Origin of the sequence: Bradyrhizobium sp. Pha-3, assembly GCF_042258615.1 — a bacterium.
Lineage (GTDB): Bacteria > Pseudomonadota > Alphaproteobacteria > Rhizobiales > Xanthobacteraceae > Bradyrhizobium.
The window spans coordinates 3,024,263-3,139,605 of sequence record NZ_CP170152.1; the positions used below are offsets into that span (position 1 = coordinate 3,024,263).

Consider the following 115,343-nt stretch of genomic DNA (forward strand, 5'->3'; position numbering starts at 1 on the left):
TGGAAGGCGAGCATTCGGGCGTTCGACGCCTGGCAGGCGAGCCCATCAGCATCACGTCGAGCCTCGGCTGCCCGCTCGGTCAGGTGCCGGACGGTGGCGCCGAACATGTACTCCCGAGATTTTGAGCCCATGCCGGCCAGAAAGCAGGAGTCGAGGAGCGCGGCAAATCATCAAGCTATTGAGGCACGGAACACAAAGCGGCTACTGCGGGTCGTGGACTAGCTAGCCAACGCTCCAATTATCGTTGGAGAATGGGTTTCCCTCCCGTAGGGCCTATTGGCTTGGGACCGGCCAAAGGTGCGGGACTTATGGATGGAAAAGGGATCTGTTCTGACTTGTCCATCCGCTTTTTGGAGCGACTTTCATTGTCCAACGGTGGGCAGATCTTCTCCCACCCTGGACTGTAAGCCCTGCCTAGAAAATCGATCTGATCAGTCTCGAACGTTTGAATAATTCGCTGCTTACTGCAGGCCGGGACGACCGCGAGTCTCGCAACGCCCTCGGGGGAGCCCTTCACCAAATAGCGCATCGTTACCAGTGCGCCGCAACGATTATCGACAGTCCACGTTTGCAACGAGCCGTCCTTCGTTTTAGCGGGCCCCGTGAGGCAGCTTTGTGCATTCGCATTTGCGGCAAGGACGAAAGGCACGAGCCAAACCGCGACTGCTCCGGCAAGAGGATGGCATCCTGGCTTAGTCATCGCATCAGTTCAGATAGCTTGAGGACATCAGCAAGCCGAAGCTTCGTGCCTTTCGGCATATGCTCCAGGAGCAGGTGCCGGGTATTGGCCGCAATCTCATCACGCTTGATCTGATCGTCCTCGGCGTGGAATGCCCGCATGTCCGCGGCAAACCGCCGGGCGATCCTCGGCGGAATATCGAGCGGCTTTTGCGTGATTGGCATAGCTTGGGAAATAAGTCGTTGAGCCCGGCTTTGCGAGATCTCATCTTATCGCGACGGCCGCGTTTGCTGAACATGAGGCCGCGAGGAACTAAATCCTTGCATCGCATGCTGGCGTGGCTTGAGCGCACCAATCATGGACAAGAAGCAACCTTAATGACGGAAATCTTTTGACTGATCGCGGGCCAGACGTTTCCGTGCAGGTCATGTTTAACGTCATAATCGCCCTCTTGATTATTGTGAGCGTTGGCGTGCTCATTGCCCATGCCATCGACGCGCTGCGGTCCTGAGGGATCTTCTTCCCGCTGGGCTAACGCAAACTCAAATGAACGCAGCATGGTGCAAAGGTGGTAGCGCGCCGCAGCAATTGCGAATTCCGCTAGATCAAACTAGGGAAAGGAATAACTTCATAGGCGGTGGTGGCCACCCCAACCCACCTACGCTGGCTAAGCCCCAGTTCATGCCCTTCTCGAGCTGGGGGCCGGTCGGGCCATGGACGTTGGAATGAAGAGAATTCGCCCTGACTGGATCACCATCGCAGGATGCCTGGTAATCGCATTGGCTTCATTGGCGATCGTCGCCATGTTCGTTTTTTGAACCGCCCGCGTTGAACTGGCCAATCACCGCATCAGCCTGAACGGCTTTCGCATGCGCCCGAGATAGGTATCGAGGGCGGCTTTTGCGAATAATCTACGGCGCGTCTCACGGCCGTCGCCTCATCAGGTCCATGTCCTCGAGGCGCTCGTCTATGCGCTGGTTTACGTTCTCGTCGTGCAGCCTGTCCTCGCGCCGACCCGCCCGCGCAGCAGCCACGGCGAAGTCGGCGGCGATAGATACGATCGCGATGCTCACATAGGTCCACCAGTGCATTCCAGCGGTCCGGTACTATCTCAGATCGGGCGCCACACGCTCTGGCTCCTGTTCGGGCGGGCGATCCAGCAACGGATGCAGCGGAGGTTGTTCGATTATCCTTAGCGGTGTCTCGTTGCTGGCCATACGCGCGTTCACGTTTTCCGCGATCGTAAGCGCTGCCGCGAGGATAGCGACTGCGACGGCAATCGCGAAGAGGACCAGCGCAGTTTGGTGGTTGGTCATCGGAAATGCTCCAACGGAAAGTGATTTAACGCCTTTCCGCCACACAGCGTTCATGCCTAACGCCAACCGGCGCGCGACCATGGCTGATCTTGCGACAGGGCGTCTAGACGAACATCCACCATCCGATCGCAGCCTCCGTGGCACCGAATGTTGCAGGTGACTGGCCGCCAGCGAGCCATTCCGCGGGGCTACCAGGCGGAATGGAGCGGCCGGACCGTTTCGTGTAGCGGCGTTGAGGCATCGGCGAATGATCGCGCCGATTGCGCGTGGAGAGAAGCGCCAGGAATCGATCGCCTATGGGTGGCGATCACCAATGGTGGGTCAATCGTCTAGCGCGGTTGGTTCGGATTTTCTTGCCACGTCGTCGAGTGCTCGGAAATCCACTTGGTCGCGTCGTGCTCCGTAACAAAACCCTTGATGACTTCCGTTTCGCCATCGGGCCACAGAATATCGATCCTCCAGCCGGTGCCGGGATTCTTGCAAGCCATGAAAGCTGGTCGCTGCTCGATCATCGGGGGACTATGCGCCGACGGTGGCCAGCTACAAGCCAGTGATCCTGCCACACTTCGCTTTCTGGCCCCGCGATCCTATTGGCGCTGAAATCCCGATTGACGCCGATCCTCTCCGTGATCGGGAGGCTCCGGTAGTTATCCCTCGATAATGAGGCGACCAAGGAACGCATTGCAGGCCCGCTCGGCTTCAGCGAACGTGCTGAAGGGCGATCCGGACACCTGAGCCGCGGGCATATTCAGAAAGTCTGGACGATATGACGCAACAAAACCGGGCTCTCCATGCAAGCCAGGTACACTTCGGCTCTCGCTGCTGATAACGAATGAATAGTCGTCGCTGCTTGCGATCCAAATTTCCAGATCCTCAGCAGTTTCCACGCGGCGAAAGTGCAGGGCCATTTTCACCCTCCACCATGCAGGGGCCCAAGCTCGGTCCTCCGCGGTCGTCCAGATGAATGACGCTTAACCTGCTTTTGTGCGGTTGGCCGCTTCAGCATCCCGCGCCAGCCGTTCCGCCTTTAGGCGCTCTCGATTGTCGTGGAGTGCTTTTTGCGCTTTTGCGTATTCGGTCATAGGTTCCTTCGCCCTGACCGTTTTGAAGATCTTATGGGCTTCGCGGTCTGCAGCTGTTGGTGCCCGTCGACTTCGGTCGTTAGTCATTGTTGACCTCCCATTTGGGCTTAACGAGTCAACGCATAGATATGGCTTTCGATCCTGTCGACTAGCGGGTGCAAGCAAACTCTGTCCGCCGCCGGCTGTTAGCGGCATCGGCGGCTGCTCCCTGGGGCTGGGCAGCGGACGCGGTTGAGGGCAGGCTGCGGGGGCAGGGAGAGCGGCCATGCCAGATTTCAGGATAATCGAGGGCAGCGGCCCCAACAAAGAAGAGCGCGAGAAGCAAGAGCGGGAGCTTGAGAAACAGCGCGCTCGAGAGTGGGCGAAAAGCGACGTTGAGCGGACGCTTTCCGGATTCACTGCGGCACTGCTTCGCACGATGGCCGAGACCGAGTCGATCTATCTCATGCGGCGCCTTGCCGACTTCATCGAAGCGCTGAACAAGTTTCGGGAGGTGATGGGCCGCGGCGTATCCGTCGCGGTGCTTCAGGAGATACTTCGTATTCCCACCACAGATCTGGACTACTCTGATGAGGATTGGCGGCACCGTCGCTGGTTACGCGAACACGGAATGGACATCGTCAAAGGAGCGCTGCGTCTTGCAGCACTTAAGGTCCTTGGCCGAGAGCCGCATTTTGGCGGGAAGTACTCGGAGCAGGTAATTCAAGACGGTATCAAGACCCTGGAGGAATTGAAGCTGCCACCAAAGCCGCAGCCGCCACTGAAAAGAGGGACCGCGAGCTGGGATGACGTTGTGGATCTAGGACCTTCTCCTGGTGGTGACGCCAAGCGAGTAGCCGACAAGCGCGCTCAAAGTAGCGGACCAGCGGCACGATCGCGGAAGCGCCAAGCAGTGCAGGGGTTGCAGGGGGCGCACTCGCTCGCCAGGATTTCACGCGCATTTCTTGATGGTCCAGTCCGCATTATCCGCGCCATCCTTGAAAATGGGCGTTTTCAAATTTCGGCTTGCTCCCCTGAGACCTTGCCATCCCTGTTATCGTCATCGACGATAGAAAGGCCGGGCATCCCTGCCTGGCCTTTCTTTTTCTTTTAAGCACTGAACGGATTGGAGTTAGAAATCCATACCGCCCATACCGCCGCCTGGAGGCATACCGCCGGCGCCTGCGTTCTTCTTCGGTACTTCGGCCACCATGGCTTCGGTGGTAATCAGGAGCGCGGCAACGGAGGCCGCGTTCTGGATGGCTACGCGAACAACCTTGGTCGGGTCGATGATGCCCTTGGAGATCAAATTGACATATTCGCCGGTCTGGGAGTCGTAGCCGTAGCCGTACTGGTCCTTCTCAAGGATCTTGCCGACGATTACGGAGCCGTCCTCGCCCGCGTTGATCGCGATCTGGCGAGCCGGATAGGACAGCGCCTTGCGGACGATCTCGACGCCGGTCTTCTGGTCGTCGTTCTTGGTGCGAAGTCCCTTGAGGTGCTGGGAAGCACGGAGCAGGGCGACGCCGCCGCCCGGCACGATGCCTTCTTCAACCGCCGCACGGGTCGCATGCATCGCGTCATCAACGCGATCCTTGCGCTCCTTTACCTCGATCTCAGTCGCACCGCCGACGCGGATCACCGCGACGCCGCCCGCGAGCTTGGCCAGACGTTCCTGCAGCTTCTCGCGGTCGTAGTCCGAGGTGGTCTCCTCGATCTGCGCCTTGATTTGCTGCACGCGGGCCTCGATGTCGGCCTTCTTACCGGCGCCGCTAATGATGGTGGTGTTCTCCTTGTCGATCATCACCCTCTTGGCGCGACCGAGCATGGCGAGCGTGACGTTCTCCATCTTGATGCCGAGATCTTCCGAAATCGCCTGACCGCCGGTCAGGATCGCGATGTCCTGCAGCATGGCCTTGCGGCGATCGCCGAAGCCCGGAGCCTTGACGGCCGCGACCTTCAGACCGCCACGCAGACGGTTAACGACGAGAGTGGCGAGCGCTTCGCCTTCGACGTCTTCCGCGACAATTACAAGCGGCTTGCCGCTTTGCGCCACGGCTTCCAGCAGCGGAAGCAATTCATTCAACTGAGATAGCTTCTTCTCGTTGATCAGGACGTAGGCATCTTCCATTTCAACGCGCATCTTGTCGGCGTTGGTGACGAAGTAGGGCGAGATGTAGCCGCGGTCGAACTGCATGCCCTCGACGACATCGAGCTCGGTCTCGAGCGACTTGGCTTCCTCGACCGTAATCACGCCCTCGTGGCCAACCTTCTTCATGGCGTCGGCGAGGAACTTGCCGATCTCGGCATCGCCGTTGGCCGAAATGGTGCCGACCTGGGCGATCTCCTCGTTCGAGGTGACCTTCTTCGAGTTCTTGACGAGGTCGGCGACCACGGCTTCAACAGCCAGGTCGATACCACGCTTCAGGTCCATCGGGTTCATGCCGGCGGCAACCGACTTGGCGCCTTCACGGACGATCGCAGCCGCCAGCACGGTGGCGGTGGTGGTGCCGTCGCCGGCCGCGTCCGCGGACTTGGAGGCGACTTCGCGCACCATCTGGGCGCCCATGTTCTCGAACTTGTCCTCGAGCTCGATCTCCTTGGCGACGGTGACGCCGTCCTTGGTGATGCGGGGAGCGCCGAATGACTTGTCGAGCACGACGTTGCGGCCCTTCGGACCGAGCGTAACCTTTACGGCGTTGTTGAGGATGTCGACACCGCGCAGCATGCGGTCGCGGGCGTCGACCCCGAATTTAACTTCCTTGGCTGACATAATGATCTCCGTTTTCAGCTGTCCCAATCCCAAGGGCCGCGCAACCGCGCCAGCTCTTGAGGGATGAGATTCTAGCTTGCGGCCGCATCCTTCGAGGCGCCGGCTGCGCCGGTTCCTCAGGGTGAGGGCGACTTTCGCGCTTAGGCGGCCTTCTTCTTGGAGGCGGGAGCGTCGGTGAGCACGCCCATGATGTCGCTCTCTTTCATGATCAAGAGCTCCTGGTCGTCGATCTTGACCTCGGTGCCCGACCACTTGCCGAATAGCACGCGGTCGCCGACCTGGATGTCGATCGGGATCAGCATGCCGGCCTCGTCGCGGCCACCGGGGCCGACGGCGATGACTTCGCCCTGGGAGGGCTTTTCCTTGACTGTGTCGGGAATGATGATGCCGCCTGCGGTCTTCTCTTCGGCGTCGATGCGCTTGACCACGACGCGGTCGTGGAGCGGACGGAATTGCATGCGATCCTCCTTGGCCTTTTGATTATTTTCTGGATTGGCAGTCGCAATGGACGAGTGCTAGCCATCCCCCACATAAGACCGCGCCATTGGGACACAAGGGCTTCCGCCCGCGATATTGACGATAGCTTGAGTTTCTCAAGTAGAGTGAGCGTTGGCCGGAAGTATGTGGCCGACTGCAAAAACGACGCGTTTGACCCTAAGTGGACATGAGACGCCTCGCTCCTGGCACTAACCAGCCTCGGGATAGGCTGACTTAGAAGGGGCGGGACTATTCGGATCTATCGACCGATAGCGAGGCAGGCTTCTCGAAGGCAACGCGTTCTCCGGCTCACGTCGGACCAGCTAAGCTCAAGAAAGACGAACGTTGTCCCAGTGCACTTCTGTCCATAGCTGAAATTAAAGAAGCAATATCGATCGTCGCGAAATTGCAGAAGGTGTCCGAGACGGCATAAGGAAAGATGATTTTGTCATGATGGCGCATCGCACCGCAAGTGTAGACGACGTTCGGAACATAACCTTCGCGTTCGGAAGGGTGCGGACGCAATAGCGGTTCACGCAGCCGCGCGAGCACCTTCGACGGATCCTTTTTGTCAAGCAACGCGGCTCCTATCGAATATTTGCGCACCGGACCGACACCGTGCGTGAGCAGCAGCCACCCTTCATCGAGCTCGATCGGCGATCCACAATTACCTATCTGCACGAACTCCCAAGGGTAGAGCGGCTTCAGGATTGGTTGGCCGCCATCCCAAGTATAAAGATCGTCGGAGTAGATCAGATATAGGTTTTCGTTGTCCTGGCGCGCGATCATCGCGTATTTTCCGTCGATTTTCTGCGGGAATAGGGCCATGCCCTTGTTGCGCGCGGCGCTACCCTTCAAGTTTGTCAGCCGGAACGATACAAAATCGGACGTCTCGAGAAGTTCTGATCGGATCGCCCGCCCGCTATATGCGGTGTAGGTCGCGTAGTAGATCTTCGGCTCACCGCCGAATTGCACAAAGCGGGCGTCCTCGATTCCGTTTGATTGAGCCTCGGTGACCGGAAAGATCACCCGCTCACTGATGTCGTTTCCGACCGTGAAGCTGACATCGACATTGTCGCTGCCTGCGCCCGACGTTAGCTTCACGACGTCAGGGCTCGACGCAAGACGCGCCGTCGGATCGATGTTAACGGTCCCGTCTGCCGTAACAAACCCCGATCGGAATGTCAGGGAGGACACATGACCTTCGCCAACGGCGCGAAGGCTGAGGATGAAGCGAAGACTGCCATCAGGCGATACCGACTGATCGGGATGTGGCACGATGCTCGGATTGAACAAGGCCGATGCTTCGAACGAATATTCGTTGAGGAAATAAGCGCCGACGAGTTGGCGCTGGGTCTGCGTGAACGCTACGTGGTCGGCCAACGCTTCTTCCATCTCTGCGGCGCGTGCCTCAAAGGTCTGCAAGAGGTTGCGGTGACGACCGAGGAAGTTCTCCATAACCTCCGACAATTGGCGGTCTGCTACGTCGGGGTCCAGCGCGAGAACCCGTTCAACGATATGGTTGGCACGGGTTTTGTCCGTCGGATTGAGGTCGCGGGGCTCCGTTGCGGGCTTGAAGGACCGAACGATAACACGCGCGGGATCAGGCCGCAGATGAATGGCTTGGCGGTTTAGGAAGGGAATTTTCGACAAGAGGTCCTCGAATGATTGAATGCGCAATGGTTAGCAGCGCGCCCTCAAGCGACCAGCGGATCAGGCCTGCTGCGACTTTCGCTCAAACGGGCAATTTGTCGGATCTCGGAAAGTCCAAGCAGATACGACACCACGGATTCTCCACCCCGGTTTTCGTTGGGACGATCGGGGTGCAGGCCATCGCGGCAACTTCCCGTCTCCAGATCAACCAGGGAGACCGACAAATCATTACTGCCGAGAAACCAGGCGAATACCCGCGCCGCCTCGTTTTTCCATTGTACATCATGATCCACGCGCCAGGCGGCAAGGCAAGCCGCAATGGTCGCTGCAGCCTCCAGCGGCTGCTGGTCGAAGGCTTGCGGCGGCTGCCGTCGATCACCAAATCCCGCCGTGCCGATCGGGCGGAATTGACCCTTCGCTGAGGTTTGTTGGCGCACAAGCCAGCGCAGCGACTCCAGTCCGATATTGATATATCGCGATGCTTTGCTCGCCATACCGGTCAGTATGAGTGCCTGGGACAATCGAGCGTTATCATAGGCCAACCCATCCTCGAACCAGACCCAGTCATCAGTTGCCACGGTATCGAAAATGAGGATCAGCTGATTGGCCAGGACAGTACGCATACGAGCCGCGCGCAAATCATCCGGAGCGGCAGAGCAGTAGGCATCGAGGCCGAGCAACACAAACGCCCATGCCCGCGGCGAGCGAAACCCTTCCGCCGCGGCCAGCGTCTCGGAAAACAGCGATGCGGCCCAAGAGCGCCGCGACAGGTTGGCGTCGGTAAGCGCGCAAACGCCCAGGGCCCAGAGCGTTCGTCCGTGACTATCCTCAGATCCTTTGTCCTCCAGCCAGCAGCGATTGAAGCCCATGAAATTGCGAAAGCGTTGCGTGCCGGGATTCCAAGCGTGCTGAACGAAGGCGGCAAATCGGGCCGTCAGGGCTTCTGGCAATCGCTCTTCACCCGGGTTGTTGAGGGCGCAGGCGACCAGCAGGGCGCGGGCATTGTCGTCGACGCAGTAGCCGTGGGTGCGGTCCGGTACGCTGTGAATGGCGTGCTGAAACAGCCCGGTGTCGTCGCACATCGACAGGAAGTGGTCGATCCGCATTTCCGGCGGAGCACGGCTGTCGCGCAACAGCGAACTGGTATCCGAACGCGCAATTGTCTTCAGCCGATGCTTCCAGCCGGCATTGTCAAAAACCGACATATAGCGCTCGGCGGTCCTTTCCCAAGTCATGGAGCGGCTCGTCGAATAGGCGCGCCTACACATTGCTTGCCGCAGCACGTCGTTGGTCAAGAGCTTCGCGATTTCAATGCCGATCGCGGCCGCGTCGCCAAAGGGAACCAGAATGCCGCGGCCATTAGCGAGCAGTTCGCGGGCATGCCAATACGGGGTGGAAACGACGGCTTTGCCGAGCCCGAAACTATAGGCGAGCGTGCCCGACGTCATCTGGGCTTCGTTCAGATACGGCGTCACATAAACATCGGCCATCGAGATAAAGTCGAGCAACTTCTTCTGGTCGACAAATTGATCGAGAAAAATCACGTGATCCTCGACGCCAGCCTGGCGTGCATGCGCCAATAGGCTCTCGCGATAGGCCTCACCCTGATCGCGTACGAGATTCGGATGCGTTGCACCAAGCACGACGTAAACGGCATCTGGGCGGGTTTTCAGGATCGCGGGCATCGCATCGATCATGACTTCGATACCCTTGTTCGGCGACAACAGGCCGAACGTCAGGATGACGGACTTGTTGCTGAAGCCGAGCCTCGCCTTGGCCGCGTCGGGTTCGGCGAATGCAAATTCCGGAATACCGTGTGGTACGATTTCGATCTTCTCGTCGGGGACCTGATAGACCGAGCGTAACAGCTCCCGGCCTTTCTCAGCCATCACCACGACCTTGGATGACGCCTCGACGATCCGTGCGATGACCTCGCGCTGGGCCCTTGTCGGTTCGGGCAGCACCGTATGTAGCGTTGTCACGATCGGAATGGTCAGGCGCGACAGCAGGCTCATGATCTGACTGCCGGCTTCGCCGCCGAAAATGCCGAACTCATGCTGTAGAGACACCGCCCCGAACCCACCGCTGTTCAGGTATTCGGCGGCGCGGACGTAGTCATCCGGCCGATCATCATTGATCTGAAGGCCGACCGTACTCGGGTAATCGTAGAGCTGACCGTGATCGGTCATCGCAACGATGACGGTTTCCAGATCACTTCGCGAGGCCGCAACGGCGCACTGCAGATCGGTGGTAAAGGTCGCGATGCCACAGCGCCGGGGTAACGAGTTTCCGATGAACGCGATGCGCTTTACGACTGCCAACTTGGTATCTCCGTTCGTCGGAATGGGGTATGCGCGGTGAATGGCAGGAAAAATCGCCTGGCTTTAGGCCTTTACAGTTCGTGGAGGAGGTGGACCGGTCCAGGCTGGAAGTGCGTCCCATTCGGCCCAGCGCATGCGTCGCTCTTCATCTCCGACTTTGATAAAAACAAATGGGGCATCATCTGTCCCAGTCTTTGATCCGGCGAATGTCGCGGGAAGTCCGTTTGCGTTCCTGATCGTTGCCGTGTTCGACATGCAGTCTCCTGTCCGCGATGTACTTCGCGAGTTGCCAATCAGTTAAAGATGGCTTCCCGGTGCATAATGACCGATGTAGCGACCAGTAGGGCCATCAAGATCGGCAGCAGAACCGGCGGTACAAGCCATCTACGAAAACTGGATTTTAGAGTATCGGACATCGAACCGCCTGCTCGGTTGAGGCGGGAGCGCGAAGCTCGCAGTCACCGGTAAATGCCGTGGGCTGGGCGGTGATGTTCAGAACATAAGAACACGCTCGCCGAATTGCGAGGTGTGGGGCCGGCCGAATCAGCTTTATTAGCTGTATCTTCGACCTGACAACTTTTCACGGCTGATTCCTTCCGCCTCACCGACAGTCCACTTTTCGAGCGAAGATACTTTCGAAATGGGCTGCAACGTTTGGTCTCCACCAGCTGTTGCCTTCGTGGCGACGGGGTCTTCGCGAGGAGCGGGACGGTCGCCATAGCGACCGAGGCAGCGTGGTGCCCGCCCGGTGGCGGTACCCCACCCATAAGCGAGTAGCCCCAGGAGCGAGTAGCCCCAGGAACAAGCGCAAGCTCACTTATTGTCGCAATTCGCTTGATCTGAAAGACAAAGTGCAAGTCAAGGTCCTGCGCGGGCGCGCGCCTGAAGCTGTCGGACGTGCGGTTCGCCAGCATCGTTGAAAGAACCGGCGCGCATCTGTCTTGGCGTCGCGATCGTCGGGGCGGCGTTGTTCGCCCGCAGTAACGCTCACAGGCGCCTTTATCGTGCAGCGAGGGCGAAAGCCCGGCGCCTTTGCCAAAGCGCCGGGCGAACGCGAATATATCCCTATCAGGCAATGGAAGATAAGACGCTCTTTCTCTGGCGCTGCATATCCGTACATGTACGGTTCGTCGGCGTTTGATGAAATCCAAGCCCGCAAGGCTCATGTCAGCCGAGCGATCTAGGCTAGGCGCGGCATGGACCGCGACCTACTCCATTTCCGTCTCTCGCTCGCTTGGCTGGTGATAGTCGCCGCCGGGTTCGTCTACGTGCTGCTCGCTTAAGGCCGCCTCAGTTGGCGGCCTTACCGTAGAGCCCCCGCAAATGTTCCGGCCCCACCAGTTCCTTTGGGCGCCATTCGCTCTGCGAGTTGCGACAATAGGCCTGAAATAAACAGCTCGCTATTCGCTCCAAACGGGCAGACAGTAAGTCCATCACCGCCCGAACCCGTGGCTTATATCGGTGACGAGAACGCCCGATCGCGCTCCCGCCTTCCTCTAACGGAATGGAGTGCGCCATGTCCATGAATCGACATCTCATACACACCCAATCACTTGAACAGCGTCTTGGCATCCAGGCAGAGCGGCTCCGCAAGGAGGCTCGGGGAACTCCCCCAGGCATCGAGCGCCAACGCCTAATCCGCAAGGCTCGTCTGGCCGAAACCGGCTCACAGTTGAGCGACTGGCTGCGGTCGCCGGGTTTGCGAACGCCGACATGAGGGGCCGATACGATTCCCATGCGCAAAGCGGCGCGAGCAGGATAGTCAATTTTCGCAGGCGATGGGCGAACAAGAGTGATACGGCAATCAAGGCGGTCCTGAATTACTTCTGGAGCAGGCAGACCGACAGAAGTTCTGCCGCGATACAGAAGGACAGGCTCCGCAAGTAAAGAGGTCATCGCACTCGAAAGATGCACTATCCGGGATTTTGTTCGTACCCTCTCGGGGCTAGGGAAACGCCGTCTGTATTTATTTCAAGCGGGCGGCGTAATTTTGTCTGGGCCGCCTCAGTGTTGTCCCGGAATCACCCGCGTAGGAACGGTCAGCTCACTGGGCCATTGAATATTCATCATCGACCGGACCTCGGCAATTACCGGTGACTGAGAGACGCTGCGCGCTCCCGTCTTAGTGGACGGGAGGGTCTGATGTGCGAGATGTGTGTCCAGATTGACGAACGGATCGCGCACTACCGTTTACTCCGTGCGTGGATCACGGATCAGAAGACCTTAGACGGCATTGCTCTTTTGATCGAGCAGCACCAAACCGAAAAACGGACTCTTCATCCGGAAGCGAAAGAGTAAGGCCCACCCTGCGCACCGGACGTCAAGCGCGCCATGTGCCGCCGCCGGAAGTTGAAGTGTTGGGTCAGCACTTGGATGAGCCACGACGGATTCCATGAACGGACTGGAGCGAACGGCAATGTTCGGCCGTAGCTCAAACGGTGGGTTTTGGTCCAGGAAGGAGGAAAATGCTTTATCGTTCAATGGGGATTGACTGACACTCTCTCCGCCGCATCGCTTCTCCACTGTATCCGGCTGTTCGAAGCGACAGCAAAAACAATGAACAGTGCGAGAATGGTTGTTGCAGCATTGTGGCCAGCGGTCATGTGAACCGGGCAAACAGGCCGAACACATGGCCGCTCCGACCAACGCCGCAAAGTGAAGGTTCTTCTTACCAACCCGGAGCCGTCCACACATGATCCTAAACCGATATGGCAACGATTGCCGCTAGGTCAGCCGTTGGGGGTAAACCGGACGAAGGCTTTCGACGGCTTCACTGCCGCTTTTGACCGGAATCGGAAAGTACGAATGCGGCTTCGACCGCTGCTCGGTTGCTCCGCTCGACGGCGTGGCGCAAGGTTGCCATCACAACCCATCAGTGCGGCAGATTGGTCCGGCGCCTACGCAGGCTGATGGAGGCCTTCCGGCACGAGCGGACTGCGCGGCCAGAAACGGAGTGAGGAAATGATCATAATTGAGAGGCTTGGTGTCAATCGGTGGTTATTCGCATGATCTAAACTTCGTTCTGGCGCCGATACTCCGTCGGTGTCGTTCCGACCATGCGGCGGAAAGCGGTAGCCATGTGCTGCGACGAGGCAAAGCCACAGGCGTGCGCGACCTGGGTAACGCTAAGGGGGGCTGCTACCAGAAATTCCTTTGCGCGTTCTATCCGAAGCATCATTACATACCGATGGGGCGGAACTCCGGTGCTGATCTTGAAGGCGCGCGCGAAATGATATGGAGAGCGAGAGACAAGTGCGGCAAGCTCGGCGAGCGACAAGTCACTCGCGAGTTGACCCTTCATGTACTCAGTGAGGAGCTTCAATTCCTTCGGTGTTAGTCCGCCTTTCGCCAGTTTAACCCCAAGCGCCGGCTGCGAGGCTCGCGCGAGCAAAGTCGCGAGCGCCATGCCAAAGCTGTCGGCCTCCAATTGCGTCAGTCCATGCGCGCTTAGTTCCCAGAGTTGCTCGGCGAGCTGCAGCGGCAACGTGTCATAGCGTGCTCCATGATGGAGCGGTCCGCAGTCTTGGAGGCACCAGGGATCGTCCCAAAAAACCTTGGACGAAAATTCAATGACGAGAAGATCGATGTTGGAGGTGAGGTCGTACGTGCAAGGATGATCGGGAGGCGCGACGAAATAGTTTGGTGCGGACAGATCCGCGTTGAAACGGCCTGCGCCCAGATCGACGACAGACCGACCCGCCCGAGGCGCGCGGCTAATCTGAAGCGATACTCCATGGGCGGATTCGACGTACTCACCGGCTTGGTGCCGCGGCGAACGAAACAAGTTCAGTCCGCCAACGGATCTGTGCTGTTGTTCGAACGGATATATAGAACGGTAATAGTCGGCATAGCTCAGGGGTTGACTCATGGGCGGGCATTCACGATGCGGCCTCGTACTAAGACAGTGGGAGAGGTGTCGATTACACCATAGTGCATGGCTATTTGTTGCGATGGCGGCGAAGCCGTTGGCGTACACGTAGTCGACGCAGATCAGGCCTGCGTAAGGAGCCACTCGCAAAGAACAGTCTGGGTTGGTATTTGCCGCGACGGAAGGCGCTTACGTCAGCTGTTCAGCGTTGCGGCCGATCAACCAAACTCACGGCCTGCGGCCTCGTCTCAGGATGCCGCGGATCTCGTGCGGCGTAGCGTAGAAGGTGTTATGAAAGGCCAATCTGGCTTCCGTCCCAGTCCTGTCCAGCTCGCGGGCGAGTTGGTCGAGGCCGGGGTCCTGAGCGTCGCCAAGAAGTGAAAAGAGGCGCTGGCACTCTTGTCCGGAAAGCGATCGGGACCGCGGGCGACGAGGAGGCTTTGTCGTTGCGTGGGTACGAATGAGATGGCATCCGACGCTCAAGGAAAGATCGTCCAGCTCAAGGCGGCTAGGCACATCGCCGCGCCGCAATCGCTGCTCGAGCCTGCGTCCGATCCGAGCAAGCACGGGCTCTCGGGCAAAATGGGGTAGGGTGAAGGTTAGCCCAAGCGCGTCTATTGCCGAGAGTCCGAGGTCTTCGCCGAGTTGCCAGAGATCGGCGGCCGGAAAGTAGATGTGGATGACGCGCCAGTCGCCCGTCAGCATCGCCGCAGGTGCTTGGCCTGCCTGAACCAATTGAACCGCGCCAGCCTCAAACATTCCCTCATGTACTTCGCGGCCATCCACGGCGTAGGTGGCATGGTGGCCGCAAGTCGATACCGCGAGAATGTGTGTTGTCGGATCTGAAGGCGATGCGACTTCGAGTCTCTGAGCGTTTTGGCCCGCGAACACGCCGGCCGACAGGCCAGCTGTCCGCCCCGGCCAGGCAATTGCAATCGGATCGATGCCCCAATCAGCTGATACACTCTCAGGGGTTGTCGATCCTCGTTCGCCCACAGCGTTACCACCGGTCAATTATCGCTTCGCACGATGGCGTACGCGCGCCCGGGACACGTCTTCTGTCCGCCAACGAAGAGCAGCAAGCACCGGGTTCCATCCCTACCATAGGCGTAGTTGATCAAGTGCCGCCAGTTCTAACTTGTGTTCGATACCAAAGTCGGCGTGCCTTTGCGCAAGAATTTGAACATTCATCAAAGCCGTGAACGACGACTGTCGCTTTGTGCTCCACATCCATCCTCCAGATCGTTGCTGAGATCTGAGCAACGTTCTTTGGCACGACAGGCTCAAAGCGTGCGCCATCTGGAGTCGCGCTGGTATTCAGCGAGACGGCTCTCAACCGAACTAGCACCCTGATGCAGATACGGCAGAACTGAAAGAGAAGTTGTCATGAGTCTTCCGGACCTCATCCTGCACCGCGGTCTGTTCACGACGCTCGATCGTTCCAAGGGCATTTCTGCGACCTAGTTCCTTCCGGAACCCGGTACCACAAGATGGGTACCACCAGACTATGTGAGCGCATGATGTGGCGCAGGACGACGCCGACCGGGCCGGGAACTGCGCGACGCTTCGTCCGGACGGCTTCAGCTCTGCCGGCGCGCACAAGGATTGTTCACACCAAGGTGCAATTGAGCCCTCAATTTCATGGGCTCTACTCTCGGCTGTTCGCGATAGCTGACTGAGAGAGCGTATAGATGATCCCGATCGAAAGCATCTAGATCTATAACAATGATGTCTCTACGAAGCTTCGCTGTTTGGCCATGACCATGTTCCTCAACAGATTTGATCTGAATCTTTTGCGCGTGTTCGATGCGGTCATGGAGGAACGAAGTGTGCTGCGAGCCAGCCAGAGGATATGTGTCAGCCCTACGGCCGTTAGTCACGCTCTTGCCCGATTGAGAGAATTGCTCGACGACGAATTGTTTGTTCGCACGGCCGCGGGGATGCAACCGACCGCGCGCTCGGTTGCGATGGCCCCTTTGATGCGCCAGGCGTGGAAATCACTAGAGGCGGCGATCGACCCACCCAAATTCGAGCCAGGTAGTTCGACGAGGCGGTTCACTATTGCGGTGAGCGATTTTGCCACCATGGTGATGCTGCCATATCTCCTCACCGTGTTAAGGCGGGAGGCGCCGCTCGTTAATCTCGTAATCCGGCCGAATAGTTGGATCGATCTGGCCGAGGAGATAGATCTCGGACAGATTGATGCAGCAATCGGTACTTTCTCAGATGTGCCTGAGCGTTTCGGATCAAGCGCGCTCTTTGCATACGATGATGTCCTCATCACGAGTTCTTCACGGGGACTCGGCGAGCTGTCGCTTGAGGCATTCTCCGCCCTCTCCATAGCCGTGGTCTCGTTGAATGGCGAGCATGAGGGAGTTGTCGACGGCTACGTATCTGAACGTGGGCTGGCCCGGCGATCGGAGATGTTCGATAGGGCCGCCTTCGAACGGGCCTTCTCGGGGGCAAAGCGAAGTCCGCGTATAGTTGTCTCATTGCCTCACTTTCTTGCGCTTCCCTCACTACTTGAGGACGCGGATTTGACGGCTATCGTGCCGCGGCCGCTCGCCAAGTTGCTGGTCCACAGACACCCACTGTCAATGCACGAGTTGCCATACAGAACGACTTTGGAGAACGTTAGCGCTCTGTGGCATGAACGGAACGAGGGTGATGCGCCGCAACAGTGGCTGCGGGCCACATTGAGCCGAGCTACCGAGCCTCTGCGGGCTCGTTTGTTTGAGTTTGCGCGCCCCGCGCGACCCGTATTAAGCCCATCGGTGCAGCTTGCCGCGGAAGCGTGAGGGAGGACGAAGACTCTCTGTATTCCGGAAAACCAACACTAAGGTACGATGGACCGTCGCCGAAGAGGCGCTCTATTCTAGGGGACGAACCTTCCTTGTTCGCAACCTTGATTTGTGGCTCTGTATGAATTTTTCAGGGAATGACGTGGAGTACGGCTAGCCTCGTAAAGACCTTCATCAAGCGCCGTATCGGGAGTTCCCGTGAGGGGCTGGTCAACTCGTTCGTTGGAGCCGTCAGTCAGCAACTCCAAGGGTGGGCGGGCTAGGGATTGACCCGTGGCCGACCAGCGGCCAGCGGAGCGAAGATGGACGACATGGCAGTTCGGCGCCGTGACCGGAGGTTCTATGAGTCGATGACCGTAGTCCGAAGTGCCAGTGAGTGTCGGCGCTGTGGTCGCCGTAACGACAAGGGGCCTCTGCGTGCGCAAACTTGCGACGGTTGGGAGGGGCATGGTAGCTTATGTTATGCGATCGTGCTCTATCGTTGTCGACGGCCTCCGAAGGGACATCTCGGTTTTGCTGCCGCCGGAATCGGACAGGTGGAAACATCTCCGAGCGTAGGTTGAGCACGCCGGGTTGTCCTGGGCAGCGATCAAAATGGTGGTCAACAGCAAACATTCTGCCGAGCAGAACCAGTACTCTCGGTGCTGTATCAACGATCTGAATAGGATCCTTGCTCATCCTCCTATCTGGAGCGATGGCTCGTTCTCCGGGATACTTCCGGATTTGCTGGACATGGTGGTGGACATGCTCCACCTGGAATTTGCTTACGTTCGTCTCAAAGATCCAGTCAAGATGGAATATCTTGAAGTAGCGCGAACAGCGAGATCACCTGGTGGAGCCATCGGGCCGCGGGAGGTAAGCAGCGGTCTAAGCAATTCGCTGGGTCAAGTCCCGAAAACATCGCCATTGATCCAGCGAATTGCGATTGGCGACAGAGAGTTGTCGACAATATCGCTGCACTTGGGGTTGATCCCGGATGACACCGGAGTGTTGGTGGCTGCGTCTCATCGTGCCGAGTTTCCCGAAGAGGCAGAGACGCTTCGTCTCAGAATCGCAGCCAATCAAATTGCGAGCGGCCTACAGGAGGCGCGGCTCTTCAGCCAACGAGGACGAATTGACGAAACTATAGATCAAGAGGTTTGGCGGCGAACCAAAGAGATTGTTGCCCTTAGCGAAGATCGAAGAAAAGAGATTGTCGAACTCAGGCGAGTGGTGGAATCGCTTCGCGTACGAGAAATTGATATTCAGTTGGTAGTGGACGCAATTCCGGCTCCTCTAGCCATTATGACCGCGGATGGAGAGGTTGAGGCCGTCAATCGTCCTGTCCTTGAATATTTCGGGATGGGCGCCGACGAATTGAAGCGTTGGAGCACGACTGGAGCCGTTCATCCCGATGACGTAGCCGCGACGATCAGCACATGGAGGCGGGCGGTCGAAACCGGTGAGCCATATGAAGTGGAAAGCCGGCATCGCCGCAGCGACGGTGTATACCGATGGTTCAACGTCCGCGGCTTTCCGTTACGAGACAAGGACGGAGACATCGTACGCTGGTGTGTACTGCAAATCGACGTCGAGGAGCGCAAATGCGCTGAGGAAGCGTTGCGAGCCAACGAGCGCAATCTCAATCTCATCATCAACACAATTCCCGCGCTCGTGTGGTCTGCTCGTACGGACGGCTCTGCGGACTTCTTCAATCAGCACTACGCGAATTATGTGGGCCTTAGCTTGGAGCAGATCCAAGGGTCTGGGTGGATTGCGGCGATTCATCCCGACGACCGAAGCGGTATCGCTCATGCGTGGCAATCGTTCATGGCGTCGCGCAAGGCGGGAGAGAAGGAAGCGCGATTACGGCGCGTCGATGGCACGTACCGATGGTTTCTGTTCCGCGCCAATCCATTACTTGACGGGTCTGGAAATGTCATCAAATGGTTCGGAATCAATACCGACATAGAAGACCGAAAGCGTGCCGAGGAGCAACTGCGCGATACGCAAACGAAACTAGCGCACATGGCGCGTATGACGACGATGAGTGAGCTCACGGCATCCATAGCCCACGAGGTCAACCAGCCGCTATCCGGCATCGTCACTAATGCAAGTACCTGCTTGCGCATGTTAACCGCGGATCCTCCAAACGTCACGGGTGCTCTCGAAACCGTGCGCCGTACGCTTCGTGACGGCAACCGGGCGTCCGATATCATCGGCCGCCTCCGATCGCTCTTCAATAGGAAGGCGCCTGTAGCTCGACCTCTGGACCTGAACGAGGCAACACGCGAGGTCATTCCGCTACTTCTAAACCGGATTCATCGTGATGGCATCAGTTTGCGGATGGAGCTTGCCGAAGATCTTCCGCTTGTCTCGGGTGATCGGGTGCAACTTCAGCAAGTGATCTTGAATTTGCTCCAAAACGCCATGGACGCGATGAGCATGATCAATGATCGACCGAGAACGCTGACGATCAGGACGGAGCGGGATCAAAGTAATTGGATTCGGCTGAGTGTGCAGGATTCGGGGCGAGGTTTTGACGTCGAGGCCGTAGAAAAACTTTTTGACGCGTTCTATACGACCAAGGACGACGGTATGGGAATTGGATTGTCGGTCAGTCGCTCTATTATTAAAAATCATCATGGGCGCCTATGGGCGTCGTCGAATGACAGTGCGGGGGCCACCTTCTCTTTTTCAATCCCCCGAAGCGCAGAGGGTATAACCAGCGCGCACAGTCTTGACGCCAAAGCAACACCCGCCAGGGGCGGCGTCACGAGGAATGTATGATGGTCACACGTTCGTTTGTGTCGGTGGTCGATGACGATGAGTCCGTGCGGGAGTCCCTACCGGACCTGCTGAGGGAATTTGGCTACGCTGCTCTAGCGTTTTCCTCGGCCGAAGAATTTCTGGGGTCCGAGTATGTGGGGCAGACGGGTTGCCTCGTTCTCGATATCGCGATGCCCGGCATGACTGGTCCCGAACTCCAAAGAGAGCTGACGCGTCTCGACCAAAGAATTCCAATTGTCTTCATCACCGCGCATGGAGATGATTCAACGCGTCCGCGAATGCTTGAGCAAGGCGCTATTGAGTGCCTTTCCAAGCCGTTCAGCGACGAGGCTCTGCTGAAAGCGCTCAATGCTGCCTTCGGAGTCAGTTGAGGTGGAAAGTACTCACGCGTCTGAATGAGAGGTATTAGAAAGGAATCGATGGCGGAAGGGCTGCTTGCTATGTCACACGAAAACGCAATCGTGTTCGTCATCGATGATGACGTCTCCGTACGCGAATCTCTAGAATTGCTGATCCTTAACGGGGGCTGGCTGCCAGAGACATTCGAGTCCGCTCGGGCGTTCCTCTCGCGCCCACGCGTGTCTGTTCCCCATTGCCTGATTTTAGACGTTCGTCTTCCGGGGCTGAATGGCCTCGAATTGCAAAAGCGGGTAGCAGTCGAGCGCCCCGATATGCCGATCATCTTTATCACGGGTTACGGGGACGTGCCGATGACGGTCCAAGCCATGAAGGCTGGAGCCGTAGAATTTTTGACTAAGCCATTCAGTGATACCTTGTTGCTGGATGCAATTCGAGATGCCATCGATCGAAGCGACGCCTCACTTCGCCGTGAGGCTGAGATGCAGGCGCTACGAGATCGCTATGCCTTGCTCAGTCGACGTGAGCGGCAGGTGATGGGTCTGATCGTTCGTGGTGTATTAAACAAGCAGGTGGCCCACGAACTAGGCATTAGTGAGATAACAGTCAAAGCGCATCGAGGCCAGGTAATGCGGAAGATGAACGTGACCTCGTTCGCCGAATTGGTGAGCATCGCGCCAAAGCTGGACCCTTAGCGTTGACTGGAGAGCTGGTGGCGGTGTCACAGCGCTTGGCTCTTTGCTGCCTCGGTTACGCGTCAATATGGCCAAGGCGGTGATGAAGCGCGCATCGCGGACCGTCCGTGGCATTGGTGTACCACTATTCGAGCACTGACCGACCGAAATGCAGCCTGCTCATCCGAGCGCTGAAATCGTTTCACTTCCGCGCGCTCGCTAAATTGCACAACTTCCGCACCGACTTCGCGACGGTTAGGGGCGGCGGCCGGACATAAGCATCGATGGATGCTGTTGGCTTTCGCACAGCAACGGGAGGTGCTCGGCAATGGTGGAAGCTCAGATGAATAGCAAGCGCGCTTTGGTGAATAGCGTGACGCTGCACTACGTAGCGGTCGGTTCCGGGCCTGCAGTGCTATGTCTCCACGGCTGGCCTCAAAATCACCGCGAGTTCCTGCCGATCTTTGAGAAGTGTGCTGAGCGCTACCGATTCATAGCCCCGGACCTGCGTGGGTACGCGGACAGCGACAAGCCCTATGCTGACTATATGCCTGCCACCATTGCCCAGGATTTGCTCGAGCTCGCCGACGTTGAAAAGGTCGACCGATTCCATATTCTCAGCCACGACCTTGGAGGGCCGCCGTCCGTCGCCCTTGCTTACATGGCAGGATCGCGCGCGCTGTCTCTAGCGACGATCGAGACGCCGTTCTTCGGACTCGACTATAAGGACTACGTGGATCCGCGAGTGCCATATTGGCATCTGTCGATGCACGCAAATATGGATATTGCACGATTCTTGATTGAAGGCCGAGAAGAACAGTATCTTCGCCACTTCTTCCGGGACTTTGCCTACAATCCCAACGCGATCAGCGAAGACGAACTGCAACGGTACGTTATTCAGATGAAGCAGCCCGGAAACCTGCGGGCCAGCCTCAACCACTACGCCTTCATCGACGAGAAAGCGGCGCAACTCGCCGAGTTCGCTAAGAAGAAGCTTTCGATTCCGACCATGGGCTGGGGAGGGCGCCGGTCATTTGGGTCACACTGCTTCGACAGCGCCAAGGCACTCTCGGACCGGGCAGAGGGCGGTGTCATCGAAGAGTGCGGACACTGGGTGTTCGAGGAAAAAACAGACTTCATTTGCGAGCAACTCGGTCAATTCTGGGACAAGAGCATCAGGTTGTAACCGGCATGATCGAAGCAAGCCTTCCATTTCGCATCAAGAGTACGGAGCATACTGGCATCACGGTTTCGTCGCTCGACCAGGCGCTTTCGTTCTGGGTCGACGTGATGGGCTTCGATCACCTGTATACCTGGGACTTCGATGAAAGCTCTTTCCTCAAGGAATTGGTCGGCGTGAATGTGGCAGCGGCGCGTATAGCAATGGTGAAGGCGCCCGGTCATTTGATCGAGCTTCTGGAATACCGCTCTCCGACCGACCGGAAGGTAATGAAGCCCCGGTCCTGCGATGTGGGATCCGTGCACGTGGCCTTCCAGGTCGAGAACATCGACGCATTGTTGGAGCGGATCAGTGCTGTGGGGTGGAACGCCTTAAACGAAGTCCAAAAGGTGGAGTCCGGGGAGCGCACTGGACTTCGCCTCGTTTACGTGCGTGGGCCGGACGGCGTGACTCTCGAGTTTCTTGAGTATCCAAAAGGTGGCCCCGAGGCGACACCCTGAGTTTCGATCGGCCAATTCCGGGAAAGGAAAAGAAGCCATGCTCCGAAGCAAAGCGATGTTCGCCGTCGCCACGATCATGTCTGCCGCAGCCGTGGCAGCGCAACCGCCGGCGCCACAACTTCCAAAGTATTCCAAGACGCCTGACGAATTGACCGCTATCGCGCCCACTGGTGGCGTGGGAGGGTCGGGCAACGCCAAGGTCCAGGTCGTTACGATCCTGGGCGATCCGTCCAAGCCAGGGCCGTACAGCCAACTGCTTAAGGTCGCGCCCCATGCGGCCATTGCCGCGCATCATCACGCAGGAGATCGGGTCGGCACTGTGCTTCAGGGGACCTGGATGTTCGGTTACGGTCCAAGTTTTAGCAAGGCGGAGCTCCGAACGCTTCCCGTCGGGTCAGTTTACACCGAACCGTCAGGCGCTGCGCACTTCGCGATGACCGGCGAAGAGGCGGTAACTGTGCTGATCACCGGCTCAGGGCCGACGGATACTGTCTACGAGAACCCAGCCGACGACCCGACGAAGAAGCCGTGAGACACCGATGCCGGGCTTTCACCATCTCAACCTTTCACGGTGAGCGCGACTCGAAGCGCAGCTTATCGCGATTGCCGATGTGCATGAGATCAGGCACAGCAGCGGCGTCGATGCGCGCCCGGCGTGTCAACCAGCGGTACTCAGAGACGAATATTAATTCTCCGGCCAGCTGAGCAAAAATGTTTGCACAATTCGCCGGAGCTCATTCCTTGTCGCGCCGCCCTTTGCCTCAACCGCCATGCCTTGAATGGTCAATACCACAAGCCGTGCCGCATCGGCCGCAGTCATGCCGGGAGGCAGCGCCCCGGCGCTTGCCACAGCTTCGAGCCTCTCGCGTAGGATCTGACCGAATTCATTTCGGCTGCGAACGAGATGTTGGCGGATCGACTCAGTTTCCGGTGAACATGCGAGCGCAGCGCCTGTGATTAGGCAGCCCGGGGGCGTACGCGATCCAGCGTGTAGATCGGCCATGCCGTACAGTAGACGTTCTACAATCCGCCGAGGTGTCGGTTCGGCGAGCGCGCATGCTTGACGAAATTCCACGTGTTTGGACAAGTAGCGTTCTACGATCCGATGAAATAAGTCCTCTTTGCTGCCGAACGTCGCGTACAGGCTCGATTTCGTAAGCCCCGTCGCGTCAAGAAGATCATTCAACGAAGTGCCTTCATATCCCTGCTGCCAGAACACCTGCAGCGCTTTATCCAAAACCTCAGTTTCATCAAACTCTCGAGCTCGAGACATTGTCGCTCCTGAACCAAACGCATTATATTGGACCGATCGGTCCGTTATACAAGCCGATGTTATTGATTCAATAGCTCGAAGTGGCGCCGGCCGGGGGCTCTACCAGTTCAAGCGGCAGGCGAAACTGAAACGATTTCACCAGCAAGATGAATCCGGTGCAGTTTGGCGTCGGTGCGCCATTCGAGCTCGGCTTTGTCCAGATTCTAAACATTGTCCGGCGTGGAAGCTAGGGCGTTTGGCCGAGGCACGCGAAGTGCTGCGCTTGCGAACGAATGGATGGACTATTGGTGGGTCCAGATATCGCTAGGCGAGCAAGCAACTTTCGATGCACCTAGGAGTGCATCCGCCTTCGCACGGAGGTTGCGTTCCGCGCAAGCGACGATTTCGTTATTTGCGGGCGTTTCCCCGTTGCGTGTCGAACTGCTGTCGGGCTCCCTCGACCTGGTCTTGGTCGCGAACACTGGAAGCATCGGCGCCTAGAGCTCGAATATCTTCAGCCGTTTTGGAGGTTGCAGCCGCAAGCGCCGCCCCGCCAGTCGCGGCTGTGTCGAGACAACGCTTGGAGGAAATGCAGCGGGTTCATCGACTAGCTGAAATCGTTTCACTTCCGGCACCGGCTTGATCTGTACAGATTGCTAACGCGTTAGGCCGGTGCACTGTGAAAGTAGAGCGAACGAGTAGAGACCTGGTGGATCCGGCGCTGCAGGATGGCGCTTGGATGAAGTGCATTTGGCTCTCCGCCCAGGCGACTAACCCATACCCCCACCGCCTGCCCCACCTTTGACAACCGTAGGAGACTCTAAATGTCAAAACAAGATATGGTTAAGCCGAGCGAGTGTGCTGTCGCTCTGATCGACTATCAACCGGCGATGTGGCAGGGCGTCCAGTCACACGATCGGCTAGTGCCCTTCAATAACGTACAGGTAGTAGCAAAGGCCGCCAAGCTGTTCGGCATGCCCACCATTATCTCCACGGTGGCGGAAAAGACGTTCTCCGGTCCGTTCATGCCGGAGGTCACCGAACTGTTTCCAAAGAACCCGATAGTCGACCGCACCTCGATGAACGCCTGGCTCGATCCGAACTTCCGCAAGGCTGTCCATGAGACCGGCCGAAAGAGAATCATTTACGCCGGGCTTTGGACGGAGGCCTGCGTGGTGTTTGCGTGCCTCGATATGCTGAAAGAAGGCTTCGAGATATTGATCCCTGCGGATGCCTGCGGCGACCTGTCGCTCGAAGCGCACAACCGCGCTATGGATCGTCTCGTACAGGCAGGTGCCATTCCGTTGACATCGATGCAATTGCTGTTCGAGCTGCAACAGGATTGGGCGCGGCAGGAGACGTACGAAGGCGTGATGGACATCCTGCGGGCTCATTCGCCTTACGGCATTCAGGTTCGCTTCTCGAAATGGGCTCTCGGCGAGCACGCATCCGAGGCCGGCTCTCGGTAACCGCGGAAACGCCGAAGATAGGAGGACTGTCATGAAGGTCTACGTGTTGTCTCTGGCTGCAGGCCTCCTCGTGGGAGTGATCTACAATTTCCTCAGCGTCCGCTCGCCAGCGCCGCCTCTGGTGGCGCTGGTCGGGCTTCTAGGAATCCTGGTTGGCGAGCAGGTCGTCCCGGTCACCAAACTGCTCATCGGGGGCTCGAGCTTTTCCGAGGCATTCCATCTCTCGAGCTGCGATTCCCACATTTTCGGAATGCTGCCGGGCCGACGCACGGTCGGTCCCATTGATGGCCTCAAGAATCCGGAGAAGCAAGCATGAGCAAGCAGGGCCCCGACCTGATCCTGCATCACGGTCTGTTCGCGACACTTGATCGTTCGAATCCGGCGGCGACCGCCGTGGCGATCAAAGACGGGCTGTTTACGGCCGTGGGACACGTTGGCGATGTGATGAAGCTAGCCGGTTCCTCGACAAAGATCGTCGACCTGAAAGGGCGGCGCGTGCTGCCGGGTCTGATCGACAATCACCTCCATATCATCCGGGGAGGGCTTAACTACAATATGGAGCTGCGCTGGGATGGCGTCTGGTCACTCTCCGATGCCATGGCCATGTTGAAGAAGCAGGTCGCGATCACGCCGCCGCCGCAGTGGGTGCGAGTTGTTGGCGGATTCACAGAGCATCAGTTCGCGGAGAAGCGCCTGCCGACCATCGACGAGCTCAACGCTGTCGCGCCCGACACCCCTGTCTTTATCCTTCATCTTTATGACCGCGCGATGCTGAACGCTGCGGCGCTGCGCGTGATCGGATACACGAAGGACACGCCCGAGCCGCCCGGCGGCGAGATCGTGCGCGATGCGAAGGGCAATCCGACGGGGCTTCTCCTGGCAAAGCCGAATGCCAACATCCTTTACGCGACGCTGGCCAAAGGACCGAAGCTTCCGTTCGAATATCAGGTCAACTCGACCCGGCATTTCATGCGGGAGTTGAACCGTCTCGGCGTCACCGGAGCGATTGACGCCGGCGGCGGCTTCCAGAACTATCCTGAGGACTACGCGGTCATTCAGAAGCTGTCGGACGACGGGCAGCTCACCGTCCGCCTGGCGTACAACCTGTTCACCCAGAAGCCGAAAGGGGAAAAACAGGACTTCCTGAATTGGACCAAGACGTCGAAGTACAAGCAAGGAACCGACTACTTTCGCCACAACGGCGCCGGCGAGATGTTGGTGTTCTCGGCAGCTGACTTCGAGGATTTTCGCGTTGCTCGTCCGGATATGCCTCCGGAAATGGAGGGGGAGCTTGAAGACGTCGTCCGTATCCTGGCTCAGAACAAATGGCCATGGCGCCTGCATGCGACCTACGACGAGACGATCTCGCGAGCGCTCGACGTATTCGAGAAGGTCAACCAGGACACACCGCTGGATGGTCTGCATTGGTTCTTTGACCACGCCGAGACGATCTCCGACCAGTCCATCGACCGGATCGCAGCACTAGGCGGCGGTATAGCCGTGCAGCACCGCATGGCCTATCAGGGCGAATATTTCGTCGAGCGCTACGGCTTCGGCGCGGCCGAGGCGACACCGCCGGTCAGGAAAATCATGGACAAGGGCGTGAAGATCTCGGCCGGCACGGACGCAACGCGGGTCGCCTCTTACAATCCCTGGGTCTCGTTGGCCTGGCTCGTAACGGGCATGACGGTCGGCGGCCTGCGACTGTACCCCCAGCGCAACTGCCTCGATCGTGAAACCGCACTGCGCATGTGGACCGAAAATGTCACTTGGTTCTCGAACGAGGAGGGGAAAAAGGGACGTATCCAGGTCGGACAATTTGCAGATCTGATGGTTCCGGATCGCGATTTCTTCTCCTGCCCCGAGAGCGAAGTTGACGACATCACAAGCGATCTGACGGTAGTCGGCGGACGGATCGTCTATGGCGCGGGAGAGTTCAAGGCTCTCGACGAGAACGCGCCGCCAGCCGCCATGCCCGACTGGTCGCCAGTGCGCAGTTTCGGTGGGTACGGCAACTGGGCCGAGCAGGGCGGCAAAGCACAGGCCGTTCGCGCGAATGCGATGCAGATGTGTGGCTGCGCAAATGCGTGCGGCGTACACGGTCATGATCATGCGCGCGCATGGTCCGGCAGACTGCCGATTTCGGATCTCAAGAGTTTCTGGGGTGCACTCGGTTGTGCCTGCTGGGCGGTGTGAGATGTTCGCCAAATCAGATATGCCGAGCTGGGTCGCGACAATCCTATCTTGGTCATGGGTTGCGGCGGCCGCCAGAATAGCGCTCGTCTCGGCGTTCCTGATCGGCGGAATTCAGAAAGCCCTCGATTTTCCCGGGGCCGTTGCGGAGCAGGCGCATTTCGGACTGCAGCCGGCGTGGCTTTGGGCCACGGCGGCCATCATCGTCGAACTCGGCGGCTCCGCGCTCGTCATTCTTGGACGCTGGGTGTGGCTGGGAGCCGGCGGGCTCGGCGTGCTGACGGCAGTCGCCATGCTTACCGCAAACGATTTCTGGGCCAAGGCCGGTCACGATCGCTTCCTGGCCGTGAACGCCTTTTTCGAGCATTTGGGGCTGATCGCGGGCCTGGTGCTTGTGACAATCCTGTCGTTACGCTCGCAAAGCGCTTGATCACTATCGCTCAACTCTGCTGTTCGAGGTTTCCATGTTCCGCAAACATCATCTGATCGAGATCCTGCTGATTTCATCGTTGCTGACGACCGCGTCCGCCGCCATCGCGCGTGATCAATCGGAGTCTGCCTCGCCGAAAGTCGGCGTCGGCGCGCAATACGATACCACCCACGTCTATGTAGCGCCCGAAGACGTGGACAAGTTCGTGGTGAGCTTCATTGCCACTTTCGGCGGCCAGAGCACGAAACAGGTCGTTGCAACGGTGACACCCACTCCGAGCAGCACGACCTCCCAGCTTCTTCAGACGCCGGTCGGCACCGTCTCGCTGTTCGGGTTCAAGACGCCGATCCCCTATCCCTTCGGAGCGGAGCGAACGGGCTATCTGGTCACCGATATGGACGAAGCCATCAAGGTCGCAAAGGAGTCTGGCGCTGACGTTCTGGTGGCGTCGTTCCCCGATCCCATCGGGCGCGACGCCGTGATTCAGTGGCCGGGCGGTGTCAATATGCAGCTCTATTGGCACACGACGAAACCGTCCTATGCAGCGTTCGAGGCCATCCCCGAGAACCGCGTCTACGTTTCTCCCGAGCGGGCGGACGACTTTACCCGCAGCTTCCTCCGGTTTTCACACGGGAAGGTTGTTTCCGACGATGCACATGCCGCCGGGGTCGAGATCGGCCGAGCGAAGGATACCTTCAGGCGCATCCGGATCGAATCGGCGTTCGGAAAGATAACGGTGTTCGTCACCGATGGCCACCTGCCTTACCCCTACGGGCGGGAGCTGACCGGTTACGAGGTGAAAGATCTGCAGGGAACTTTGACGAAGGCTAAGGCCTCGGGCGCCACCGTGCTTGTCGAGCCCTATACCTCTGACGGGCGGTCCGAAGCCATGGTACAATTCCCCGGCGGATATATTGCGGAGGTTCACGCGACCCTACCGAAATGAGGAGGCGGGATGGCGTTGTTGCTGGGACGATTGCTTTTGCGGAGGTGCTGGGCGGCAGGCGTAGTATGTGCGGCGGCGCCGCAGATGGCGTGGGCGGACGATCAGTCTCAAGCTTCAACGCCGCAGCGGCCGGCCATCATGTTCAACCGCTGGCAGGAAGACTGGTCGGTGCTCGCGGACCCACGCTTGCCGCGTGAGCCGTTTGATGAACTCAAATATGTACCGCTGTGGACCGTCGATCCGTACACCTATCTCTCATTCGGCGCCAACACGCGTGATCGCTTCGAGTCCAACAACGCGCCGAACTTCGGCACCGGGCCGAACCGCAGCCAGAATTACGTTATTAGCCGAAACGAATTCCACGCCGATCTCCGCGTAGACAATCAAATCCAAGCGTTCGTGCAATTTCAAGCTGACTATGCGCCGTGGAAGACCATGTTGACGCCCGTCGATCGGGACCGGCTTGATCTTGAGCAGGCTTGGGTGGCTCTGACCGAGCCGGTGGGAGGCGGAACGCTGAAATTGAGAGCCGGCCGTCAGCAATTTGGCTTCGACCTGCAACGCTTTGTGGCCGTTCGCGACGGCCCCAACGTCCGACAATCTTACGACGCCGCTTGGGCTGACTACGAGAATGGACCTTGGCGGTTTATCACGTTTTACAGCCTACCGGTCCAGGTCCGCGACGTTACGATATTCGATGATTACAGCAGCGTCTCCACGCAGACCTTCGGGATGGCGCGCGCAGAGTATAAGTTTTCCGAGTCCCTGTTTATCGCCGGCTACTATGCCAATTTCACACAGGCGAACGCGCAGTTTGCGAACACGTCCGGCGACGAGCGGAGAGACATTTTCGATGTCCATCTGAACGGTACCGCTAATCATTTTGATTTTGACCTCGAAGTGATGAACCAGACCGGACGCATCGGAATAGAGCCGATCGAGGCCTGGGCTGTTGGCTCACTCGCTGGCTACACCTTTGCCGACGTGAATTGGAGCCCAAGGGTGGGTATTCAACTCGACGCGGCGTCTGGTGACGGCAACACCAAACGAACCTTTGGGACATTCAATCCACTGTTTCCCAACGGCTATTATTTTACGCTTGCGAGTTACACCGGGTACACCAACCTCATTCACGTCAAGCCATCCCTGACGCTGAGCCCTACCTCGTCGCTGAAGATTATGTTCGCAGCTGCGGTTCAGTGGCGCCAGAACACCGCAGATGCGATCTATACCCAACCTGACATACCCGTCCCGAACACCGCTGGGCGGCCGGGCGCCTATACCGGAAGCTACGGACAAATTCGGCTCGATTGGACCATAGACCGCGCGACTTCATTCGCAATCGAGGCGGTGCACTATGCGGTCGGTAACGCATTGCGCAACGCCGGCGGCCATGACTCGAACTATGTCGGCGTAGAGATCAAACGGGGATGGTAGTGCCCCCGGTGTTGAGCGGAAATTCCATGATCGTGCCTTTTCTCTTGAGCCTCACCGCAGGCTATGTCGACACGGCAGGCTTTCTCGCATTGCAAGGTCTCTTCACGGCCCATGTTACCGGGAATTTCGTGACCCTTGGCGCGTCGCTTACTCTCGGCACGTCGGGAGCCGTTGCGAAACTCCTGGCCCTTCCGGTCTTCTGTGCGGTCGTAATGGCTGTCCGCCTGCTCAGCTCGGCCCTGACGCAGCGTTGGCGCTTCGTCTTCGAAGCAATGCTCGGCCTTAAGGTCCTCCTGCTGATCGTCGGCGCCGCGCTCGCGATCGAGTTCGGACCTTTCCGGAACGGCGACAGCTGGCAAGCGGTGATTACCGGAATGGTGCTCGTTTCGGCCATGGCCATCCAGAACGCCGTACACCGGGTTTATCTAGGAAGTTCACCTCCCTCGACGCTGATGACCGGCACGACGACGCAGATCATGATCGATCTAGCAGATATGATCCACGCGAGGGACAACGTGCCAGCTGGCCAAATCAGGTCGCGGGTCGCAATGATGTCGAAGAACGTCATCATCTTTGCCATCGGGTGCGCCGCCGCGGCCCTCCTGTATGCGCGCTACGACATTTGGTGTTTCGTGGTGCCACCGCTATTGGGCGGACTTTCGCTGCTTGCTCGACTAACGGAGCCGAAGCTGAAAGAAGCACTGAAAATCTGACCGTTCCGGTCTGTTTCCAGATTCGAAGACGAGTTCGAAGCGAACAGAGATGCAGATCGACGCTGTCGGAGATGCTACCTCTTCCGGATTTTTCGGAACCAAAAAGGTAGTCGATAGGGCCGCGGTCCTCGCAGCGATCACTATCTTCGTTGCGGTTGCCGTCTCGCTACCCGCCAACGCCCTGTCAGCGGAAGTCAGTGGAACGGAAAACGCGAATGTCGCGCCGCTGAAGACGACGCTCCTGCGCTATGACGAGGACTATTCCTATTTGCGCGATCCGGCGAAACGGACCGGAGCCTGGTGGGAGCCATACAAGTACATTCCGCTCGATTTCGGTGATGATGCCTTCCTCACTCTCGGCTTGGAGCTTCGGTTCAGGGAGGAGGCATATCGCAACTTCAATTGGGGTGAGCTTCCGGTCAACGAGTATCAATGGTACCGGATGTTGCCATATGCGGACCTGCATTTCGGCCCGAACCTGCGCCTGTTCGGCCAAATGATTGGCGCTTGGGTTACCGACAAGGAAGCAGTTGGCGGCATCGACGCAACGGGGGCCGAGCTGCTCCAGGGCTTCGCGGATATCAAGCTGCCATTGGCCAGCGGCACCGATCTAACCTTGCGGGGAGGGCGACAACTTCTGTCTTATGGCACGGAGCGGTTGATCAGCTTGCGGTACGGCCCGAACGTGCTTCGTTCCTTTGAAACGGCGTTGGCTTCGATTCAATCAGCTCCATGGCGGATCGACACCCTTTACGCGCGACCGGTCCGAAACCTGATCGGCAGCTTCAATGACCGCTTCGATCCAGACCGATCACTCTGGTCGATCTATGCCACTGGCCAATTGACCGGGATCAGTTCCAGGCCGGGTCTTGATCTCTACTACATCGGCTACGGAAATGCCGCCGCAGAATTCAATCAGGGACGCGGAGAGGAGGTGCGGCACACTATCGGCAGTCGCTTTTTCGGCGCCGCAAATGGTTGGGACTGGAACTACGAAGGCATGGCCCAGTTTGGCCATTTCGGTCACGGGGATATCCGCGCCTGGTCGATTGCCTCCGATACGGGCTACACGTTCGCGGCGCGACCTTCAGCCCGCGGCTTGGCTTGCGGGCCAACATTATCAGTGGCGACCGTAATCCTAATGATCCCTATCTTCAGACCTTCAATCCACTATTCCCGAAGGGAAAATATTTCGGCGAGATAGGCCTGATCGGGCCATACAATCTCATCAATGCTCACCCGACGCTCACCCTTCAATTGAACAAGGATTGGACCCTCGATCTGGCAACATTCTTTTACTGGCGCGAAAGTCCTGGCGACGGAATTTACGGCCCCGGCGGTGACCTCGTGCGACCTTCGGATGACAGCTGCTCCCGCTATATCGGAACTCAGGCCGACGTGATCCTCGGGTGGCAACCGGTCCCTTGGTTCAGCGCTGCACTGTCCTACTCTGTATTCGTGCCCCGGCAGTTTATACAGGAAACAGGCCCATCCAAGACGGCTCACTTCGTGGGCGTTGAGGCGGTGCTGAAGTTTTAATTGCTATGTCGACGCCGCTCTGATCCGTCTCGGATAGCTCTACGATAGCGACTGAAGCGAAACCAATCTTGCGAGGGGAGCCAAACAAATGCGCATGAGACTAAAGATCGTGTTCGCAGCATCGCTGCTCGCCGCCCCGATGCTGCCTCTCGCGGCTTCGGAGACGAAAGACACGGGTGATGGCGAAATCCGTATAGGCAACATAATGCCCTATAGCGGTCCGTTGACGGAATTTGCCTCTATTGGAAAGACGGAATCTGCCTATTTCGACATGATCAACGATCGCGGAGGCATCAATGGCCGGAAGGTGAGGTTCATTTCGCGTGATGACGGGTCGAATCCAAAGAAGGCCGTGGAGCAGACCCGCCAATTGATCGAAGATGATAATGTGTTGCTGATTTCTGGCTCGTTCGGAACACCGGGCAATTTGGCCATACGCGCTTATATGAACGAGAATAAGATACCACAGTTGTTCGTTGCTTCCGGTGACCAGGAATGGAGTAAACCTGCTGAGTTTCCCTGGACAATGGGTTGGCAGCCTCCGTTTCGCGCCGAGGGGCGCATCTATGGGAATTTTGTGCAGGCGTTTTATCCGGACCACAAGCTTGCAGTCCTCTGGCAGAACGATCAGTTCGGGCGCGATCTGTTGATAGGCCTGCAGGAAGGCCTGGGAGACTGGACGCGTATGATCGTAGCTGACAGTACTTTCGAGATGTCGGATAAATCGATCGATAGACAGATCGATGTCCTGAAAGCGTCGGGAGCAGGAGTCCTGCTTTTCGCGGGTTCACCGAATATGGCTGCACTCGCCATACGGCGGTTGGCAGAAATCGATTGGCACCCGGTCGTCATCCTCAACAACGTGGCCGCACCTGCCGTGCGCGCGCTGGGGTCGGCCGACGTACAGAACGCGGTGGGGGTGATCTCAACGTCTTTCCTGAAAAATGCGACCGACCCGGTCTGGAAAGACGACGAAGGGATCAAACAGTTCTCAACGTTCATGGACAGGTATTATCCCGGCGGCGACAAGGCGGATAGCAACGTTCTCTTTGGTTATGCTGCTGCCCAGACCCTGTCCCGAGTGCTCGAACAATGCGGTGACGACTTGTCGCGCGAGAACATCATGCGACAGGCCGCATCGTTGAAAGATTTTCAGAGTTCGGTCACGCTCCCCGGAATTTCGATAAGCACTGGTCCAAACGACTTTCGGCCGATCAAGCAGTTGCGGCTTGTCCAATTTGACGGAAATGTATGGCTGTCAATCGGGGATGTGATCGATAGCGCGTTCCTCGGTCCGACGAACCATTAGATCGAGATATGAGGGCGGCGCCGTTTACTCGTTACCCGATCTACCTTCCGACCCGGCATTTCTCCGTGAAGGCCAAGATTACTCAGCGATCTTCTGGTCGAGTCCTTCTTGGAGGAAGAGTGGTAGCTTGCGGTAGCTGGCAGACTGCGGCGGGGCAGGGAGCGATGCTGCCGCTCACGTCAGGCACCAGTTACTGCCACACCTGAGTGGAGCGAATGAAGATGGCGACGGATCAGCAACCAAAGCGGACGACGAACCCGCCGAGCACGTTGCCCTGGAACGCATTTCGCCACACGGCCTTTACGGTGGTTTGGATTGCGACCGTGGTCTCCAATGTCGGAACCTGGATGTATAATGCGGCGTCCGGCTGGCTGATGACGAGCCTGGACGCCGACCCGCTGAGCGTATCTTTGGTTCAAGTCGCAGCCAGCCTGCCCATGTTTCTCTTTGCGCTTCCGGCGGGCGCGCTGGCGGACATCGTCGACAAACGCCGCTTTCTGATCGTTACGGAAATCGTCGTCACGTTAGTTGCGGCGGCGAGTGCCGTGCTCGTCTGGCTGGGCCTCATCAATCCATCCATCCTGCTGCTGTTTACGTTCCTCCTCGGCGTGGGCGCAGCGTTTACCGCGCCAGCGTGGCAATCGGTGGTACCCAGCCTTGTGCCGAGGCAGGATCTGGCTGCGGCGGTGGCAAGCAACGGGGTTGGCGTCAACATCAGCAGGGCGATCGGACCTGCACTGGGCGGCGTGATCATCGGCGGGTTGGGAATTGCCGCGCCGTTCTGGTTGAACGCGCTTAGCAATTTCGGCGTTATCGGGGCCCTGTGGTGGTGGCGTCCGTCAACGTCCGGCGGACATGCGCTCCCTGCCGAACGTCTGACAAGCGCCTTGGTGATCGGACTTCGTCATGCCCGGTACAATCCGCATCTGCGAGCAACACTGATAAGAGCCGCGAGCTTCTTCTTTTTTGCGAGTGCCTATTGGGCGTTACTTCCGCTTGTTGCGCGCAACCAGATCGCCGGGGGGCCGGCGCTTTACGGCATATTGCTGGGCGCGATCGGAACAGGCGCGGTCAGTGGAGCGTTCGGCCTGCCCTGGATGAAAGCCACCTTCGGGCCCGATCGGCTCGTTGCACTCGGCGCCGTTGGCACAGTGGTCAGCCTGATCCTGCTCGGCCTCGCACGTGACTCCGTGACTGCGCTGGTTGCCTGCATCGTTGCTGGTATTTCCTGGATCGCGGTCCTCGCGACCCTCAATGTCTCAGCACAGGTTTCCCTGCCGGATTGGGTACGGGGCCGCGGGCTTGCCATGTTCGTAACGGTCTTTTTTGGTGCCATGACCGCGGGCAGCGCGATTTGGGGGCAAGTTGCCTCGATGCTCAGCCTGCCGGCCGCGCACTTCATCGCGGCTGCCGGTGCCGTGATTGGAATTGTGTTGAGCTGGCCATGGAAACTGCAAAGCGGTGCAGAAATTGATCTCACGCCCTCCATGCATTGGCCCGTTCCGGTTTTGACGATCGACGCGGAGCCGGATCGGGGACCAGTGCTGATAACCGTTGAATACCACATCAATCCTGAACGACGCGGCGCCTTTTTGGTAGCGCTCCAGGAACTTGGTCAGCAGCGTCGACGGGACGGCGCGTATGCCTGGGATATCTTTGAAGACGCCGCCGAGGAGGGACGATTCCTGGAAACATTCCTCGTCGCATCGTGGCTTGAGCACTTACGGCAGCATCAGCGTGTTACCAACGCCGACCGCGTCGTCCAAGACGCCGTTCGTCAATACGACGCCAAGGCCGAGCCGAAGGTAAGCCATTTCGTTGCTGCATCCATCGGGTCCAAATCAATCCGGGGATCCGATGAGCTATAGCTTCTTCCAGGAGCGTGAGCTTAGAGGAGTTGATATTCTAGGCGTGCGAGCGTTCTCGAAACTAAAAACAGCAAGAAGTTTCACAGAAGTCGGCAACAGCCTTCAAGAGATTGGCCTGTCTGAACGTCACATTGCGGCTTGCGAAAATTGGTTTTGCAAACTCGTGGTTGGCAAATGGGCCGATTGTCATCGTGTGTGTGTCTTGAGGCGCGGTAAGATGGAGCACTGATGCAGAGCGAACAGGTGTACTGGATATTCACTGTTACCGTTGATCAGATGGACAAGTTCACGTCGCTGATAGCAAAGATTGTTGCAGCGACAGCGAAGGAGCCGGGCGCGCTGCAGTTCGAGTGCAGTATCGGTGAGGACCAGAAGACGGTTGACTTATTCGAACGATACGCGGATTCGAAGGCGGCCCTCTTCCATCAAGTGGAAAGCTTCGCACCGTTCTCGAAAGAGTTCTTCGCCGTGGCCAAGCTCACTCGCTGGGTGATCTATGGCACGCCTTCAGATGAGTTCAAGAAGGCGAACGTGGACTTTTACCCGATTTATATGACGCGATTCGATGGTTTTGTTAGGTGAGGAAAGTGGCTGCTGAGCTTAAAGTCTAGCGGACATTATTGAACGGCTGCCTATCCGCCGATCCTCTCCGAAGTCATTGATACTCCCGTGGGCTCGCCCCAATTTCTACCTATAGATTGCTCGTTACTGGCAGAGCGCACACATGCTGGAGGCGCAGGTCTGACGCAGGGTCGCGGCTGATGTGGCAGGCCGTCAGAGCAACAAACGCAAGCGATAATCGAATAGCCGGTGCATGAGGAGATCTCGGAAAATACCTGGACATCAAGGTCCTTGCGGTTTGGTCTTCCAAAGATCAGCCTGGCCAGGCTTCAGGCTGCGGAGTTGGAAGCTTTCGCATCTGCCTGGCGTCAAAAAGTCCATGGTGGTGAGTAGGGAGGGAGTGACCTCGGTGGCATCGGAGGGTTGCTCGCCTGCGCGACGATTTCGTTCGCAAGCCTTCAGCTCTGCTGGTATGCACAAGAATTGTTCACACCATGGTACAATTGAGCCATCAATTTTAGGGGCTCTATACTCCGTTCCTAGCGATTGATCACTCAAAGAGTGCGGTGATGGTCCCGACCTAGAGCATCGAGGTCGATCAATCGCCGCTCCAGGAAACCATCAGGAAGTAGCGAGCAATTCAGAACGCGCGCGGACTATCGACGCAGGTGTGCTTGTTTGTGCAACCGCATTGCGGCGCTTCTCCGTTGGACCGGCACAGCTCTTTAACGGAGGACGACCTGACAAATGAACAGGTTGAATAATAAGCGCACTCTTGTCACGGGCGGCAGCAGCGGCATCGGGCTCGAGACGGCTCGCCGCTTCCTCGAGGAAGGGGCCCGCGTAGCCATTACTGGCAGAAATTTGGCCTCGCTGGAAGCTGCTCGCAAGGAACTCGGAAACGTGCAAGTTATCCATGCGGATGCCGGCGACGTAGCCGCTCAGAAGAAGATAGCCGCTGAGATACAGGACAATTTCGGCGGTCTCGACGCAATCTTCATCAATGCCGGCATCGGCGACTTCCGTCCATTGGCCGAGTGGGACGATGCTGGCTTCGACCGCTCGGTGGCGGTCAATTTGAAGGGGCCTTTTTTTCTGATCCAGGCTCTGTTGCCGATTCTCGCCAACCCGGCTTCGATTGTGCTGAATACCTCAATCAACGCCCACATTGGCATGCCGAATTCCAGCGTCTACGCGTTGACGAAAGCGGGATTAATTTCGCTCGCTCGCACCCTTTCCGGCGAGCTCCTGCCGCGGGGCGTTCGCGTCAATGCAGTGAGCTCCGGCCCAATCGCTACGCCTTTGCACGGCAAGATCGGCCTGGGCGATGCGGAGATCAAAGGCCTGGTCGGTCAAATCCCAGCGGGGCGCCGCGGCGTGCCCAAGGAAGTAGCTGACGCCGTCGTCTTCTTCGCCTCAGATGAATCATCGTTTACCATCGGTAGCGAACTCATTGTCGATGGTGGCATGAGCACACTCTGACCGGTGGGACGATGCTTGTTCGCGGATGATCTGTTCCATCGGCTGTTCGGGAGCGTCGTGTGCTGCTATAGTAAGAGCGACTAGTCAGCAGGGATGGACTTGCAGTCGATGCGAGCCTATTCAAGGCCGATGCCGACCGACAGAATCGGATTGAAGGCCTAAAGACTTCTTTCGGAAGTCGGCCGAGCGATCGATGAGTATCGGGCTGTCCTCGCGAGACCGCTACATGCTCGGTTCTGGAGCAGAGGGCACATATGCCGGAGACGCGGGTCGGACGCAGGTTGGCGGCCATAGTCGCGGCTGACGTCGCAGGCTATTCACGACTCATGGGCCTCGACGAGGTCGGTACCGTCCGGACCCTCCGAGAGCACCGAGCGGTGATTGACGCGCTTGTGGCCAAACATGGCGGTCGGATCGTCAAGACGACCGGAGACGGCGTGCTGCTTGAGTTTCACTCGGTAGTAGATGCGGTCGAATGCGCGGCGACCATGCAAGTGGTGATGGCCCAGCGGAACAACAGAGTCCCCGAGGGCCGGCGCATGCTGTTTCGGATCGGGATCAACCTTGGCGATATCCTGATCGAGGAGGATGACATCCTTGGCGATGGCGTCAACGTCGCGGCCCGACTCGAGAGCGTAGCGGAGCCGGGCGGCATCTGTATCTCAGCTTCCGTGTACGATCAGGTTCGTGGCAGGGTCGCGGTCGAGTTCGCCGATTTTGGCGAGCAAAGGCTGAAGAACATCAATCGCCCGGTGCACGTCTACGGAACGAGGTCGAGTGGTAATCTCGGGACGGTTTTACCTGACGTACAATCTCCGCGCCCTCAGGTCCTCCCGCTACCTGACAAGCCGTCGATCGCTGTGCTGCCGTTTCAAAATATGAGCGGCGATCCGGAACAGGAATATTTTGCCGACGGTATGGTCGAGGATATCATTACCGCGCTCTCGCGTATCCGCTGGCTCTTTGTGATCGCCCGCAATTCGAGCTTTACTTACAAGGGGCGTGCCGTCGACGTGAAGCAGGCTGGGCGCGAGCTAGGAGTTCGCTATGTGCTCGAGGGCTCAGTGCGCAAAGCCGGCGACCGGATACGAATCACGGGACAGTTGATCGATGCGCTTACAGGCGCGCATCTGTGGGCCGAGCGCTATGACCGCGACATCAGCGACATCTTCGCGGTGCAGGATGAAATCGCCGGGAGCGTCGCCGCGGTGATAGAGCCGGCACTGGCTGCCGCCGAGCAAGAGCGCGTGCTCCGCAGGCCGCCGGAACGGCTTGATGCGTGGGAAGCCTATCAGCGCGGCCTTTGGCACCTCCACAAATATCGGCCGGAAGAGAACAAGGTCGCGCTGGCTTTCTTCCGCCAAGCTATCGCGCTCGATCCGCATTTCGCGCCCGGCCACTATGGATATGCGCTGGCTCTCCAGTGGGATATCTGGCACTTTTCGAGCCGCCCTTTCGTGGAGGTTCAAGAAACCGCGCGTGACGAAGCGCAAATCGCGGTATCGCTCGATGACAAGGATGCGACGGCGCATGCCGTACTGGCACACATGATGATGTGGGGTAGCGAATGGGAAGCGGCGATCGCGGAAACGCGCACCGCAATTGCCCTCAATCCAAACAGCGCGTTTGTCATCAGCATGCTTGGCTGTGTGCTCGGGTTCGGCGGATATCGAGAGGAAGCACTCGAAAGACTGCAGCAGGCATTGCGTGCCAGCCCACACGATCCCTTGATTTGGCTTTGGTTGATCTGGCGTGGGCTTTTGCAGTTCTTTTCACGCGATTTCACGGCCGCGCTGCAGACGTTGCGCCACGTTGCTCGCCTGCGTCCGGGTTACGTTGTCACCTTCCAATACATTGCAGCGTCGCTTGCTCATCTCGGGCGTTCGGACGAGGCGCGCGAAGCGCTCGAACGTGTTCCCCCGCAATCGGTGGAGCAGCTTGAGAGGTGGCAGGAAAGGCCACCCTGGATGCGCCCCGAAGATTATGCGCTTCTCGTCGAAGGTGTCCGCCTCGCAGCCCATCCAGGGACAGCGCAATCCCAATCATAAGGGGTAAACGATCAACTCTACCCTTGCAGCATCGCTTTTCGCTCACTAGGAGCCAGGGATGTCATCGCAGATTATCAGCTGCTTAAGTCCGCCACGGCCGCGCCGAGCTGAACGCCGCCGAGACGGTTGATTGAGCACTCTTGGTCCAACTCTAGGAGCTTATCCATGTCTCAGACTATTTCATTCATCGTTCATTTGCCCGTCAAGGCCGAAGCACGCGAAGCACTCTATTCGAGCCTCGTAAAGGTGCTCGACGAAATGTCGAATGAACCTGACTTCGTAAACACTTATCTTCACCGTTCGGTGGAAGATGCCGATACCCTAGTACTCTACGAAACCTGGGCATGCAGCGCGCAGTATTTCCAAGATTGCCACCTGAAGAAAGCGTATCGAGTCGAATACGAGGGCAAGCTCAAGAACATGTTGAAGTCGGAGCGGCGTTTTGAATGGCTCGAACTCGTCAAAAGCTACGAGAGCAAAGGCAGATAGTCCATGATCGACGCCGGCCCGTCCCTCGGGCGCCATTGAGCGACCGCGAGGGGCAGGTGGACAAAGGTCTAGGCCTGGTTGTGAGCAGGGAGCGGGTTATCATCGATCAGCGCCGCCGGAGCTCGCATCGTTTCGGCGGCCGCCATCCTGGCGTCGAGCACATCAGTCAAACGGACTGGATCGAGCTCGCCTTCGGTCCGCGCAATCACGATCGTCGCCACGCCGTTGCCGATCACGTTCACAAGTGCCCGCGCCTCTGACGGTATTTGAAGCGTCGCCGCACCAGCGCGGGCACGGCAGTCTTGGTTAGGCACGCAGCGCTGATCAGTCGATTGACTCCGATAGGTAGCGGAATCGCCAGCATTGCGAGCGGCTGGAATTTTTCTGTGAACTCAAGACCAAAAGATTGCGGCGGGTATACCGTCGGCATTTGTCCGTCAGAGTTGAAAATTTGTGCTTACAAATCAACGTACGAAACGTCGTTCGAAATGATTGAGTGGGTAGTGCGGCGGCCGGCTGCTATCGCGCAGTTTTGCGTAGTCTGGTGCAGTTGTTCTCGCTTCCTTTCGCATTGAGGACGCTGACCGAAGTAGTGAGCTTGGCTTATCCCGGTCGAGGTCGGTAATCCAACGCGTTTTCGCTAACGGAGTATAGCAGCGCACCTGATCGTACAGATGGGCGGGGCGTCTAAAGCCCCAGCTTCGAGCACCGGCAGGTTTTGGTGGCAAAGCGGACATTCGGCCGAACCAGGTGCATCACAGATCGTCGGGAACAAACAGTTTGATGGCCGCGCAATTTTCCGCAGCACCCCTTCGGCATTTTGGAACGCGCAATCGCCGGCGAGGTGTGACTCTCGCCGGCGACGCCTCGCCATCAGCAGGGTGCCACCCTATTGCCGCGTCAGGCGAACCACGTCCTGCCTCAGCAGGTAGAGCGAGACGGCGAGCAGGACGACGTCCTTCATCAGGAAGGGCACGTTACCGGTCATCGCAGGGAAGCCTCCCGCAGCGACGTCCCAGCCCTCCGGCATGAAAGGAATGATGGTGACGGTCGCGATGAAGGTGCCTGTCGAGCCCAGTGCGCCAAGAACGCCGAGCCGCTTGTCCCAGAAGCCTGCGAGCAGCAGGGTCCCGAACGTCCACTCCGAGGCGCCCAGGAAGTAACTGGCGCCGGCGTGGCCGAAGACCGGATAGAGCCACCAGATCAGCGGCCCGTTGCTGATGAACGGGACCAGTCGTTCGAATTCATACGGAAACCACTTCTGGTAACCGAAGAAGGCGAACATGATCACCATCGAGGCCCGGACAACGTGGTAGTCGAGGTCCTCGGCCAGCAGGCCGGAGCTGTGCAGCGCCCGGACGAGCGGATTCTGAACGGTGGTGGAAAGCGTAGCCATGGTCGTGATCCTTTCATGCTGAAGATCTGACTGATCGCACGGTCGCTTCATGCGACGGCGGGGAAGTCGATCTCGGTGTCGTTGATGCGGTTGAAGACGTTGGTGAAGACGGTGGTCGCGAAGGCCAGGCTAATCTCGACGAGCTGGGCGTCGCTGTAGCCGGCGGCCTTAATCGCGGCGAACTCCTCGTCGCTGACGGTGCCGCTGGCTTCCGCGAGCTTGCGGACGAAGCGGGCGAGTGCGTCGCGCCTGGCATCGCCTGTGGGCTTGCCATCGCGGATGCTCTTCAACTCGTCAGGCTTCAATCCTGCGAGCTTGCCGAGCAGGCTGTGCGCAGCCTCGCAGTAGTCGCAGCCGGCCACACCGCTGATGATCAGCTTGATGGTTTCCTGGTCGCGCTTGCTGAGCGAGCCGGACGCGAGCACGGCATCAGCGGCGAGGACCGACTTGAGCGCAGCAGGGCCGTGGGCGGCGAGAGCCGCGAAGGTGTTCGGCACGCTGCCGATTGCCTTCTTGATCTGCGCGTAGACTTGGCCGGACGGACCGGTGTCGGATTCGAGATTGGGGACGGAAAGACGGGACATGATGGCACTCCTTTGTTGAGGTGGTGAACGATTGCGGAGTGACAGTATGAGCGTCAGGCGAGACTTTGAATGTCGAGGAAGCTCGAATGTATGCTCTATCGTCTCAAGATCGGTTCGTTAAGGAGGTCGCCATGGATTGGCTCAGCAGGCTGTTCGAGACGATGCCGGTGCGCGGGCGGCTCGATCTGCGCTGCTCCTACGGCGCGCCATGACGGATCGATCAAGGGCCGGGCGAGGCGAATGAGATCTGCTCGGGCGATCGGCCTCCGATCTTCTGGCTGGCATCCGGATGACGGTCGCGGCGAACGAGCTAAGGAAGTCGTCTCTTTCGACGGGGGCCGTGGCGGAGGCGGTGGGGTATCAATCCGAAGCCGCCTTCCAGCGCGCCTTCAACAGCCACATGGGCGTCACTCCGGCGCAGTGGCGCAAGATGCAAGAACCGTCGGGTCGGGATATCTTCGCAAGGCCGGCGGCTCTCGCCGATGCGGACCAGGCGAAGGTTACTGAAGCGGATACGGTTGGCGAGCGTAGGCCAGCGAAGGGCGGCGATGCACCCTCGCTGGCTGAGAGATGACAGACGCGAGCAGGTTCAGGCTGCTGCCGCCGCTTCTGCGGTCGGGTAGTCCGTGTAACCGCGCGCGTCGCCGCCATAGAAGGTCGAGCGGTCGTAGCGAGTGAGCGGCAGTCCCTGCCGGATGCGCTCCGGCAGATCCGGGTTGGCGATGAAGTGGCGGCCGAAGGCGACGAGATCGCCATCGCCAAAGGTGACGGTGGCTTCTGCCGATGCCGGGGTGAAGCCTCCGGCGGCGATCAGAGTCCGTGAGAACGTCTTCCGCAGCTGCCGGGCACCGATGGCGGCCTCGCCGTGCGCGACGTCCTCGGTCCCCTTGATGCGCGGTTCGACGACGTGGAGATAGGCGATCGCGAGGCGATCGAGCTCGGCGGTCAGGTATCCGAAGGTCGTCTGCGGATCGCTGTCCGACATCGATCCGTAGGTGCTGCTCGGCGAAATCCGCACGCCGACGCGATCGGCTCCCCAGACGGAGATCGCGGCTCGAGTGATCTCCAGCAGGAAGCGCGCGCGGTTTTCGACGGGACCGCCATATTCATCGCAGCGCTTGTTGGTGCCGTCCTGAAGAAACTGGTCGGGGAGGTAACCGTTTGCGCCGTGAATCTCGACACCATCGAAACCCGCCCGCAGCGCCCGTTCGGCGCCCGACCGGAACTCTTCGATGATGCCGGGGATCTCATCCAGCTCCAGGGCGCGCGGCATCGAGAAGGGCGCTTCGCCATGTTTGGTGTACGCGTAGCCCTCGGCCGCAATCGCGGACGGCGCGACCGGCGCATCTCCGTTCGGCTGCAAGTCGACATGCGACTGCCGGCCGACGTGCCACAATTGCTGGAAGATACGGCCGCCTTTGGCGTGGACCGCGTTGGTGACGCGTTGCCATCCTGCGATCTGGGTGTCCGAGTAGATACCAGGCGCACCGGCATATCCATAGCCGCGGATCGAGACCGGTGTCGCTTCGGAGATGATCAGGCCGCCCTTGGACGCGCGCTGGGTGTAGTATTCGACCATCAGATCGCTCGGAATGTCGCCTGGATCTGAGCGCATCCGCGTCAGCGGTGCCATCACGACGCGATGGGACAATTTGTAGGGACCGACCTGGGTCGACGTGAACAGCCTGGACATGGGAATATTCCTTTCGGTTGCTTGAGTTGAAGGACAGCGGCCGATGGTCATTGCGCCCCACCGGCCGCCTCATGCGCCGTCACGCCTTGACGGCGACCGCCCGCTGCAGGACCGGTATCATGTCTTCAGGCTCGGGCCGGCGGGTGTAGTCGGGGTTCACTTCGGAATAGAGGATCACGCCGTCCTGGCCGATGACGTAGCGGGCCGGCATCGGCAGCGTCCAACTCGGATCGTCGTTGAACGTCGGCAGATCGTTCTTGAGCTGCTTGTAGAGCTCGATCAGATAGTCGGGCAGGTCGAAGCGCAGGCCGAACGCGGCGCCGACCTTGCCCTTGACGTCCGACAGGATAGGGAACGAGAGCTTGTTCTGGCGCACCGACTTGCGGCTGTTGGGGGCGGTCTGCGGCGAGATCGCCACCAGCGAAGCGCCGTATTTGTCGAACTCCGGCTTGGCGGCTTCGAGCGCCTGCAGCTCCATGTTGCAGTACGGGCACCAGACGCCACGGTAGAAGCTGAGCACCAGCGGACCGCGCTTCAGGAGGTCGGTCGAGTTGACGAGGTTGCCCTCCGGATCTTTCAGCGAGAAGGACGGGGCGACATCGCCTGCCTTCCTGGCGCGCCGGGCGGCTCCCGACTGGATCAGCTCGGCCGTGGCGCGGTGCATCGTCTCGATGACGGCGGGGGGAACATTGTAGGGCGGCTTTCCGGCTTCAAAATCGGCTTTGAAGGTGTCGAGACTGGCTTGAAGCGACATGACGGGTCTCCTTTGGCGTCTGCGTGGGGACGGCGGCGCCGCCCGTTTCGTTGAACTCACGCGTAAAACCTAAAGGAGACCGCCACAGGAGGTAGCGGGCACGTCGGACTAGAGCTTATTCCGTTCGGGAATGATGGCGCGCAGCGGGGTCAGCATCCGCGGCAGATGATCAGCTTACGGTCCAATTCCCGGTCTACCTGCTGTTGCTGGTGTTCCCACGCCGAGACGGCTTCGTGGTGAGGGACATCTGCCTGATGCGGTTGCCGATGGCCGACCGGAGCAAGCCAGGGCAAGCGCGAGGTCAACATGATCGGCGCACGGTCTGTGGCGGCGCTGATCGTCACATCAGGGAAAACGGCGACGGTATCGTGCCGGCTGGTTGCATTTGCCGGCGAAAGCAGGCCGGCGAGGGCAACAGCAGCGGCGGCAGCGTAAGCTGAGCGCTGCAGGATCGAGATGAGGGACATGGTGACGCTCCTTCGCAGGAGGCTCGGGATGAGCAGCTCCCTTGCTTGTCACCGTACTCGTTCACCCGAAGCGTTGAATGCTGGTCGGGATCGAAGGCATGCTCGTTCGTCTCACGACCCGCGCCAACTACGCCCCGAGACTGCATCGCTTACGCATTGAACGCACGCTCGAAGAAGGCGACGAACGCTCTCGCTTTGGCCGTCGCCGCACGGCCAGTCGGAAGTACCGCCCATAGGTCAAGTGGCGGGAGCGTCCATTCCGACAGGACCGCACGGACGGCACCCGATCGCAGTTCGGGTGTGAACATCCACTCCGACGCGATGGTCAGTCCTGCATGTGCGAGCACCGCCGCCCTTACACCTTCCGCAGCGGTCACTCGCAATCTGCTTTGAACGCTAACGGCCAGTTCCGTACTTTCGCGTCTGAACGACCAGACGCTGCCTTCTCCCTGCAGATAGACGACGGCCTGGTGCTTGCTCAGTTCACTCGGCGTCGACGGCGTGCCCGCCCGATCGAAGTAGCCTGGCGTGCCCAGCACGAGCCGCTTGCACCTTGCGATTCGGCGAGCAGTCAGTGTCGAGTCCATCATCTTCCCCATCCGGAGTGCCACGTCGATGCCCTCCTGGACGAGGTCGATCTGACGGTCGTCCAGAACAACCTCGAGGTCCAGGTCCGGATTCTGCGCCATGAATTGCGGCAACAGCGGAATGAGGTGGATCCGGGCGAAAGTAACGGCACCGCAGATCCGCAATCGCCCCTTGAGTCCGGCTCCGGCTCCCCGCGCGGCGAGCTCGGCCTCGGCTGCTTCCTCGAGGGCGCGCCTGGCACGCTCGAGATAGCCAAGTCCTGCTTCCGTCGGGGTGAGGCCACGGGTCGAGCGCGTCAGAAGCTTCACTCCAAGATACTCCTCCAGCTGTGCGACCGATTTGGAGACGGCCGGTTGCCCCACCCGAAGCTGCCGCGCCGCGCCAGAGAAGGACCCCGTTTCGACCACCCGCACGAACGTCTCCATTGATGCCAGACGATCCATCCTATTCTCCGCAGGAATGAGCGATATCGCTCCGTCCTATCTGCCATGCCGCGCGAGAATTGGCCATCTCTCCACGCGTCCGAGCCGACCAAGGAGAGAATCGATGAACACCTATCAAAATCTGACCGCGATGCCGGTCTGCAGCGGCGGAACAGCTTCCCGCGGCTCGGTCCGCGCGAAAGCCATCGCCCTCGAAACGGTGCAGACCCTGTCCAGAATGGTGAGGGACGCGCTGTTCGCCTATGCGATGACGGGCAGCGCGGTGGCAAGCCTCGTCATCATCGCCGCGCCGCATTTTGAGGTGCTGCTGCGCTGCGTTTTCCATGGACGTGGATAGATAGACCGGCGCAGCGCGACGGCGAGGTTTGCCGCGATTGACAGCGCCTCGCCAGGCATTGAAACAAGGGCGACAAGCGCATCCGGCAAGCGGAAGGAGGCTTCGAATGCAGCGACCGACCTATTCTTCTCACTCCTCGGATCACCCGCGCAGCGCCCGAGGCGAGCTGCCGGGCCAGATCGTGCTGGTGCTGCAGGGCGGTGGTGCGCTGGGATCGTATCAGGCCGGTGTCTATCAGGCATTGCAGGAAGCTGAGATCGAGCCCGACTGGATCATCGGCACCTCGATCGGCGCCATCAACGCAAGCCTCATTGCCGGCAACGAGCCGCAGCGCCGGCTCGAGCAGCTGGATGAGTTCTGGAGCCGCGTGCAGCGCGCCCGGCACTGGAGTTTTCAGGGCGCATTTCCCGGATTGGGCGCGCGATGGGCGTACTGGACCACGCTGACCCAGGGCATTCCCGGTTTCTTCACGCCAAATCCGCTCGCCCATGCCGGGGATGCATTTCCACTGGGCGCCGACCGCGCCGGCTACTACTCGACGGCGCCGCTCGAACACACTCTTGCCGAGCTGGTGAACTTCGACCTTATCAATCAGGGAAGGCCGCGCCTGACGGTTGGCGCCGCACACGTCCGAACCAGCCGGATGCGCTATTTCGACACCCGTGAGGGAAGAATCGATGTCAGGCACATCATGGCTTCGGGCGCTCTTCCGCCCGCCTTTCCGCCTGTGCGCATCGACGGCGAACTCTACTGGGACGGCGGCATCCTTTCCAATACGCCCACTGAGGCGGTGTTCGACGACAGTCCGAGAAGGGACTCGGTGATCTTCTCTGTCCATCTGTGGAATCCGGTAGGGGCCGAGCCGGCGACCATGGCCGATGTCCTCAACCGCCACAAGGACGTCCAGTATTCCAGCCGCATCGCGAGCCAGATCATCCGACACCAGCAGGCGCACCGGTTGCGTCACGTCATCAACCAACTCGCGTCGCGACTGCCCGAAAGCGAGCGCAACAAGCCCGAGGTCAGGGAGTTGCTGGGCTATGGCTGCCAGACCCGCATGCATGTGGTCCAACTGCTAGGGCCGCAGCTGGATCATGAGGACCACACCAAGGACGTCGATTTCAGTCAGGCCGCAATCGAGCAGCGTTGGGAAGCAGGCTACGCGCACACCAAGGCCGTGCTCGCGCGCAAGCCTTGGGCGGGCGATTTCGACCCGCTGTCGGGAGTCATCCTTCACGAAGCCAAAGACCTGACGGCGATCGCGGCCGAATGAACGGATCAGCCCGTGAGGCATTAGGAGCCCGCGGCCACGCTCAATTGGTACAGCCGGCCGGTCGCATCCAGGTCCTCCGTGCGCCAGTCGCCGCCGACGCCAGCTATCATCCACGTCAGCAATGCCCAAAGATCGGCGTCGACCTCCGGCTCGTTCAGCGGCTCTAGCGCGTCGGGCAGGGCGTAGATCTCGATCCCGTCAGGAAACGGTTCACCGCTGCGGCCGATGAAGACGAGCGCGTAGACCATTCCCGAGGGCGCCCGGACATAGCCGGGGTTCGATAGGGCGTTCGTTTCCAGAGAGAACTGCCTGACGAAGAATTCGCGGAATTCCGGGTAGTGCCCGACGCGGTCTTCCGCGAGCACGAACGCTCTCCTCTTGCTGTCGAGCGTCGGATTTTCGATGACTTCAATAGGTGTCATGACTGCCTTTCCTCGATGCGGTCCAGGAAACGGTTGATCTTCCCGGCGATCTCCTCTCCAGAATCCTCCTGCAAAAAGTGCCGGCCCGTCACCAACTCGGGCCCTTCGGCATGCGGTAAGAGCTCCTTGAAGCGCGTCGCGAACGTCTTGTAGTCGAAGACCTCGTCTTCGCGCCCCCAGACCAGCAGCGTCGGAAGCTTCGACTTCCTCAGCTCGCGTTCCAGCCATTCGAAGCGCGTCAAGCCGCGAGCGCTTTCGTCCATCGGAATCCAGCGCGGCCAGGTCCATGTGAGCAGACGCGATCCCGGATCGGGCAGGATGTTCTCATAGACGCTCTGGGCTTCCGCGCGGAACTTCTTGCGGTCGACGACGGAAAGATACATCCCGCGACCTGCAAGCGCGTTGTGGCGACCAAGAAGATAGGGCCCGACGAGGGGCGCATGCATCATGCGCCACGGAAATATCCGCCTGTGAAATTCGGCCGGAGGTAACGGCCATGCCCACGTGCTCATGATGATCAGTGCGCGGACGCGGTCCGAATTCGATAGGGCAAAACCGAGGCCGGTCGGTCCGCCCCAATCGTGACAGACCACGGTGGCGTTTCGCACATCGAGCTGTCGCAGAAGGCTGGTCAAATTGGCGATGTGTCCGTCGAGCGTGTGGGCCTGCTCGCGGACAGGCTTCTCGGACAGTCCGAAGCCGATCATGTCCGGAATGATCACGCGCCTGCCGGCCGCTGTCAGCGGCTTGATGAATTTCCGGTACAGAAATCCCCAGGCCGGGTTGCCGTGCAGGAGAACCACCGGGGCGCCGACGCCCTCGTCGACGTAGTGCATGCGCCAGCCATTGACGCGCTTGAACTTCGGCCCGTACGGCCATTGCTCATGCGCGAACCGCTGCGCTGTTTCCGACGCCTCCATCCTTTTCCTCCCTATCCAAAGAAGATGACGGCCTGGCCGTTGAGGCCCGGCAGCCTGACCACGGGCCCCAGAGATTTACCCGTCGCGAAATCGAACGCGACGACCTCGTCCTGGGCCACGCAATACAGGTTTCCGTCTGACTCGAAGCGCAGGCCGCGCGGCTTCCTGAATCCAAGTCCGCGATCCGGAGCAAGGACGCGAACAAGACGGCCGTTGGATCGATCATATTCGCGGAGGGTCGTCACTGCATCAGGATCTCCGAAGGGATGTTCACTACTGACAACCACGTTTCCGTTTGGCGCGATCGTGAGATCGAGCGGACTGAGCTCCGGATCCTGGACCTTCCAGGAGGGATTGACCGCCCACTCCGGACCGAGCGCCAGAATGCTGTTGTCGCCTTCGCCGCCCGGGCCGATGCCCGATGCGAGAAAGAGAGTGCCGTCCTGTCCGAAGGCGAAACCGCGAGGGAACGGAACCACTGCGGTCGGGAGCACAGCTTCGCCAGAACCATCGAGCGTCGCCGCAAACGCCATGATCGTCCGTGCAGCGCGCAATCCGACATAGTACCGGCCATCCGGTCCGAAATTACCGCCGCCTGGGTTCAGCCCGGGTATCACGCCGGTGTCGCGCACCACACGCGTCCCGCTATCGAGCACCAGAATGCGGTCCGAGCCACTGTTGAGGAAGAGCAATGAACCGTCGACGGCGAGTCCGCGCGGGTCGATGATCCGGGCGTCTTCACCGAACGGACCGAGCACTTTGCCGTCCGCATCGAACGCCAGGAGCTTGCCGTAACCTGAGCCATTCGCGCCTGAGGCGCTCGTCACGAGAAGAACCATGGAAGGCTCCTGCGGTTGTCGTCAAGCGATCATCTCGAGGGCGAGAGCAATCCCCTGGCCACCGCCGATGCACATCGTAACGACACCTTTCCTGAGACCGTCCCGGCGCATCGAATGGAGGAGGCGGGTGGTCAGCACGGCGCCGGTCGCGCCGATCGGATGGCCGTGCGCGATGGCGCCGCCCTCGACATTCACGATCTCGGGCGGGAGCTTGAGCTCCTGCACGACCGCAAGCGCTATGGCGGCAAACGCTTCGTTGATCTCGATGCGATCGACGTCATCATTGCTCCAGCCGGCGCGCGCCAGCGCCTGCCTGACGGCGGGGATCGGGCCGAGGCCAAACATGCCCGGCTCGACCGCCGCGATGCCGTAGGACACGAGCCGGGCAATCGGCGCCAGACCGCGTTTGGCGGCCCAATCCTCTCCCGCCAGGACCATCGCCGCTGCGGCTGTGTTCAAGCCGGGGGCATTGCCGGCGGTGATCGTGCCGTCATCGCGGAAAGCCGGCTTCAGCTTGGCCAGCGCCTCGATCGTCGCGTCCGGCCGGTTATGTTCGTCGACGCGGAACGGGCTCGGTCCCTTTCGGGCGCGAACTTCGACGGGGACGATCTCGCCCTCGAACTTGCCGGCGCTCTGCGCTGCGGAGAAGCGCGCATGCGAACGCAGGGCCCATTCGTCTTGCGTTGCTCGGCTGATCTGAAACTTCGTGACCAGGTCTTCCGTGTGCCAGCCCGAGTGCGCGTCCGAGAAGGCATCGTTGAGGCCGTCGCGCAACACGCTGTCGTGGAGGGTGGCGTCCCCCAAGCGGTGGCCCCATCGGCCGCGCGCGACCAGGTACGGAGCTGCGTCCATGTTCTCCATGCCGCCGGCGATGGCTGCATCCACCGAACCCATCAGGATTTCGTGTGCCGCGGAAACGATTGCCTGTGCGCCGGAGCCGCAGACGCGATTCACCGTCATGGCAGGTACCTGGACCGGAAGTCCCCCGTGGATCGCGGCCTGGCGCGCGGGATTCATCTTGTTGCCGGCCTGCACCGTGTTTCCCATCACCACCGTGCCGATCTCGTCAGACCGCAGGTTGGAACGCTGAAGAGCGCCGTTGATGGCCGCCGCGCCCAGTTCGACGGCCGGAATATCCTTCAAGGTGCCGCCGAATGTTCCGATGGCCGTTCGAACCGGCTCAACGATCACTACCGAATGCATCGATGTCATGAGAAAAGGCCTCCGCCGAGATGACGCGCACAGAACGCGTGCCAACCAAATTGCGACGCGGGCGACGATCTCGGCAGAGCGCCTATCGCAATAACATTTATTCCCGCTTGGAATACATGATGTATGCGCCTCCCAGAGAGCGCCTTTTCTCACAATTGAAACCGCGCGTCGCCTGGCTCCAAACTTGTCGACCTCGCACCGCAGGCGTATGCTTTACCGCCTTGTTCGCACTGCAATTTCGGCCGTGTCCGACAGACGCTCCGATGCGTGGAGTCGGAGGCGGCCGACTCGCCCTTCGTAGGGATCGCGCGCTAGAATACGGCGGGCTCGCCACGCGCACCTGCCTTGCGCAAAGAGAGCCGCGATCCCGAGCCAACAGCGCGGAATGCTTGTATGAACGGTCGTCGCGATATCCAGCCCGGAGACGTCCTTTCCTTTGGCCCGTTCAGTCTGTTGGTGGCAGGCAGGCTGCTCAAGAGGGACGACGAGACGATATCGCTTGGCGGACGCGCTCTCGACGTCCTCATCGCGCTGTTGGAACGGGCTGGTCAGGTCGTTAGCTACGGCGAACTGATCTCGCTCGCGTGGCCAAATGTGACAGTGGATGAGGCCAATCTCCGCGTTCAGATTGCAACCTTGCGGAAAGCGCTCGGCGGAGAGCAAGGGGCTCGCTACATATCGAACGTTGCCGGTCGCGGCTATTGTTTTGTCGCGCCCGTGTCGCGTTCGACGGAGCGGCTGACCGTTGCGGGAGGATCTCAGGACGGCGAGCAGCACAGAAAACTGCCGCCGCCATTGGCGCGGATGGTCGGTCGAGATGAAACTGTTCGAGCCGTGTCGGAGCAGCTCGTCACGGACCGTTTCGTGAGCATCGTCGGTCCAGGCGGCATAGGCAAGACCACTGTGGCCATTTCGGTGGCGCACGCATTGTTGAGCGGTTTCAGTGGTGCCATTTCCTTTGTCGATCTGAGCGCGTTGACGAATGCCCAGCTCGTTCCGGCCGCAGTCGCCTCGGCGCTCGGCTTCATGATCCAGGCTCACGATCCCTACGGCAGCCTTGTGGCGTTCCTGGGCGACAGGAAGATCCTCCTCGTTCTCGACAACTGCGAGCACGTGATCGATGCGGCGGCGAAACTAGCTGAACGGGTCATCGGCGAAGCAGCGCAAGCGCATATCCTGGTGACCAGCCGCGAAGCGCTGCGCGTTGAGGGTGAACGCGTCCATTTGTTGTATTCACTCGATTGTCCGCCCGCGGAGAATGCCGATCTCACTGCCGCGGAAGTGCTGAGATTTCCGGCAGCTCAGCTTTTCATGGAACGGGCTGTAGCGAGTGGCTATCGCGCAGCGTTGAGCGACGTAGATGCACCGACCGTCGCAATGATCTGTCGTCGACTCGATGGGATCGCCCTCGCCATCGAACTCGCCGGTGGTCGCGCAGGCTCTCTTGGGATTCGTGGAATCGCGGAATTGCTCGACAATCGCTTCAGTATGCTTTGGCATGGACGCCGAACCGCGCTCCCTCGACATCAGACGCTGAACGCGATGCTCGATTGGAGTTACAACCTCCTTCCCGATCACGAAAAGACGGTCTTTCGGAGGCTCTCGGTCTTCGTGGGAGATTTCACGATTGAAGCAGCCTGCGCTGTTGCGTCGGGAACGGACCTGGATGAGGCGCGCGTTGCGGAGACCATCCAAAGCCTACTTGGGAAGTCGCTGATGTCGACCACTCAGGTGGTCGGGTCCGTGCTCCACCGGCTGCTCGACACGACACGCGCATATGCCAGAGCAAAACTCGACGAACGAGGGGAAGTCGCTCACGTTGCCCGACTTCACGCGGAATTCTATTTCAAGTTTCTCCAAAGCGACGATATCCTCCGCTCAAGGATCGGTAAGCACGACCTATCCGTATACGCACCACACATCAGCAACGTGCGTGCGGCGCTGGAGTGGGCCCTGTCCGATCGCCGCGAGTCGGCCTTTGGAGTGGCTCTTGTTGCGCAGGCGGCGCCGCTTCTGCTCGGCCTATCTCTGTTGGAAGAGTGCAGGCGCTTCTGCGAAAGGGCCCTCGCCATTATCAACGATACCGGCGATTGCGCGAGAACGGAGATGATTCTCCAGGAGTCGCTGGCGCTCGCGTCGATGTACACCCGTGGGAACCACGGCACGGTTCGCGCCGCAATCGATCGCGGGCTCGCGCTGGCCGAAGCGCTCGAGGACAGGCCCCGCCAATTGCAGCTCCTGGCAAGCTTGAATCTCCTCCTCGTCCGAAAAGGTGACCTTCAGGGCGCCAGGGCGGCTGTCGAGCGGGGAAGGAGCGTAGCACAGGCAATTTCAGACCCTACGGGCCTCATCTGGGCCGAGTGGATGATAGGTGTCTCGCACCACGTGAGTGGAGATCAAGCCGCGGCGCAGTCCCATCTCGAAAGAGGAATGTCGCTTGCAGCCGAACTCGGCTCGCATCACGCCAACTACTTCGGAACTGTCAATCGAATAGGAGCTATCGTGGCTCTTGCTCGAGTTCTGTGGCTGCGCGGGTTTCCCGGCCGGGCAACAGGAACTGCGCTGCAGGCGATTGAAGAAATGAGCCGCGGCCGAAATCATCCGGTCTCTGTTTGCACCTCGCTTCTCTATGGCGGTTCGGTGATTTTCTGGACAGGTGATTTCACTCGAACTTGGAAATTGGTCGAGCAGTTGATCGAGTTTGCCGGACGACACTCGTTGGGACCCTATCGTGCTGCGGGGATTGGGCTGAAGGGCGAACTGCAGGTCGCGAGCGATGAGGTGCGGGCGGGAATACAGTCATTGAGGGAGGCTTTGGAAATCATGCAGGTTGAGCAGTACAACGTGGTTCGCGGCACCCTCATGGGGGCGCTCGCAGGCGGCCTTCTAAAGATGGGTGAGTTGGAAGACGCGCTCTTCACGGTGAATAGTGCAATTTCTCGATCGATCGAAACGGGCGCCGAATTTGACTTGCCCGAATTGTTGCGCATCAAAGGGCAAATCTTCGCAGCGCGAAAGGACCACCTTGCGGCGACGACATGTGTGCGGGAGTCGATTGCTAAAGCTCAGACACAACATGCGCTCAGTCTTGAGCTCAGATCCGCCATGACACTCGCACGTCTTTTTCAGCACGGAGGCGAGAGTGCGGAAGCGCGTCAATGCGTAGCTGGTGTGTACGACCGATTTACGGAAGGTTTCGATACTGCGGATCTAAAAGTGGCGCATGCGATCATAACGGCATAGCACCTAAGTCGATGCAGCTTGCGTAGGCTAAGCAGAGGTCTACAGGTGTAAGGGCCCCGATTTTACAAGTTTTTACATCATACAATGAGCAAAGGTTCGGCGATTGGGGCATTTTGTTGGGAATGATGTCAATCCCGACGGTCGCTGATTCATATGCCAAGCCCCCGTTCTTCGACGAATGGACCGACTACGCTTCCACCTCTAATTTCGGAGTTTGTGGGGGCTGCGAATAGCTTCGATCTGGATCGGTTGATGGCCACATTTGCCCATGACGCGCTCGTCAACGATCAGCTGCGCGACTACTGGGGTAAGACGGCCGTTAGGAACTGGGCGGAGCGGGACATCGTCGGCGAGAAATTGACGATCGCGGTTACAAAAGTCGTGTGTCACTACGGCAATTTCATTGTCACTGCCAATGTCGATGGAAACTTCGACAAGCGCGGTTTGCCGGACCCTCTTACCCTGGCTTTCTACTTCACGCTCTACAACGAACTCATTGTCCAATTGATCATTCTGCGCAATCGTCACGATATCTGACGTTCGCCAAGCCGTCGGGTTCCTCCAATTTCCAGCAGTGTTTTGCTCGCCCGTCACGATTTACAAAATCTTAGAACGTTTAACTCGCCTCCGGGAAGAAGTCGCGCGACGTTAGCGCCTGCGCTTTTCCATTTTCGCGACGCGATCCGAAGAGGGATCGGACGAAGCTGGACTCCGCGCAGGGAGAGAAACGGAGGCAATAGGGAAGATGTCTCGTGAGCGCTCCCCGGCCCATCGTCGCCGCTCAACGGAATTGATGGCTCGTTTGCGGAAGGATGCCCATTCCCCATAGGAATAAACAATATCGCCAGATCGCGCCTGCCGCAGAGCCGGGGAATGGGTGAGGGTGCGGTCCTGCGTTTCGACAAGAAGGAAGAGAGAAATGATCAACGGATTTACGCTTCTCGACACGAAAACCGCGCCAGCGGCTTCCGCCGAAATCCTCAACGCCGTTCAGAAGTCTTGGGGTTTCGTGCCCAACCTGCACCGCGTCCTCGCACAGAGTCCGGCAGCACTTGAGGCCTACAGCACACTTTGGGGGATCGCCGAAAAGACGAGTTTCACTCCGCAAGAGCGCAACATCGTCTATCTCGCCATCATCTACGAGAACGAGTGCACTTATTGCATGGCCGGTCACACCAATCTGTCGCGCATGGCCAAGGTGGAGCCGGAGGCGATCTCCGCCGTCCGCGAGGGCCGCCCCATCGCCGACGCGAAGCTCGAGGCCTTGCGCCAGTTCGCGGCCAAGGTCACCCGGCAGCGCGGCGTCGTGAGCCAGGCCGACGTCGCCGCCTTCAAGGCCGCGGGCTATGACAATCAGTCGGTGCTGGACGTGCTCGTCCTCGCCGCGACCAAGCTCATCTCCAACTACACCAACCATCTTGCCGAGACCCCGAATGATTCGTTCATGAAGGGCGCCGAGTGGAACGCGCCGGGCAAGTTGAAGCCTGCCGCCTGATGCGCGACCGAGGCTGCCCCCGCTATTGCGCGGGGGCAGCCTTGGCAGCTGGCGTACAAGGAGACCGAAGATGATCGAGCTCTACTATTGGCCCACGCCGAACGGCCACAAGATCACGATGTTCCTGGAGGAAGCCGGGCTGGAATACGTGATCCATCCTGTCGATATCAGCGCTGGTGATCAGTTCAAGCCCGACTTTCTCGCGATCTCGCCGAATAATCGCATGCCGGCGATTGTCGACACCGCGCCGGCCGACGGAGGCAGGGCGATCAGCGTGTTCGAGTCGGGCGCCATCCTGCTGTATCTGGCCGAGAAGACCGGCCGCTTCCTTCCGAGGGATATCCGCGGCCGCAAGACCGCGACGGAGTGGCTGTTCTGGCAGATCGGTGGCTTAGGGCCGATGGCCGGACAGAACCACCATTTCGGGGTCTACGCGCCGACCAAGATCCCGTACGCGACCGATCGCTATGTCAAGGAGACGAACCGTCTCTATGGGGTCCTCGATCGGCACCTCGACAACCGCGAATTCATCGTCGGCGACGCCTACAGCATCGCCGACATGGCGTCCTATCCATGGGTCGTTCCGTGGAAGCGCCAGCAACAGAATCTCGACGACTTCCCGAACCTGCGGCGCTGGTTCGATGCGGTGCGCCAGCGCCCCGGGACTCAACAGGCCTACGCGAAAAGCGAACCATACTCGAGCCGCCCTGCGGTTACGGAGGAGGGAAAGAAGATCCTTTTCGGGCAAACAGCGAGCAGGGCGTCGGTGGCCTGACGGAGGGATAGAACGTCGTTTCACGCGATGGAAGGAGAACAACCATGAAGTCCTCGTCGGAGAAGATGCAGGCGTCTGAACGCCGGTCCATGGATCAAAGCAAGATCGCATACCAGAAGCCTCAGCCTGTCGGCATGGTGCCGGATGTATTCATCGGCTCTGCGCTGGAGCTTGACGGGGACGAGCGGGAATGGGTCCCGCAATCGCCGACCGTCGCCTTCAGGCCGCTCGTGCTCAATGTCACCCAGGGTTATTACATCAACATCCTTCGGGTCCGCTCCTCGGGTCTGTTGTCGCGCCACCGGCATTCCGGTCCGGTACATGCCTTCACGTTGCGCGGAAGCTGGCGATACCTCGAGCATGACTGGGTTGCATCCCCCGGGGACTATGCGTTCGAGCCGCCCGGCGAGACGCACACGCTGGTCGTTCCGGATGACGTCAAGGAGATGGCCACGCTCTTCCACGTGACGGGCGGGTACACGTACGTCGATCCTTACGGCGAGGCGCTCGGATATGAAGATGTCTTCACCAAGCTCGAACACGCCATGCAGCACTACGAAGCCGTCGGGCTCGGCAAGGACCATGTGAAGAGGATCGTGCGATGACGAGACGAGAGACTGTCGATGTGGGTGGCGTGCCGATCAGCTACCTGACCGCCGGCAAGGGTGGTCCCTTGGTTCTTCTCCTTCACGGCACCTATTGGAGCCGCGTCTGGCAGCCTGTGCTCGAGGGCATCGCTGCGGTTGGTCTCCGCCCCGTGGCGGTCGATTTCCCCGGCTTCGGCCGTTCCGGAGGCGAACTCGCCGTGAGCGAGGCTTCCGTCCCGCGCCTCTCCGGTTGGCTGGTGCGATTCCTCGATGCCCTCGGGCATAGGGGACCGGTCATGGTCGCGGGCCACGACATTGGCGGAGGCGTGGCGCAGCATTTCGCGATCGCAGGAAGTGTGGAGGTGCCGCGCGTGGCTGTGGTGAACGGGATCATGTACGACTCGTGGCCGGTACCCGGCGTTGCCCGCTTCCGCGATCCGGCGGTGGCCGCCGCAACGACGAGGGACGACGTTCTGGCTGCGCGCCGCATATCCGTCGTAAAGGCGCTCGGGCGCCCGGCAAGCGAGGCCGAGATCGCCGAATATCTCGACCCATGGACGGATCCCAGGGTCGCCCGATCCTGGCTGGCGCTCGCGGGCGCTGCCGACCACCGCTACACCATGGAGATGCTGCCGGCGCTGCTGCGGTCGAAAACGCCGAAGCTTCTGGTGTGGGGCGAGGACGACCCATTCCAGACGATCGATTATGCCGAGCGCTATGCGCGGGAGATCCCAGAAACGCGGCTCGTCCGCATCAAGTCGGCCGGCCATATTCCGATGGAGAACGATCCCAAGGCGGTAGCTGGAGCTCTGGCCGAGTTCTTCGCCCCCGAACGCTGAGGGAGGGTTGCAATGAAGATTGCTATTCTGGACGATTACCAGGACGTGGCGCTTCAGCTCGCTGACTGGTCTGGCGTCCGTCGCCACGCCGAGATCAACGTGTTCAATGACCACGTGGGCGAGCCCTCGGCAGTCATCGAACGGTTGCGACCGTTCGATGTGGTGTGCGTGATGCGCGAACGCACGCCGCTTCCAAGGGAGATCCTGCAGCAGCTACCGAACCTCAAGCTGATAGCGTCGACAGGACCGCGAAACGCGTCCATCGACAGCCAGGCCGCGACCGATCTCGGCATCGCGGTTACCGCGACTGGCTACGATTCGACCCCGACCATCGAGTTCGCCTGGTCGCTGATCCTGGCGAACATGCGGGGCATCGACCGGGAGGCGGCGTCGCTCAAAGCGGGCGGGTGGCAGATCGGGCTAGGCTCGAACCTGCGGGGCAAGACGCTGGCGGTCGTCGGGTTGGGAAACATCGGAAAAGAAGTCGCGCGGATCGGTCTTGCCTTCGGCATGAAGGTGATCGCCTGGAGCCAGAACCTGACCGAGGAGACGGCCAGTGCCGCCGGTGCCACCCTCGTCGACAAGCCGACGCTATTTCGCGAGGCGGACGTCGTCACGGTGCATCTCGTCCTGAGCGGGCGCACCAGAGGCCTGATCGGGCGGTCCGAGTTCGCCCTGATGAAGCCGACGGCGAGGCTCGTCAACACATCGCGCGGTCCGATTGTCGACGAAGCGGCTCTGATCGATGCGCTGCAGGCGCGCCGGATCGCCGGCGCCGGCGTCGATGTGTTCGACGTGGAGCCACTGTCCCCCGACCATCCCTTTCGGAAACTGAAGAACGTTCTGGCGACTCCTCACATCGGCTACGTGACCGACGATCTCTATCGGACCGTCTACGGCGATGCCGCGGCCAATATCGTCAAGTGGCTCGAAGCCAGAGCGACGGCCGCATAATCACTTCATGCGTAATGCTAACGAGGTGTGGAATCATGAGCGCGACCAATCAGAGAAAAGACGTTCCGAAGAAGGTCTTGATCACAGGCGCAAGCGGCCTGCTGGGCGTCGCGGCCATCGAGAGGTTTGTTGACGCGGGCTGGGAGGTGGTTGGCGTCTCACGCCGCAAGCCCGAGCTGCCCAGCGGCCGCAACGTCGACTTTCTGTCGGTCGATTTGCGGGACCAGGAAAAGACCAGAGTCGCATTCGAACCGCTGACTGACGTCACGCACATCGCCTATACGGCTCTGCACGAAAAGCCCGAGCTGGTCGCCGGCTGGTCGAGCAAGGACCAAATCGAGACCAACAATGCCATGCTGCACAACGTGGTGGAGCCGATCGTGCGCACCGCCCCCAACTTCCAGCACATCAGCATTCTGCAGGGGACGAAGGTCTATGGCGTGCACCTGCATCCCATTCCTATCCCGGCTCGCGAACGCGATGCACGCAAGGATCATCCGAACTTCTTCTTCGACCAGGAAGCCTATGTCGGCGAGATGGGTGCCACGCACGGTTTCAAGTACACGGCTCTACGGCCGCAGCTCGTCACCGGTCCGACCCCAGGGGCTCTGAACGTTCTCCCTGCCATCGGAGTCTACGCGGCGATCCGCCGCGAGAAGGGAGAGCCGTTCGGCTTCCCGGGAGGTCCGTCGTTCGTTTGGGAAGCCGCCGATGCTGATCTCGTTGCGGACGTGGCGGTCTGGGCCGCGCAATCGCCTCAGGCAGCGAACGAGGCTTTCAACATCACCAATGGCGACGTGTTCGAGTGGCGTAATGTGTGGCCGGGCATCGCCGAGACCCTCGGCGCGGAGGCGAGACCGGACACGCCGATGAGCGTGACGGCCTACCTCGCCGAAAACGCCGCGATCTGGGACAAGATCGTCGCGAAGTATGGTCTTCGCTCGCGGAACCTGCGGGAGCTGATCGGTCAAGGGGACCAGCATGCGGACTTCGCGTTCGCCTATGGCGCACCGGCGGGACCGCGAGCCTTCGTGAGTACCATCAAGCTGCGCCAGGCCGGGTTCACAAAGGCGGTTGACACCGAGATCTCGTTCTGCACCGCGCTGCAGTCTCTGATCGACCGCAAACTCCTGCCTCCGGCGTCCAAGTGATGCGGGATTTGTGCGCGGCGCGTCGATCGCGGGGATTAGAAGGATGAGAAGGATGCTCAGGCTACAGGGCAAAGTGGCAGTGGTTATAGGCGGCAGCAGTGGCCTCGGGCTCGCGACGGCCCGGCGGTTTGCGAGGGAGGGGGCGTTCGTCTACATCACCGGCCGCCGGCAGGACGAACTCAATATGGCGGTTGCTCATATTGGAGACCGTGCGGCCGCCGTTCGAGGGGACGTGCAGAACTTGGAGGATCTCGATCGGCTTTACGACCGGATCAAGAGCGAGAAAGGGAAGATCGATATCCTGGTCGCAAACGCCGGTTTCATCGATCCGGAGCCGCTCGTCGAGGTCACGGAGAAGAATTTCGATCAGACCTTCGGCATCAACGTACGCGGGCTTCTCTTTACGGTTCAGAAGGCGCTGCCTCTCTTTACTGATGGGGGCGCCATCGTCCTGATCTCCTCCATCGCGGCGTTCAAGGGCATTCCGCGCTACACCGCCTACAGCGCAACCAAGGCCAGCGTTCGCTCGTTCGTGCGAACGTGGACTGCCGAACTCAAGAACCGCGGCATCCGGGTCAACGTGATCAGTCCGGGCGCGATCGACACGCCCATCATCGACGCTCAGGCGGCAACGAAAGAAGGCGCCGACGCGATCAGGGAGAGCTTCAAGGCTGCCACCCCGCTCAACCGGCTTGGTCGCCCGGAGGAGATTGCTGCCGCAGCGCTGTTCCTGGCTTCTGACGAAAGCAGCTACGTGGCCGGAGCTGATCTCGTTGTCGATGGCGGCCTGAGCGCACTTTGAGTCTGAGGAGGTTATGTTCGCAATCCAGCGTCGCTACAGTCACTTCATCTTTGGCGTCATCCAATCGGGATTGACTTCCTTTATCGCCGCAGGCATCGCGAGCCTTTCCGCGATTGCGACCGGCCATTTCCTGTGGCACCGGCTCGGCTCATGGCTGGTTTCGTGGGCGGTACTGTCGCCTGTTGTCCTGCTCGCCGCGCCGATAATAAGATCATGATCAATGGCTCTTACACGAGAAGAGTCGAGGGACTAGGAGCGCCTGCGCTGCGAACGCGTGATCGCGTTCAGTTTGGAGCCACCGGATTGAAAAGACGTCTAACTGCAGTCCTTCAGTAGTCGACAATTACGCCGAAACAGGTGCTGGCGAAGCCATGCGACGCAGACCTTGCGGGGAGGCAGCTCTTGGCGCAAACCGGACCATCCATGCCCAGTTCGACTGACTATTGACGGTATCGGTCGGAAATTGGCGAGAGGCCAAGAGGAGGCCGTTCCGGCTTGGTATACGTCTACTGCGTCGATTGATTCCGATACTTGCCGAAGTTGCCATGCCTCCGAGCCGCGCAAATTTTCCTGTGAACTCAAGACCGAAAAATTAGGGCGGGTATACCGTCGGGATTTGACCGTCAGCTTTGAGATTTTGTGCTTGCAAATCAACGTGGAAATTGCGTCCTAAATGATTGAGTGGGAATAGTGGGAACGGCTCCTACCGGGTGGTCTGGCGTAGGTTTGGGTGAGGCAGTTCTCCGCTTCCTTTCATCGCCGGGCACTCTTCAAAGTTGTGACTTCAACTTAGCCTGATCGGGGTCAGACTTTCATCCCGCTTTCGCTAGGCGAGTATTGTGGCGCATTGCGGCGTGCAGAAAGGTCGGAGCTTGGTGGGCCTAAGCCTCAATTGAAGGAAGGCGACTCCTGGCGCAGGCCGGACGTTCGGCCGGTCCTGCATGTCTTAAGAAGGGCCAAGAGCAGGCCTAGGCGTCCCTTCGATCACCGGAAGATTCGCCCGCGAAAGGCGATCGCCTTCATTTGCTTCGCTGCCGTTCGCGTGGGCGAAAATGCGCGATTTGCTCAAGCGCTGTGCACTGCAAGCCTGCAAATCGATCACCCAAACGATTGATTTCAATATGCATTCCTGCACGATTGATTGCACATCTCGCCATTTTCTTTCTCGTCCCTGAAGCCAACACTTCTCGTGCTCACGGCGGAAAGCTGCGGAGGCCACGAGGATGTTGATGCAACGGATCACTGAGGCAATCTCGAGTCCAAAGACGAAGCGCGCGATCGAACTCGCGATCGGGCCGCTGCTGCTGTTCGCGTTATGGTGGATCGCCTTCAAGGGGCAGCTGGTCAACAAAGACCTGCTGCCGTCGCCGGTCGACACGCTCCGCGATACCGCGGCAAGCATCGCAGCCGGAAAGATGACCGGCGATTTCGCCCACACCATCGCGCGCGTTGGCTATTCGACCCTGATCGCCGTTGCGGCCGGTATCCCCATCGGGATCGTGCTTGGAGCCAAGGCCGCGATCTATCGCTCGGTCGAATTCCTTGTCGACTTCTTTCGCTCCACGCCGGCGACCGCGATGTTTCCGCTGTTCCTGCTGCTCTTCGGCCTCGGCGATTTCGCCAAGATCGCAGTTGCCGCTTTCGCCGCCTGGCTGGTCATCGTCTTCAACGTCGCCTACGGCGTGATGAATGCTCGCCAGACCCGCATCCTGGCAGCGCGCTCGATGGGCGCCTCGTCGCTCCGCATCTTCAAGGACGTCATCTTCTACGAGACCTTGCCCCAGACGTTCATCGGCCTGCGAACCGCCGTGTCGCTTGCGCTGGTGGTGATCATCGTCGCCGAGATGTTCATCGGCGCGACTGACGGCATCGGCCACCGCATCATCGACGCGCAGATCTCCTACTCGCTCACCGACATGTACGGCTCCATCCTAATCGCAGGCGCGATGGGATACGGGCTCAACCTCATGCTTCTGATGATCGAACGTTCGCTCATTCACTGGTCCGGCAGATAGCCAGCACAATCCAAACGAAGAGGCCACCATGCAGATGAAGAGATTTCTCGCGGCATTCGCAACTTCCACGGTCCTATTTGGCGCGACCGGCGTACATGCGGCTTGCGAGAAAACCGAGAAGGTGACGGCAGTCTGGCTGCCGATCATGCAGACTACGGCCTATTATGTCGCTCTCGAAGAGAAGCTTTTCGAAAAGGCCTGCATCGAGATCGTTTCCACCAAGATGGAAGCGCCGAACCAGATCATCGACGCGTTGATCGCGGAACGAGCCGATTTTGGCCCTCCGGGCGCCGCGGCCGGCATCGCCATGATCGCGGAGGCCAAGTTTCCCGGCAAGCTGAAGGTATTCGGCCTGCAAGGCGGAGGGATCGAGGTTGATCGCATCAATGACGGCCTGATCGTCAAGCCGGACAGCCCAATCAAGAGCTTTGCCGACCTGAAGGGCAAGTCGCTCGGCCACGTCCCGGGCATTCAGTGGCGCACCATCTCCCGTTACATGGTTCGTTCGGCGGGCCTCGATCCTGATACCGACGTCAAGCTGGTCGACCTGGCAGTCGCCATGCAGGTGCCTGCCGTCGTCGGCGGGACGGTCGATGCGACGCTGTCGCTCGAGCCGGTCGGATCGATCGCGGTCGCCTCGGGCAAGGCCGCCCGCGCCATGACCAATCCGGTCGCGCGCGTGATCGCCGATCCCTTTTATTCCGGGGCGTCGCTGATCACCACGAAGTTCCTGAAAGAGCGGCCCGAGGTGGCGCGCAAGGTAGTCGTAGTCATCGACGAGGCGACCGATCTCGTGAACGCCAATTTCGCGAAGTACAAGCCGATCCTCACCAAGTACACGCCCACCAAGGAGGATCAACTCGAATTTCTGGCCCAGCCCTATCTGCGCGGCTTCAAGGACCTGAACGAGACCGACATGAAGTCGTACCAGGCGCTGGTCGACGTCTTCATCAAGGAAGGCGTGGTGGCGGGTCCGATCAACGTCAAGGACAAGATCCTCGCCAAGTCCGATCTCGGAAACTAAGTGGGCATTCCGATGGGGAACATGACCGCGATCCGCACCACAGACTGGCCCGTCACCGACAACATGTCCCACGACCCGTCGCCCAAGCCGCGGCAGGCCTACGTCACCATTCGCGGGCTCAGCAAGCGATTCCAGGGCACGACGATCTACGACGACTTCTCGATCGACCTGCCGATGGGAAAGTTGATCTCGGTGTTCGGCCCGAACGGTTGCGGCAAGAGCACTTTCATCAACATGATCTCCGGCCTGATGCCGATGGATGCGGGTGAAGTGCTCTACGACGGCCAGACCATTCGCGACACCAGGATATCTTACGTTTTCCAGAACTACAGGGAGGCGCTGTTTCCGTGGATGCGCGCCATCGACAACATCCGCTATCCCCTGAAGGTCATGGGGGTGGATCGCAAGGAGCGCCTCCGGCGGGTCGAGAAGCTGCTTGCCGATTTCGACGTGCCGTTTGACCTCAACGCCTATCCCTACACGTTGTCCGGAGGCCAGCAGCAGACGGTTTCGATCTTGCGCGCGCTGGTGACCGAACCCGAGGTGCTGTTCCTCGACGAGCCCTTCTCTGCGCTGGATTACGAGATGACGCTGTTTATGCGTGAACGGCTCCAGCACGTCTTCATGAAGCTGAAGACGACGATGCTGCTCGTGTCGCACGATCTCGAGGAAGCCATACAGCTCGCCGATCAGGTCGTCCTACTGACGCGCCGGCCGACCCGGGTGGCGGAAATCGTTCCGGTGGATCTGCCTTGGCCGCGTGACCTCGACGTCACGACGGGCGAGGAGTTCATCAATCTGAAGCGCCATTGCCTCGACCGCTTCTGGCGGGAAGTCAAGCGTGACTGATCCGATCAACCTTCAAAAGATGGAGTCCAACATGACGAAGCGCCGTTTCCGCGCTGCCGCCGTCCAGACGCTCGCCCGTTTGGGGGATTTTGACCACAACATCGCGCTGGCGACTCAATATGTCGAGGACGCGGTGAGACAGGGAGCCGAGCTGGTCGTGTTCCCCGAGTGCATGGACACCGGCTACCTCTTCGACTCCGCCGAGCACTGCCGCGAACTTGCCGAAACGATTAAGGATGGGCCGTTCGTGACGGCGCTCGGCGCGCTCGCTCGGAAGTACCGCATCTACATCGCCAGCGGTGTGACCGAGTGGGACCCGGACAAGGAGAAGATCTTCAACACCGGCATCATGTTCGGCCGCGACGGGGAAACAGTCTGCCATTACCACAAGCAGTTTCTCGCGACGCATGATCAGAACTGGTTTGCGTTCGGCGAGCGCGGCTGTCCCGTGGTGGAGACGGACCTCGGGAAGATCGGCCTCTTGATCTGCTTTGACGGCCGTATTCCCGAAATCTTCCGCGCGATGGCGATGCAGGGCGCGGAGGTGATCGTCGACATGGCGAATTTCTTCGCCATGGACCAGGCTGATATGTGGGGACCGGCCCGCAGCTATGAGAACGGCGTGTGGCTCGTGGCCGCCACCAAGGCGGGCTATGAGCGGTCGATCTACTATCCCGGCGGCAGCATGATCGTCGACCCCAAGGGACGCGTGCTGTCGAAGGTGCCCTACGATACCCACGGCATGGCCATCGCCGATGTCGATCTGGATGCCGCCCACGAGAAGTCGATCTACGCGGCGAACGACAAGATCGCCGATCGCCGTCCCGAGACTTACGGGCTGATGGCGCTGCCGTATGAGAGGACGCCCGTCTACCGTCTCGCCGAGAAGCCGTTGATCCCTGCCAAGTCTGTGGCGAAGGTTGCCGCCGTGCAGATGCATGTGACGAAGGACTGTCCGGCCGATGACGTGTTCGACATGGTGGATCACGCCGCCAAGCTCGGCATCAGGGTTCTTGCGCTGCCGGAATATGCATTCTGTCGCTCCGCTATTCCCGACGCGGTGGAGGCCGCCGCACTGGCCGATCAGACGACGGCTCTGCTGGCGAAAACGGCTGCGATCTCGTCTCGCTATCGATGCCTGATCGCGCTTCCGACGGTCGAGCGTACCGCAGCCGGACTGTACGTCACGACGTTCCTCATCGGCCCTGATGGGAAGGAAGCCGGCAAATATCGCAAGACACATCTGACCGCCGAAGAGCGGAAATGGGCCAAGGCGGGCGACGACTATCCGGTGTTCGAGACGCCCTTCGGTCGGATCGGCGTTATGTCCGGCTACGACGCCGTATTCCCCGAAGTCTCGCGCTGCCTCGGCATCGCGGCCGCGGACATTATCCTGTGGCCGGCCTCGCTGCGCGAGCCGTTCGAACGCGAGTTGCTGGCCATTCCAAGGGCCGAGGACAATCGCGTGGCGGTGGTATTGGCAAACCGGGTGGATTCGCCCTATCCCGGCGGTAGCCTCGTGATCCCGGCGACAGGTTTTCCGCTCTGGGACATCAATGTCGTCGCGCCGCGTAGCCTCAAGCTCGGTGCTGTCATGCCCAAGCACATCGATCTCGCAGTCTGCCGGCAGAAACTTATGATTCCCAAGGTCGATATGTTCGCCAATCGGCTCGTCGAGACCTACGCTCCGATCATCGCCGCGTGACGATTTCCGTGCCAGCCGATTTGCCCGAAAGTAACGAGCGTTAGATGCCGAAGCTCGCGAACGGGCATATCAGGTCGGCCGAGGTGGCAAAGGCTGCGCGAACGCTGCGTTACAATTGGGACGACGTCATCTTCTTCCTGGAGGTGGCGCGGACCCGAAATCTCATTCGCGCGGGCCAGAAGCTGAAGGTCGACCACACCACGGTGAGTCGGCGCGTGAAGGAGCTCGAACGTAGCCTCAACACCACATTGTTCAAGCGCAGCAAGGCAGGCTTCGCCCTCACCGAAGCCGGTCTGCGGCTGCTCCGGTTTGCCGAAGGCATGGAGAACAACGCCAACGCGATCATCGAGACCGTGGTCGGGTCCGAAACGGCGGACGCCGCTGGAGCGGTGCGGATTGCCGCCATGGAGGGCATCGGCAGCATGTACCTGACGACCTGCATGGCCGCCTTCAGCAAGGCCTGGCCCTCGATTCAGGTCGAATTGATCACCGATACACGGCTCCTCGACATGACGCGCCGCGAGGCCGACATCTTCATCAGCTTTTTCAAACCAAAGGGAAGACGGCTCTCGGTCAAGAAGATCGGCGAATTCAGGATCTTTCTCTACGCCTCCAGTGCCTATTTGCAGCACGCGGGCACGCCGTCTGCCCTGAAGGATCTCGACAACCACGACTTCATCGATTTCATTGACGAGCACATACAGCTCAAGGAGAACCGGTGGCTCTCCGACATCCTGCGGCCGGCTCATGTCGTGTTCCGCAGTACCAGCCTGGTCTCCCAGTACGTGGCCGCATCGAACGGGCTCGGCATCGCCATGTTGCCGTGCTATGTGGCAGCCCACAACAAGGACCTGCACCCAATCCTGCCCAGCTACTTCTCCGTCCGCGACATCTGGCTATCCGTCCATGAGGATCTGCTGCACATCGCCCGCATCAAGGCGGTCATGAGCTTCCTCGAGAAGCGCGTCGCCGCAGATGCCGACCATTTGAGGTCAGCAACGCATCCCGCTAAGGGCTGACCTCGGAAGCAAATGGGCTCCGAGGCGCATGACCGCTTTGGGTCACGAAGCGAACTGACGGAGAGGGCGGCCTTTGATCGCGAAGCGGACCTGCATGGCTGGCGCACAGCAGTGGGGGAGCGGCGCCGGGACCAAAGGCGTGTTCCTGACCTCTGACGGTATCTGAAGCTCTGTGCCAGTGCGAGCAGCGTCAGTCTTGATTGCGCACGCGGCGCGCCATCCAGTCGGTTGACTCCGATAGGTAGTGGGATTGCCAGTGCTTCGCGAGGAGCAATTTTTTCTGTGAATTCAAGATCAAAAAATTGCGGCCGGTATCCGTCGGCATTGGTCCGTCAGACTTGAAAATTTACGCTTGCAGATCAATGACGAAACGTCGTCCGACATGATTGAGTGGGAGTAGTGCGGCCGGCTGCTATCGCGCAGTTTGGCGTAGCTGGGTGAAGTGTTCTCGCTTCCTCCGGCACCGAGGACGTCGATCGGCGCCGCGAGCTTTGCTTATCCCGATCGAGGTCGGCATTCCACCGCGTTTTCGCTATTGGAGCATTGTAGCGCGGTTAATCGTAGAGAAGGCGATGGTCCATGGCTCAGTGTGGAGCGTCAGCCCTTAAGGAGAAGATGCCGACGTATCGCCGACAAGACCAAAAAAACATCATTATGGTCGATCTTCGGGAAATTGAATGGACATCCAAATAAATTCGGTGATTTAGTGCGGCGGCGGCAACATGACAGGGAGAACGCTGCTTGCAGAAAGCGGAGAAGCGGGCGCGCGGACGGCCGGTGGGGTCGTCGGACCAGGGGGTGAAACGGCAGGAATTCGTCGTCGCGGTGATGAAGGCGATTGCCGAACACGGCTACAAGGATGTGACTGTCGCGACGATCTGTGAGGCGGCCGGTTTCTCGCGCGGCCTGATTGCGCACTATTTCCCCGGCAAGGACGCGTTGCTTCTGCATGCCGTGGGTGAGGTGGCCAAGGAATTCGAGCAAGCCACCCGAGCTGCAGCCGACGCGGCCGGTCCGGATCCACTCGACCGCCTGCGCGCTATCGTCACTGCAAGCTTTCGCGCGCCGGTATTCACGCCGGAACGGGTCCTCGTCTGGGTCGCTCTTGCGAGTACCTCGCGCTGGTCCCCCGAGCTCGCCGAGATCTACCGAAAGCTTTATCGGCCCTACCGTCGTGGACTGTCCCATCTCATGCAGCGCGCGGCGGATGCCCGCGGCGCAAAGATCAATCCTGACCGCCTCGCGATAACCCTCACTCAGCTCACAGAAGGATTGTGGTCCGGTTGGGCGGCCGATCCGAAGACGGTCTCGGCCGCAGAGGGGGAGGCCGCATGCCACGATCTGCTCGACGCATTCTTTCCATCACGACGGGCGGCGCCTTAGCGCCAGTCCCGCGCGTTGGATGAAGCAGAGGATCGCCGCGCTATTTGCGCTTCTTCATCGCGCGCAAATCGATCGCGCCGACAATGGTTCGAGGGTCCAGCCCGGGTGCAAAAATCTGCGCCTTGTTGATCTTTTCAGTCGCCGTCACGGGCATCCGATCCAGAAAGAGCATCCACCCGGGTGCCTTGTAGTAGGCCAGTTGGTGATTGCAATAGTCAACGATGCCTCGCGCGAGCTGAAGATCGGCGGTGTGACCCGGAGCCGGCACCACGCAGGCAAAGATCTCCTCTCCCGCCTTTTCGTCAGGAACGGCAAGGATCGCGATCTGGCGAACGGCAGGATGTCGGCACAGCACGGTTTCCACTTCGGTGGCGGCAATGTTCTCCCCGGATCGGCGGATCATGTTCTTGCGTCGGTCGACAAAATAGATGGTCCCGGTTACGTCCTGGCGGACAATGTCGCCCGAGTGCCACCAGCCGCCGCGCCAACCCGCTTCGGTCGCAGTCGCGTCGTCGAGATAACCGGCAAAGAAGCCTCGTCGCGGATCCTCGCCCGCCAATCGCACGACAAGCTCACCCTCGGTGCCGGAGGCCACGTCGCGGTCGTGATCGTCGACCACTTTCGTCTCCAGGGGGGCGACCGGACGTCCGATCGCACGGACGCCAATCGGACGCGGCTCTTGATCGTTTGCCGTCCAGCGCCCAACTTCGGTCATGCCCCATACCTCAAGGTGCGGGATTCCAAAGCGTTCCTCGAATTCGCGGTGAATGGCCGGCTCCATTCCTGCTCCGAAGCCAAATCTCACACTGTGCGCGCGCTCATCCGAGGATGTCTCCAGCGCGACCAGGGCCTGCGGCACGGCTCCGATGTAATGGACGATCGTTGCGCGGGTGGTCGAGACCTCGCGCCACCATCGCTTTGCCGAAAAATGCTCGGGGCGGATCACGCACCCCTGCGACAACAGCATCGGCATCAGCGCGACCACGCCGGCGTGGACATGGAATACCGGCATCGGGTTGAACAGCCGATCCCTGCCAGGCTCGATCGAGAAACGGCCACCACTCTTCGACAGTGTGAAGAACCATTCTCCGGCCGAGAGCCAGTAATCGTTTGTTACCAGGCAGCCCTTTGGGCGTCCGGTCGTACCAGAGGTGTAGAAAACACCAGCCTCGGTGTTGCGATCGAGAGGTCCTGGTGCAGCACGTCGGGCAGGTGGTGGCAACTGTTCCATATCGTCGGTTGCAATCACAACGAACTGGTTTGCCAGCTCGGCTGCGACCGCAGTCAGCCGGTCGACGTGATGCCGAAGGGCGACCGCGAGCACGGCGCCACTGTGCCTCATCTGATAGAGCAGCTCGGCGTGGCGATGGTCGGGATTGACGGGCACCACGCTTGAGCCGACCGCGTTGAGCGCGAGGAGGTGAAGGAAATAGTCCGGCCTGTTCTCAACGAGGAGGGCGACGCGATGCCCAGGTCCATATCTCGCCTGTCTGTAGCGCTCGACGAGGGCTGAGACGCGCTGCATCGCCTCGAGATAGGTCCATTCAAGACCATCGGGCGCATAGGATGTTCCCTCCGGTACGCAGACGAACGGGTTGTGCGGCGCCGCGGCAGCGCTAGCCCGAAATGCTTCGAAAATCGTATCGGCCACCTGTCGTCGTTCTCCTGCATTCGTCGCGTGGCGATCAGACAGGGCGCCTGAGGCCCGTACGAACGACGCACGCGACCGCCGTCTTGTCATTGGTCAGGCACACGGCTTGTGCGCGCACACCAATTCATGGGTGGGCCCCTGTTGATGGCCAACCTCGTTTTTCCGGCGTCGGGTTCGATCCTAGAGCGGGGGCGCAAGAAGGCAACAATAATTTTGTTGAACGTCCGACAAATTATGCCATAGTGGCGGCAGCAAAAAAAGACAGAACGAGCCTGGGAGTTGTGAGCATGCTGTGGAGGTTGATGGGAGCTGCGGTGACATCGCTGGTTGTTGTGGGCTCTGGCTTGGCTCCGGCGGCTCGAGCGGCGTCAGACACCCCGGTCAAGATCGGCGTTCTGGGCGATCAGTCTTCGGTCTACTCGGCCGCGGGCGGGCGCGGCAGCGTCGAGGCAGCAAAGCTCGCTGCGGAAGATGCCGGATTGGTGCTTGGAAAGCCCGTCGAGATCGTCTCGGCGGATTTCCAGTTGAAGGTCGATGTTGGCGTGGCAATCGCCAGAAAGTGGTACGACGAAGACAACGTCGATGCGATCATCGACGTACCGTTTTCGGGCCTTGCGCTGGCCATCGCCGATATGACCAGAACAAAGAAGAAGCTCGCGCTCTTCAACGCCGCGGCGAGCTCCGAGCTGACCGGAGCGAAATGCTCGCCATATGTGGCGCAATGGACCTACGACACCTATTCGCTCGGCCACGGCCCAACCAGCGGGCTCGTCAGCCGCGGTGCAAACAGCTGGTTCTTCCTGACCAACGACACCGTGTTCGGCGCCAGCCTCGAAGGCGATGCCTCCGCTGCGGTCAAGGCCGAGGGCGGGACGGTGGTCGGATCGGTTCGCACGCCGACCGCATCGACGGATTTCTCGTCGTTTCTGCTGCAGGCGCAGGCTTCCAGGGCCAAAGTGATCGGCCTCGTCGAGGCCGGAGCTGATCTCGCGACCGTTCTCAAGCAAGGCGAAGAATTCGGTGTGAAGGCGCGTGGGCAACGCTTCGCGGCACTGATGGCCACGATCGACGCGATCCATGGCGTCGGCCTCAAGGATGCGCAGGGCATCATCGTGGCCGAGGCGTTCTACTGGGACCAGAACGACGAGACGCGGGCCTTCGCCAGGCGGTTCTACCAGCGGATGGGGGCCATGCCGACGCAGGTCCAAGCCGGCGCCTACAGCGTCGTTAATCATTATCTGAAGGCGATCAAGGCGGTGGGCTCGAAGGACCCCGACAAGGTTATGGCCAAGATGCGGGAAATGCCGATCAACGACTTCATGTCGCATAATGCCAGGCTGCGAGCCGATGGCCGCGTGATGAGGGATCTGTATCTGTTCGAGGTCAAGTCGCCCAGGGAATCGAAGGGCGAGTGGGACTATTACAAGCAGATTGCCGTCATCCCGGCAGACAAGGCGGTCCGGCCACTCGATCAGGGCGGCTGCCCTCTGATCAGTCAATGATCGCGGACAAGACCTGTGCCCGCATCATTCGACACCGGTGAACTCGACCTGTTCCGCGCGACCGTTCGCCGTTTCCTGGCGGACGAGGTCGTCCCGAATGCCGACCTTTGGCGGACAAGGGGATACATCGACCGCGAGCTGTGGCGGAAGGCAGGTGCGCTCGGGCTGCTCTGCGCCAGCAGTCCGGAAGAATACGGCGGCGGGGGAGGCAACTTCCGGCACGAGGCTGTCATCATCGAGGAATTGGCGCGGATCGCGTTTCCGGATTTCAGCGTCCCCCTGCAGAACGTGATTCTGGCGCCGTACTTCGCGCAGTACGGCACCGAAGAGCAAAAGCGGCGCTGGCTGCCGCGCATGGCGCGCGGTGATCTGGTCGCAGCACTTGCGATGAGTGAGCCGGGTGCAGGTTCCGATGTGAGGGCCATTCGAACCCGCGCGCGCCGCGAGGGCAACGAGTACGTCGTCAATGGGCAGAAGACCTTTATCACTCATGGCCACACGGCCGATCTGATCTGCCTGGCTGTCAAGACCGATACGAGCGAGGACAACGGTGTCCGCGGGTTCAGCCTGCTGCTGATTGAAGCCGACGAGACCCCGGGGTTCAAGCGTGGTCGCAGACTGGACAAGGTCGGGCTCAAGGCACAGGACACTGCGGAGCTGTTTTTCGAAGATGCGCGCGTTCCCGTCTCCAATCTGCTGGGAGGCATCGAGGGCCGTGGCTTCTATCAGTTGATGGAGCAGCTTGCCAAGGAGCGCATCAACATCGCGATGCAGGCGCTGGCCCTGGGCGAAGCAGCGCTAACCGAAACCGTGGCGTATGTGAAGCAGCGCGAGGTATTCGGCAAACGCCTGTTAGATTTCCAGAACACGCGGATGGTGCTGGCCGAGGCCAGGACCGCGATGGTGGTGACGCGCACTTTCGTCGAAAGCTGCATCGACCGGATGATCGCCGGAACGCTGGATCCCGAGACCGCCGCAATGGCGAAGTGGTGGGCAACCGAAAAGCAGTGCGAGGTCATCGACAATTGTGTCCAGCTGCACGGCGGCTACGGCTACATGCTCGACTATCCGATCGCCAGGATGTGGAGCGACGGTCGCATTCAAAAGATCTGGGGCGGCTCCAATGAGGTCATGAAGGAGCTGATTGCGCGTGCCTTGTGACGGGCGGATCCAGCTGCGGCCGTTTGACGATCGGCCGGCGCAGGCCGTTGGCGACACCAGAATGCGGCGAACAGGTTGATTGGTACCACGCGGGCACAAAACGAGAAGAAGTACACAGTCCGGAGAACAAGATGAGCCAGTATGCCCAATATGAATGCCTGAAGGTCGAGGTTGCCGACAAGATCGCGACCGTGACCCTCAACCGCCCGCAGGCACGCAATGCGATCAATCAAAAACTGATCCGCGAACTACGCACGATCTGGGACGACCTGGCTGACGATCACGCCGTCAATGTCGTGGTGCTGACCGGTTCCGGCGACTTCTTCAGCGTTGGCGGCGACGTGAAGGCGATGTCGGAGCGGCCAGGCGGGGACGTACTCGAAGAAGGTGAGGTGCACGATCCGATGGTCAGCAGGCGCGGCGTCACCCGGCAGCTCGAGCTCGACAAGCCGATCATTGCGGCGATCAACGGCGACGCCATCGGCCTTGCTGCGACCCATGCGCTGCTCTGCGACATCACTGTCATGGCCGAAGATGCGCGGATCGGCGACACCCATGTCTCGCGCGTCGGCCTGGTTGCGGGCGACGGCGGCACGGTGATCTGGCCGCTATTGATCGGCATCAACAAGGCCAAGGAATTCCTGATCCGCGGCACGCTCCTGAAGGGCAAGGAGGCGGAGCGGATCGGGCTGGTCAACCACGTCGCGCCGCGCGCGGAGGTGTTGGCCAAGGCCCGCGAGATTGCGGTCGAGCTCGCGAACGGTCCGACCTGGGCCATTCGCTGGACCAAGCTGTCGATCAACCAGATCGTCAAGGAGCGCGTGAACATGCTGCTGGAGGCCTCAATGGCGCTTGAGCAGGTGACGTTCGAGACCGCCGACCACAAGGAAGCGACGATGTCGTTCAAGGAGAAGCGCAAGCCGAGATTCGGTCAGCCCTGATTTTGCCTGCAACTTGAAGACTGGAGTGCCCATGCGCAATCGCATCACTGACATGTTCGGGATCGAGGTCCCGATATTCGGCTTCACCCACAAGCCGGAAGTCGCAATCGAGGTGACAAATGCCGGCGGCATGGGGGCCTTGGCGGCGAGCTACTATCAACCGGACGAGCTTGAGCGGATTCTCACTGACATGGATGAGAAGACCGGCGGGCGTCCATATTGCATTGATGTCCTCTTCGCCAACAAAGTCGGGGAGGTGGTGCCGTTATCCGAGCGTCTCAAGGCTCTGCCGAGGGGGCACATCGACTTCGTCGAGAAAGTTCTGGACGATGCCGGGATCCCCACGTTGCCTCCCGATGTCGAGGCGCAGATGCTGCGCGAAAAGCCGCCGGGCCACGGCCACACGGAAGAAGGCGTTCTTGAAGTCCTGGAGATCGTCGTCAAACATCCGCAGGCCCGGTTTGTGCTCAGCGCAATGGGAGCGCCTCCGGCCTATGTCGTCGACAAGCTGCACGGCCATGGCATCAAGGTCGGCGCCATGGCCGGGAGTGCGGAACATGCGCTCAAGCACGTCCACGCGGGCGTCGACCTGATCGTCGCGCAAGGAAGCGAGGCCGGAGGGCACACCGGTACGATCTCCTCCATGGTGCTGTGGCCGGAGGTGGTCGATGCCGTCTCTCCGATCCCGGTCCTCGCTGCAGGCGGTGTTGGCAGCGGGCGTCATATTGCGGCTGCGCTCGCGCTCGGCGCCGAGGGTGTGTGGTGCGGCACCATTTGGCTCGGGTCCTTCGAAAGCGAGTTGTCCCCTGACATGCGCAAGCGATTTATTGCCGCGCGCTCGCAGGATGCGATCCAGAGGAAATACGACACCGGCAAGCCGCTGCGGGGTCTACGCAGCAAGTGGACGGATGCGTGGGATGCGCCGGGAGCGCCGCAACCCCTGCCACTTGCGGCGCAAAAGCTGCTTGTTGCTCCGGCGCTGAAGCGGCTCGAGCTTGCGAATGCCGCCGACTACATGGGCTATATGGCGGGGCAGATCGTTGGCAGGATCAAGGATGAACGCTCGATCCATGACATCATGGACAATATGAAGTCCGAATGCCTCGCCGTCCTGAAGAACCTCAGCGCCAATGCCTAGAGCCGGGCGTAGCGTGGCTTGCAGCCGAGCCGCCCGACACGTGATGGTGCAAGAAGGTGGCTCGGTGTCTCATGTCGCGAGGCCGGCAGGGATTTGCTCCGGAGAGACTTCATTCTCGATGTGCGCAACCTTGCGGTCGAGCGCCGAGCGAATCTCCGGGGCGCTCATTCCGATCGAACGGAGCACCTCCGCGGTATGCTCGCCCAGGAACGGGCTTCGGGTCAGAACTGCGCCGGGCGTCAGCGTCATCTTGACCGGCACACCTGCGATCCTGGCCGGTTCACCACCAGGATGCTCGACCTCGACGATCATGTCGCGGGCTTTGAAGTGGGGGTCCGAAACGATGTCCAGAACGTTCATCACAGGACCAAACGGCATGCGTCCTCCCAGCCTGGCGGTCAGCTCAGCCTTGGTGAACTTCCGGGTGTGCTGCCCGATCAGAGGGATCAGCAGCCTCCGATTGTCCGCGCGCTTGCCTTTCGACGAGAAGCGAACATCCCGCGCAAGCGCCTGCAGATCAAGCTCACGACAGAGCACGTCGAAGAAGCCTTGATCGTGTGCTGCGAGCGCAACGTGTCCGTCGGCCGCGGGGAATATCCCGAACGGACAAAGGAAGGGATGATGGTTTCCTTCCGGACCGGGCACCAGTCCCTCGGCGGTATGTTGCCAAACGGCGCGTTCGCAGATCGAAAGAATGGCATCGACCATCGAAACATCCACAAACTGCCCAAGGCCAGTGCGCCGGGCGTTGTGTATCGCGGCCAAAACACCGAACGCCAGCATCAAACCCGGAATTGTATCACCGACGCCAGGTCCGACCTTGGTGGGCATTCCGCCGGGCTCCGCGCCGGTGATTGCCATCATTCCACCCATGGCCTGAGCAACGACATCGAACGCCGGCCAGTTCACATACGGCGAAGGGCCGGTGCGCCGATCGCCGAATCCCCGGAGCGAGCCGTAAACGAGCCGGGGATTGATTTCGGAGAGAACCTCATAGCTCAAGCCGAGCCGGTCCATCACGCCGGCACGAAAGTTCTCAACGACGGCGTCCGCCTCCTTGCAAAGCGTCTTGAATATCTCCCGACCTTGTTCGGACTTGAGATCCAGGCACACTGACCGCTTGTTGCGGTTTATGCTTTGAAAATACGTGCTGAGAGGTTCCGTGTCGCCGGCATGCCGGCCGCCCCGGGTAACGTCTCCAGCCGGAGGTTCGATCTTTATGATCTCGGCACCCTGATCTGCGAGAACCATGGTCGCATACGGACCGGCCAGCATCTGCGTGAGATCCAGGATGCGGATGTCCGACAGAGCACCAAATGATTTTCGCATGCCGACTCTCCCTGCGCCAAGGTTACATGCAAACCACTATTGCGCCCCTTGCGCGTGCGCCAGCGATCAAGGCCCGTCAGCGATCGATATTACAAATGCATTTTGATTGGCGATCTTGTCCGCAGCAGCGATTACGGATGCAATATGAGACGAAGCCCGTGTCCTTCGGCCGTCAGCTCGTGCATTGTTGCGGCTGAAGAAGTGCAGGTGACGATCGGGAAGGATGAAATGTCGAAGGATTTTCGTGCGCGTGCGAAGCTCAGGCCGAGAGGACACCTCTACGAGGACTTCTCCGTCGGTCAGGAGTTTGTACACCATTGGGGACGAACGATCATGGAGAGCGATACAATCGCGTTCTCGACATTGACGCTCAGCTTCAATCCTCTCTACTTCAACGCGGAGTACGCAAGGGCGCATGGTCACGACAGTATCGTGGTGAACCCACTTCTGGTGTTCAACGTGGTCCTGGGCCTGAGCGTCGAGGACTGCAGCGAGATCGGCGGTCCGTTCGTTGGATTGGGCAAGCTCACCTATCATAAGCCGGTATTTCCCGGCGATACCCTTTACTCGCGCAGCAGGACCATCGCCTGTCGTCTGTCAGCAAGCAATCCGGCCAACGGCATTGTTACCTGGCACACCGAAGGGCGCAATCAACATGACGATCCGGTGCTCGACTTCGAGCGGTCGAACCTGGTTCGCCTTCGCGCACCGAAAGGATGACAAATGAAGCCGCTGGGCAGGGAGTGGTGGCGCCTCACGTCGCCGGATAACTACTTCGAGGACTTCGAGGTAGGGCAGGTCATTCGTCATGCACGCGGAAAGACGATCGAGCCCCTCGAAAACGTCCTGATCACCAATCTGGTCATGAATACCGCCCAGGGGCACTTCAACGAGCACGCAATGTCGGTCTCTCCCTTCAAGCAGCGCATCAGCTACGGAGGGGTGAATTTCTCGATCATCATGGGGCTCGCGAGCCAGGACACCTGCGAGAATGTGCTTGCCGAACTTGGATTGGACAATATCCGTCTGATGGCACCCGTGTTTCACGGCGACACGCTGTATGCGTACTCGGAAGTGCTCAGCAAGGAAGATGGTCCGCAGGCAGATGTTGGCATCATCGTGTTTCGGCACTACGGCGTCAATCAGGAGGATCGCCAGGTCTTTGAAGGCGATCGCCGCGTTCTAATCAAGCGTCGACATCATTGGGGAAAAGAAGCTGACGGCTAGGGCAGCCTGTCGCGGGACGTCGTGTGCGAGCCGTGAACGTTCATGTGAACCGATTGCTGAACCATGAAGGCAAGGTCGAAAGTTGTGGGCCGCCGGCGGCGGTTGGCGCGCCTTCGGCTTCGACACTCGCTTCAGCCGCAGGCCGATCCGTATCGGTCAGCGGTTGCCTTGTGGCGATCAGGGAAGCGGCATGGCGAAGACCGAGTACAATTGAACCGCGCTTTTGGGCGATGCGCTCGACGCGAGCGCCCGCGCCGATCGCAAGGGGAGTGCCTCCAAGTGGTGAAGGAACCGCTACGGCTATGGCGCCAAATCCGGGTGAGATGTCTCCAGCGGTTTCGGCATATCCCTTGCTCCGATCGGCCGCTATGAGATCGAGATATGGAGCCTCTCTTACGCGAAATCTCGGATCAGTTGCTTCAGCATTGCATCGGCGAATCCAACGATGAAGCTCCTCTTCGCCGGTCATGCTCAGAAGTATTCTGCCCATCGCGGAGCAGGTGAGTGACCGATGCATCCCGGAGGTTATCAGGAGGCTGTCACGGTTCTTCGGTGTCATCACAAGGATGTACTGGGCGGTCGACTTGTTCTGCATCCCGATGAAAACGGTTTCCTGGAGTTCGAGGAGCAGAGACTTGAGGATTGGGACAAACTTCGCTGTGCCTTCGTATCGATCAAGCAGCCAGCTGTTGAGCAGCATTACTCTCAGCGTGGGGGCGTACCGCCTCTGCGGGGCATCGTATTCAAGGTAACCCATGTTGGTCAGGTTCTTTAGCAGCATGCTGACGCTTGGTTGCGGTATGTCGAGGCTCTTGCTGACGTCGCCGACGGTCAGCATCTCCTGGCGAACCGAGAACAGCTCGAATATCGCAAGGGTCCGCTCCGCCGATTTGATTGAACGATCGCTCATGGCCTTTTCCTTAAGCTTGCAGCGTTCTGCGCGTCGATCACGATCGTCATACTATCGAGCTTCGAGCCACTCATTCAAGTATCACGCTGATCGCCGCCATCGACGCTTGTGCTGCGTTGCACCGCACCCCTGACGATTGCTCGTCGCGAGTGACCTTCTGACCTGTGCTGCTTTGGAGAACATGACCATGAACGATCAAGCATCTGCGCGCGGTGCACGGAGATCTGATGCACCCGCGGCACTCGAAGGTATCCGGGTCGCCGACTTTTCTCATTTCATTGCCGGCCCGATGTGCACGCGATTTCTGGCTGATATGGGTGCTGACGTGATCAAGATCGAGAACGCAGCGTCCGGTGACGATCTGCGGCGGTTCGAGCCAAAACTTGCCGGCCAGAGTGTGCCGTTCCTGTGGGCCAACCGTAACAAGCGCGGAATGGCGCTCGATCTTTCCCGCGACGACGCCCGGCAGATCGCAATGGATCTCGTGCGGTCGTCCGACATTCTCGTCGAGAACTTTTCAACCGGGGTGATGGAGCGCTTCGGGCTGGGTTATGATGCGCTCAAGGAACTCAATCCGAAGCTGATCTATTGCAGTGTGTCTGCTTACGGCCGGGAGGGCGAGCTTGCGGACCGCCTTGGATTTGACTCTGTGGTGCAGGCAGAAACAGGTTTCATGTCCCTGAACGGATTCCCAGACGGACCCGGCCTGCGAACGGGACCGGCTGTCATGGATATCGCGACCGGGCTTTCGGCGACGATCGCGGTCCTTGGCGCACTTGCCGCCAGATCGCGGACAGGGGACGGGCAGAAGGTCGAAACGTCATTGTTCGATGTCGGCACCTTGATGCTCGGATTTCAGGCGCTGGGCTATCTCGCGACGGGAAAGAATCCCAATCGCGTCGGCAACGATGGGACCGACACCATGCCGACCGGAGTATTTGCGACGGCAGACGGGACACTCTACATCATTTGCGCCAACGACAGGACCTATGGCCGGCTGGTTCGGGATGTGCTCAGCCGTCCGGATCTGGTCGACGATCCACGCTTTCACACCAATCGCGACCGGATGGAAAATCGTGATCAATTGAGGGCGCTCCTCGAGCGGGCGCTGGCCGCGGACGGAAGCGAAGTATGGGCGCAACGGATGCGGCTGCATAAGGTCCCCGCGGGCGTCATTCGGACTGTCGAGCAAGCCTTTCAATCGGGTGAAATGATCGCACGCGGCATTGCGAGCACGATCGCCCACCCAACCGCCGGTACCGTCCCGGATATCGCCTGTCCGATACGGCTCGCGGCAACTCCGGTTGTCGCTGCGGTGGCCGCACCGACGCTCGGACAGCACACGCGGGATGTCCTGGATATGCTGGGGTACGCTCCGGATCGAATTGCCGAACTGTCGGCCGCGGGTGCATTCGGGGCTCAGGCCTAGACCTGTGGCTCCGGTCATGTCGGCCTGTCAGGTGCTTTAATGAGGCGTCAGCAGGGCGCCCCCGCTCGCGGAAATGCACTCTCCAGTGACGTAGCGAGACAGGTCGGTCGCCAGAAATTCGATGACGCCGGCGCAGTCCTCGGCTTCGCCAAAGCGGCGCATCGGAATGCCTTTCAGCTCCGAGTCCACGCCGATCCCGCGCGCTTGCGACTGAGCCTTCACGCGCGGTGTCATGATGATCCCCGGCGCGATGCAGTTCACGCGGATGCCGTGCGGTCCAACCTCGGCGGCCAGATTTCGCGTGTAGTGGGTGACGGCCGCCTTTGTGGCTCCGTAGAGCGCGAGCCGCCCATTTGGCGCCACGGAATGAGCAGCGACGGACGACGTGTTGATGATGGAGCCGGACGATTGGGATTTCATGATCGGGACGGCCGCCTGGCAGCAGAAGATGGTGCTCCAGAGGTTCGCGCCAAACAGTTTGAAAACGTCTTCCTCAGGGCAATTGGAGGGAGAGCTTCGCTCAACTGGCGTAATGGCGCCCCCGGCATTGTTGACAAGGACATCGATGCGCCCGAATGCCGTCATGACGGCATCAATCGCGGCCCTCGCGGTCGTTTTTTCGCCGAGGTCGCCCTCGAAGGACACGCATCTCCGTCCTTTGGACTGAACTTCGTCGGCGATCGTTCGGGCCGAGGTGCGGAAACCGCTGACCGCATCGTCGAAGCTGAGATCGACCGCGCCGATATCGGCGCCAAGTGACGCCAATCGATTGACATAGGCTCTGCCTAATCCGCCGGCTGCGCCGGTTACGATCGCTACTTTGCCTTCCAGTTTCAATTTGACCTCTCCCCGGAGATAATGCCTCCACCGCGCTGTCGACGCACAACCCGCGCAAGACGGATCCAAAGACGCGGCACGTCGCGACGCCGACACTGGACCATATCATCCGGGCGGACCGGCGATATTGATTCTGCCTTCATCCCTGAAACATCACAGACGTAATCATCGCACCGACGTGCCCCGGAATGCTTGCGATCGAACGGGAAAATATGCGCACTTGTGAATCGTGGCAGCCGTGATCGGCGAGCCTTCTGCTTTTTCGGTATGGAGATCCAGATGACGACGCGTATTCGACGAGCCCGGCGCTGCCAGTTGTCGGTACCTGGCAGCAATGAAGCGATGCTGAGAAAGGGGGCCGCGTCGGATGCCGACCATGTGTTCTGCGATCTCGAGGACGCCGTTGCGCCCAGCGCGAAGATCGAGGCTCGCGGCAAGATTGCCTGGGCGCTCAATAATCTTGATTGGGGCAACAAGGCCCGCTGCGTTCGCATCAACGACGTGACCACCGAGTGGTGTCATGGAGACGTGATTTCGATTGTCGAGAGCGCCGGTCAGAACCTCGATACGATTATGTTGACGAAGCCGTATTCGGCGGCCGACGTCATCTTCCTGGATCGTTTGCTGACCCAGGTCGAGAAGAAGCTGAAGCTTGCGCGTCGCATCGGTATCGAAGTTCTGATCGAGGAGGTTCAAGCCCTGCAGAACGTCGAGGAGATCGCGAAGTGCTCCGATCGACTCGAATGCCTTATTTTCGGGATGGGGGACTATTCTGGGTCGCAGGGCATCGATACGCGCGAAATTGGCGGCAATGGCGGCTATCCGGGTGACATTTTCCATTTTGCCCGCTTCCGGATCACAATGGCCGCGCGGGCGGCGGGCATTGATGCGGTCGACGGGCCTTATTCCAACTTCAAGAATGAGGAGGGGTATCGCGCTGAGGCCAACAAGGCCCGTGCGCTCGGCATGGTCGGAAAGTGGGCCATCCATCCTTCGCAGATTGCGCCTGCGCAGGCTGTGTTCTCACCGAAATCGGAGGAGATCGTACGCGCGAGACGGATGGCTGCGGCCTATCGTGAGGCCGAGGCGAAAGGATTGGGAGCCGCGCAGGTTGATGGCGTCATGATCGATGTGGCCGTCCTTCGGCTCGTTCAGAATACCTTGGACATGGCAGATCTCTACGGCTTGTAGGGGGCACGTCATCGCGCGTAGCGTCTAACCGGTGGCCGTGGCCAGCCGAAAGCCGAGGAGGCGGGACACATCGGCGGCACAGCGCATTGTGGCGGCCGTCAGCTTTTCCAGGTGTGCTCCGCTGACGCGGTGCGCTGAGCCGCCGGCCGAGATCGTCGCGACCACCTGTCCGCGATGATCATAGATCGGCGCCGCCACATGTCGTAATCCCTGGATGAGCTCCTCGTCGTCGAGAGCGAATCCGGCCTTCCGGACCCGGGCCAACTCGGCCATGAAGGCGTCAGCCGACGTGATCGTCCTGGAGGTGAAGGCATCCATTCCGTTCTCGGCAAGCATCTGGCGGACATAACGAGCGTCCTGCCAGGCCGCCAGAACCTTTCCTGGCGCGCTGCCATGGACCGGGACGACCGACACCATGGTGATGTCTCGCCGCAGGGTCTCAAGCGTGCGCCCACGCATGATGACGACCTTCCACCGATGCAGCCGGCTGAGGCTGATATACTCCTTGAACTCGGCGGACAGTTCGGCCATGGCGGGAAGCGCGACGAGGTCAAGCTCCCGTCGTCCCAGGGCCGAATTGCCGAGCAACGCCAATCCCAGGCCGAGGTAGCACCGGCCGGTCTCCGCTTCTTGCTCGACCAGACCTGCAGCGGCAAGCGTGCTGACCATACGAGAGACGGTGCTTGATGAGGTGTCGAGCAATTCAGCGAGGTCGACGATGCGGAGCGGACGGCCGGCCTGATAGAGTTCCTGAAGAACCGCGATAGCCTTCCCGACCGACTTTATCAGGCTCAAGTCCAGCACTTCCGCCGCGCCCGGTGCTGGCTTCTTCCGCTTCGGGGGCTTGGCGGCCACATCGTTCTCCCAGGCTCAGTGGATCAAGTGGTGGCTGGATGCACACTCCGCGATCGGTGAGGCGAGTGCAGGATAGCTGCCTGCATGCCTGGCTGCTATCCCTTTGTTCATCCGGCCACAGCTCTGAACTAGGATGCTTGTCCCGCGGCAGATGGTTGTTCCGGGACGTCGTCTTGCCGCGGTGGCTCGAAATGCATGCCTTCGAGCCGGTCGTTTGCCCGCCACGACTCAAGCATGGCGTAGAACGGCATCGGACCATCGCCATATCGGCCGCCCTGGAAGATGTCCTCGCTCTTCGCAGCCTTGCCTTCAGCGTTATAGTATCCTGGCGTACACTGCTGATAAAACGCGACCTGGGCGATGTTCTTCGGCGACACGCGAATTTCGTGCACATAGTTGTCGACTGCTTCGGAGGTTGGTTCGACGAAGTCTTTCGACAGTGCTTTGACCTTGCGCAAGGTGTAGGCCACGTGGATCGCCTGTTCGTCCAGCAACTGGACCGCGTTCGTGGCCGCTGCCGTCTGCTGATTTCCACCCATGAAGAAGCAGTTGGGAAACCGGTCGGTGGTCATTCCGTGGAACGTTCGAACCCCTGCGCGCCAGTGCTCGCTTAGTGCAAGTCCGTTCCGTCCGAACAATTCGAACCCGGTCAGTCGGGTGTAGGAAATTCCTGCCTCAAAGCCGGTCGCAAACACAATGCAATCGACGGGATACTCGGACCCATCAGCCAGGATGCCCCTTCTCGTCACTTGCTCCACTCCGCGTCCGTGAGTATCAACCAGGATGACGTTGGGGCGGTTGAAGGTCTCCAGATAGTCATCATGGAAACACGGCCGTTTGCATAGCCAGCGATACCATGGCTTCAACGCTTCCGCGGTGGCTCGATCCTTGACGACCTCCTCGACGCGTCCGCGGATCTTGTTCATGACCTGATAGTCGAATACCTCGCCGAGCAGGGCGCGTTCTTCCTTCGTTGGTTTCCGACCAAGCCGCTCTTCGATTTCGATTGGTCTCAGCGGGTTGAGAGATCCCGCAATCTCTGTCCATCCGTCATTGACGTGATTCACATCCTGCGTGAGACCGGACATAAGGCGCTGGAAATTATCACGCCGTCTCTTCTGCCACCCAGGCGTTCGCTCGCCGACCCAATCTGGCCCGGTTTGCTGGTTGGCCCGGACGCCCACGGACGACGGGGTTCGTTGGAAGACAACAAGCTGCTTGGCCCATTTTCCGAGCTCCGGAACGATCTGAATCGCAGTCGCTCCGGTGCCGACGACGGCAACCCGCCTGTCGACAAGGCGGGTGAGGGCGAAGTCCTGCTCGCTTCCCCCCGTATAATCGTAGTCCCAACGGCTCGAGTGGAAGGCATGCCCCTCGAATTCCTGGATGCCCGCGATGCCCGGAAGCTTGGGAAGGCTCTGCCTGCCGCAGGCGAGCACCAGGTAGTCTGCGGTCAGTCGATCACCTCGGTTTGTCTGGATGAGCCAATGCCGCTTTGCGTCGATCCAGCGAGCCTCCGTGATGGTCGTTTGAAAGCAGGCCTTTCGGTACAGATCATAGTGGCGGCCGATATTGCGGCTGAGCTCGAGCATCTCGGCTGCATAGGCATATCGATGCTTCGGCGCATAATTGAGTTCTTCGATCAGCGGTAGATAGATGTGAGCCTCGATGTCGCACATCGCGCCAGGGTATCGGTTCCAATACCAGGTCCCACCGAAGTCTCCCGCTTCATCGACGATGCGGATATCGCGAAAGCCTGCTTCTCTCAGACGCGCGCCGGCGAGAAGGCCGCCAAAACCGGCGCCAGCCACGATGACTTCGGTGTGCTCGATGATCGATGCCCTGGTGAAGCCTCGCGTCGTCCAGGGATCGCGGTCGAAATGTGCGAACTTTCCCGTCGTCGGAACATACTGCGCGTTGCCCTGCTCAAGGACCCTCTTGTCACGTTCGCCGTCGTACCTTGATCTGAGTTCATCGCAGTCGAAGGCAAGTGTGCCCAATACCTTCTTGATGACCTCTTGTGTGTCTCGTTGCATGCGACTGTCCCCCGATCGTGCTGTGCGGCGGTTGCGCATCGGCCAAGCGGCAGCCGGACAGCAAAGTCCAAGCTGCAAGTCCAATGCATAATACGCAATCGTATTGCATATCGAGTTTTGTGCAACCCCGGGGTTCTGCCCGATCTGCGTCGTAAGATATTGAAATGACGTAATAAAAATAGACGATCCGTTTATTACAAGTGTGATCGTCTTCGGGTTCTGATTGCCGCCTGGTCCTGCATGTTGATCTTCCCGGGCTTGGTCGATGTCGACGATCGTGCCCACTTGACCCTCGTGGAGGACCATGTGCCCGAACCGGTCGAACGGAGTTGATCGGTGTCCGTGCTGGCGATCCCGCCCAGCCAGCGAATGCTTCCGCCGAGAGAAGGTACGTTGAAGGCAAGTCGCCCACGTCCGGTTGCGCTGCCGGACGGCGGATTTTCATGACTTGCTTTTGCGCGAGCAGAAGCGCCGCATCGTATCACCGCGGCGGCATCGGCGACGCCCAACACTCGCGCTACTCGTACGGCATCCGCCAGGCCCTGATCACACTCGTAATATGCGACGGCGGTGACCTCCGCTTTGTTGACCGTTCCTCGTCTTCGTCAGAAGTTCAAGGTAACGCGCGTCCAGAGAGGTGCGAACGATGGTTCAGGGAGGCACGGTGTGATCAGAGCGACTATTCTTGCGCTGACGATTGCGGTGAGTTGTGCGCATGCCTTCGCCCAATCGGGCGATAAGAAATACGGCCCCGGTGTTACAGACCAGGAGATCAAGCTCGGGCAGACTGAGCCCTATAGCGGTCCTGTCTCGTCAAGCTCGGCGCTTGGCCGCGGGGCAGCCGCCTACTTCGAAAAAATCAATCGCGAAAAGGGCGGCATCAATGGTCGAAAGGTCAAGCTGATATCGCTTGACGATGGGTATAGCCCGCCCAAGGCTTTCGAGCAGGTGCGCAAACTGGTCGAAGAGGACGGTGTGCTTGCAATTGTCGGGTCAAACGGCTCGCCGACCGGTGTGGCGTCGCAGGCCTACCTCAACAAGGCCGGAGTACCGCAGCTGTTTCAAATCTCGGGCAGCAGGAAATTCAACGACCCGAAGCATGCGCCCTGGTCGACCGGGTTCTTCATCCCGTTCTACACGGAAGGACAGATCTTCGGCAGGTTGATCCTGAAGTCTTGGCCGAACTCCAGGATCGCCGTCCTGTATCCGAACGACGAACTCGGCCGGGAGTATCTCGCAGGTCTGCGCGCGGGCCTTGGCGACAAGGCTGACGCGATGATTGTGAGGGTGGCAAACTACGAGTCCACATCACCAACGATCGATTCCCAGGTTGCCCAGCTCGCTTCGTCCGGTGCCGATCTGTTCTTCAACGCGGCGTTGACCAAGTTCGCCTCGCAGTCGATCCGCCGTGCGCGAGAGATGGCGTGGAATGCGAGAATGATCGTGCCGTCGATCTCCGGTTCGATCGGTGCAATTCTTCGGCCTGCGGGACTGGAAAATGCAAAGGGTTTGATAAGTTCGCAATGGCAGAAGGATCCCACGGATCCGAGATGGGCTGACGACAAGGACGTTCGTGACTACCTCGACTTCGTCAAGACATACCTTCCCGGTGTGAATCCAGAAGAGACCGCCTATGCGACGGGCTACATGGTCGGGAATTTGATGGAGACGATTCTGAAGAGCTGTGGAGATGAGCTCACGCGAGAGAATGTCGTGAAGCACGCGACAAATCTGAAGAGCGTGTCCCTGGTGTTGGGGCTTCCCGGTGTGTCCTATGAGAACTCTCCCGAAGACTACAACATCATCCGCAATCTGCAGTTCGTCGAATTCGACGGGACCAAGTGGACCCCGTTTGCCGCGCAGGTCGGAAATTAACTCGAAACTGGTGGAATTGACATGGCAAGTCCTGAATTCGCGGCGTTTCTGAACACCTTGCGGTCCAGGCCTGCGCCCACCGGCCTCTCAATTGCCGAGTTGCGGCAGCGGTTTTCAACGTTGGCAGCTCAGTTTGTACCGGATCCGGACTTGCAGTTCGTGCCGGTCGATGCGGACGGCGTAGCTGCGGAGTGGTGCGTTCCGCCAGACGTTGAGTCGCATGGAGTGCTGTTCTTTCTCCACGGCGGCGGTTATTGCATCGCATCGGTTCGCGACTACCGGGAATTTGTTGGCAGACTTGCCAAGGCGACGCGCTGCAGGGTGTTAAGTGTCGAGTATCGGCTGGCTCCCGAGCACCCGTTTCCAGCGGCGCTGAATGATGCCATTCGGGCCTACCGGTGGCTGCGGGCGTCGGACCATCGCCAGAGTATCGTGGTCGGTGGAGACTCGGCCGGCGGAGGTCTTTCGATGGCCCTGCTCATTAGCCTTAGGGACGCGGAAGAGCCGCCTCCCTGCGGGGCGTTTCTGATCTCGCCCTCTACCGACCTGGCAAAGGAAGGCGTGTCAATGCAAAGCCGGGCGGCGGTGGATCCGATCATTACGCCTGAGACGACCCTCCGGTATGCGAAGGCTTATGCGGGTGAGCGAAGCGTTCGAGAGCCGCTCATCTCGCCGCTTTACGCTGATCTCGGAAATCTGCCGCCGTTGTTCATCCTGGTCGGCGATAGCGAGCGGCTGTTGGACGATTCAAGGCGTCTGGCGGACAGGGCGCGCGAGGCGGATACCCAGGTGACGATCGAAGTCTGGGACGAGATGATACATATCTGGCCTTTCTTTGCATCCTTGCTGCCCGAGGGACGGGCCGCTATCCGGCGAGTGGCAGAATTCGTCGGTGACCGACTTGAGGCCGCGCGGAACTGACACGGCTTGGCAATGGCTTGCTACAGCTATGCCAGCTCTGAAGAGCAGCAGGACGTGAACGTGGCGTGTTGACCTCTCACAACGGGCGTCGTCCGCCGCCGGGAGGCACGTCCGTGACGATCGCGATCGATGCCTCCGGGGCTCAGGCTGCGGGGCAGACGCTCGGGAGCGCCGACGTGTTCGGCACGGTAACGCACTCAACGAGCGGGCATACGACGAAATGGGGATGCCAACAACAATGACGGATGGTACGTCTTCTGGCTGGATGACTGAAGAGCGCCTCGCGATGCAACGCGTAGCGCGTGATTTCACTCTCAAAGAGATTGTGCCCGTCGCCAACAAGCTCGATCCGATCAAGGGCGACATACCGCGCGAGCTGATCGAACGTATGGGCGATCTCGGTTTCTTTGGGATTGTCATTCCCGAGAAGTTCGGTGGACTTGGACTCGGAGCGTTCGAATATTGTTTGGTAGCCGAAGAACTTGCGCGCGGATGGATGAGTGTCGCGAGCATCATAGCGCGCGGCAACAAATTCTATTCCGCTGTGCCGGGGGCGCCTGACGAGCGTCGCAGGAAGATCGCACTCATGGCCCAGGGCCGCTATCTTGGTGCTGCAGCACTCTCGGAGCCCCAAACCGGGTCCGACTTGTCGAGCGTTGCGTGCAGCGCGCGCCGCGACGGCGAGACCTGGATCGTGAACGGCAACAAGTACTGGTGCACGTTCGCGGACGGGGCGGACTTCATCCGCGTGTTATGCCGCCTATCCGGTCCAGACGGCCCGACGGAACGGACGGTGAGCGTTTCAGTGGAGAAGCCCAAAGGCGAATTGCCCAAGGGAGTTACAGGCTCGCCGATCCCAAAGATCGGTTACTTCGGCTGGAAGACGTGGGAGCTCCATTTCGACAATGTCCGTGTTCCTGTCGTGCAGAACGACAGAGAAGAGGAGGGGCGTGCATTCCAGGCTGCGGCCGCTGGCCTGGAGCTGGCGCGGGCGCATACCGCGGCGCGCTCGATCGGTCTGGCGCAGGCCGCGCTCGATCACGCTATGGCCTATGCTAAAGAGCGCGTGCAGTTCGGTGAACCAATTTCGAATTTTCAGGCAATTCGCTTCAAGATCGCAACCATGGCGACCGAGATTGAGGCGGCCCGGCAACTGATGTACCACACCTGCTGTGAAATCGATGCCGATCGGCCGGCCGGCATGCTGACATCCATGGTCAAATATTTCGCCTCGGAGATGGCTGAGCGCGTCACCAGCGAGGCGTTGCAGATCCTCGGCGGCGCTGGATACACCACGCTGCACCCCGTCGAACGCTATTGGCGAGATGCACGTCTCACCAAGATCTTCGAGGGTACGTCCGAAATCCAGCAGAGGATCATTTCAGACAAGTTGCTTGGAAAGCCGCTCAAAAAAGAGATGACCTCGAATATTGTCGTCGAACGCAGAGGGGGCTAGGCTAGATTGTACGATATGCGGGTTCGGGAGGCGTGTACGCAGCTCGGCAGCGAGAACGGAAGCCGCCGAACAAGTGACGCACCGGTGAAACTGTAAGCGCGCCTCTTCTACTGCCGCATGATGCGCTACTAACCAGCGACGTCGCGCATCGTGGTGCAAATAAATAAAGGTAGCGCAAGTTGGTCGGGTGTGGGGAAAGGCGGTAGCGCTCTCCTGACTCGAACCCCCGACGGACTTGCAAGTGCCGACGGATCGTTATGTCCACGAACGGGTTCGTTGGTAGCCGATTTGACAAGCAACGCTCGCGTCTTGGATCAGACGCCAACCACCGATTGACCACCGAAACTCTTAGCGATAAAGGTCGTCAATCAGGATCGAGCCTCGTTGTTTTTGTTGATTATTTCGGTTGCTGCTTACGTTCGGGACGCAGGGCTGCGGATGGCCGGGGAGCTAAAACGCCCCTTTGGGGTTGATAAGGAACCTTTTGATTTTCATCGTTGGGATAAGTGACTGAGATCGCAGCAAATGCGAACGCCCTCCGAGCGCACCACAAACCCAAAATGGAGACACATCGTCGCTATGAGCTCACACTGGGCGAGCATCCGGCTCGGGAATTTGGTGAGGAGATCGCGCGAAGGCATTTGCTAGCACAACGTCCGAGACGCGCCCGGTTGATACGTCTGAGCGATAGCGGAAAAGGGACCGAATGCTAAGCTACATGTCTGCTTGTCGAGCGATAGGGGACCACCGTCTCTTGGTCGGACACCGTCAGCTTTTGACCTATCGCGTCATTTCGCGGCGACGCCGCACTTCAGTCGTTTTCGGACTGAAGCGGATAGAGCGCTACGCTCACGAACCGGATTTAGAGGTACGCGTCCAAGGTCAGTTGACCCCGAACTACCTGCAGCTGCCGACGGCGCACAGCCATATTGCCGCCGTCGAACGACGGATACGCCATCGCGTCCTGTAACAGTAGCGCGCGAACGCGCCATCTGAAGCGGATTTAAGAGCCCTCTTCATCCGCACTTTGACAATATCTTTTGGAGTATTGCCTCAACCGGCAGCGGCGAAATCCCAAGTTCGACAAGGCCAGGCATCTCCGGCGATGACACTGTATCGATCTGCATCAGCTCCACCTGATTGCGCGTGAGAATCGGGTCCGGGAGTACTTCGGAAGCCCATGCCAAGGCGTGCCAAACGGCCAGCGGGATCGGGACCAGGATGGGCGCAAGGCCAGCCTGACGCGCGACGATTCCGACCAATTCTTCGTAGGAATAAACGCGAGGGCCGCCACACTCGAAGATCGTCGGTCGCGTCTCGGCTCGCTGGATGATCCGGACAGTCGCCTCAGCCACATCTTCCACATAGGCCGGCTGCAGACTCATCAAGCCGCGGCCGAACATCGGGTAGATTGGGAGCCGGCGGAGAAGGTTGAGGATGGTCGTAAGAAAGGCATCGTCCGGTCCGAACATGACGGCTGGTCGGATGATATGTGCGCCGGCAAACGTAGCCCTGACCACCAGTTCACCTTCGCCGCGCGCTCGGATGTACCGCGATTGAGACGCGGCATCGGCGCCGATGCCTGACAAGTGAACGAGTCTTTTGACTCCGGCCCGGTGCGCTTGGGCCGCTACCCGTTGGGCGGACTCGACATGAACGGAATGAAACGTCTCACGTCCGTGCTCGACGTAAAGGCTGACGGTGTTGACAGCGGCGTAAGCGCCGGCAAGCGCATTTGCGACAGACCGTTCGTCCTGAATATCGGCCTGGACGAACATAAGTTGGGAATCATGCGGGCCAAACTGACTACGCCCGCGATCTGGATGCCTTGACGCGATCCGGACGGGAAACTCGTGATCGCGCAGATGCTGAACGATGCGGCGGCCGAGAAAGCCGGTTCCGCCGAATACGGTGACGGTGCGATCGTTCGTTGTCATCCTTTGATCTTGCTCGAGAGACCGCGCCATAGACCGAGCCGAAGCTGACGTCCGGGCGATGGCCGTCTGCCGGAACAATACCCTCTCGCAGCGACGGTTGGAATGCAGGCCGCTTCGATCCGCTATTGGACGGAAGCCGGAAGTAAAGGTCGAGCGAAACTGAGTTCGTGGCCGTCGGGGTCAGCTAGGTGGAAGAAGCGCTCACCCCATTCGGCATCGCGGGGCACAGTCGCCGGCTGGTACCCCGCCGCGAGCGCGCGTTCGTAAAGTGCGTCAACATCGGTGACGTAGAAGATGACCCGACCCCACCAGGACCAGCGTCGTTCGGCGGGTTGGTCGATGAAGTTGAGGTAGCTCAAACCTGCTCGAAAGCTAGTGAACGGTGACCATTCGCCGCCATGCAGCACCTCAAATCCCAGGGCTCGGTAGAATCGGACAGCTCGTGGCATGTCATGGGTGCCCAGCGTGAGCGCGCTGACTCTCTCGATCATGGCCAAAACTCCCCTGTTCTATCTCCCTACGCCTTTTGTAGTCGCGGCGCAGAGATTAACCTCTCATGTGTGTCGAACGGCGAGCAAGTCAACGCCGAACGCCCCTTCCTTGCGTCGCCGCTCACGGCGAGCGGTAGATGCCCAAACTGCTCGATCCGAAAGTGCTGACGCTCTAAACTCTCCATCGCGCCGGCCAAACATCAAATCCAGGCGCGCACACAACCAATCGATCCCGGTGGCACCCGCGAAAAGGAGCGGAGCATGAAGGGCGATAAAGACGTTATCGAATACCTCAACAAGGCGCTGCGCCACGAGCTCACCGCGGTGAACCAGTACTGGCTGCACTACCGCCTGCTCGACAATTGGGGCTACAAGGTGCTGGCCAAGGCGTGGCGCAAGGAATCGATTGAAGAGATGCAACATGCAGACAAGCTCATCGAACGCATCATCTTCCTCGATGGATCTCCCAATATGCAGACGCTGGAATCCCTTCATATCGGGAAGACCGTGAAGGCCGTGCTGGATAGCGATTTGCAAGCCGAATTGTCGGCGCACTCCCTCTACGCTGAAGCTGCGACCCATTGCCATCAGGTCAAAGACTACGTGACACGGGATCTGTTTGAGCAACTCATGCACGATGAGGAAGAGCATATCGATTTTCTGGAAACCCAGATCGAACTCGTCGCGAGGATCGGCCTCGAGCTATATGCCCAGCGTCATATCGGAGAGCTCGACAAGGACTAAAGTGCCAACGACTGCTTTTGGCCCTCACCGGACGTGATTGGCGTCATGGCTGACTTCCGCTTTTACCGGAGATGGCTGACATCATCGCCGACGGCGGAGACTGCTTTAGCCAATCGTCGTTGATAACGTTTGGTCTAAAGGACTCGGATCGCAGACTGATAGAGAGAGTACAGGAAGCTTGTCAGTTGGCGCGCGTGCCTGAGCCTTGATGCTACGGCGCAGAGCCGGGGAGTTCGGCATCCGCTTTGCACGCACGTCTATATAATCAGTATAGCACCTTATGTGCATTCCGCATGCTGGCAGTTCGTCAAGCCAAATGAATGGATTCTCGGAATAAAATCGTGCAAATATGTCGCTTTAGCGTGCTCTGCCTGGAGGGTTGAGTTTGCCTTGCATTGCTCAAAAAGAGATGTATGCTGAGTAAAATTCAGGGTGGTTTCCGAGGTGTGGGATGGCGTGGCGAAAAGCAATTGCCGTGGATGAGCTGAAGCCCAACGGCGTGGCGAGTGTCGAGATCGACGGCAGGCCCGTGGCGCTCTATCTCCTTGATGGTGAGGTCTTCGCCACGCATGGCATATGCACGCACGCGCTCGCCTTTCTTGCAGATGGATTCGTCGACGGCGGCACGATCGAGTGTCCGCTGCACCAGGGCATCTTCGATATCAGATCGGGGAAGGCGCTCTGCTCGCCGGTCACGCAGGACCTCGAGACCTACGCGGTCAAGGTCAGGGATGGCGAGGTGTTTATCGATCTCGATGGAGACAAGAAGGCTGCGCCGAAGGATCAGGAGGAGGTCTGCACCAAGAGGGGGGCGCCTTCCCGCGGGGCGGTCGTCGTCGTGGGGGCCGGTCAGGCGGCTGCAGTGGCGATTCGCAGCATGCGGGCCAGCGGCTTCACCGGCACGATAGATCTCGTCGGTAGGGAGGAGCACCTCCCGTACGAACGTCCACCGCTTTCAAAGGATATTCTCCTTGGAAAAGCGGCAATCGAATCCTGCCGGCGTCTGGTTGAAGCCGATGCGGCTTCCCTCGACGTCAAGACCCACCTCGGGTGCTCGGTTACCCGGATCGATCCAGCCGCCAGGACCGCATTCCTGAGCAACGGGACTGAGCTTCGATATGATGCGCTTCTGCTGGCGACCGGCGGAGTTCCGCGGCGACTTTCAATCGCCGGTGCCGATCTGCCAGGTGTGCACTATCTGCGCACGATCGAGGATGCCAACTCCATCAGGCAGTCGCTCGCAACTGCAAGACGCCTCGTCATCGTCGGCGGTGGCTTTATTGGTCTTGAACTTGCTTCGGTCGCCGCGACGCTTGGGGTCGCCACCGTCCTCCTCGAACGCGAAGCCGAACTGATGGCCCGCGTGCTGCCTCCATCATTGGGGCGCAGTTTTCGCTCTCTTGCCGAGCGCCACGGCGTTTCCGTTTTGCGGGGCGTACAGGTTCTAGATATCGGCCACGACGGTCAGGGTCTGGTGGTCAATACCTCCGCCGGCGCTTTCGCTGCAGATACCGTCTGCGTCGGTGTCGGCTTGGCCCCCGAGACGGAACTGGCAGCCGCGGCCGGCTGCGAGGTGGATGGGGGGATCGTTGTCGACGCAGAACAAAGGACCAGCATCGCGGGAATCTGGGCAGCGGGCGACTGCGCACTGCATTGCCGTCCGGTCAGGGGGCGCTCCCACCGCTTTGAGAGTTGGCATAATGCGGAGCAGCAAGGTGCAGCCGCAGGGCAGTCGATTGCCGGGGCGGCGCCGAGCACGGATGCGCAGGCTCCCTGGTTCTGGACCGACCAGTTCGGCCTGAACATTCAGATAGTCGGGGTCTCGTCACCGGGCGACAAGGTCGCGCTCACAGGCCGCGATGGCGAACCTGGCGCCGTCTACCGCACGATTGATCCGGACACCGGGCGGCTTACCAGCGTGGTCGCGTTTTCCGATCCCGCCGCGATACGGCAGGCGCGCAAGCAGCTCGAAAACCCTGACATGTTCGATATCGCCAAGGTTTCCGCTGCTCTGCTCACGAGAGACGGCAAAGAGGAGAATACCCAGGTGGTGAATGAGAGGTTGGTGACGACGGCGTCGAAGCAATACGTCTGGCCATCCGAGGGGCTCACCAGGGTGCCTGATTGGGTCTACACGGACGACGACATCTACCGGCGCGAAGTCGAAAAGATCTTTCACGGGCGAACCTGGAACTATGTTGCGCTGGAGAGCGAGATTCCCGGCGTTGGCGATTTCATCCGTTCCAACGTGGGGCCGACGCCTGTCGTGGTATCTCGCGCCGAGGACGGGTCGATCAACGTCTTCGAGAACCGCTGTGCTCATCGCGCGGCCGAGTTTTGTCGCGAGCTGAGCGGCAACGCCAAGGAGTTCGTCTGTCCCTATCATCAGTGGTCCTACGACTTGAAAGGCAATCTGGCGGGGGTGCCGTTTCGCCGGGGGGTCGACGGCAAGGGTGGAATGCCCCGCGATTTCAAGAATGCAGACCATGGGCTGAGGCAGCTGAAAGTCACGACCCATCGTGGTGTCGTGTTTGCGTCGTATTGCGCCGACATGGAGCCGTTGGCCGAATATCTTGGACCGGAGATTCTCCGCGAGTTCGAGGCGACGTTCGATGGGCGGAAGCCGAAGGTGCTCGGTCACTATCGCCACAGCCTTCCGGGAAACTGGAAGCTCTATCACGAGAACCTCAAGGACCCGTATCACGCAACGCTGCTGCATACGTTCCTGGTGACGTTCGGCCTGCTGGTGGCCGGCAACAAGTCGTCGATGATCGCCGACGCCTCCGGTCGGCATGGCGTGATGGCATCGGCAAAGTCAGACGTCAGCAAGCTCGACAACAACACCAAGAAGGAAATGCGTGCCTACAAGGAAGGCATGCAGCTCGAGGAGCCGCGCTTCATGGATTTCGTCAATGAGTTCGACAGTCCCTGGTCGGTGACCATGACGACGATCTGGCCCAATCTCATCGTGCAACGGGAGATGAACACCCTGGGCGTTCGGCAGATCGTCCCGACGGGACCGAACGAGTTCATCATGAAGTGGACCATGTTCGGCTTCGAGGGTGACGATGAGGAAATGACCCGCCATCGGTTGCGGCAAGGCAATCTGATGGGGCCGGCAGGCTTCCTTGGCCTCGAAGACAACGAAGCGATCAAGTTCGTGCAGGACGGCATGCTCGCGGTCCCCGACGGCCAACATGTGGTCGAACTGGATCCCGGGGTTATCGGCACCGCAGACACCTTGATCTCCGAGGCGTCGATACGCGCGATGTATCAGCATTGGCGCAGCGCGATGGAGCTCTAACGAGAGATGCGGGCTATTCAGATGTTGGCCACCGATCCCACCTACACGGCACAAATTCACCAGCTGCTGCTTCGGAACGCAATTGAGCAGTTCAACTGCGAATATGCGGCCGCCCTCGACGAACAGCGGCTCTCGGACTGGAGCGAGATGTTCACGCCGGACGCAAGCTATGTCGTTTTGTCGCGCGAGAATGAAGATCGCGGCCACCCGGTCGGTCTCATCTATTGCGAGAATAGGGGCATGATTCGCGATCGGGCGTTCGCGCTGGAGAAAACCGCCATGTTTGCGCCGCGGTACCTTCGTCACTTGATCAGCAATTTGCAGTTGCTCGGCGAAGATGAGCACGGAAACATCAAGGCCCGGTCGAACTATATCGTCCTGCAGGTCTTGTTCGATCGCCCCGACGCGACCATTCATCAGGTCGGAACCTATCACGACGTGTTTCGGCGTTCCGACGAGGGCCTCAAGCTCAAGCAGCGCCGCTGCGTTTACGACAATCTGCTCGTTCCCAACGCGCTTTGCATTCCGGTGTAGAGCCGCTTGCGATCAGGGGACAATCACTGTGACCTTCATGACGCTGGGAACGTTTTGGCAGATCGCATGAGAGGATCATCATGAGCACGGACGGGACGGTCGGTGAAGGTATCGGGGCGCGAGCGCGGCGCAAGGAGGATGCCCGGCACTTGCGCGGCCGCGGCCGGTTCGTCGGTGACATCCAGATGCCGGGGCTACGGGAAGTGGCGTTCCTGCGCAGTCCAGTGGCGCATGCGAAGATTCTGTCGAAGATAAGATCGCTGGATCACGCCGTCGATACCTTCTTCTCCGAAGATCTGGTCGGGGTCGCGCCGATCGTTACGCGATCTTCCATTCCCGGGTACAAGGTCTCGCAATATCCGATCCTGGCCACCGACAAGGTGCGCTTCGTCGGCGAGCCCGTTGCCATGTGCGTGGCAAAAAATCGCGCGATCGCGGAAGACCTGATCGAGCAAGTCGAGATCGGCTACGACGAACTTCCGGCCATCGCCTCTTGTGCGGGTGGTCGTCGTGACGACGCCGAGCTTCTGCATCCGGAGTGGGGCGATAACCTGTTCCTGGAGACCTTCTTCGATAGCGGCGTCGATGAGGTCATCGCCCGGGCGCCGATCTTGGTCGAGCTCGAGATGTCATGCGCCCGACAGACGATGCATCCCATGGAAGGCAAGGGCGTGCTGGCCTGGTGGGATGATCGCGCCGATCAGCTCGTGGTGCACACCTCCACCCAGGTGCCGCACTTGATACGCGCCGGGCTCGCCGAGTGTCTTGGGATTGCGCAGGCGCAAATCAGGGTCGCCCCGCCGGACGTCGGAGGCGGCTTCGGCTACAAGTGCCTGTTGCAGCCCGAGGAGGTTGCCGTCGCCTGGCTGGCTGCAACTTTCAAGAAGCCATTCCGCTGGACCGAGGATCGCAGGGAGCATCTCGTCGCCGGCGCCAACGCGCGGCAGCACGAATACCATATCAAAGCCTATGCCGACACGCAGGGGCGGCTTCTCGCGCTGGACGCGGAAGTGTCCGTCGACACCGGCGCTTACTCCGTGTGGCCGTTCACCGCCTGCCTGGAGGCCGCGCAGGCCGGAGGAAATCTGCCCGGACCGTATCATCTGGCTGCGTACCGGTGCCGTACCTATTCGGTTGCGACCAACAAGCCGCCTTTCGCGCCATACCGCGGTGTCGCGCGGCCGGGTGTCTGCTTCGCGATGGAGCAGGTCATTGACGCGATCGCGCAGAAGGTCAGCCGCGAAGCCTGGGAGGTTCGCCGGGACAATCTGGTGCCGGCTTCGGCGATGCCGTACACGAACATCACGAACAAGCATTACGACTCCGGTGACTACCCGGAGGCACTCGTTGCTGCCAAGAACATGATCGGTCTTGAGGCATTCCGCGCAGGGCCCAGGCGCGACGACAGGGGACGTTACCTCGGCATCGGGTTTGCAAGTTTCACAGAGCAGTCCGCGCATGGCACCAAGGTGTTTGCATCCTGGGGATTGCCGTTGGTGCCGGGGTTCGATCAGGCACATGTGAAGCTGACGCCGGACGGCGCGCTGGAGGTCGCGGCGGGTATCCATACCATCGGGCAGGGTCTGGAAACGACGCTGGCGCAGATTGCTCACGAACAGACGCGTGTTCCGCTCAAGCACATCAGGGTTACGCTCGGCGATACGGCGACGACACCGTTCTCCACCGGTGCCTACGCATCGCGCGGGATCGTCATGTCGGGCGGCGCGGTCTCGCGGGCTGCCGAGGTCGTTGCGGGCCGGATCAAATCGATTGCCGCCCATTTGCTGCAAGTCGAGCCGGCCGCCGTCGGATTTGCCGAGGGGCGGATCTTTGCGGCGAATGCCAGTGTCTCCTACGAGGATGTCGGACGTGCCTGGTATCTTCGCCCGGACCAGCTTCCCGAGACCGTGAACACGGCAGGCCTTGAGGCAACCGAAGGATACAAGCCGGACGTCGATACGGGCGTGTTTTCCTACGCCACGCACGCCGTGCGGCTCGCGGTTGACGCCGAGACCGGTCTCGTTGATATCCTCGACTATGCGATCGTCGAGGATTGTGGACGCATGGTCAATCCGATGATTGTCGAGGGGCAGACCTATGGCGGGGCGGCGCAAGGTATCGGGACCGCGCTGTTCGAGGAGAGCCCGTACGACGACAACGCTCAACCGCTAGCCTCGACGCTGCTCGATTACATTCTGCCCGGTCCGACCGAACTGCCCAGCTTTCGCATCGACCATCGCGAGACGCTATCGCCTTACTCGGCTCACGGCATCAAGGGTGTTGGGGAGGGCGGAGCGATCGCGCCGCCTGCCGCGATCGTCAACGCGATCAACGATGCCTTGTCGCCTCTCAACGCTGTGATACGGCAGGTGCCTGCGAGCCCGCGGCGGATCCGCGAGGCAATTCGACGCGCACGTCCGTCGTGGGCGACAGGTCCTGAAGCGGGCGCCGCGCGATGAAGTCGTCGGCTTTCGAGCTCAAGCATGCACGGACCCTCGGTGAGGCAGCCGAACTCCTCGCTGCTGCCGATGGCAACGCCAAGCTGTTGGCTGGCGGCCAGTCGCTGGTGCCGATGCTGAACCTGAGGCTGGCCCGGCCCAAGCTGCTGGTCGACATCAAGCGCGCGTCCGGCTTTCGGGAGCTTGCGGCCGACGACAGGGTGTTCTCGATCGGTGCCGGATGGACCCATGCCGAGATCGAGGATGGTGTGCTGGAGGATCCGACGCGCGGGCTGCTGCGATCAGTCGCACACGGAATTGCTTACAGAGCGGTGCGCAATCGCGGCACCATGGGCGGAAGCCTGGCGCATGCCGATCCAGCCGCAGACTGGGTCTCGACGCTGGCGGCACTGGGGGCCACGATCGTCGTCCAGGGCGGCGACGAACGGCCGAAGCGCCATGCCGCCGAGAGCTTCGTCGACGGAGCGTTTGCGACCAAGCTCGGCGAGAGCGAAGTGATTTCCGCGATCGAGGTGCCGCGGCTGTCGGCGGATGCATCCTGGGCCTATCACAAGATTTGCCGCAAGACCGGTGAATTCGCCAATGCGATCGGCGTTGTCGTTCTCGATCCGAAGGCAGGCCTGCAGCGAGTGCTTGCCGGTGCAACCAGCGGTTCACCGGCACTGCTGCCCGATACCGCCGCACGTCTCGCCGAGGCGGGGCCGCGTGCGGCATGCGAGAACGTTGCGGAGGAAATCCGCGCCGTTCTGCCGAATCTTGATCTCGACACGCAGGAATTGCATGCGGTCGCGGTTCGCCGGGCTCTGGCGACCCTGGGTGAAGGACAACGCCGATGACGCAGGTGTCGATGACGGTCAACGGAGGCAGCGTCGCGGCGGATGTTGAGCCACGCACCCTCTTGGCGGATTTTTTGCGCGGTGAGCTGCAACTCACCGGAACGCATCTCGGATGCGAGCAGGGTGTCTGCGGCGCCTGTACTGTTGTGCTCGACGGCAGGATCCAGCGGTCGTGCATCACATTTGCCGCCGATTGCAATGGCGCCAACGTCACCACGATCGAAGGCTTTGATGATGATCCAACCATGCAGGAATTGCGCGAGGCGTTTTCCGAGCACCACGCCCTGCAATGCGGCTTTTGCACACCGGGAATGCTGACGACGGCACGAGATATCGTGCTTCGGCTCGGCGATATCGATGAGCGCGCCCTGCGGGAGGAGCTTTCCGGCAATCTCTGCCGCTGCACCGGTTATGTCGGGATCGTCGCCGCGGTCAAGAAAGTTGCCGCAGGGAAGAAGCCCAACGTCGCGGCGGCTGTGGCTCCGGTCGTCGGCAGGTTCGAGGGCTCAAGGTCGCCGCCGGCGCCGTCGTCTCCACCGACAAATGGCCCGGTGACGCGCACGCCTGTTCCAGCCATGGTGCCATCGGCCGGTGGATCCGCAGGCAGCACGTCAATTGAGGAGCGGGTGCGGGTGGCTGCGCCGGCCGAAAAGGTTTGGAATCTGCTTTCGAACCTCCAACGAGTGGTCCCGTGTGTGCCCGGAGCCGAGATCACGTCACTCGACGGAGAAGATCTTGTCGGAAAGGTCAGGATCTCCCTGGGCCCGATCAAGGTCGCCTTCAATGGCCAGGCGAAGGTCGGGATGGATCCCGCCAAGCGGGAGGGATGGCTGACGGGCCGCGGGCGTGATGCCGGGCAAGGCTCGTCCGCGGAGGGCAGCGCGCGCTGGACCGTCATCGCTGACGGGGCAAGCGCGTCCCTGATTGCGGTCGTCCTGACCTGGAAGCTGAGTGGCCCGCTCGCCCAGTTCAACCGAGCCGGACTGGTGCACGACGTTGTGCGTCGGTTGGCGGCGACGTTCGCCGAGAATCTCGAAGCCGCCATTACCGGGGCGGCTCCGCCTCGCCGAAAGACGCTCGGTGGTCTCGGATTGATCTGGTCCGTCATCAAGGCGCGCTTGTTCTCTCGGCGATAGGGCCGCCGAAGCGGCCCCATCTCCCGAACAACTCCCAGGTTCACTCCTGTAATAACGATGTATACTGACTAAAATTGGGTCGTTTCCGGTTATTCGTCCCGGCTGGCCGTCGACTTCCGCCGTCCGGATGCTGAGTTGGTGTCGGGCAGGCTGTATTTGCTGTTGCCTTCGATCAATTCGGTCACCATCGCGAGAAACGCGGCCCTGAACTCGGGCCGCAGGGGCGCGAGGAAGCGATCCTGCGCACGGCGCATGCTGTCGTACATCTTGTCTGCGACCGCCTCGCCCTCCTTGGTCAGGAAGGCTACCATCGAACGCCGGTCGGTTTGGCTGCGTTCGCGCCGCACCAGGCCGCGTTCCGACAGGCGGTTCAGAACATCTGCTACATTCGTGCGATCGATGCCCACTTCACCACCCAACGTGACCTGATCGATCCCAGGGTTGTTGAGCAGGGTCGTGATCAGGCCGTACTGCACCGGCGTGATGCCGAATTCCTGGCACTCCTCGAGAAAGATCGCCGAGTGGATCTGATGGAGGCGGCGGACCAGGTAGCCTGGGCGCGATGCCAGGGGCATCCGCGCCATCTCCACCTTGACATCGGACCTCGTGGAATTGGTGGATGATTGCTTCTTCAACGTGCATTCCTTCCATTCTTCAAGCGGTCCGCGGTCAGCAAATGAGCCGAAGGCCCCTTGACGGGCGGCTTAATTACTCAGTATACATCTCTTTATCGCGAACGGTACCGCCGATTCCAGGATTGACCTGAGAATAACAACAATAAGATGGCGGCGCGCGAGGCAAACGGAGGATGGCTCATGAACAGGCTCGCATCATCAATTCTCGCGCTGACCCTCATATCTGGTCTGGGGCCGGCCAAGGCTGGCCCGGACGCCGTGACGATCGGTGTCCTCAACGACCTTAGTGGCGTGTACTCGGATCTCGGTGGGCCCGGCTCCGTTGCGGCCGCGGAAATCGCGGTGGAGGAGTTCGGGCCAGCCGTGATCGGCAAGCCGATCAAGGTGATGTCGGGAGACCACCAGAACAAGGCCGACGTCGGTTCGCAGCTGGCGCGTCGATGGTTCGACGTTGACCACGTCGACATGGTGATCGACTTCCCGAACTCGGGCGTGGCACTGGCCGTGCAGGAGGTCGCAAGAGCGAAGAAGAAGATTGCGATCTATTCCACGGCGGCAACCATGGACCTTACCGGCAAGGCCTGTTCGCCGACCGGGTTTCAGTGGACCTACGACAATTATTCGAATGCTGCGGGCGTCGCCTCTGCCCTCGTGAAGAAGGGCTTTGACACTTGGTATTTCCTGACGGTCGATTATGCGTTCGGTCTTTCGCTCGAGGCGGAAGCCTCGAAAGCCGTCAAGGCAGCCGGCGGCAAGGTGGTGGGAGCTGCGCGCCATCCGCTGAACACACCGGATTTCTCCTCCTTCCTGCTCCAAGCTCAATCCTCCAAGGCAAAAGTCATCGCGTTCGCCAACGCCGGTGGCGACACGGTCAATGCCGTGAAGCAGGCCAATGAATTCCAGATCGTGCAAGGCGGGCGGACGATCGTCACGCCGGTCACGTTCATCACCGACGTGCATAGTCTCGGTCTTCAGGTCGCTCAGGGGCTCACCTTCGTGACGGGCTACTACTGGGATCTGAACGATCAGACCCGGGCGTTCGCGGAGAAATTTTACAAGAAGCGTAAAGCGATGCCGACGATGGCGCAGGCTGGCGTCTATTCGGGCGTGCTTCACTACCTGAAGGCGGTGAAGGAGGCCGGCACCGATGACGGGATTGCGGTCGCCGAAAAGATGCGCGAGCTGCCCGTGCGGGATGCCTTTACCCAGACCGGTTCGGTGCGGGCCGACGGACGGATGATCCACGACATGTACCTCGTCGAGGTGAAGAAGCCGTCGGAGTCGAAAGCGCCGTGGGACTACTACAATGTTCTGGCGACCATTCCCGCGGCCGAGGCGTTCAAGCCTCTGGCTGAAAGCGAATGCCCCCTGGTGAAGTAACTGTCAGGGCCGTCCCGGTCGCGTTTGTCCCAGCCGTAACCGGGATCCGCGTACGTTCGAGATCCGCAAGGAGCAGTTCATGTCGTCCAGAATCCGCAAGATCGCGCTCGAAGAGCACTTCACGGCGCCGGGCTTCGAGGAATATTCGAAGGTCTTCACGAAGCACATGGACGCCGCGGCGCAATCAAAGCTGTCGTCCCAACTCAGGGACTTCGAAGATTTGCGGCTCGGTGAGATGGACCGGGCCGGGATCGACAAGGTCGTTCTGTCGCAGACCGGACCAGGCGTTCAGGCCGAAACCAACATAGACGTTGCCATCCGGCGCGCCGCCGAAGGCAATGACTATTTGGCGCAGCAGATTCAGCGGCATCCGGCCCGCTATGCTGGCTTCGCATCGCTGCCGATGCATTCCCCGAGGGCGGCCGCGAGCGAGCTGACCCGTGCCGTCGAAGTTCTTGGCTTCAAGGGTGCCCTGGTCAACGGTCATACGGGCGGGATCTATTATGACGATCCGGCCTACGACGCGTTCTGGGAGCGGATGCAACATTTGGACGTGCCGCTCTACCTGCATCCGACGGACCCAAGCCCGGTTCCGAAAGCCTATGACGGCCATCCTGAACTCACCGGCGCGGTGTGGGGGTGGGGCGTCGAGACCGCGACCCATGCGCTCAGACTGCTGTTCGGGGGAGTCTTCGATCGCTTTCCGCGGTTGAAGATCATCCTCGGCCATATGGGCGAGGGGCTGCCGATGCTGCTCTGGCGGTTCGACAGCCGCTTCGCGGTGTACCCGCATGGCGTTCGGCTTGCGCACAAGCCGTCCGAATATTTCGGACGCAATATCTTCATCACGACGTCAGGCGTCTGCTCGTCTGCGGCGCTTGCCTGCGCGCTTGCCGAGATGGGCAACGACGCGGTGATGTTTTCGGTCGACTACCCCTACGAATCGACAGCTATCGCCGCGGATTTCATCGAGCGCGCACCGATATCCGAGGACGTCCGCGCGCAGGTCTGCTCGCGCAACGCCGAGCGCATTCTGAAGCTGGCCTGATCGGCCGAGGAGACACCACATGCAGAAGGTCTATCGCATCGGCCAGATCGTTCCGAGCTCGAATACGACCATGGAGACTGAAATTCCTGCGATGCTTGCTGCGCATTCGCTCGCGCACGGCACGCGCTTCACTTTCCATTCGAGCCGGATGCGGATGAAGACTGTCAAGAAGGAAGAGCTCGCCGCGATGGATAGCGAGTCCGATCGCTGCGCGCTCGAGCTCTCGGATGCGCGTGTCGACGTCCTCGGCTACGCCTGCCTGGTTGCGATCATGAGCATGGGGAGGTCGTATCACCGCGTCTCGCAGGAGCGGCTCCATGGGCGGACGGTCGAGAACGGCGCGCCGGCTCCCGTTGTGACCAGCGCCGGCGCCCTCGTTGATGCGCTGCATGTCATCGGTGCCAAGCGCATTGCCGTCGTCGCGCCGTATATGAAACCGCTGACGCAGCTTGTCATCGACTATATCGAGCATGAAGGGATCAAGGTCTCCGATTCCCGCGCGCTTGAGATTCCGGACAACATTATGGTCGGCCGGCACGATCCGGCGAACCTGCCGAAGATCGTGGCGGGGATGGACCTGAAGGACGCCGACGCGATCGTCCTGTCAGCGTGCGTGCAGATGCCATCGTTGCCTTCGATCGGCGAGGTCGAGGCAAGAACTGGCAGGCCTGTGATCACCGCGGCGGTCGCGACCACTTACGCTATGCTGACGGCGCTCGACCTGAACACGCGGGTACCAGGTGCCGGCGCATTGCTCTCAGGCGCCTTTGGCAACAATGCAGCGGCCACCCCTCTCGCAAAGCTGCAGGCCGCCGGATGAGTACATTCCGATACGGCGCAAACGTTCAGGCTAACGGCGTGCGGCTGCACTATCTGCTCTACGGGCAGGCGCGAGCGGGGCGTGATCCGGTCATCATCCTGCCAGGCATCACCAGTCCGGCCGTCACTTGGGGGTTCGTCGGCGAGCGGTTTGGACGCGAGTTCGAGACCTACGTTCTCGATATTAGGGGCCGGGGACTGTCGCAATCGGGCCCCGCTCTGGACTACAGCCTGGACGCGCAGGCCGCCGATCTGGCCGAGCTGGCCGCGGCGTTGAAATTGCCGCGATATACCGTGGTCGGCCACTCGATGGGGGCCCGTATTGCGGTTCGTGCGGCACGGAGCGGATTGCCCGGTCTCGCCAGACTCGTCCTGGTGGATCCGCCGGTCTCGGGACCGGGCCGGCGTCCCTATCCGGCCAAGCTCGATTGGTATGTCGATTCCATCCGGCTCTCGCTTGCCGGTTGCAACGCTGAAAAGATGCGAGCGTTCTGCCCGACCTGGACCGAGGATCAACTGAAGCTGCGTGCGGAGTGGCTACACACCTGCGACGAGCGCGCGGTGCGCGAGAGTTTTGACGGATTTCACAATGACGACATTCACAGTGATCTCGGACGGATCACCGTTCCCGTCCGACTGATCGCTGCAGGACGCGGTGACGTCATTCGCGACGAGGACGTCGCCGAAATTCAGCGGCTGTTGCCGAGCGCGTCGACCACGCGCGTCCCTGAGGCGGGGCACATGATTCCGTGGGATGATGAGGCGGGGTTTTACGCCGCCTTCGAGGAGTTTCTTGGCGCTCCCCTCGGCGCTGCGATCAGCAAGGAGAAGCAACATGTCGGTCAGTGATCACGATCTGATACAGGCCTGGAAACAGGTTCTCTCGCTTTCCAAGCTGGAGCGAGGTCAACTCGTGACCGTGCTCACCAGCTCGTCGACGCATCCGCAGACCCTGTCGACCGCAATCCTCGCGGCGGCGTCGATGGGTGCAATCGTCAACCGGCTCGATCTGCTGCCGGTCAACGGCGAGAAGGCCCTGAGCCGCGACTCGCTGGCCTATCTCGGGACGACGCCCCTGACCGGGAATCGCGCAGCGATCGCGGCACTGAAGGAGAGCGACCTCGTCCTGGACCTGATGACCCTGTTGTTCTCTCCCGAACAGCACGAGATTTTGAAGGCGGGCACGAAAATCCTGCTGGCTGTCGAGCCGCCGGAAGTCCTCGTTCGCATGGTGCCGACAATGGCTGACCGTGCGCGCGTTGCCGCCGCGAGTGCGAAGCTCGGCAAAGCGAAGGAGATGCATGTGACGTCGCTGGCCGGCACGGACGTCCGCTTCAAACTGGGTCAGTTCCCGGCCATCAGCGAATATGGCTTTGTCGACGAGCCCGGGCGGTGGGATCATTGGCCGAGCGGTTTCGCTTTGACCTGGGCGAATGAGGGGGAGGCCGATGGAACGATCGTGATGGAGCGGGGCGATATTCTGCTTCCGATGAAGTCCTACATTCAGGATCGCATCCACTTCAGGATCGAGAAGGGCTTTGTGACCTCGATCGAGGGCGGCGTCGATGCCGAAATTCTGAGCGAGTACATGGCCTCGTACAATGATCGAGACGCATATGCGATGTCGCACATCGGCTGGGGACTGCAGCCGAGAGCCAAGTGGTCGACGCTCGGTCTCTATGACCGGGAGGCCACGATCGGCATGGACGCGCGGGCGTTCGAGGGCAATTTCCTGTTCTCGTTCGGCCCGAACAACGAGGCCGGCGGGAGCCGGACAACGGCCTGTCACATCGATATTCCTATGCGGAATTGCACGATTGCGCTCGACGGGGAGGAGGTCGTCCGAAACGGAAAGGTGCTTGATGGCGGACCGGTTCGGGAGGCTGCCGAATGACCGACGACACGTCGACATATCGCCGGCAGGGCTTCGGTCAGGATCTGGACCTCGATGCACCGTTCGGGTTGCTGATCGTCGATTTCGTCAACGGATTCCTCGATCCCGCCGTTTTCGGCGGCGGCAACATCGCTGCCGCGATGGAGAGGACGGTCGGATTGCTGGGCGAAGCGCGCCGGCGAAGGTGGCCGGTTGCGCATTCGAGGATCGTATTCGCCGCCGACGACGCCGACCGCAACGTGTTCGCGATGAAGGTGCCGGGGCTGCTCACGCTGAAGGAGTCTTCTTCCGACAGCGCGATCGTTCCGCAGCTTGCGCCGAAGCCGGGGGAGCTGATCGTCCGAAAGACCGTGCCGTCGGCATTCTTCGCGACAGGACTTGGACCATGGCTGACGCAGCGCGGCGTCCGCTCGCTTGTGGTCGCTGGTTGCGTGACCAGCGGCTGTGTGCGGTCAAGCGTCGTTGACGCGATGTCGCTGGGCTTCCTTCCGCTCGTGGTCAAGGATTGCGTCGGGGACCGTGCGATCGGTCCACACGAGGCGAACCTGTTCGACATGTCGGAGAAGTACGCGGTCGTCATGGATCTCTCCGATACCTTGAAGCTCGTGGAAGCCAGGACTGCTGGTTCTGCCGTTGTGAGTAGCAGCGCAGGCATCCGCTAGCGATATCAACGTCCGCTCGGCGGCAGAATCGACTGCGCAAAGCCGGCGATCGTGTCCGCACGTTTCGACAACAAGCTCCCTGCCTATCCCGCGCCTCCGCGGGATTTTTTTTGCCCGCGCGCTGGTCGAGGTTTGACGCAGAGGTCAGTCGTCAGGCGTCGATCAGGATCTAAAGTTCGTTTGTATACTGATGAAATTTTGCGCATCTAACTTGTTCTGATCAGGTTATTTTGCGGAACATTTGCGGAATATCAGCTGAATCTAACCCCTGCGTCGATTCCGTATTGTCTGCCGTCGCAAAAATGATATGCTCAGTATACATCTCAATTAAGCAACATAAGAGGTGAGGGGACGATGACGGACACGCTGCATTCTGCGCGCGCCATTGGCGCGACTTCCGCAATGACCGCCGAGGAGAAGAAGGTCGTACTGGCGTCGTCCTTCGGCGCGCTGCTCGAGTGGTACGACTTCTACATCTACGCGGCCCTTGCCGTTCAACTCGGGCACCTGTTCTTTCCGAAGGGCAATGAGACGGCGGCATTCCTTGCAAGCCTCGCAACGTTTGGTGCCGGTTTCCTTATTCGCCCGATCGGCGCGCTGTTCTTCGGCCGCCTGGGAGACATGGTCGGACGCAAGAAGACCTTTCTGGTGACCATTATCCTCATGGGCGTCGCCACGGTCGGCGTGGGATTGCTCCCGACCTACGATCAGATCGGAATAGCCGCGACGTACGGGCTCGTGCTTTGCCGCTTGCTGCAGGGGCTGGCGCTTGGCGGCGAGGTTGGCGGAGCCGTGACTTATGTCGCGGAGCACTCGCCGGTCAACCGGCGTGGCGCGTACACCAGTTCACTTCAGACCACGGCGACGCTTGGGCTTCTGAGTTCCATCATCGTCGTCTTCGGGTTGAAGCTCATCCTTTCCGATGCGCAGTTCCACGATTGGGGCTGGCGTCTGCCATTCGTGCTGTCGCTGCTGTTGCTGGTCGTATCGGTTTACTTCCGGGCGAAGTTGCATGAATCGCCCACGTTCCAGCGCATGAAGGCTGCCGGCGCAACGTCCAAGGCACCGGTCACGGAGAGCTTTACGCGCGCCGCGAACCTCAAATACGTCGTCCTGTTGTTCGTCGTTGCTGCCGGCCTTGGCGCGATCTTCGGCACTGGACACTTCTATTCGATGTTCTTCCTCAACAAGACTCTGAAAGTGCCGATGGACGAGGTGCAATTGCTGATCGGGCCAGCCCTGGTGGTGGTCACGCCGCTATATGTCTTCTTCGGCTGGTTGTCCGATCGCATTGGCCGCAAGCCCATCATGGCGATGGCCTGCCTGCTCGCGGCTGTCACCATCCAGCCGATCTTCAAAGGCCTGACCCACTATGCAAATCCGGCCCTGGAGCACTTCCTCGATCGCACCGACATCGTCGTCACAGCTCGCGACTGCAACTTCCGTCTGTTTTCCGAGGCGACGACGGAATGTGACAAGGTCACCGGTTTTCTGACCGATCTGGGTGTCCAATATCGATCGGAGCAGGCAGCCCCGGGCGCACCGACCACGGTCAAGATCGCGGGACAGGTGGTCGAAGGCTTCAACCCCGATAGCCTTAGGCAGGCGTTAGTCTCGGCAGGATGGCCGTCGTCCGCCGACCTTTCGAAGATCAATCGTCCCGCTGTATTTGGGCTTCTGTTCGTCCTCGTGCTCTATCTGGCGATGGTGTACGGCCCGATGGCGGCTTTCATGGTCGAACTGTTTCCGGCGCGCATTCGATATACCTCCCTCTCGTTTCCGTTCCATGTTGGTGCCGGCTGGGTCGGAGGTATGCTGTCCTTCGTCGTCACGGCAATGAATGTGTATTCCGGCAATCCGTACTTCGGATTGTGGTATCCGGTGATCGTGTCCGGCTTCGCATTTGTTGTAGCTATTTGCCTCGTGCCAGAGACGCGTGGTCGTCCGTTGGATTGAACCCACTGGTCGCGAGTGGCAATTCAACCTGCGGAAAATTGCAGCTGGATACCGTCACCCCAACTATCGGTCATCTCGTTCATGAATACCGAGCGCCCGCGCACGAGCGAAAACAGCACGTATCTGGTGCGGTCGTCCAGATCAGGTCAAATAAGGCCGAATAAGCGATTGATGGATTTCTGTGGTGGGCCCGTCAGGACTCAAACCTGCAACCAGACCGTTATGAGCGGCAGACTATCGATCAGGTTCGTTGATTTTGCTGCCTTTCCGGTTGATTTCGGTCTCATTCGTTGTGGTCTGTCGAGTTTGTTTCTGGTGCGAAACTGGTGCAGTTCGTCCAATCGAAACTTGGACTTAGGGCGTTGCGTTCTGTTAGTGATAACGTGGGAAGGCAATCTGATCCCCGCGACCGATGGTAGGCGAATTCTTTATGCCATCATGCCGGTGGATCGCCGCGGGCTGTCCAGGTCAGCGTCCCGGTCCGCGCGATATCGGTAGCGAGCAAAAAAGGTTCATCGGAAAGCAAGCTAGGCGAAATAGATCGTGAGTTTCTTCGAGCGTCTAAAGACAGAAGCATCCGCTGAGTGGCGGGCCTATACCGAGCATCCCTTTACGAACGGATTGGCAGACGGATCGCTCGCCGAGGCGGCGTTTCGTCACTATCTTGTTCAGGACTACCTGTTCCTCATCGAGTTTGCGCGCGCTTATGCGCTCTCGGTCTATAAGTCGCCCAAGCTTGCCGACATGCGTGAAGCAGCGGCCGGCCTTTCGTCCATCCTTGATGTCGAGATGAACCTTCATGTGAAGCTCTGTGCCGGTTGGGGTCTATCTCCGAGCGACCTTGAACGAACCCCTCCGGCAAGTGAGACGCTGGCCTACACACGCTACGTGCTGGACGCCGGAATGCGTGGCGATCTGCTGGCACTCAAGGTGGCACTTGCCCCCTGCGTGATTGGGTACGCGGAGATCGCAACGCGGCTCGCCTCGCGACCCCACGCGGACGCTGCACTAACCCCTATCGCGTTTGGATCGACGAGTACGCCAGCTTGCCATACCAGGAGGTCGCGGCGAAAGCGCAGGCGCAACTGGAGCATCTCGCGGATCTGTACGCCACGCCGGCCCGCGAGGCAGAGCTGATTGCGATCTTCAAGGAAGCCATCCGACTCGAGGCAGACTTCTGGGAGATGGGCTGGCGCGCCGGCCAGCGTTAGCATTCGGCAATCGTCTGGCTCATAACCTGAAGGTCATAGGTTTAAATCCTATCCCCGCAACCATCTCAACTTGCGATCGGCCCGCCCCTCCGGCGGGCCTTTTGCTTTTAAGCGAAATCGCAAGGATTCCGGCCAGATCGCCCCGCACGTCGATCCGAAGCTCGCCGTCTCCTGGCGTCAGAATGATCTCCTTCACAAGCGATCGGGTCAGGTCGGCCGCAGTCATGCGCTTTTCCTCCGAATCCCCCTGAAGCGCTGCGTACAGCTCGTTGACCTGGACGCGATAGTGATGCGCCATGTTCGGGTGCAGGAGGGGTGGTGGCTCCTCCGCCTCCTGCAGGAACGTCTTTAGCTCCTTCTGGCGGCGTTCGAGCATGACCATCTTCTCGTTGAGGCGGTCGGCTGCTCCGCCTTTCAGGATCACGTTTAGGAGCGTATCGAGCTCGCGGTCGATTTTCTTGATCTCCGCCTCGGCCGCATCAATCGACGCTCGGCCTTCTATGCGGAGCCGGTTCATCTCGCGGGTGAACTCGTCGCAGAATTCCTTGAACAAGGCCGGGTCCATCAGATGATGACGCAACGCGTTTAGGACGCGGGCCTCGAGCTGGTCGCGCCGGATGTTCTTGCGATTGTCGCAGGTCCCCTTGTTGCGTGCCGTCGAGCACCCGATCAGATCGGCCGAGATCATCGAGTAGCCGACACGGCGCAACTTGGCATAGCGAAGCCTACGGCGTGGAGAGCTGATTACTGGCCCCGTGCGGGGCGACGTACCCCCGCTTATCTGCGCTGATCCTTGGTTCAGCCGGTGGCCTGACGCCATCAACCCGCAAGGGGTCGGACTACGCATAGCGTGCCGCCGCGCTGGCTTTGCCGACGCGGTGATCGTGGCCATCGGCCGAACACGTCGGGCGCCTGTCAGCGGGGGATGGTCCTCCGCTCGAAACAGGAGCCGGATCGATGTCCCTCAACGACGCTCACGCCTTCGCCTTCAGCCTCGCCACCACGCTGATGGCCGTCATCGTTATCTTCCGCGCCGGCGACGGCACGCTGTCGGTCACGCCCGCCAACGAATATGACGGCGACGCCTCGGAGATCGTCCATGAGGTCGATCCGTTCGCTCCATGACGGGAGCCTCGCCGGCGACGCGGAAACCCCTAGCGGTTTCCGCTCCCACGCGAGGCTGTCTTTTGCTATGCTTCGCATCGCGCCGCGGTGGTGGTGGAAGGCGCAACCGTCAGAAATTCTCTCACGGAGACACCACCATGATCTTCCTCGGCATTATTCTATCCGTTGCGGCGATCGGCTTCTTCTGCTGGCTCCTCTTCACGCTTGCCGTATTCGCGCTACCGTTCTTTGCTGGCGTCACCGCGGGCACCTGGGCCTATCATGCCGGCGTCGGCTGGCTTGGTGCGATCCTCATCGGCATCATCGGGGCCGCGTTGACGCTCGGCCTAACAAGAATCCTGCTTGGAACCGTCCGTCCCCTCTGGGCGCAACTGCTGATCGCGCTCGTTTTCGTCGCGCCGGCGGCCGTCGCGGGTTGCCACGCCACGCATGGCATCGTGAGACACACCGTGCCCTCGGAAATCTGGCAGCTCGTATTCTCCCTCACGCTCGCGCGGTACCGTGATCAAGGCGCGTGTTGTGCGCCATGGCGCTCGATCTGCTCCGCTGGGCACGCACCTCAACTATCTGCGCCGCGAGGGCGTCACTCGCGACGGGGAGAAAGCTCACCTCTTTGGGCCCGGCGGCGATGATGCCGATCCCAAAGCCTTCGCCGAACGGTGCCAGGATGACCGCCACCATTTCCGGTTCATCGTCTCGCCGGACGACGCTCTGGAGATGGCCGACCTCAAAACCTTCACCCGCGAACTGGTCGGCCAGATGGAGAAGGATCTGGACACCCGGCTCGATTGGGTTGCCGTTGATCACTGGAACACCGAGCATCCGCATGTACATCTGATCGTGCGCGGGTCGCGTGACGATGGCCAGGACCTCGTCATCTCGCGCGACTACATCAAGGAAGGCATGCGTGATCGCGCGCGCGACCTGATCACCCAGGAGTTGGGGCCGCGCACCGATCTCGACATCCGTCGCAGCCTCGAGCGTCAGGTCGACACCGAGCGCTGGACCCAGCTCGACCGCCAGCTTGTCCGGGATGGCCGCAACACCGGCGCCATCGATCTCGCCCGCGATCCGAACTCACAGCCCGATGAATATCACGCACTGAAGGTCGGGCGGCTGCGCAAGCTAGAAACGCTCGGCCTCGCGGAGCAGGTCGGTCCCGGCCAGTGGATGATCGACGACAAAGCCGAGGCGACGCTGCGCGAACTGGGCGAGCGCGGCGACATTATCAAGCGGATGCACCGTGCCCTGACCGAGCACGGCATCGAGCGGGGGTCGACGAACTATGTGCTGGCGGCAGAGAGCCTGGACATGCCGATCATCGGCCGGCTGGTCGATCGCGGCCTTGACGATGAGTTGAGAGGCACCGCCTATGCCGTGGTCGATGGCGTCGATGGCCGGACGCATCACATGAAGCTGCCCGACCTCGATGCGGCTGGCGACAGCGCGCCCGGCTCGATCGTCGAGCTGCGCAAGTTCGATGGCGCGCAGGGGCAGCGACGCGTGGCGATCGCTGTGCGTTCCGATCTCGACATCGACCAGCAGATCACAGCATCGGGTGCAACCTGGCTCGATCGCCAGAACATCGCCCGCGAACCAGCCGCGCTATCGGAGGGCGGGTTCGGCGCCGAGGTGCGGCAGGCGTTGGAGCGCCGCGCCGATCATCTGGTCGGACAGGGCTTCGGCGAGCGTAACGGCCAGCGCGTCACCTTCAGCCGCAATCTGATCGACACGCTGCGCCGGCGCGAGCTGGAGGCTCTCGGCGAGAAGCTTTCCGCCGAGACCGGCCAGCCGTTCAATCGTTCCGCGAGCGGCGAATATGTCGCCGGCTCCTACCGCCAGCGCTTCACGCTCGCCTCCGGCCGCTTCGCCATGATCGACGACGGTCTCGGCTTCCAGCTCGTGCCGTGGACGCCCTCCCTCGAAAAGCAACTCGGCCGCCACGTCTCCGGCGTCGCCCGCGATGACGGCGGCGTCGACTGGAGTTTTGGCCGCAAGCGGAGCCTCGGCCTCTGATCCCCTGCAGAAAGACGCATCGCCATGTCCGCTACAAAAATTCTCTGGGGCCAGATCCTCGCCGTCTTCGTCATCGTGTTGGTCACGACCTGGGGCGCCACCGAATGGGTTGCCTGGCGGCTCGCCTTCCAGCCCGAACTCGGCGCGCCGTGGTTCCGGCTGTTCGGATTTTCCTTCTATATGCCGCCCGCCTTCTTCTGGTGGTGGTATGGCTTCGACGCCTATGCGCCGTCGATCTTTGTCGAGGGCGCCTACATCGCGGCATCGGGCGGTTTCATCTCGATCGCGGTCGCGATCGGCTTGTCGGTCTGGCGGTCGCGCGAGGCCAAGAACATCGAGACCTATGGCTCGGCGCGGTGGGCCGGGAAAGAGGAAGTGGCGAGCGCTGGGCTGCTCGGCGCCGATGGCGTCGTGCTTGGCCGCTATGATCGCGATTACCTCCGCCATGACGGGCCGGAGCATGTGCTGTGCTTCGCGCCGACCCGTTCCGGCAAAGGCGTCGGCCTTGTCGTCCCCTCGCTGCTGACCTGGCCTGGCTCGGCGATCGTCCACGATATCAAAGGCGAAAACTGGACGCTGACGGCCGGCTTCCGCGCGAGGCATGGCCGCGTGCTGCTGTTCGATCCAACCAATGCCAAGTCGTCGGCCTACAATCCCTTGCTCGAGGTCCGCCGCGGCGAGTGGGAGGTGCGCGACGTCCAGAACATCGCCGACATTCTGGTTGATCCCGAAGGAAGTCTCGAAAAGCGCAACCATTGGGAAAAGACCAGCCACGCCCTGCTGGTCGGGGCGATCCTCCATGTTCTCTATGCGGAGGCCGATAAGACGCTCGCCGGTGTCGCCGCCTTCCTCTCCGATCCGAAGCGGCCGATCGAGGCGACGCTGGCGGCGATGATGAAGACGGCGCATCTTGGCGAGGCGGGTCCCCACCCCGTCATCGCCAGCGCTGCTCGCGAGCTACTCAACAAATCCGACAATGAACGTTCCGGTGTGCTGTCCACCGCCATGTCGTTCCTCGGCCTCTATCGTGACCCCGTGGTGGCTCAGGTGACGCGGCGTTGTGACTGGCGCATCACCGACGTCGTGCGCGACAAGTACCCGACGACGCTGTACCTCGTCGTGCCACCCTCCGACATCAACCGCACCAAGCCGCTGATCCGCCTGATCCTTAATCAAGTCGGCCGCCGGCTGACCGAGGATCTGCAGGCGAAGGCCAGCCGCCATCGGCTGCTACTCATGCTCGACGAGTTTCCGGCGCTCGGCCGTCTCGATTTCTTCGAGTCGGCGCTGGCCTTCATGGCGGGCTATGGGCTCAAGAGTTTCCTGATCGCCCAGAGCCTCAACCAGATCGAGAAAGCCTACGGCGCGAACAATTCGATCCTCGACAACTGCCATGTGCGCGTCAGTTTCGCGACGAACGACGAGCGGACGGCCAAGCGCGTGTCCGACGCGCTTGGCACCGCCACTGAGATGAAGGCGATGCGGAACTATGCCGGCCACCGGCTGTCGCCCTGGCTCGGGCACCTGATGGTCTCGCGTTCCGAAACCGCGCGCCAGTTGCTCACCCCCGGTGAGATCATGCAACTTCCGCCGACCGACGAGATTGTCATGGTCGCCGGTACGCCGCCGATCCGGGCAAAGAAGGCGCGCTACTACGAGGATGCTCGCTTCGAGGAACGCATCCTGACGCCGCCACCGCCCACGCAACCGAAACAAGGGCGCCCTGACGACTGGACCGCGCTGCCGATCCCGACGCGGCCCGA

General features: G+C 60.2%; 102 protein-coding genes, 1 tRNA gene and 4 pseudogenes (2 of these 107 running past the window's edge). 71 read left to right on the forward strand and 36 right to left on the reverse strand.

Annotated elements, in window-relative coordinates; translation table 11 throughout:
* The 8 genes and pseudogenes from ACE10Z_RS14145 to ACE10Z_RS14180 form a co-directional block, all read right to left on the reverse strand.
* Positions 1–131, reverse strand: a pseudogene (locus ACE10Z_RS14145) (hypothetical protein) (its annotated part extends 109 nt beyond the left edge of the window); the annotation flags it as partial.
* Between the two features lie 565 nt (positions 132–696).
* A complete protein-coding gene (locus ACE10Z_RS14150; RefSeq protein WP_375788445.1) occupies positions 697–903 on the reverse strand; it encodes a hypothetical protein in 207 nt (68 codons plus the stop codon).
* A gap of 131 nt (positions 904–1,034) precedes the next feature.
* Positions 1,035–1,238, reverse strand: coding sequence for a hypothetical protein (locus tag ACE10Z_RS14155; RefSeq protein ID WP_375788446.1), 204 nt, complete (start codon positions 1,236–1,238; stop codon positions 1,035–1,037).
* Between the two features lie 364 nt (positions 1,239–1,602).
* Positions 1,603–1,770, reverse strand: coding sequence for a hypothetical protein (locus tag ACE10Z_RS14160; RefSeq protein ID WP_375788447.1), 168 nt, complete (start codon positions 1,768–1,770; stop codon positions 1,603–1,605).
* 15 nt (positions 1,771–1,785) lie between these two features.
* Positions 1,786–1,995 carry a hypothetical protein gene (locus ACE10Z_RS14165; protein WP_375788448.1) on the reverse strand — a complete coding sequence of 70 codons (210 nt, stop codon included), beginning with the start codon at positions 1,993–1,995 and terminating at the stop codon, positions 1,786–1,788.
* 329 nt (positions 1,996–2,324) lie between these two features.
* On the reverse strand, positions 2,325–2,507 hold the full coding sequence (locus ACE10Z_RS14170; RefSeq protein ID WP_375788449.1) for a hypothetical protein: 183 nt from the start codon (positions 2,505–2,507) through the stop codon (positions 2,325–2,327).
* Between the two features lie 135 nt (positions 2,508–2,642).
* Positions 2,643–2,903, reverse strand: coding sequence for a hypothetical protein (locus tag ACE10Z_RS14175; protein ID WP_375788450.1), 261 nt, complete (start codon positions 2,901–2,903; stop codon positions 2,643–2,645).
* A 63-nt stretch (positions 2,904–2,966) separates the two neighbouring features.
* The gene (locus tag ACE10Z_RS14180) at positions 2,967–3,164 is read right to left on the reverse strand and encodes a hypothetical protein (protein WP_375788451.1); all 198 of its coding nucleotides are present in this window, start codon (positions 3,162–3,164) and stop codon (positions 2,967–2,969) included.
* 178 nt (positions 3,165–3,342) lie between these two features.
* Here ACE10Z_RS14180 and ACE10Z_RS14185 point away from each other — a divergent pair, with 178 nt between their 5' ends.
* Positions 3,343–4,170, forward strand: a complete 828-nt coding sequence (locus tag ACE10Z_RS14185; protein WP_375788452.1) for a hypothetical protein — start codon at positions 3,343–3,345, stop codon at positions 4,168–4,170.
* 18 nt (positions 4,171–4,188) lie between these two features.
* On the opposite strand, the gene groL is transcribed toward ACE10Z_RS14185, so the two are convergent.
* From groL to ACE10Z_RS14215, 6 genes are all read right to left on the reverse strand, one after another.
* On the reverse strand, positions 4,189–5,829 hold the full coding sequence (gene groL / locus ACE10Z_RS14190) for a chaperonin GroEL (RefSeq protein ID WP_375788453.1): 1,641 nt from the start codon (positions 5,827–5,829) through the stop codon (positions 4,189–4,191).
* Between the two features lie 140 nt (positions 5,830–5,969).
* Positions 5,970–6,287 carry a co-chaperone GroES gene (locus tag ACE10Z_RS14195; protein ID WP_375788454.1) on the reverse strand — a complete coding sequence of 106 codons (318 nt, stop codon included), beginning with the start codon at positions 6,285–6,287 and terminating at the stop codon, positions 5,970–5,972.
* Between the two features lie 328 nt (positions 6,288–6,615).
* The gene (locus tag ACE10Z_RS14200; RefSeq protein ID WP_375788455.1) at positions 6,616–7,959 is read right to left on the reverse strand and encodes a glycoside hydrolase family 130 protein; all 1,344 of its coding nucleotides are present in this window, start codon (positions 7,957–7,959) and stop codon (positions 6,616–6,618) included.
* Between the two features lie 44 nt (positions 7,960–8,003).
* Positions 8,004–10,280, reverse strand: a complete 2,277-nt coding sequence (locus ACE10Z_RS14205) for a glycosyltransferase family 4 protein (protein ID WP_375788456.1) — start codon at positions 10,278–10,280, stop codon at positions 8,004–8,006.
* Between the two features lie 3,010 nt (positions 10,281–13,290).
* Positions 13,291–14,148 carry a helix-turn-helix domain-containing protein gene (locus ACE10Z_RS14210; RefSeq protein WP_375788457.1) on the reverse strand — a complete coding sequence of 286 codons (858 nt, stop codon included), beginning with the start codon at positions 14,146–14,148 and terminating at the stop codon, positions 13,291–13,293.
* Positions 14,149–14,376: 228 nt separating this feature from the next.
* On the reverse strand, positions 14,377–15,162 hold the full coding sequence (locus tag ACE10Z_RS14215; protein ID WP_375788458.1) for a hypothetical protein: 786 nt from the start codon (positions 15,160–15,162) through the stop codon (positions 14,377–14,379).
* Positions 15,163–15,905: 743 nt separating this feature from the next.
* Here ACE10Z_RS14215 and ACE10Z_RS14220 point away from each other — a divergent pair.
* From ACE10Z_RS14220 to ACE10Z_RS14250, 7 genes are all read left to right on the forward strand, one after another.
* Complete coding sequence (locus ACE10Z_RS14220; RefSeq protein ID WP_375788459.1) at positions 15,906–16,946, forward strand: LysR family transcriptional regulator; 1,041 nt, start codon at positions 15,906–15,908, stop codon at positions 16,944–16,946.
* A 597-nt stretch (positions 16,947–17,543) separates the two neighbouring features.
* Positions 17,544–19,718 (forward strand): PAS domain-containing protein, encoded by a 2,175-nt coding sequence (locus ACE10Z_RS14225; RefSeq protein WP_375788460.1) that lies wholly within the window; start codon positions 17,544–17,546, stop codon positions 19,716–19,718.
* Entirely contained in the window at positions 19,715–20,089 is a 375-nt protein-coding gene (locus tag ACE10Z_RS14230) for a response regulator transcription factor (protein WP_375788461.1), read from the forward strand. The genes ACE10Z_RS14225 and ACE10Z_RS14230 overlap by 4 nt, the downstream gene beginning before the upstream one ends.
* A gap of 48 nt (positions 20,090–20,137) precedes the next feature.
* Entirely contained in the window at positions 20,138–20,770 is a 633-nt protein-coding gene (locus ACE10Z_RS14235) for a response regulator transcription factor (RefSeq protein WP_375788462.1), read from the forward strand.
* Positions 20,771–21,092: 322 nt separating this feature from the next.
* Entirely contained in the window at positions 21,093–21,935 is an 843-nt protein-coding gene (locus tag ACE10Z_RS14240) for an alpha/beta fold hydrolase (protein WP_375788463.1), read from the forward strand.
* A 5-nt stretch (positions 21,936–21,940) separates the two neighbouring features.
* Positions 21,941–22,429: a VOC family protein gene (locus ACE10Z_RS14245; protein ID WP_375788464.1), complete on the forward strand. Its 489-nt coding sequence runs from the start codon at positions 21,941–21,943 to the stop codon at positions 22,427–22,429.
* Positions 22,430–22,466: 37 nt separating this feature from the next.
* Entirely contained in the window at positions 22,467–22,961 is a 495-nt protein-coding gene (locus ACE10Z_RS14250; protein WP_375788465.1) for a cupin domain-containing protein, read from the forward strand.
* Positions 22,962–23,114: 153 nt separating this feature from the next.
* Here the strand turns inward: ACE10Z_RS14250 and ACE10Z_RS14255 are convergent, their stop codons facing one another.
* Entirely contained in the window at positions 23,115–23,702 is a 588-nt protein-coding gene (locus ACE10Z_RS14255; RefSeq protein ID WP_375788466.1) for a TetR/AcrR family transcriptional regulator, read from the reverse strand.
* Positions 23,703–24,505: 803 nt separating this feature from the next.
* Here ACE10Z_RS14255 and ACE10Z_RS14260 point away from each other — a divergent pair.
* From ACE10Z_RS14260 to ACE10Z_RS14325, 14 genes and pseudogenes are all read left to right on the forward strand, one after another.
* On the forward strand, positions 24,506–25,150 hold the full coding sequence (locus tag ACE10Z_RS14260; RefSeq protein ID WP_375788467.1) for a hydrolase: 645 nt from the start codon (positions 24,506–24,508) through the stop codon (positions 25,148–25,150).
* Positions 25,151–25,181: 31 nt separating this feature from the next.
* Positions 25,182–25,466 (forward strand): XapX domain-containing protein, encoded by a 285-nt coding sequence (locus tag ACE10Z_RS14265; RefSeq protein WP_375788468.1) that lies wholly within the window; start codon positions 25,182–25,184, stop codon positions 25,464–25,466.
* Positions 25,463–27,346: an amidohydrolase gene (locus ACE10Z_RS14270; protein ID WP_375788469.1), complete on the forward strand. Its 1,884-nt coding sequence runs from the start codon at positions 25,463–25,465 to the stop codon at positions 27,344–27,346. Before ACE10Z_RS14265 ends, ACE10Z_RS14270 begins: the two co-directional genes overlap by 4 nt.
* Before the next feature lies 1 nt (position 27,347).
* Entirely contained in the window at positions 27,348–27,773 is a 426-nt protein-coding gene (locus ACE10Z_RS14275; protein WP_375789830.1) for a DoxX family protein, read from the forward strand.
* 34 nt (positions 27,774–27,807) lie between these two features.
* On the forward strand, positions 27,808–28,719 hold the full coding sequence (locus ACE10Z_RS14280; protein ID WP_375788470.1) for a glyoxalase: 912 nt from the start codon (positions 27,808–27,810) through the stop codon (positions 28,717–28,719).
* Between the two features lie 9 nt (positions 28,720–28,728).
* Complete coding sequence (locus tag ACE10Z_RS14285; protein WP_375788471.1) at positions 28,729–30,156, forward strand: alginate export family protein; 1,428 nt, start codon at positions 28,729–28,731, stop codon at positions 30,154–30,156.
* 26 nt (positions 30,157–30,182) lie between these two features.
* Entirely contained in the window at positions 30,183–30,869 is a 687-nt protein-coding gene (locus tag ACE10Z_RS14290; protein WP_375788472.1) for a YoaK family protein, read from the forward strand.
* 49 nt (positions 30,870–30,918) lie between these two features.
* Positions 30,919–32,408: pseudogene (locus ACE10Z_RS14295) on the forward strand (alginate export family protein).
* An 88-nt stretch (positions 32,409–32,496) separates the two neighbouring features.
* Positions 32,497–33,717, forward strand: coding sequence for an ABC transporter substrate-binding protein (locus ACE10Z_RS14300; RefSeq protein ID WP_375788473.1), 1,221 nt, complete (start codon positions 32,497–32,499; stop codon positions 33,715–33,717).
* Positions 33,718–33,938: 221 nt separating this feature from the next.
* Positions 33,939–35,585: an MFS transporter gene (locus ACE10Z_RS14305; RefSeq protein WP_375788474.1), complete on the forward strand. Its 1,647-nt coding sequence runs from the start codon at positions 33,939–33,941 to the stop codon at positions 35,583–35,585.
* Between the two features lie 228 nt (positions 35,586–35,813).
* Positions 35,814–36,167: a putative quinol monooxygenase gene (locus ACE10Z_RS14310; RefSeq protein ID WP_375788475.1), complete on the forward strand. Its 354-nt coding sequence runs from the start codon at positions 35,814–35,816 to the stop codon at positions 36,165–36,167.
* 726 nt (positions 36,168–36,893) lie between these two features.
* The gene (locus tag ACE10Z_RS14315; RefSeq protein ID WP_375788476.1) at positions 36,894–37,628 is read left to right on the forward strand and encodes an SDR family oxidoreductase; all 735 of its coding nucleotides are present in this window, start codon (positions 36,894–36,896) and stop codon (positions 37,626–37,628) included.
* Positions 37,629–37,954: 326 nt separating this feature from the next.
* Complete coding sequence (locus ACE10Z_RS14320) at positions 37,955–39,676, forward strand: adenylate/guanylate cyclase domain-containing protein (RefSeq protein WP_375788477.1); 1,722 nt, start codon at positions 37,955–37,957, stop codon at positions 39,674–39,676.
* A 165-nt stretch (positions 39,677–39,841) separates the two neighbouring features.
* Positions 39,842–40,165: a putative quinol monooxygenase gene (locus ACE10Z_RS14325; protein ID WP_375788478.1), complete on the forward strand. Its 324-nt coding sequence runs from the start codon at positions 39,842–39,844 to the stop codon at positions 40,163–40,165.
* A gap of 68 nt (positions 40,166–40,233) precedes the next feature.
* Here ACE10Z_RS14325 and ACE10Z_RS14330 read toward each other — a convergent pair.
* The 3 genes and pseudogenes from ACE10Z_RS14330 to ACE10Z_RS14340 form a co-directional block, all read right to left on the reverse strand.
* Positions 40,234–40,425, reverse strand: a pseudogene (locus ACE10Z_RS14330) (hypothetical protein); the annotation flags it as partial.
* Positions 40,426–41,054: 629 nt separating this feature from the next.
* A complete protein-coding gene (locus ACE10Z_RS14335) occupies positions 41,055–41,561 on the reverse strand; it encodes a YkgB family protein (protein WP_375788479.1) in 507 nt (168 codons plus the stop codon).
* Between the two features lie 47 nt (positions 41,562–41,608).
* Positions 41,609–42,145: a carboxymuconolactone decarboxylase family protein gene (locus tag ACE10Z_RS14340; RefSeq protein WP_375788480.1), complete on the reverse strand. Its 537-nt coding sequence runs from the start codon at positions 42,143–42,145 to the stop codon at positions 41,609–41,611.
* 289 nt (positions 42,146–42,434) lie between these two features.
* Here ACE10Z_RS14340 and ACE10Z_RS14345 point away from each other — a divergent pair, with 289 nt between their 5' ends.
* The gene (locus ACE10Z_RS14345; RefSeq protein ID WP_375788481.1) at positions 42,435–42,719 is read left to right on the forward strand and encodes a helix-turn-helix domain-containing protein; all 285 of its coding nucleotides are present in this window, start codon (positions 42,435–42,437) and stop codon (positions 42,717–42,719) included.
* 15 nt (positions 42,720–42,734) lie between these two features.
* Here ACE10Z_RS14345 and ACE10Z_RS14350 read toward each other — a convergent pair whose 3' ends face one another.
* The 4 genes from ACE10Z_RS14350 to ACE10Z_RS14365 form a co-directional block, all read right to left on the reverse strand.
* Positions 42,735–43,838 carry an alkene reductase gene (locus tag ACE10Z_RS14350; protein WP_375788482.1) on the reverse strand — a complete coding sequence of 368 codons (1,104 nt, stop codon included), beginning with the start codon at positions 43,836–43,838 and terminating at the stop codon, positions 42,735–42,737.
* Positions 43,839–43,917: 79 nt separating this feature from the next.
* A complete protein-coding gene (locus tag ACE10Z_RS14355; protein ID WP_375788483.1) occupies positions 43,918–44,592 on the reverse strand; it encodes a peroxiredoxin-like family protein in 675 nt (224 codons plus the stop codon).
* 149 nt (positions 44,593–44,741) lie between these two features.
* Positions 44,742–45,059 carry a hypothetical protein gene (locus ACE10Z_RS14360; RefSeq protein ID WP_375788484.1) on the reverse strand — a complete coding sequence of 106 codons (318 nt, stop codon included), beginning with the start codon at positions 45,057–45,059 and terminating at the stop codon, positions 44,742–44,744.
* A gap of 149 nt (positions 45,060–45,208) precedes the next feature.
* Positions 45,209–46,090 (reverse strand): LysR family transcriptional regulator, encoded by an 882-nt coding sequence (locus ACE10Z_RS14365; protein ID WP_375788485.1) that lies wholly within the window; start codon positions 46,088–46,090, stop codon positions 45,209–45,211.
* A gap of 103 nt (positions 46,091–46,193) precedes the next feature.
* On the opposite strand from ACE10Z_RS14365, the gene ACE10Z_RS14370 reads away from it, so the two are divergent.
* Positions 46,194–46,427, forward strand: coding sequence for a hypothetical protein (locus ACE10Z_RS14370; RefSeq protein ID WP_375788486.1), 234 nt, complete (start codon positions 46,194–46,196; stop codon positions 46,425–46,427).
* A gap of 106 nt (positions 46,428–46,533) precedes the next feature.
* A complete protein-coding gene (locus ACE10Z_RS14375; protein WP_375788487.1) occupies positions 46,534–47,700 on the forward strand; it encodes a patatin-like phospholipase family protein in 1,167 nt (388 codons plus the stop codon).
* A 20-nt stretch (positions 47,701–47,720) separates the two neighbouring features.
* On the opposite strand, the gene ACE10Z_RS14380 is transcribed toward ACE10Z_RS14375, so the two are convergent.
* From ACE10Z_RS14380 to ACE10Z_RS14395, 4 genes are read right to left on the reverse strand one after another with little or no spacing between them, the layout of a single operon-like run.
* Positions 47,721–48,122, reverse strand: a complete 402-nt coding sequence (locus ACE10Z_RS14380) for a hypothetical protein (RefSeq protein ID WP_375788488.1) — start codon at positions 48,120–48,122, stop codon at positions 47,721–47,723.
* A complete protein-coding gene (locus ACE10Z_RS14385; RefSeq protein ID WP_375788489.1) occupies positions 48,119–49,042 on the reverse strand; it encodes an alpha/beta fold hydrolase in 924 nt (307 codons plus the stop codon). Before ACE10Z_RS14385 ends, ACE10Z_RS14380 begins: the two co-directional genes overlap by 4 nt.
* 11 nt (positions 49,043–49,053) lie before the next feature.
* Positions 49,054–49,881 (reverse strand): hypothetical protein, encoded by an 828-nt coding sequence (locus ACE10Z_RS14390; protein ID WP_375788490.1) that lies wholly within the window; start codon positions 49,879–49,881, stop codon positions 49,054–49,056.
* A gap of 21 nt (positions 49,882–49,902) precedes the next feature.
* A complete protein-coding gene (locus ACE10Z_RS14395; RefSeq protein WP_375789831.1) occupies positions 49,903–51,084 on the reverse strand; it encodes a thiolase family protein in 1,182 nt (393 codons plus the stop codon).
* A gap of 402 nt (positions 51,085–51,486) precedes the next feature.
* Here ACE10Z_RS14395 and ACE10Z_RS14400 point away from each other — a divergent pair, with 402 nt between their 5' ends.
* From ACE10Z_RS14400 to ACE10Z_RS14475, 16 genes are all read left to right on the forward strand, one after another.
* The gene (locus ACE10Z_RS14400; protein WP_375788491.1) at positions 51,487–54,336 is read left to right on the forward strand and encodes a winged helix-turn-helix domain-containing protein; all 2,850 of its coding nucleotides are present in this window, start codon (positions 51,487–51,489) and stop codon (positions 54,334–54,336) included.
* A gap of 252 nt (positions 54,337–54,588) precedes the next feature.
* Positions 54,589–54,873: a hypothetical protein gene (locus tag ACE10Z_RS14405; protein WP_375788492.1), complete on the forward strand. Its 285-nt coding sequence runs from the start codon at positions 54,589–54,591 to the stop codon at positions 54,871–54,873.
* A 382-nt stretch (positions 54,874–55,255) separates the two neighbouring features.
* The gene (locus ACE10Z_RS14410; protein WP_375788493.1) at positions 55,256–55,831 is read left to right on the forward strand and encodes a carboxymuconolactone decarboxylase family protein; all 576 of its coding nucleotides are present in this window, start codon (positions 55,256–55,258) and stop codon (positions 55,829–55,831) included.
* A gap of 70 nt (positions 55,832–55,901) precedes the next feature.
* Positions 55,902–56,606 carry a glutathione binding-like protein gene (locus ACE10Z_RS14415; RefSeq protein WP_375788494.1) on the forward strand — a complete coding sequence of 235 codons (705 nt, stop codon included), beginning with the start codon at positions 55,902–55,904 and terminating at the stop codon, positions 56,604–56,606.
* A gap of 134 nt (positions 56,607–56,740) precedes the next feature.
* The gene (locus ACE10Z_RS14420; protein WP_375789832.1) at positions 56,741–57,211 is read left to right on the forward strand and encodes a 2,4'-dihydroxyacetophenone dioxygenase family protein; all 471 of its coding nucleotides are present in this window, start codon (positions 56,741–56,743) and stop codon (positions 57,209–57,211) included.
* A gap of 29 nt (positions 57,212–57,240) precedes the next feature.
* A complete protein-coding gene (locus tag ACE10Z_RS14425; RefSeq protein ID WP_375788495.1) occupies positions 57,241–58,032 on the forward strand; it encodes an alpha/beta fold hydrolase in 792 nt (263 codons plus the stop codon).
* A 12-nt stretch (positions 58,033–58,044) separates the two neighbouring features.
* Positions 58,045–58,986: a D-2-hydroxyacid dehydrogenase family protein gene (locus tag ACE10Z_RS14430; protein ID WP_375788496.1), complete on the forward strand. Its 942-nt coding sequence runs from the start codon at positions 58,045–58,047 to the stop codon at positions 58,984–58,986.
* A gap of 35 nt (positions 58,987–59,021) precedes the next feature.
* Positions 59,022–60,137: an SDR family oxidoreductase gene (locus ACE10Z_RS14435; RefSeq protein WP_375788497.1), complete on the forward strand. Its 1,116-nt coding sequence runs from the start codon at positions 59,022–59,024 to the stop codon at positions 60,135–60,137.
* Between the two features lie 52 nt (positions 60,138–60,189).
* Positions 60,190–60,939 carry an SDR family NAD(P)-dependent oxidoreductase gene (locus ACE10Z_RS14440; protein WP_375788498.1) on the forward strand — a complete coding sequence of 250 codons (750 nt, stop codon included), beginning with the start codon at positions 60,190–60,192 and terminating at the stop codon, positions 60,937–60,939.
* Positions 60,940–60,952: 13 nt separating this feature from the next.
* The gene (locus ACE10Z_RS14445; RefSeq protein WP_375788499.1) at positions 60,953–61,156 is read left to right on the forward strand and encodes a DUF2798 domain-containing protein; all 204 of its coding nucleotides are present in this window, start codon (positions 60,953–60,955) and stop codon (positions 61,154–61,156) included.
* Between the two features lie 1,012 nt (positions 61,157–62,168).
* A complete protein-coding gene (locus ACE10Z_RS14450; protein ID WP_375788500.1) occupies positions 62,169–62,954 on the forward strand; it encodes an ABC transporter permease in 786 nt (261 codons plus the stop codon).
* 28 nt (positions 62,955–62,982) lie between these two features.
* Positions 62,983–63,978, forward strand: coding sequence for an ABC transporter substrate-binding protein (locus tag ACE10Z_RS14455; RefSeq protein ID WP_375788501.1), 996 nt, complete (start codon positions 62,983–62,985; stop codon positions 63,976–63,978).
* 21 nt (positions 63,979–63,999) lie between these two features.
* Positions 64,000–64,827, forward strand: a complete 828-nt coding sequence (locus ACE10Z_RS14460; protein ID WP_375788502.1) for an ABC transporter ATP-binding protein — start codon at positions 64,000–64,002, stop codon at positions 64,825–64,827.
* A gap of 31 nt (positions 64,828–64,858) precedes the next feature.
* Complete coding sequence (locus ACE10Z_RS14465) at positions 64,859–66,532, forward strand: carbon-nitrogen hydrolase family protein (RefSeq protein ID WP_375788503.1); 1,674 nt, start codon at positions 64,859–64,861, stop codon at positions 66,530–66,532.
* Between the two features lie 44 nt (positions 66,533–66,576).
* Positions 66,577–67,551 carry a LysR family transcriptional regulator gene (locus tag ACE10Z_RS14470; RefSeq protein WP_375788504.1) on the forward strand — a complete coding sequence of 325 codons (975 nt, stop codon included), beginning with the start codon at positions 66,577–66,579 and terminating at the stop codon, positions 67,549–67,551.
* A gap of 741 nt (positions 67,552–68,292) precedes the next feature.
* The gene (locus tag ACE10Z_RS14475; protein ID WP_375788505.1) at positions 68,293–68,934 is read left to right on the forward strand and encodes a TetR family transcriptional regulator C-terminal domain-containing protein; all 642 of its coding nucleotides are present in this window, start codon (positions 68,293–68,295) and stop codon (positions 68,932–68,934) included.
* 40 nt (positions 68,935–68,974) lie between these two features.
* Here ACE10Z_RS14475 and ACE10Z_RS14480 read toward each other — a convergent pair whose 3' ends face one another.
* A complete protein-coding gene (locus ACE10Z_RS14480; RefSeq protein WP_375788506.1) occupies positions 68,975–70,585 on the reverse strand; it encodes an AMP-binding protein in 1,611 nt (536 codons plus the stop codon).
* An 83-nt stretch (positions 70,586–70,668) separates the two neighbouring features.
* Between ACE10Z_RS14480 and ACE10Z_RS14485 the strand changes: the two genes are divergently transcribed.
* The 4 genes from ACE10Z_RS14485 to ACE10Z_RS14500 all read left to right on the forward strand — a co-directional run bounded on the left by ACE10Z_RS14485 (position 70,669) and on the right by ACE10Z_RS14500 (position 75,327).
* Positions 70,669–72,087 (forward strand): ABC transporter substrate-binding protein, encoded by a 1,419-nt coding sequence (locus ACE10Z_RS14485; protein WP_375788507.1) that lies wholly within the window; start codon positions 70,669–70,671, stop codon positions 72,085–72,087.
* A 15-nt stretch (positions 72,088–72,102) separates the two neighbouring features.
* The gene (locus tag ACE10Z_RS14490; protein WP_375788508.1) at positions 72,103–73,248 is read left to right on the forward strand and encodes an acyl-CoA dehydrogenase family protein; all 1,146 of its coding nucleotides are present in this window, start codon (positions 72,103–72,105) and stop codon (positions 73,246–73,248) included.
* A 131-nt stretch (positions 73,249–73,379) separates the two neighbouring features.
* Positions 73,380–74,189: an enoyl-CoA hydratase/isomerase family protein gene (locus ACE10Z_RS14495; protein ID WP_375788509.1), complete on the forward strand. Its 810-nt coding sequence runs from the start codon at positions 73,380–73,382 to the stop codon at positions 74,187–74,189.
* A 31-nt stretch (positions 74,190–74,220) separates the two neighbouring features.
* Complete coding sequence (locus ACE10Z_RS14500; protein WP_375788510.1) at positions 74,221–75,327, forward strand: NAD(P)H-dependent flavin oxidoreductase; 1,107 nt, start codon at positions 74,221–74,223, stop codon at positions 75,325–75,327.
* A 69-nt stretch (positions 75,328–75,396) separates the two neighbouring features.
* Here the strand turns inward: ACE10Z_RS14500 and ACE10Z_RS14505 are convergent, their stop codons facing one another.
* A complete protein-coding gene (locus ACE10Z_RS14505) occupies positions 75,397–76,656 on the reverse strand; it encodes a CaiB/BaiF CoA transferase family protein (RefSeq protein WP_375788511.1) in 1,260 nt (419 codons plus the stop codon).
* 228 nt (positions 76,657–76,884) lie between these two features.
* Here ACE10Z_RS14505 and ACE10Z_RS14510 point away from each other — a divergent pair, with 228 nt between their 5' ends.
* Complete coding sequence (locus tag ACE10Z_RS14510; RefSeq protein ID WP_375788512.1) at positions 76,885–77,376, forward strand: MaoC family dehydratase; 492 nt, start codon at positions 76,885–76,887, stop codon at positions 77,374–77,376.
* A 3-nt stretch (positions 77,377–77,379) separates the two neighbouring features.
* Positions 77,380–77,883, forward strand: coding sequence for a MaoC family dehydratase (locus ACE10Z_RS14515; RefSeq protein ID WP_375788513.1), 504 nt, complete (start codon positions 77,380–77,382; stop codon positions 77,881–77,883).
* Positions 77,884–77,923: 40 nt separating this feature from the next.
* On the opposite strand, the gene ACE10Z_RS14520 is transcribed toward ACE10Z_RS14515, so the two are convergent.
* On the reverse strand, positions 77,924–78,793 hold the full coding sequence (locus tag ACE10Z_RS14520; RefSeq protein WP_375788515.1) for an IclR family transcriptional regulator: 870 nt from the start codon (positions 78,791–78,793) through the stop codon (positions 77,924–77,926).
* A gap of 187 nt (positions 78,794–78,980) precedes the next feature.
* Here ACE10Z_RS14520 and ACE10Z_RS14525 point away from each other — a divergent pair, with 187 nt between their 5' ends.
* Positions 78,981–80,222, forward strand: a complete 1,242-nt coding sequence (locus ACE10Z_RS14525; RefSeq protein WP_375788516.1) for a CaiB/BaiF CoA transferase family protein — start codon at positions 78,981–78,983, stop codon at positions 80,220–80,222.
* Between the two features lie 36 nt (positions 80,223–80,258).
* Here ACE10Z_RS14525 and ACE10Z_RS14530 read toward each other — a convergent pair whose 3' ends face one another.
* On the reverse strand, positions 80,259–81,059 hold the full coding sequence (locus ACE10Z_RS14530) for an SDR family NAD(P)-dependent oxidoreductase (protein WP_375788517.1): 801 nt from the start codon (positions 81,057–81,059) through the stop codon (positions 80,259–80,261).
* 279 nt (positions 81,060–81,338) lie between these two features.
* On the opposite strand from ACE10Z_RS14530, the gene ACE10Z_RS14535 reads away from it, so the two are divergent.
* Positions 81,339–82,250, forward strand: a complete 912-nt coding sequence (locus tag ACE10Z_RS14535; protein WP_375788518.1) for an HpcH/HpaI aldolase/citrate lyase family protein — start codon at positions 81,339–81,341, stop codon at positions 82,248–82,250.
* Positions 82,251–82,274: 24 nt separating this feature from the next.
* Here the strand turns inward: ACE10Z_RS14535 and ACE10Z_RS14540 are convergent, their stop codons facing one another.
* Positions 82,275–83,105, reverse strand: a complete 831-nt coding sequence (locus ACE10Z_RS14540) for an IclR family transcriptional regulator (protein ID WP_375788519.1) — start codon at positions 83,103–83,105, stop codon at positions 82,275–82,277.
* A gap of 128 nt (positions 83,106–83,233) precedes the next feature.
* Complete coding sequence (locus ACE10Z_RS14545) at positions 83,234–85,426, reverse strand: flavin-containing monooxygenase (RefSeq protein ID WP_375788520.1); 2,193 nt, start codon at positions 85,424–85,426, stop codon at positions 83,234–83,236.
* Between the two features lie 381 nt (positions 85,427–85,807).
* On the opposite strand from ACE10Z_RS14545, the gene ACE10Z_RS14550 reads away from it, so the two are divergent.
* From ACE10Z_RS14550 to ACE10Z_RS14560, 3 genes are all read left to right on the forward strand, one after another.
* Positions 85,808–87,016 carry an ABC transporter substrate-binding protein gene (locus tag ACE10Z_RS14550; RefSeq protein ID WP_375788521.1) on the forward strand — a complete coding sequence of 403 codons (1,209 nt, stop codon included), beginning with the start codon at positions 85,808–85,810 and terminating at the stop codon, positions 87,014–87,016.
* Positions 87,017–87,037: 21 nt separating this feature from the next.
* Complete coding sequence (locus ACE10Z_RS14555; RefSeq protein WP_375788522.1) at positions 87,038–87,937, forward strand: alpha/beta hydrolase; 900 nt, start codon at positions 87,038–87,040, stop codon at positions 87,935–87,937.
* Between the two features lie 238 nt (positions 87,938–88,175).
* Positions 88,176–89,393: an acyl-CoA dehydrogenase family protein gene (locus tag ACE10Z_RS14560; RefSeq protein WP_375788523.1), complete on the forward strand. Its 1,218-nt coding sequence runs from the start codon at positions 88,176–88,178 to the stop codon at positions 89,391–89,393.
* A 1,016-nt stretch (positions 89,394–90,409) separates the two neighbouring features.
* Here ACE10Z_RS14560 and ACE10Z_RS14565 read toward each other — a convergent pair.
* On the reverse strand, positions 90,410–91,330 hold the full coding sequence (locus tag ACE10Z_RS14565) for a complex I NDUFA9 subunit family protein (RefSeq protein WP_375788524.1): 921 nt from the start codon (positions 91,328–91,330) through the stop codon (positions 90,410–90,412).
* 122 nt (positions 91,331–91,452) lie between these two features.
* Positions 91,453–91,821: a VOC family protein gene (locus tag ACE10Z_RS14570; RefSeq protein ID WP_375788525.1), complete on the reverse strand. Its 369-nt coding sequence runs from the start codon at positions 91,819–91,821 to the stop codon at positions 91,453–91,455.
* A 261-nt stretch (positions 91,822–92,082) separates the two neighbouring features.
* Here ACE10Z_RS14570 and bfr point away from each other — a divergent pair, with 261 nt between their 5' ends.
* The 6 genes from bfr to ACE10Z_RS14600 all read left to right on the forward strand — a co-directional run bounded on the left by bfr (position 92,083) and on the right by ACE10Z_RS14600 (position 100,834).
* Positions 92,083–92,565 (forward strand): bacterioferritin, encoded by a 483-nt coding sequence (gene bfr / locus ACE10Z_RS14575; protein ID WP_375788526.1) that lies wholly within the window; start codon positions 92,083–92,085, stop codon positions 92,563–92,565.
* 451 nt (positions 92,566–93,016) lie between these two features.
* Complete coding sequence (locus ACE10Z_RS14580; protein ID WP_375788527.1) at positions 93,017–95,869, forward strand: FAD-dependent oxidoreductase; 2,853 nt, start codon at positions 93,017–93,019, stop codon at positions 95,867–95,869.
* Between the two features lie 21 nt (positions 95,870–95,890).
* Entirely contained in the window at positions 95,891–96,403 is a 513-nt protein-coding gene (locus ACE10Z_RS14585) for an aromatic-ring-hydroxylating dioxygenase subunit beta (RefSeq protein WP_375788528.1), read from the forward strand.
* Positions 96,404–96,552: 149 nt separating this feature from the next.
* A complete protein-coding gene (locus ACE10Z_RS14590) occupies positions 96,553–98,862 on the forward strand; it encodes a xanthine dehydrogenase family protein molybdopterin-binding subunit (protein WP_375788529.1) in 2,310 nt (769 codons plus the stop codon).
* Complete coding sequence (locus ACE10Z_RS14595) at positions 98,859–99,698, forward strand: FAD binding domain-containing protein (protein WP_375788530.1); 840 nt, start codon at positions 98,859–98,861, stop codon at positions 99,696–99,698. Before ACE10Z_RS14590 ends, ACE10Z_RS14595 begins: the two co-directional genes overlap by 4 nt.
* Entirely contained in the window at positions 99,695–100,834 is a 1,140-nt protein-coding gene (locus ACE10Z_RS14600; RefSeq protein ID WP_375788531.1) for a 2Fe-2S iron-sulfur cluster-binding protein, read from the forward strand. Before ACE10Z_RS14595 ends, ACE10Z_RS14600 begins: the two co-directional genes overlap by 4 nt.
* Before the next feature lie 89 nt (positions 100,835–100,923).
* Here the strand turns inward: ACE10Z_RS14600 and ACE10Z_RS14605 are convergent, their stop codons facing one another.
* On the reverse strand, positions 100,924–101,469 hold the full coding sequence (locus ACE10Z_RS14605; protein ID WP_375788533.1) for a MarR family winged helix-turn-helix transcriptional regulator: 546 nt from the start codon (positions 101,467–101,469) through the stop codon (positions 100,924–100,926).
* A 147-nt stretch (positions 101,470–101,616) separates the two neighbouring features.
* Between ACE10Z_RS14605 and ACE10Z_RS14610 the strand changes: the two genes are divergently transcribed.
* From ACE10Z_RS14610 to ACE10Z_RS14650, 9 genes and pseudogenes are all read left to right on the forward strand, one after another.
* On the forward strand, positions 101,617–102,849 hold the full coding sequence (locus tag ACE10Z_RS14610; protein WP_375788534.1) for an ABC transporter substrate-binding protein: 1,233 nt from the start codon (positions 101,617–101,619) through the stop codon (positions 102,847–102,849).
* Positions 102,850–102,928: 79 nt separating this feature from the next.
* The gene (locus tag ACE10Z_RS14615; RefSeq protein ID WP_375788535.1) at positions 102,929–103,897 is read left to right on the forward strand and encodes an amidohydrolase family protein; all 969 of its coding nucleotides are present in this window, start codon (positions 102,929–102,931) and stop codon (positions 103,895–103,897) included.
* A 19-nt stretch (positions 103,898–103,916) separates the two neighbouring features.
* On the forward strand, positions 103,917–104,717 hold the full coding sequence (locus tag ACE10Z_RS14620) for an Asp/Glu racemase (protein ID WP_375788536.1): 801 nt from the start codon (positions 103,917–103,919) through the stop codon (positions 104,715–104,717).
* A complete protein-coding gene (locus ACE10Z_RS14625) occupies positions 104,714–105,565 on the forward strand; it encodes an alpha/beta fold hydrolase (protein WP_375788537.1) in 852 nt (283 codons plus the stop codon). Before ACE10Z_RS14620 ends, ACE10Z_RS14625 begins: the two co-directional genes overlap by 4 nt.
* Positions 105,552–106,610 carry a 2,5-dihydroxypyridine 5,6-dioxygenase gene (locus tag ACE10Z_RS14630; protein WP_375788538.1) on the forward strand — a complete coding sequence of 353 codons (1,059 nt, stop codon included), beginning with the start codon at positions 105,552–105,554 and terminating at the stop codon, positions 106,608–106,610. The genes ACE10Z_RS14625 and ACE10Z_RS14630 overlap by 14 nt, the downstream gene beginning before the upstream one ends.
* Entirely contained in the window at positions 106,607–107,272 is a 666-nt protein-coding gene (locus tag ACE10Z_RS14635; protein WP_375788539.1) for an isochorismatase family protein, read from the forward strand. The genes ACE10Z_RS14630 and ACE10Z_RS14635 overlap by 4 nt, the downstream gene beginning before the upstream one ends.
* A 354-nt stretch (positions 107,273–107,626) precedes the next feature.
* Positions 107,627–109,228 (forward strand): MFS transporter, encoded by a 1,602-nt coding sequence (locus tag ACE10Z_RS14640; protein ID WP_375788540.1) that lies wholly within the window; start codon positions 107,627–107,629, stop codon positions 109,226–109,228.
* A gap of 543 nt (positions 109,229–109,771) precedes the next feature.
* Positions 109,772–110,439, forward strand: a pseudogene (tenA, locus tag ACE10Z_RS14645) (thiaminase II).
* Positions 110,404–110,502, forward strand: a tRNA-Met gene (locus tag ACE10Z_RS14650). The pseudogene tenA and the gene ACE10Z_RS14650 overlap by 36 nt, the downstream one beginning before the upstream one ends.
* Here ACE10Z_RS14650 and ACE10Z_RS14655 read toward each other — a convergent pair.
* Entirely contained in the window at positions 110,459–111,127 is a 669-nt protein-coding gene (locus tag ACE10Z_RS14655) for a hypothetical protein (RefSeq protein WP_375788541.1), read from the reverse strand. The genes ACE10Z_RS14650 and ACE10Z_RS14655 overlap by 44 nt on opposite strands.
* A gap of 269 nt (positions 111,128–111,396) precedes the next feature.
* On the opposite strand from ACE10Z_RS14655, the gene ACE10Z_RS14660 reads away from it, so the two are divergent.
* From ACE10Z_RS14660 to ACE10Z_RS14675, 4 genes are all read left to right on the forward strand, one after another.
* Complete coding sequence (locus tag ACE10Z_RS14660; RefSeq protein WP_375788542.1) at positions 111,397–111,564, forward strand: hypothetical protein; 168 nt, start codon at positions 111,397–111,399, stop codon at positions 111,562–111,564.
* A gap of 137 nt (positions 111,565–111,701) precedes the next feature.
* On the forward strand, positions 111,702–112,196 hold the full coding sequence (locus tag ACE10Z_RS14665; protein WP_375788543.1) for a hypothetical protein: 495 nt from the start codon (positions 111,702–111,704) through the stop codon (positions 112,194–112,196).
* Positions 112,084–113,580 carry a relaxase/mobilization nuclease domain-containing protein gene (locus ACE10Z_RS14670; protein ID WP_375788544.1) on the forward strand — a complete coding sequence of 499 codons (1,497 nt, stop codon included), beginning with the start codon at positions 112,084–112,086 and terminating at the stop codon, positions 113,578–113,580. Before ACE10Z_RS14665 ends, ACE10Z_RS14670 begins: the two co-directional genes overlap by 113 nt.
* A gap of 24 nt (positions 113,581–113,604) precedes the next feature.
* Positions 113,605–115,343 carry the 5' portion of a conjugal transfer protein TraG gene (locus ACE10Z_RS14675; RefSeq protein ID WP_375788545.1) on the forward strand. The gene runs 247 nt beyond the window's last position, so 1,739 of the gene's 1,986 nt are visible here — the first part of the coding sequence; its start codon is at positions 113,605–113,607; its stop codon lies beyond the right edge, outside the window.

Coding starts and splice junctions, on each gene's coding strand:
- ACE10Z_RS14225 (WP_375788460.1), top strand. CDS start 17,544: ATGGTGGTCAACAGCAAACATTCTGCCGAGCAGAACCAGTACTCTCGG.
- ACE10Z_RS14245 (WP_375788464.1), top strand. CDS start 21,941: ATGATCGAAGCAAGCCTTCCATTTCGCATCAAGAGTACGGAGCATACT.
- ACE10Z_RS14615 (WP_375788535.1), top strand. CDS start 102,929: ATGTCGTCCAGAATCCGCAAGATCGCGCTCGAAGAGCACTTCACGGCG.
- ACE10Z_RS14265 (WP_375788468.1), top strand. CDS start 25,182: ATGAAGGTCTACGTGTTGTCTCTGGCTGCAGGCCTCCTCGTGGGAGTG.
- ACE10Z_RS14640 (WP_375788540.1), top strand. CDS start 107,627: ATGACGGACACGCTGCATTCTGCGCGCGCCATTGGCGCGACTTCCGCA.
- ACE10Z_RS14285 (WP_375788471.1), top strand. CDS start 28,729: ATGGCGTTGTTGCTGGGACGATTGCTTTTGCGGAGGTGCTGGGCGGCA.
- ACE10Z_RS14415 (WP_375788494.1), top strand. CDS start 55,902: ATGATCGAGCTCTACTATTGGCCCACGCCGAACGGCCACAAGATCACG.
- ACE10Z_RS14440 (WP_375788498.1), top strand. CDS start 60,190: ATGCTCAGGCTACAGGGCAAAGTGGCAGTGGTTATAGGCGGCAGCAGT.
- ACE10Z_RS14170 (WP_375788449.1), bottom strand. CDS start 2,507: ATGATCGAGCAGCGACCAGCTTTCATGGCTTGCAAGAATCCCGGCACC.
- ACE10Z_RS14310 (WP_375788475.1), top strand. CDS start 35,814: ATGCAGAGCGAACAGGTGTACTGGATATTCACTGTTACCGTTGATCAG.
- ACE10Z_RS14290 (WP_375788472.1), top strand. CDS start 30,183: ATGATCGTGCCTTTTCTCTTGAGCCTCACCGCAGGCTATGTCGACACG.
- ACE10Z_RS14395 (WP_375789831.1), bottom strand. CDS start 51,084: ATGCATTCGGTAGTGATCGTTGAGCCGGTTCGAACGGCCATCGGAACA.
- ACE10Z_RS14505 (WP_375788511.1), bottom strand. CDS start 76,656: ATGCGAAAATCATTTGGTGCTCTGTCGGACATCCGCATCCTGGATCTC.
- ACE10Z_RS14435 (WP_375788497.1), top strand. CDS start 59,022: ATGAGCGCGACCAATCAGAGAAAAGACGTTCCGAAGAAGGTCTTGATC.
- ACE10Z_RS14175 (WP_375788450.1), bottom strand. CDS start 2,903: ATGGCCCTGCACTTTCGCCGCGTGGAAACTGCTGAGGATCTGGAAATT.
- bfr (WP_375788526.1), top strand. CDS start 92,083: ATGAAGGGCGATAAAGACGTTATCGAATACCTCAACAAGGCGCTGCGC.
- ACE10Z_RS14255 (WP_375788466.1), bottom strand. CDS start 23,702: ATGTCTCGAGCTCGAGAGTTTGATGAAACTGAGGTTTTGGATAAAGCG.
- ACE10Z_RS14535 (WP_375788518.1), top strand. CDS start 81,339: ATGACGACGCGTATTCGACGAGCCCGGCGCTGCCAGTTGTCGGTACCT.
- ACE10Z_RS14630 (WP_375788538.1), top strand. CDS start 105,552: ATGTCGGTCAGTGATCACGATCTGATACAGGCCTGGAAACAGGTTCTC.
- ACE10Z_RS14315 (WP_375788476.1), top strand. CDS start 36,894: ATGAACAGGTTGAATAATAAGCGCACTCTTGTCACGGGCGGCAGCAGC.
- ACE10Z_RS14390 (WP_375788490.1), bottom strand. CDS start 49,881: ATGGTTCTTCTCGTGACGAGCGCCTCAGGCGCGAATGGCTCAGGTTAC.
- ACE10Z_RS14165 (WP_375788448.1), bottom strand. CDS start 1,995: ATGACCAACCACCAAACTGCGCTGGTCCTCTTCGCGATTGCCGTCGCA.
- ACE10Z_RS14555 (WP_375788522.1), top strand. CDS start 87,038: ATGGCAAGTCCTGAATTCGCGGCGTTTCTGAACACCTTGCGGTCCAGG.
- ACE10Z_RS14405 (WP_375788492.1), top strand. CDS start 54,589: ATGGCCACATTTGCCCATGACGCGCTCGTCAACGATCAGCTGCGCGAC.
- ACE10Z_RS14445 (WP_375788499.1), top strand. CDS start 60,953: ATGTTCGCAATCCAGCGTCGCTACAGTCACTTCATCTTTGGCGTCATC.
- ACE10Z_RS14240 (WP_375788463.1), top strand. CDS start 21,093: ATGAATAGCAAGCGCGCTTTGGTGAATAGCGTGACGCTGCACTACGTA.
- ACE10Z_RS14560 (WP_375788523.1), top strand. CDS start 88,176: ATGACGGATGGTACGTCTTCTGGCTGGATGACTGAAGAGCGCCTCGCG.
- ACE10Z_RS14385 (WP_375788489.1), bottom strand. CDS start 49,042: ATGGAGGCGTCGGAAACAGCGCAGCGGTTCGCGCATGAGCAATGGCCG.
- ACE10Z_RS14400 (WP_375788491.1), top strand. CDS start 51,487: ATGAACGGTCGTCGCGATATCCAGCCCGGAGACGTCCTTTCCTTTGGC.
- ACE10Z_RS14410 (WP_375788493.1), top strand. CDS start 55,256: ATGATCAACGGATTTACGCTTCTCGACACGAAAACCGCGCCAGCGGCT.
- ACE10Z_RS14305 (WP_375788474.1), top strand. CDS start 33,939: ATGGCGACGGATCAGCAACCAAAGCGGACGACGAACCCGCCGAGCACG.
- ACE10Z_RS14210 (WP_375788457.1), bottom strand. CDS start 14,148: ATGAGTCAACCCCTGAGCTATGCCGACTATTACCGTTCTATATATCCG.
- ACE10Z_RS14420 (WP_375789832.1), top strand. CDS start 56,741: ATGGTGCCGGATGTATTCATCGGCTCTGCGCTGGAGCTTGACGGGGAC.
- ACE10Z_RS14365 (WP_375788485.1), bottom strand. CDS start 46,090: ATGGATCGTCTGGCATCAATGGAGACGTTCGTGCGGGTGGTCGAAACG.
- ACE10Z_RS14655 (WP_375788541.1), bottom strand. CDS start 111,127: ATGATCTCGGCCGATCTGATCGGGTGCTCGACGGCACGCAACAAGGGG.
- ACE10Z_RS14520 (WP_375788515.1), bottom strand. CDS start 78,793: ATGAGCGATCGTTCAATCAAATCGGCGGAGCGGACCCTTGCGATATTC.
- ACE10Z_RS14150 (WP_375788445.1), bottom strand. CDS start 903: ATGCCAATCACGCAAAAGCCGCTCGATATTCCGCCGAGGATCGCCCGG.
- ACE10Z_RS14360 (WP_375788484.1), bottom strand. CDS start 45,059: ATGTCCCTCATCTCGATCCTGCAGCGCTCAGCTTACGCTGCCGCCGCT.
- ACE10Z_RS14345 (WP_375788481.1), top strand. CDS start 42,435: ATGACGGTCGCGGCGAACGAGCTAAGGAAGTCGTCTCTTTCGACGGGG.
- ACE10Z_RS14325 (WP_375788478.1), top strand. CDS start 39,842: ATGTCTCAGACTATTTCATTCATCGTTCATTTGCCCGTCAAGGCCGAA.
- ACE10Z_RS14180 (WP_375788451.1), bottom strand. CDS start 3,164: ATGACTAACGACCGAAGTCGACGGGCACCAACAGCTGCAGACCGCGAA.
- ACE10Z_RS14340 (WP_375788480.1), bottom strand. CDS start 42,145: ATGTCCCGTCTTTCCGTCCCCAATCTCGAATCCGACACCGGTCCGTCC.
- ACE10Z_RS14160 (WP_375788447.1), bottom strand. CDS start 1,770: ATGCACTGGTGGACCTATGTGAGCATCGCGATCGTATCTATCGCCGCC.
- ACE10Z_RS14570 (WP_375788525.1), bottom strand. CDS start 91,821: ATGATCGAGAGAGTCAGCGCGCTCACGCTGGGCACCCATGACATGCCA.
- ACE10Z_RS14280 (WP_375788470.1), top strand. CDS start 27,808: ATGTTCCGCAAACATCATCTGATCGAGATCCTGCTGATTTCATCGTTG.
- ACE10Z_RS14500 (WP_375788510.1), top strand. CDS start 74,221: ATGCGCAATCGCATCACTGACATGTTCGGGATCGAGGTCCCGATATTC.
- ACE10Z_RS14510 (WP_375788512.1), top strand. CDS start 76,885: ATGTCGAAGGATTTTCGTGCGCGTGCGAAGCTCAGGCCGAGAGGACAC.
- ACE10Z_RS14370 (WP_375788486.1), top strand. CDS start 46,194: ATGAACACCTATCAAAATCTGACCGCGATGCCGGTCTGCAGCGGCGGA.
- ACE10Z_RS14375 (WP_375788487.1), top strand. CDS start 46,534: ATGCAGCGACCGACCTATTCTTCTCACTCCTCGGATCACCCGCGCAGC.
- ACE10Z_RS14320 (WP_375788477.1), top strand. CDS start 37,955: ATGGGCCTCGACGAGGTCGGTACCGTCCGGACCCTCCGAGAGCACCGA.
- ACE10Z_RS14595 (WP_375788530.1), top strand. CDS start 98,859: ATGAAGTCGTCGGCTTTCGAGCTCAAGCATGCACGGACCCTCGGTGAG.
- ACE10Z_RS14300 (WP_375788473.1), top strand. CDS start 32,497: ATGCGCATGAGACTAAAGATCGTGTTCGCAGCATCGCTGCTCGCCGCC.
- ACE10Z_RS14270 (WP_375788469.1), top strand. CDS start 25,463: ATGAGCAAGCAGGGCCCCGACCTGATCCTGCATCACGGTCTGTTCGCG.
- ACE10Z_RS14275 (WP_375789830.1), top strand. CDS start 27,348: ATGTTCGCCAAATCAGATATGCCGAGCTGGGTCGCGACAATCCTATCT.
- ACE10Z_RS14450 (WP_375788500.1), top strand. CDS start 62,169: ATGCAACGGATCACTGAGGCAATCTCGAGTCCAAAGACGAAGCGCGCG.
- ACE10Z_RS14525 (WP_375788516.1), top strand. CDS start 78,981: ATGAACGATCAAGCATCTGCGCGCGGTGCACGGAGATCTGATGCACCC.
- ACE10Z_RS14580 (WP_375788527.1), top strand. CDS start 93,017: ATGGCGTGGCGAAAAGCAATTGCCGTGGATGAGCTGAAGCCCAACGGC.
- ACE10Z_RS14380 (WP_375788488.1), bottom strand. CDS start 48,122: ATGACACCTATTGAAGTCATCGAAAATCCGACGCTCGACAGCAAGAGG.
- ACE10Z_RS14220 (WP_375788459.1), top strand. CDS start 15,906: ATGACCATGTTCCTCAACAGATTTGATCTGAATCTTTTGCGCGTGTTC.
- ACE10Z_RS14600 (WP_375788531.1), top strand. CDS start 99,695: ATGACGCAGGTGTCGATGACGGTCAACGGAGGCAGCGTCGCGGCGGAT.
- ACE10Z_RS14470 (WP_375788504.1), top strand. CDS start 66,577: ATGCCGAAGCTCGCGAACGGGCATATCAGGTCGGCCGAGGTGGCAAAG.
- ACE10Z_RS14620 (WP_375788536.1), top strand. CDS start 103,917: ATGCAGAAGGTCTATCGCATCGGCCAGATCGTTCCGAGCTCGAATACG.
- ACE10Z_RS14665 (WP_375788543.1), top strand. CDS start 111,702: ATGATCTTCCTCGGCATTATTCTATCCGTTGCGGCGATCGGCTTCTTC.
- ACE10Z_RS14465 (WP_375788503.1), top strand. CDS start 64,859: ATGACGAAGCGCCGTTTCCGCGCTGCCGCCGTCCAGACGCTCGCCCGT.
- ACE10Z_RS14335 (WP_375788479.1), bottom strand. CDS start 41,561: ATGGCTACGCTTTCCACCACCGTTCAGAATCCGCTCGTCCGGGCGCTG.
- ACE10Z_RS14585 (WP_375788528.1), top strand. CDS start 95,891: ATGTTGGCCACCGATCCCACCTACACGGCACAAATTCACCAGCTGCTG.
- ACE10Z_RS14350 (WP_375788482.1), bottom strand. CDS start 43,838: ATGTCCAGGCTGTTCACGTCGACCCAGGTCGGTCCCTACAAATTGTCC.
- ACE10Z_RS14185 (WP_375788452.1), top strand. CDS start 3,343: ATGCCAGATTTCAGGATAATCGAGGGCAGCGGCCCCAACAAAGAAGAG.
- groL (WP_375788453.1), bottom strand. CDS start 5,829: ATGTCAGCCAAGGAAGTTAAATTCGGGGTCGACGCCCGCGACCGCATG.
- ACE10Z_RS14430 (WP_375788496.1), top strand. CDS start 58,045: ATGAAGATTGCTATTCTGGACGATTACCAGGACGTGGCGCTTCAGCTC.
- ACE10Z_RS14565 (WP_375788524.1), bottom strand. CDS start 91,330: ATGACAACGAACGATCGCACCGTCACCGTATTCGGCGGAACCGGCTTT.
- ACE10Z_RS14155 (WP_375788446.1), bottom strand. CDS start 1,238: ATGCTGCGTTCATTTGAGTTTGCGTTAGCCCAGCGGGAAGAAGATCCC.
- ACE10Z_RS14230 (WP_375788461.1), top strand. CDS start 19,715: ATGATGGTCACACGTTCGTTTGTGTCGGTGGTCGATGACGATGAGTCC.
- ACE10Z_RS14625 (WP_375788537.1), top strand. CDS start 104,714: ATGAGTACATTCCGATACGGCGCAAACGTTCAGGCTAACGGCGTGCGG.
- ACE10Z_RS14250 (WP_375788465.1), top strand. CDS start 22,467: ATGCTCCGAAGCAAAGCGATGTTCGCCGTCGCCACGATCATGTCTGCC.
- ACE10Z_RS14355 (WP_375788483.1), bottom strand. CDS start 44,592: ATGTCGCTTCAAGCCAGTCTCGACACCTTCAAAGCCGATTTTGAAGCC.
- ACE10Z_RS14235 (WP_375788462.1), top strand. CDS start 20,138: ATGGCGGAAGGGCTGCTTGCTATGTCACACGAAAACGCAATCGTGTTC.
- ACE10Z_RS14610 (WP_375788534.1), top strand. CDS start 101,617: ATGGCGGCGCGCGAGGCAAACGGAGGATGGCTCATGAACAGGCTCGCA.
- ACE10Z_RS14260 (WP_375788467.1), top strand. CDS start 24,506: ATGTCAAAACAAGATATGGTTAAGCCGAGCGAGTGTGCTGTCGCTCTG.
- ACE10Z_RS14660 (WP_375788542.1), top strand. CDS start 111,397: ATGTCCCTCAACGACGCTCACGCCTTCGCCTTCAGCCTCGCCACCACG.
- ACE10Z_RS14495 (WP_375788509.1), top strand. CDS start 73,380: ATGAGCCAGTATGCCCAATATGAATGCCTGAAGGTCGAGGTTGCCGAC.
- ACE10Z_RS14515 (WP_375788513.1), top strand. CDS start 77,380: ATGAAGCCGCTGGGCAGGGAGTGGTGGCGCCTCACGTCGCCGGATAAC.
- ACE10Z_RS14635 (WP_375788539.1), top strand. CDS start 106,607: ATGACCGACGACACGTCGACATATCGCCGGCAGGGCTTCGGTCAGGAT.
- ACE10Z_RS14195 (WP_375788454.1), bottom strand. CDS start 6,287: ATGCAATTCCGTCCGCTCCACGACCGCGTCGTGGTCAAGCGCATCGAC.
- ACE10Z_RS14455 (WP_375788501.1), top strand. CDS start 62,983: ATGCAGATGAAGAGATTTCTCGCGGCATTCGCAACTTCCACGGTCCTA.
- ACE10Z_RS14460 (WP_375788502.1), top strand. CDS start 64,000: ATGACCGCGATCCGCACCACAGACTGGCCCGTCACCGACAACATGTCC.